Origin of the sequence: Streptomyces sp. NPDC090088 (genome assembly GCF_044747345.1) — a bacterium.
GTDB lineage: Bacteria > Actinomycetota > Actinomycetes > Streptomycetales > Streptomycetaceae > Streptomyces.
Map to the genome: position 1 here is coordinate 955,695 of NZ_JBIVDZ010000002.1, position 112,203 is coordinate 1,067,897.

Genomic DNA, 112,203 nt, shown 5'->3' on the forward strand with positions numbered 1-112,203 from the left:
GCTTCGCGAGGTAGGTGACGAAGCTCGCGTCCTTCTTGTAGTCGGCGGCGAAGTACGTGTCGACCGTCCGGATGTACGCCCTGAGCAGGGCCACGCCCGCGTCGGCGTCGTCGCTCAGCAGCGAACGTCCGTACAGCATCCCGCCGAGCGGTTCGCCCTGCGGCTGGCCGCCCAGGAACGCGTAGCCCGCCTTGCCGGTGACCTGGCGCCACACCGGGTCGAGCAGCCAGGCCGAGTCGACGCCGCCGTTCTGCAGGGCCGTGAGGACGTCGGCCGAGCCCAGCTGCTGGTAGCGGATCCGGTCCAGGCCGCCGCCGTGGCTCGCCAGCGCCTTCTGCATGGGGTACGCGATCACCGACCCCTTGCCGATCATCGTGCCCAGGGTGCGCCCCGCCATCCGCACGCCGGACGCGCTCTCGCCGTTCTTCAGCCGCACCCACAGGCCGCTCCGCGACTCGGGGTCGGGCGAGAAGTTGCCCGCGACCCACTTGATGTCGAAGCCGCCCCGGACGCCGTTCATCACGGCCGCCTCGGGCGCCGCCCACATCGCGTCGATGTCCCCCTTGGCCAGCAGGGGCAGCGCGTCCGGGGTCGGCAGGACCTTGAGCGTGACATCCAGGCCCTCCGCCTTGAACTCGCCCTTGTCGAGGGCGACCTCCAGCGGGGCCACGTACTCCGCGCTCAGGGTGCCGGTCGCGATCGTGATCTTGCGCGGCTCGGCGAGCGGGACGGGCGCCGGCTTCCCCGGTGCGCAGCGGGCGGGGGAGCGGGTCGGGGAGAGGTCGGCCGGGTCGGTCCAGGAGGCCTTGCCGCAGCCCGCCACCGGACGGACCGTGCGGGGCGCCGAGGCCGTCTCCTGGTCCCCCGGGTGCTGTGCCGAGCAGGCCGTGGCGAGCAGGGCCAGCGCGGCCGTCGCCACCAGGCACCGAAGGTTTCTCATGACTGCCCCCGTCCCCGGTCCCGGGGCGCCCACGGGGTGAGCAGGCGTCCGGCGAGCCGGATCAGCTCGGAGAAGACCACGCCCAGCACGGCGACGCAGACGATCCCCACGAACATGACGTCGTTCTGGAACAGCGCCCGCGAGTCGAAGATCAGATGCCCGAGGCCGTCCGTGGCCGCTATCTGCTCGGAGGCGACGATCACCAGGACCGCCACCCCCGCGGCGATGCGCGCGCCGACCAGGACCGCCGGCAGCGAGGCCGGCAGCAGGACGTGCCGGAACATCTGCCACGGCGAGGCGCCGAAGACCCGGCCCGCGTCCAGGTGGCCGGACGGGACGGCGATCACCGCCGACATGGTGGAGATCCAGACGAAGAAGAAGACGGTCACCGCCACCAGGGCCACCTGCGGGCCCTCGCCCAGCCCGAACATGTTCAGGAAGATCGGCAGCAGGGCCAGTTTCGGCACCACGTACAGGGCGTCGAGGAGCGGTTCCAGGGCAGCCCTGACCAGCGGGAGCGACCCCATCAGCAGCCCCAGCGCATAGCCGGCCGCGGTGCCCACGGCGTAGCCCGCGAGCACCCGGCGGGTGGTCGCCCGGACGTCCGGCCACAGGTCGCCCGCGGCCGCCCGGTGCCAGCCGTCGGAGAGGATCGTGGACGGGGCCGGGTAGACGCGGTCGTCGATCCACGCCTGGTTCGCGGCCAGTTGCCAGAGCAGGACCAGGACGACCGGGACGGCCGTGGCGAGGGCCAGTTCCAGGGCGCGGCGGCGCCGGTGGGTGCGGGCCGGGTGGAGTTCGGCCGGGCCGGGGGCGCGGACCAGGACCCGGCTCTCCCGGTCCGGGGTGAGGGTCGTCATGCCGGGACCGCCTCCTTCCGCAGCAGCTCCCACAGTTCGCTCTTCAGCGCCGTGAACTCGGGGGTGTCGCGGATGTCGCCGGTGCGCGGGCGCGGGAACGGCGGGCGGTGCTCGGCGATGATCCGGCCGGGGCGGGCGGACATCACCAGGACCCGGTCGCCGAGGACCAGTGCCTCCTCCAGGCTGTGCGTGATGAAGAGGGTGGTGGTGCGCAGCGCCTGGGTGAGTTCGAGGAGTTCGTCCTGGAGGATCACCCGCAGTTGGGCGTCCAGTGCCGCGAACGGCTCGTCCATGAGGAGGAGTTCGGGCTCGACGGCGAGGGCGCGGGCGATCGCCACCCGCTGCCGCATGCCTCCGGACAGGGTCGCAGGGTAGGCGTCGGCGAAGTCGGACAGGCCCAGCCGGGCCAGCCAGTCCCGGGCCCGGGTGTCCGCCTCGCGGCGCGGGACGCGCTGCACGTCGAGGCCGAAGCGGACGTTGGCCAGGACCGTCTTCCAGTCGTAGATGCCGTAGTCCTGGAAGATCATCGCGGCCGGGCGGGCGCTGTCGGTACGGATCTCCAGGCGGCCGCCGCTGGGGCGGAGCAGACCCGCCGCGATGCGCAGCAGAGTGGACTTGCCGCAGCCGGAAGGGCCGACGAGACAGGCGAACTCGCCGGGCGCGACGGTCAGATCGAGGGGGCCGAGGGCGTCGATCGCGTGGGGGGTTCGGCCGAAGGTGCGGGTCAGGGCATGGGCGCGGAGCTTCGGATACGGCTCTCCCACGGGATCTCCTCGCAAGAGTGCGGACCCGAAGACCATATGACGGTCCGTCAGATTCGGGAACCCCGTGTGCGGGTACGACGCGAAGGCCCCGGCACCCGTGGTGGGTGCCGGGGCCTTCGGGAACGTGTGTCAGACGCCCGTCGCGCAGTCCGGGCAGAGGCCGCGGTAGGTCACCTCGACGTCCGACACCGTGAAGCCGAAGCGCTCCGAGGCGGGGAGGTCGGCCAGCGGGTTGCCGGTCGGGTGGACGTCGCGGATCGAGCCGCACCGGGCGCAGACCAGGTGGTGGTGGGGCTGGTGCGCGTTCGGGTCGTACCGCTTGGCGCGCTTGTCCGTCGAGACCTCGAGGACCTCGCCGAGCGTGACCAGCTCACCCAGGGTGTTGTAGACGGTCGCCCGGGAGATCTCGGGCAGCTTGGCGACGGCCCGGGTGTGGACCTCGTCGGCCGTCAGGTGGACGTGTTCGCCGTCGAGGACCTCGGCCACGACGCGTCGCTGCGCGGTCATCCGCCATCCGCGTCCGCGCAGCCGTTCCAGAAGGTCACTCATGCGATCCAGCCTAACAGCAGGAGGACCACTTTACGAACAGGTGTGACTTTGGAGCCAAGCTTGATTTGGACTCTATCCAATGTAAGATCGGCCAGGACTTCGGCAGGCGGCTGGAGGCCGCGGTCCAGGCCCTGCGCGGCTGAGACTCCAGCACTGGACCGCTTGTCGTGGGCGGGCGGGCCGGATCCCCGGGAGGTCGGGGTCCGGCCCGTTCGGTGTGCCCGGACGTGACTAGACGGGTTCCGGCGCGCGGGTCCCGACCCAGCAGCGGATGACGTCCCGGACCGAGACGATGCCGGCCGGCTCGCCGCCGTCGAGGACGATCAGATGGCGGAAGCCGCCGTGGGCCATGGCCCGGGCCGCCTCCTCCAGGGTCCAGGTGGGGGTGCAGAACACGACGTCGTTGGTGGTGTGGGCGTGGATGCGCTCCGTGTCCGGGTTCTGGCCCAGTCCGACGGAGTTGAGGATGTCGCGCTCGGTGAGGATGCCGATGCCGCCGGCGTCCGGGTCGTGGACGATCGCCGCGCCCACGCGGCGCGCGGACATCAGGGCGGCTGCCTGGCGGAGGGTGTGGGCGGGGCCGACGGTGAGGACCACCGTACTCATGGCGTCACGGACGAGCATGAAATGCCACCTCCTAGGGAATCGCGGAGTTAGTTCAGCGATTCACAAATGCACAAGTGGGAGTTCTCTCAGGGTGGCAGGTAAAGCGAGGGTCAACAAGGGGGTGCGTGTCGCCAATTGAGGGCGCACGCGCTCATATGTGCCGGGTCGTACTGTCCGGTTGTGCCTCAGCAGGCTGTTTCAGTAACGCCGGCTGAGGTACGACAGCAGCTCGTCGTGGAGCAGACCGTTGGACGCGGCCGCGTTGCCGCTGTGCGGGCCCGGACGGCCGTCCAGGCCGGTGAAGGAGCCGCCGGCCTCCGTCACGACGATCGCGGTGGCGGCCATGTCCCACAGCGACAGCTCCGGCTCGGCACAGATGTCCACCGACCCCTCGGCGACCATCATGTACGGCCAGAAGTCGCCGTACGCGCGCGTGCGCCACACCTCGCGGGTCAGGTCCAGGAAGCCGTTCAGCTGCCCCCGCTCCTCCCAGCCGCTCAGCGAGGAGTACGCGAAGGAGGCGTCGGACAGTTTCGAGACGTTCGAGACATGGAGGCGGGACGCCGAGGACAGGCTGCGGCCGGTGAAGGCGCCGTGCCCCTTCGCCGCCCACCAGCGGCGGCCCAGCGCGGGCGCGGAGACCAGGCCGACGACCGGCTGGTAGCCGCCCTCGGCCGCCTCCATCAGCGAGATCAGGGTCGCCCAGACCGGCACTCCGCGCACGTAGTTCTTGGTGCCGTCGATCGGGTCGATCACCCAGCGGCGCGGGCCGGTGCCCTCGATGCCGTACTCCTCGCCGAGGACCGCGTCCCGCGGGCGGGCCCGCTGCAGCTGGCCGCGGATCAGCTCCTCGGCGGCCTTGTCCGCCTCGCTCACCGGGGTCATGTCCGGCTTGGTCTCGACCTTGAGATCGAGAGCCTTGAAGCGGTCCATGGTGGTGGCGTCCGCCGCGTCCGCGAGCACATGGGCGAGACGCAGGTCATCAAGGTAGTCCGGCATGTACCGAACGGTATCTGCCGGGGTGGGCGCGCGGCTACACAGGGACGCCGGGGATGCCAGGGGGATGCCGGGTGGTGACCGGGCGGTGATCTCGGTGCGCCCGCGTGTGTTGGCCGAAGGGCGCCCCCCGGTGCCTTCGCGAACCCTTGACAGTGGATTCGTGCGCGTCAAATCTGGGCGCAGAGTCGCTCGCCCCAGGAGGCGATGATGCCTGCAGCTCGGGAATCCCTGCTGGAAGCCGCGTACACGGCGCTCGCGCGCCGGCCGTGGGCCGCGGTGCGGATGGTGGACGTGGCGGCGGCGGCCGGGGTGTCCCGGCAGACGCTGTACAACGAGTTCGGCAGCAAGGAAGGCCTCGCGCGGGCGCTGGTGCGCAGAGAGGCCGACGGGTATCTCGCGGGGGTCGAGCGGGCGCTGGGCAGCCATGCCGAGGTACGGGAACGCCTGACGGCGACGGCCGAGTGGATGGCGCTGGCCGCTCGGGACAACGCGCTGGTACGGGCGATGCTCACGGGGTGCTGGAGCGAGCGGTTGCCCACGCCGACGCTGTCCGCGGTGCCGTCGTCCTCGGCGGTGCCGGCGCAGCGGAGGGCGGACGGGCCGTTGCCGTCGCCCGGGGACTTCGTGCAGATCGTGCGGGACCGGGCGGTGGCGGTGCTCGGTGGGCCGGGGGCCCTGAGGGCGGACGGTGAGCTGACCCGGTCTTGTGAGCTGGTGGTGCGGATCGCGTTGTCGTGTGTGGCCGCGCCGCCGGGGGAGGGCGGGGTGGGGGAGCTGGTGCGGGGGGTGCTGTCGCGGCAGCCGGTGTGAGAGGGGGTGGTGGGTTGTGTGTCGGCTGCGGGTGGGTGGGGCTTCTCGCGCCCGCGCGGCGGAGCCGCATAGCTGATGCAGCCCCGCGCCCCTTTGGGGGCGCGTTTCAGTGGGAGGAGCCTGAGAGTTGGAGGCCGATCACGCCGACGATCACCAGGCTGATGGAGACGATCTTGAGGGTGGAGACGAGGTCGCCGAGGAAGATCATGCCGTAGATCGCGGTGCCGGCCGCGCCGATGCCGGTCCAGACCGCGTAGGCCGGGCCCACGTCGAGCTTCTTCAGGGACAGGGTGAGGAGGCCGAAGCTGCCCAGGGCGAAGGAGGCGAAGGCGATGGTGGGCCACAGGCGGGTGAAGCCGTGGGAGAGCTTGAGGCATACGGCGAAACCTGTTTCCAGGATCCCGGCGACGATCACCAGCAGCCACGCCATGTGCTGTCCTCCCGTATGTCCAGCTCGGTGCGATTATGCACTTACCGAAGTCGGGGCATGACAAACACTGCGGTGGTCAGTCGCCTTCCTTGCGTTCCCGGGTAGCCAGCAGACGGCGCAGGGAGTAGAGGCGGGCGGGGTCCGCGTGGCCCTCGGCGACCCATGCGTCCAGCGCGCAGTCCGGCTCGTCGTGGCTGCACGCGCGCGGGCAGTCGACGGTGCCGGGTTCCAGGTCGGGGAAGGCGTGGATCACGCGGGACGGATCGATGTGGGCGAGGCCGAAGGAACGGACGCCCGGGGTGTCGACGACCCAGCCCCCGTCGTCGGAGAGCGGCAGGGCCAGGGCGGAGGTCGTGGTGTGGCGGCCCCGGCCGGTGACCGCGTTGACATGACCGGTCGAACGGCGGCGGTCCTCGGGGACCAGGGCGTTGACCAGCGTCGTCTTGCCCACCCCGGAGTGGCCGACGAACGCCGTGATCTTGCCGTCGAGGTGGTCCCGGACGCGTGCGGCCGCGTCCCCCGTCTCCAGCTCCTCGCGGCTCGTGACCACGTAGGGGATCTCCAGGTCGCCGTAGAGCTCCAGGAGCTTGTCCGGCGGGGCCAGGTCCGACTTGGTCATGACCAGGAGCGGGGTGAGGCCGCCGTCGTAGGCCGCGACCAGACAGCGGTCGATGAGCCGGGGGCGGGGCTCGGGGTCGGCCAGGGCGGTGACGATCGCCAGCTGGTCGGCGTTGGCGACGACCACCCGCTCGAACGGGTCGTCGTCGTCGGCGGTGCGGCGCAGCACCGAGCCGCGGTCCTCGATGCGGACGATGCGGGCGAGGGTGTCCTTCTTGCCGGACAGGTCGCCGACGAGGGCGACCCGGTCGCCGACCACCGCCGCCTTGCGGCCCAGTTCACGGGCCTTCATCGCCAGGATCGTACGGTCCTCGACGAGGCAGGTCAGCCGGCCCCGGTCGACGGTGAGGACCATGCCCTCGGCCGCGTCCTCGTGGGCGGGGCGGATGTTCGTACGAGGCCGGGTGCCCTTGCGGTTGGGGCGGCTGCGGATGTCGTCCTCGTCGGTGTGCTTGCCGTAGCGGCGCATGGTCGTACGCCCCTATGCCCCGTCGCTCCCGAGCATCCCGGTCCACAGGTCGGGGAAGTCCGGCAGGGTCTTCGCCGTCGTCGCCACGTTCTCGATCCGTACGTCCGGCACGGCCAGGCCGATGATCGCGCCCGCGGTGGCCATGCGGTGGTCCTCGTAGGTGTGGAAGGTCCCGCCGTGCAGCGGGCGCGGGCGGATGTGCAGGCCGTCGGTGGTCTCGGTGACGTCGCCGCCGAGCTCGTTGATCTCCTTGGTGAGCGCGGCCAGCCGGTCCGTCTCGTGGAGGCGGAGATGGGACACGCCCCGGAGGGTGGAGGGGGAGTCGGCGAGGGCGGCGACCGCGGCGATGCCGGGGGTCAGCTCGCCGACGTCGCCGAGGTCGACGTCGATGCCGTGGATCCGGCCGGAGCCGGTGAACTCCAGGCCGAACTCGGTCAGTTCGCAGGAGCCGCCCATCTCGGTGAAGATCTCCCGCAGCCGGTCGCCCGGCTGGGTGGTCCGGGACGGCCAGTCCGGGATCAGCACCTTGCCGCCGGTGACGAGGGCGGCGGCGAGGAACGGCTGGGCGTTGGAGAGGTCCGGCTCGACGGTCAGGTCACGGCCGAGCAGGGCGCCCGGGGTGACCCGCCAGACGTTGGGCTCGCCGCCCGACTCCGGGGTGTCCACCTGGGCGCCGACCGCGCGCAGCATGTCGACGGTCATCCGGATGTGGGGGAGGGACGGGAGGCTCGCGCCGATGTGGCGGACCTCCACGCCCTGGTTGAAGCGGGGGCCGGAGAGGAGCAGGGCCGACACGAACTGGGAGGAGGACGAGGCGTCGATCGAGACCGGGCCGCCGTCCAGGGCGCCGCCGCCGTGCACGGTCAGGGGGAGCGCGCCCCGGCCGTCGTCGTCGATCCGTGCGCCGAGGGTGCGCAGGGCGTCGATCACGCCGTGCAGGGGGCGCTCGTAGGAGCGGGGGTCGCCGTCGAAGCGGATGTCGCCGGAGGCGAGGGTGGCGACGGGAGGCAGGAACCGCATCACCGTGCCGGCGTTGCCGACGTCGACGGTGGCGGGGCCGCGGAGCCCTGCCGGGATCACCCGCCAGGCCTCGCCGGAGCCGTCGGGGCCGCCCGCGACGGAGGAGCTGGAGGACACCGTCTCCTCGATGCCGACGCCCATCGCGCGCAGGGCGCCGGCCATCAGCAGGGTGTCGCGGGAGCGGAGGGGGCGGCGCAGCCAGCCGGGTTCGGAGGCGAGGGCGGCGAGGACCAGGGCGCGGTTGGTGACCGACTTGGACCCCGGCACGTGAACCGTCGCGTCGACGGCTCCGCGCGCGTGGGGTGCGGGCCAGAGGGCGGTTGGTGCGGTGGGGTTTGCGGCCATGGGGTCACTTTAGTGCGCGGCCGGGGTGAGGGTGCGGTGGCGGTGGGGCTGTCCGGTGGGTGGGCGCGGCGCCGTGGGGGCTGGTCGCGCAGTTCCCCGCGCCCCTTTGGGGGCGCCTGTTGTGTCGTCGGCTGCGATGTGCTGGTCACATGTCCAGCAGCCAGCGCCCCCCGCCGATCAGCGAGCACAGCGACACCACGTGGAACAGGAACAGCCAGACGGCCGCCGGTAGATGGGTGAGGCGGGAGAGCTGGTCGGCGTCGGAGTCGCCGGCGCCGCCCCTCGACCGCTTCGCCTGCAGCTCGAACGCCGGACGTACGCCTCCCAGCAGCAGGAACCACACCACCGCGTACGCGAAGGCGGCCTGCACCTGGGGGCCCGCCAGCCAGGACACCAGGAGGAAGGCGCCGCCGGTGAGGAAGACCGTGAGGACGCCGTAGGCGTTGCGGATCATGACCAGCATGACGAGGAGGAGCGCGGTGGCGGCCCACAGGAGGAGGGTGATGCGGCCCCCGCCGAGGAGGGCCGCGCCGCCGAGGCCGAGGAGGGGCGGGGCCGTGTAGCCGGCCGCGGCGGTGAGGATCATGCCGATGCCGTGCGGCTTGCCGCGGCTGACGGTCAGGCCGCTGGTGTCGGAGTGCAGGCGGATGCCGGTGAGCTGGCGGCCGGTGAGGAGGGCGACCAGGCCGTGGCCGCCCTCGTGGGCGATCGTGATGGCGTTGCGGGATATCCGCCAGAGGCTGTGCGGGACGACCACGGCGGCCGCGGCGGCGAGCGTCGCGATCACCACCCACAGGTCCGGGTCGGGCTGGGTGCCGGTCAGCTCGTCCCAGAGAGAGCTCGCTGTGCTGGTGTCCATGGTGTCCGGTCGTTCCCTCTCCTCGTACCGAAGTCGGCAGTGTGACACGTATGTATGTGTGGACGGCAGGTCAACGGCCAGGAGAGGGGGAACGTCCCCGGACACCCGGACACCCGGACACCATGTGCAGGGGACGTCAGACCGCGCCGGGCGCCTCCCCCCTGCGCCGGTCCACCGCCGTCGCCAGGTCGGCGACCGTGCGGGTGGTGAAGATCTCGCGCAGGCTGATCGAGATCTGGAAGCGGTCGCGGATCCGGGCGATCAGCCGGGTCGCGGCCAGGGAGTGTCCGCCTAGGTCGAAGAAGTTGTCCTGGACACCCACCCGGGGCACGTCCAGGACCTCGCTCCACAGGGTGGCCAGCTGGTGCTCGGTGGCGGTGCGCGGGGCGACGTAGCCGGTGGCCTGGTCGCCCTGCCGGGGGGCAGGCAGCCGGCGCCGGTCGACCTTGCCGTTGGCGCTGAGCGGCCAGCTGTCCAGAGCCAGGACGTGCTCGGGGACCAGGTGGGCGGGGAGCCGCTCGCGGAGCCAGTCGCGGAGCCGGTCGGTGAGGGGCGCCGGCTGGGCGGACCCGGGAGCGGCCGTACGGTCCACCCGGCCGCCCACCAGGGCGTGTGCCAGCAGGTGGCGGTCGCCGAGCGCGAACAGCGGCTTGAGCGGGTCGAAGTCGAGTTCGCCGATGGGGCACAGGCCCACGTCGGTGCCGGCCGCCCAGTCCATCAGGAGCTGCCCCATGTACCCGGCCTCCAGCAGGCACAGGTCGCGGGCGAGGGAACCGTACAGCGGCTCGATCGCGGCCAGGTCGGCCACCAGGAACAGGGTGAACCCGGCCGCGTCGACGACGGCGCGGTTGTGCCCGGCGTGCGCCCCGGCGTCGATCGTCACGTCCTCGCCGAGCAGCACGAGGGCGTCGCGCACCGGGTCGGCGTAGTACGCGCCGGGCGCCAGTCCGGCCACCGCCCCGGCCTTCACGTGCAGATACGTCTGGACGGGATACAGGCCCCCGGCGGACGGATAGCGGCACTTGGCCAGCCCGTCCACCTCGTCCTGCCCCAACAGGCCCAGGCAGGCGGCCAGTTCGTCGAGGGCGACGGGTTCGTCGAGGAAGGCCCGGTCGCTGCGCCTGCGGGACGCTCCGGCGGGGACCCGGGGCAGCGGCACCCGGGGCCGGCCGGGCTCCCGGCGCAGCCCGTGCCGGGCCAGTTTGAACTCGGCCCGGGCGAGCGGGTCGAGCACCTCGATACCGGCGCGGCGCCCGGCCTCGAAGGCGGCCGGGTCGGTGCGCTCGCCGGGGACGACATATGCGACCAGGCCGTCATGGCCGGGGCGGCCCTCCCGGGAGGTGGCCGTGACGACGGCCGAGGCGACCTCGGGATGGGCGAGCAGCGCCGACTCGATCTCGCCGGGCTCGACGCGCTGGCCGCGGATCTGCACCTGGAAGTCGGCCCGGCCCATGAACTCCAGGGTGCCGTCCGGACGCCACCGCCCCAGGTCCCCGGTGCGGTACATCCGCTCCCCGGTCCCCGGGTGCGCCACGAACACCGCGTCGGTGCGCTCGGGATCGCGCCAGTAGCCGTCGGCCAGGCAGATCCCGGAGACGTACATCTCGCCGGTCACCCAGTCCGGGCAGTCCCGCAGCCGGTCGTCGAGGACGTGGTAGCGGACGTTGGCGATCGGGGTGCCGTACGGGATGCTCCGCCACTCCGGGTCGAGGCCGGTGACCGGGTACCAGATGCTCCACACCGTGGTCTCGGTCGGGCCGCCGATGGAGACCACCGAGACGCCCGGCACCAGTTCCCGCAGCCGGCCCGGCACGGGCAGCGGGATCCAGTCGCCGCCGAGGATCACCAGCCGGAGGGAGGCGGGCCGGGCCCCGCTCTCCAGGAGCATCTCCATCATCGCCGGCACCGAGTTCCACAGCGTGACCCGGTGGCGGGCGACCAGTTCCGCCCAGTGCGCCGGGTCACGGCGGTCGGCGGCGGCCGGGACGACCACGCTGCCGCCCGCGCCGAGCAGCCCGAAGAGGTCGAAGGCCGACAGGTCGTGGTGGAGCGCCGTGACGGCGAGGCAGCGGTCGCCCGCGTCGACCCCGTACGTCTCGATCGTCTGGACCAGGCAGTTGACCAGCGCCCGGTGCGGGACCATCACGCCCTTCGGCTCGCCCGTGGAGCCGGAGGTGAACATCGTGTAGACGAGGTCGTCCGGGCTGCCGGGCGCGGGGAGCGGGGTGGCGTCGGCGACGGCCGGTACCGGGCGGTCGACGCACAGCCGCGGGCGCCCGTCCAGCGGCACCTCCAGGAGGACCTCCAGGTGCGACTGGGTGAGGACGAGGCCCACCTCGCCCCGGTCGAGCAGGTGCCGCACGCGCCCGGCGGGCAGTTCGGGGTCGATGGGCAGATAGGCGGCGCCGGAGAACAGCACGCCGTAGGCCGCGACGACCTGCTCCCAGCCCTTCTCCATGACGATGGCGACGAGCCGGCCGGGCCGGGCGCCGTGGGCGCGCAGCCAGCGGGCCACCTGCCGGGACTCCTCGGCGAGCCGGGCGTACGACAGGGTCCGGTCCGGGGCGATCACCGCGGGGGCGTCGGGGCGGAGCGCGGCCTGCCGTTCGAACAGCTGCTGCACCTGGAGGGCGGGGACGGGACGCTCGGGGCCGGCGCCGGAGTGCTCGGTCAGGCCGACCGGCGCGGGGTGCGACCAGGTGTCCTCGTCGGTGGCGAGCCGGTGCAGCAGGGCCGTCTGGGCGTCGAACATGGCGTCGACCAGGCCGTCCGGGAAGAGCGCGTCCACCGAGTCCCAGTTCAGCAGCAGCGCCCCGTCCTGCTCATGGGCCTGGCAGTCCAGGGTGACCTGCGGGGTCTGGGAGATGGTGAACACCGGGGTGAGCAGCCGCTCCAGCGGAGTCCGTTCGGCGGCGGCGAAGGCGAGGTTGCTGGTCATCACCACCGGCATCAGCGCCCGGTCGTAGCCGCCCTGTAGCCGCATCAGCTCGCGCAGCACCTCCACCCCGCTGACGGCAGCGTGCCGCAGATCGTCCCGGAGCCGGTGCTGCACCGCCCGGGCCCGCTCCAGGAAGGTCCCGGCGTCGCGGTGGTCGACCTCCAGGAGCGTGAAGGAGGCGAACTGGCCGAGCACCTCGTCGTACGACGGGTCGCGCACCGGCCGGGTCAGGCGCGGCACGTTCAGCGTGAAGTGGCGGCTGTTGCTCCAGACGGCCAGCACCTCCGCGTAGACCGCGAGCAGCAGGGCGCTCGGGGTCAGCCCGGCCCGCGCCGCCCGCTCCTTGAGGCCGCGCCAGGTCGCGGCGGACAGCACGGTGTCCCGGCGGGTGAACCGCGGCACGCCGGCCGGCACGGACCGGGACGGCAGCTGCGGCGCCGGGGGCAGCTCCGGCAGCCGGCGCCACCAGTAGTCGTACGCGCGCCGGTACTCGGGCAGGTCCCGGCGTGCGATCTCGGCGTGCACATGGTCGCGGAACGACCTCGCGGGCGCCGGAAGCCGCAGGTCGGGCTCGCAGTAGAAGCGGGACAGGTCGTCGAAGAGCAGCCGTCCGGAGGAGAAGTCGGCGATCAGCGAGTCCACGCTGAGATGGATCCGCAGCCCGTCGTCCAGCCGGGTCGCGGTCACCTCGAACAGCGGCCACTGCCCGGCGGGCCGCACCTCGTGCGAGAGCCGTTCCCGGACCGCGGCCAGCTCGGCCCCGGCCGCGTCCTTCTCGTGTCCGCGCAGATCGGTCACCCGGATCTCGTACGGCGGCACCTCGGGCAGGATCCGCTGCTCGTTGCTGTCGGGCAGCATGACCGCCCGCAGCATGGGGTGCCGGTCGATCACCCGCCGCCAGGCCTGCTCGAAGCGCGGCAGGTCGAGATCGGGGGCGTCGAACTCGACGTACACGTGCGTGGAGACGTTGCCCAGCTCGAAGGTGCCGGTGCGGCCGAGGCAGTAGGCCTGCTGGGTGTCGGTCTGCGGGAAGGGGGCGTGCGGGTCGTCCGGCGCCGGGGGCGCCCCGGCGGACGCCGACCTCGGGAGTGCGCCCACGGCAGCGGCGAGCGCGGCGACGGTCGGGGCGTCGTAGAGCGTGTCCTCGGGCAGGGACACCCCGAGGTCGCGCTCGATCAGTCCGGCGAGCCGGAGCATGGCCAGCGAGTCCAGGCCGAGGCCCGGCAGTGATTCGTCGCGGCCGGGGCGCCGCCCGGACCCGCCGGGGGCGAGGGAGGCGACGAGCCCGGTGAGGTGCTCCTCCAGGGCGGGGCCCGCCAGGGCGGATTCCGTCCCGGACGGTCCCTCGGTCCACTCGGCCACCACGCTCAGCGCCCCCGCGCCGAGCGCCGCCCGGGTCGCGCGGCGCTGGATCTTGCCGCTGGAGGTCTTCGGCACGGTCGAGGCGCGGACCAGGACGAGCCGGTGCAGCCGGACGTCGAACTCCGCGGTGACCGCCCGGCCGACGGCGGCCGCCACCTCGGCCACCGGCGGCACGTCCGCACCGCGCCGCACCTCGGCGACCACGACCAGCCGCTCCACCCCGTCGCCCGTGTCGGTCCCGAGCGCCGCCGAGCCATGGGCCCGCAGCGCCGGGTGGGCGCCCTCCGCGCAGCGCTCGATGTCCTGCGGATAGAGGTTGCGGCCGCGCACGATGATCAGGTCCTTGCTGCGCCCGGTCACGAACAGCTCGCCGTCACGCAGGAATCCGAGGTCGCCGGTGCGCAGGAAGGGACCCTCGCCGCCCGTTGTTACGGCCCCGAAGACGGCCGCGCTCTCCTCGGGCCGGTTCCAGTACCCCCGCGCCACGTTCGGGCCGCCGACCCAGATCTCCCCGACCTCGCCGGGCCGGAGCGGGCTCCCGTCCGCCGGGTCGACGACGAGCAGCCGCTGCCCGTCGACGGCACCGCCGCACCCGACGACCGTCCGGCGCTGACCGGCACCGCCGGGCAGTACCCGGTGCGCCTCCAGCGCGGCGGCGTCCAGGGTGACCGCGGCCCCTTCGGCGAGCCGGTTCCCGCAGGACACCATCAGCGTGGCCTCCGCCAGCCCGAAGCTGGGCCGCAGCGCCTCCCGCCGCATCCCCCAGGGGGCGAAGTGACCGGCGAACCGGTCCAGCGTCGCGGCCGGCACCGGCTCCGCGCCGACGACCACGCTCTCCAGGCAGGCCAGGTCGAGCGGCGGGTGGGCGGCGGGGTCGACCCGCTCGACGCACAGGTCCAGGGCGAACGGCGGTACGGCGGACAGGGTGGCGCCGTACCCCGAGACCGCGCGCAGCCACTGCACGGGGTCCAGGACGAAGGTGCCCGGCGCCATCAGCACCCCGGGGAAGCCGCCGAACAGCGGCTGGAGGATGCCGCCGATCAGCCCCATGTCGTGGAACGGCGGCAGCCAGCTGACCAGGCGGGAGTCCTCCGTGGTCCGCAGCCGCCGCTGGATCTGCGCGGAGTTGTGCAGCAGATTGCCGTGGGTGACCATCACGCCCTTGGGCACGGCGGTGCTGCCCGAGGTGTACTGCAGGAAGGCGAGGCCGTCCCGGTCGGCGCCCGGGTCCGTCCACGCGTCGGGGCCGGCGGCCGGGCCGCCGTCGGTCAGGCCGTCGTCGGTCAGGCCTTCGTCCGTCAGCCAGGGGATGCCCTGGAGTTCGGCCAGGTGCTGCCGGGCGGTGGCCGCGGCCCGGTCGCCGGCGAGCACGGCTGCGGGCGCCGCGTCCGCGACGATCGCCCGCAGCCGCGCCGCGTTGCGGGCGTGCGGCGGATACGACGGTACGGCCACCGTCCCCGCGTACAGGCAGCCGAAGAACGCGGTCAGGTACGCGGTGCCCGGTGGCCGCAGGATCAGTACCCGGTCGCCGGGGGCGCAGTGGGTCCGTAAGGCCACCGCCACCCGGCGGGCATGGCGGTCCAACTCGGCGTAGGTGAGGGCGGATTCCTCCGCGCCGTGGCTGTCGAGGAAGACGTACGCCTGCCGGTCGGGCTGCCGCGCCGCGCGGGTACGCAGCAGGTCGACGAGGGTGCGCGGGGTGGTCTGGAGAGAGGTGGTCACGCTGTTCCTCCGGTTTCGGTCGACGAAGGGGGTGTCGACGAAGGGGGTGTCGACGAAGGGGGTACCGAGGGGGGTGCTTCCGTCGGGTCGGGCTCTCCCGGGACCCCGGGTTTCTCCGCCCGCACCCACCGCGTCGGCACCCACGGCCCGCTCCACCACATGCGGTGGCCGACGTCGGCCAAGGTCACGTCCCGCGCGCCGGCGGTGAGCAGCAGGTCGCGGTACTGGCCGGTGTGGAAGATGTCGACGAGGAGCAGCCGCCCGCCCGGCCGCAGCACCCGGTACGCCTCGCGCACCGCCTCCGAACGGCCCCGCGCGTCGGTGATGTTGTGCAGCGCCATGCTGGACACCACGAGGTCGAACCGGCCGTCCTCGAAGGGGAGTCGCCGCATGTCCGCGGTGACCAGGTCGATCCGGTCGGCGACCCGTTCCCGGCCGGCGTTGTCCAGGGTGGTCGCGGCGTGGTTGCCGGACTGGTCGACGGAGCGCCACAGGTCGACCCCGGTCACCCGTCCGCCGGGCACCCGCCGGGCCACCGCGGTCAGTACCGCGCCGCGCCCGCAGCCCAGGTCCAGGACCTGTTCGTCGCCGCGCAGCCGGAGCCCGTCGAGCAGCTCCTCCCAGACCAGGAACTTGCCGCGCACGCTGGCGTGCAGGAACAGCCCGGCCGGGGCGGCGGTCACCGCCGGGATGCGCAGCAGCCACCGGGGCGCCCCCGCGGCGACCGCGACCAGCGGCAGCACGACCGAGCCGCCGAGCCCGAGCAGCCAGCCGGGCGCGTCGACGCCGTACCGGCCCTGCCCGCCCGTGCCTACCACGCCGGCCCCTCGGTGGTCAGGAAGGCCAGGACCTGTGCGGCCGAGGCGAAGACGAAGAAGTGGTCGCCGGGGAAGACCCGGACGGTGACGTCGGTGCCCAGGTCGCGCCAGCGCTCGACCTCGGCGGGGGTGGCGGCGGGGTCGTCGGCCCCGCCCAGGGCGATCAGCGGGACGCCGGGGCGCAGGACGGCACGGGTCCGGTAGGTCTCGGCGGCCTCGAAGTCGGCCCGCAACGCCGGCAGGAAGAGCGCGCACCACTCCTCGTCGGCCAGCAACTCCGGTGGGATGCCGCCGAGTTCCCGGAGTCCGGCCGCGAACTCCGGGTCGGGCAGCGGGTGCAGGGCGGGGGTGGAGCGCGGGATGTGGGGCGGCACGCTGCCGGAGACGACCAGTGCGGCGGGCGGACGGGCGGAGTCCTGCAGGGCCAGGCCGAGTTCATAGGCGAGCAGCGCGCCCATGCTGTGGCCGAACAGGACGTACGGGAGCCCTTCGGCCCGGCGGGCGAGGGGGCCCGCGAGGCGCCGCGCGAGCCGGACGACCGACGTCTCGGCGGGCTCCGTCATCCGGACCTCACGGCCGGGCAGCTGGACGGGGACGACCTCGGTGCCGGGACCGAGCAGTCGCTGCCAGGGCCGGAACACCGAGCCGCCGGCGCCGCCGTGGGGAATGCAGAAGAGCCGGACACGGGGACGGGACACGCCGGGCAGGGCGTGCGGGAACCACGAGGGTGCTGTTGTGACACACACGGGCAGACAGAGACCTTCGGTTCACGGGTGACGGGTCACGTCACACGAAACGGATGGAATGGAATGGAGTGGAATGGAATGAAATGGACAGGGGCGACGGCGGCGGGCGGTCACGCCCGGCGCCGCCGGTGGTCCAGATAGAGCGCGAGGGCACCGAGGGCGAGCGCCACGTTCGGGCCGGTTCTGCCGCCCTGGGAACGGGTCGGCGCGACCTCGCTGAACTGCACCCGCAGGCTGCGGTCGGCGATGTCGTCGTTGAGCGCGCGGAGTTGTTCGGAGGCGCCGGCCTGGGTGAGGGTGGCCTCCAGGAGCCGCCGGGCCGACTGCTGCGGGGACGCGGTCTCGCGCACCATGTGCAGGACGATCCGGGGGACCTCGCGCTGGAAGACGTCCACCAGCGCCAGCTCGGGTGCCAGACAGCGCACCGAGCCCTCCAGGTTGGCGAAGGACTTGCCGAGGAGCGAGACCGCCGGGCAGGAGGCGATGGACCGGCGGGTGGACTTCTCCAGGACGCTGGTCAGCGTGATACCGAAGTTCAGCTCCGCCAGGGACGCCGTCGCGATCTTCGGCACGAGCGCCGCCATGTCCTGGGAGAAGCCGGGGATGTCCGACCACGGTGTGGTGCGGCCCATCTCCACCCAGGCCTTGGCCAGGCCGTGCCCGTCGTTCTGGGCGACGGCCATCAGCACCAGCAGCAGCCGCATGCTGGTGCGCTGGTCGATCCGGCCGATCATGCCCCAGTCGATCAGCGTGGCCTCCCCGTCCTCGGTCACGAAGACGTTCCCGGCGTGCGGATCGGCGTGGTAGATGCGCTCGATGAAGTAGCTGCGGTACATGAACGCGATCAGCTCGCGGCTGACGGCGAGCCGGTCGCGGTCGCGCAGGGCGGCCGGGTCCGCCTTGCGCACGGAGACGCCGGGGGCCATCGACTGGACCAGGACACCCTCGGTGGCGGCCAGCACGTTCGGCACGGACAGCCGCGAGAAGCCGCGCAGCGCCTCGCGCGCCCGGTCCATGTTCGCCGCCTCCTTGGTGAAGTCGAGCTCGGGCTCCATGGCGTCGAAGACCCCGCCGAGCATGGACTCGACATCCACCACCGCGCTGAACCTCGGGGCCACCCGGGCGGTCAGCCGCGCGGCTCGGCGCAGCAGCGCCATGTCCGCCAGCACGGTCTCCCGGATGCCGGGCCGCTGCACCTTGATCACCCCGGGCCGGCCGTCGGCCAGGGTGACCCGGTGCACCTGGGCGAGGGAGGCGGCGCCGAGCGGGCGTTCGACATCGATGTCGTCGAAGTACCGCTTCCAGTCCGGCCCGAGGTTCTGCTCCAGTACGGGTTCGAGCTCGGAGAACGGCTGGACGTCCACCTCGTCGTGGAGGTTCTGCAACTCCTCGATCATGATCGGGGAGACCATGTCGGGCCGGGTGGAGAGCATCTGGCCGATCTTCACGTAGAAGGGCCCGAGGCTCTCCAGGGCGCCGCGCACGGCCCGGGCCCGCCGCCGCTCCCGCTCGTCCGGGGCGTCGGACGGCGGAGCCGCTCTCGTCTCGCCGAGGACCTGTTTCAGTACGGCGGCTACCGTCCGCATCCGGCTGCCGGTGCGCGGGGCCATGGACGGGGTTCCTTCCGGTGGCGCGCGCACCGCGACGGAGTGCGGGTCCGCCGCGGTACGCGGACGGGCGGGGCGTGCGGGGTCCGGGAGCCGGAGCGGCGCTACGGCCTGCGGCGCTACGGCCTCCGGCGCTACGACTTCCTGGGCACGCTCTTGGTGACCGCCCCGATCGCTCCGGCCGCGCCGAGCAGCGGCTCCACCGTCTTCAGCGCCTCCATCAGCAGGCCGACCACATCGGTCAGTTGCTGGATCTGCTGCGGCAGCGCCGCCAGCTGCTGGGGGAGCGCGCCCAACTGCTGCGGGATCGCTCCGAGTTGCTGGGTCGCCTCACCGGCCGCCTGGGCGCCGACGGCACCGAGCCCGCCCGCTCCGCCGAGCCCGCCCGCTCCGCCGGACAGCAGGGCCAGGGCCGCGAGGTTGCGGTTCTTGTTCTTGTTGTTCTTCTTCTTGTCGTCGTCCTGGAGCAGGGACATGGCCGTGAGCGTGCGCAGCGTGTCTCCGGGCATGGCCGCTAAGGCGTGCGCCGGCAGTCCGAAGGGCAGATCGTCATCGTCGTCCCGGTCGAGCAGGTCGTCCCAGGCCTTCTTCCAGTCGTCGGCGACATCGCCGTAGAAGTCCTTGATGGTGTCGATGGTTCCCACAGGGGTCCTTCCTGGTGAATCTCGGGAAAATGCCTCCGAAGCGCTCAAAAATCTAGCAAGTCACCTGGAAGGAGAGAAGTAATAGAATTTTGCACTACTTGCGGATGTTTGCCTCATCTGCCTAATGGCACGGGTGACGGACCAGCGGATATGCCAGACGTGTGTGCCCGGCTCCGGGCCGCCGGACGCGGTTTCCGCCGTCCGGGCTTCAGCCCTGGGAGTGAAATGTAGGGTTGTGAAGATGTGCGGACGGTACGCGGCGAGTCGCGGGCCCGGGGATCTGGCCGGGATCTTCGAGGTCGAGAAGTGGGAGCCCGAGGAGACCCTGGAGCCGGACTACAACGTGGCCCCCACCAAAGAGGTCTACGTGGTCCTGGACCGGCCCCTGAAGGACTCGGACGACAAGCGGCCCGTCCGCCAACTGCGCAGGCTCAAGTGGGGCCTTGTGCCCTCCTGGGCCAAGTCGCCCGAGGGCGCCGCCCGGATGATCAACGCGCGGGCCGAGACCGTGCACGAGAAGCCGTCGTACCGCCGTGCCTTCGCGACCCGCCGGTGCATCGTCCCCGCCGACGGCTACTACGAGTGGGTCACCGCGAAGGACGAGCGGGACCTGGAGGTCGAGGGCAGGAAGAAGCGGCCGCGCAAGCAGCCGTACTTCGTGCTGCCCGCCGACGGGTCCGTGTTCGCCATGGCGGGGCTGTACGAGTTCTGGCGGGACCGCACGCTGCCCGACGACCACCCGCTGGCCTGGTGGGCGACCTGCTCCGTGATCACCACGGAGGCGGAGACCTCGCCGCTGGCGGTGGCACCGGCCGAGGGGCCGCGCACGCTGGCGGACATCCACCCCCGGATGCCGCTGATGCTGACGCCCGACCGCTGGGACGCCTGGCTGGACCCGGCGCGCACCGACGCCGAGGACCTGCGCCCGCTGCTCGCCCCGCCGCCGGAGGGCCTCATGCGCGCCTACCCGGTCGCCACGGCCGTCAGCAACGTCCGCAACAACGGCCCCGAACTGCTGAAGGAGCTGGAGGGGCCCGAGGAGGGCACGCTGTTCTGAGCTCCCGGCCTGGCTAGCCTTCTGGCGTGACCACATCGAAGATCGTCGGTACGGAGGCGGGGGACGCCCGCATCACCTGGTACGAGGCGGAGCGGGCGCGGCTGGTGCTCGCCGTGAGCCATGGGGCGGGCGGCGGGATCGAGGCGCGGGACCTGCGGGCGATCGCCGCGGTGCTGCCGGAGCACGGCGTGACGGTCGCTCTGGTGGAGCAGCCCTGGCGGGTCGCCGGCAAGAAGCTCGCGCCCGCCCCGAAGACCCTCGACACGGGCTGGCGGGGCGTGTGGCCCGCGCTCGCCGCGCCCGGGCTGCCGGTGGTCTCCGGCGGCCGCAGCGCGGGCGCCCGCGTCGCCTGCCGCACCGCCACCGAGCTGGGCGCGGCCGCCGTGCTCGCCCTCAGCTTCCCGCTGCACCCGCCGGGCAGGCCGGAGAAGTCGCGGGCCGAGGAGCTGCTGGGGGCCGGGGTGCCCACGCTCGTCGTGCAGGGCGGCAACGACCCGTTCGGGAAGCCGGCCGAGTTCCCGGAGGGGGACTACACGCTGGTCGAGGTGGCGTACGGCGACCACGGCTTCGCGGTGCCCAAAAGGGCAGACCTGGGGCAGGAGGAGGCAGTGGCGATCATCACGCGGGCGGTCGTCGAGTGGACCGTGTCACTCGGGTAACGCCCGGGAATGTTGGGTGGCCGACCACTGTTGAGGCGGACAGAAGTGCTGGAACACCAGCGCCGACGCCGTACGAGAGGAAGTCCGCCGCATGGGTTCGACCATCTGCCCGAGCCGCGACAGCCGTGCTGACCTGGACTGGTCGGTGCTGCGTGCGGCGAAGACCGCTCCTATTCGAGCGGCGGCAGGCACGGGTCGTGTTCTATCCTCCGATTCGAGTGGGATCGGTTTCGGTCCTGCCCGGGATCTTGAGGAGGTGGGTCCGGTCACCGGTACCGACGCAGGGACCGACAACGGCCAGGCGGAGCCCGAGGGCCAGGGCGTGGGCGCGGAGTCGTCTGCGGAGCGCACCGCGCGCTTCGAGCGGGACGCGCTCGAATTCCTCGACCAGATGTACTCGGCCGCGCTGCGCATGACACGCAACCCGGCCGACGCCGAGGACCTGGTGCAGGAGACCTACGCCAAGGCGTACGCGTCCTTCCACCAGTTCCGCGAGGGAACCAACCTCAAGGCGTGGCTCTACCGCATTCTCACCAACACCTTCATCAACTCGTACCGCAAGAAGCAGCGCGAGCCCCAGCGCTCCGCGGCCGAGGAGATCGAGGACTGGCAGCTCGCCCGCGCCGAGTCGCACATGTCGACGGGTCTGCGCTCCGCGGAGTCGCAGGCGCTCGACCACCTGCCCGACTCGGACGTGAAGGAAGCGCTGCAGGCGATCCCCGAGGAATTCCGCATCGCCGTCTACCTCGCCGACGTAGAGGGCTTTGCGTACAAGGAGATCGCGGACATCATGGGGACACCCATCGGTACGGTGATGTCCCGGCTGCACCGGGGCCGCCGCCAACTCCGCGGCATGCTGGAGGACTACGCGCGTGAGCGCGGGCTCGTCCCGGCCGGCGCCGGAGAGTCGAACGAAGCGAAAGGCTCGGGCTCATGAGCTGCGGAGAGCCGCACGAGACGGACTGCAGTGAGGTACTCGATCATCTGTACGAGTTCCTCGACAGTGAGATGCCGGACGTCGATCGCGTCAAGTTCAAGCAGCACTTCGACGAGTGCTCCCCCTGCCTGGAGAAGTACGGGCTGGAGCAGGCCGTGAAGAAGCTGGTCAAGCGGTGCTGCGGCCATGACGACGTACCGAGCGACCTGCGGGCCAAGGTGCTGGGTCGGCTGGACCTGATCCGGTCCGGCCAGACCGTCCCCGAGCACGACGTGACCGCGGCCGCCCCGGTCACCCCGCAGGAGAGCTGAGCGCTCCGCTTCGCGCGCCCCGTCACCCGAACGTGCTAATCCTCCGGTCATAAGCCCCCGGACCCGCCGGCTCCCGCCCTAGGCTCCGGAGCCTGGACAGGCATGGTCGGGGGGAGGGCGCGATGGAGGCGGTTCCGGCACGGGTGCGCGCCTACGTGTCCTGTGTCGTCCTCGGCGCCCTGTGCTGTCTGCTGCCGCTGCCCGGCCTCCGTACGCCCTGGTGGGCCGTCGCCCTGCTCGCCGCGGTGTACGCGGGCTGCGAGCACGTCGTACGGCGCCGGCTCGGCGGCACCTTCTACCCCGTGCTGCTCGCCGGTGCCTTCCTGCTGCCGCCGCCCGCCGCCGCGCTCGTCCCGCTGCCGGGCGCGCTGCTCTCGCACGTCGACCAGCGGCCCCGGGCGCTGCGCCGGGTGTGGCGGGCCGCCGAGCTGGCCCTCGCCGTGTGGGGCGCCGGCAGTGTGCACTGGGCGCTGGGCGGGCGGGACGCCGTCGTGGGCTGCGACTTCCCGTACGCGCTGCTGCCCTGCGCCGCGGCCGTCCTGGCCTTCTGCGGGGTGCTGGCCCTGCTGGACGGCGGGATCCTGGCGGTCGCCGACCGGGTTCCGGTACGGCGGGCCTGGCGCGGCCTGCTCGCCCGCTCCCTCGCGCCGATCGGGGTGCACGGGCTCGCCGGGCTGATGATGGCCGTGCTCTGGCGCAGCCCCTACGGCCCCGTCGCGGCCCTCCTGGTCCTGCTGCCGATGTGCGTGTCCTGGTGGGTGTTCGCGCAGTACCACCGGGAACGGGCCGCCCACCAGGCCACCATCCGCGCGCTCGTCCAGGCCGTCGACATCAAGGACGGCTACACCCGGGGCCACAGCGAGCGGGTCGGCCAGGCCTCCGTGCTGATCGCCCGCGAACTCGGCATGGACGACGAGCGGGTCGAGGTGCTCCGCTTCGCCGGGATCCTGCACGACGTCGGGAAACTGGGCGTCCCCACCCGGCTGCTCCGCAAGGACGGACCGCTCACCCCGGAGGAACGGCGGATCATCGAGCTGCACCCCGAGTACGGCCACGAGATGGTGCGCGGGATCTCCTTCCTCGGCGAGGCCCGCGCCGCGATCCTCCACCACCACGAGCGCATCGACGGCAGCGGCTACCCCTACGGCCTGGCCGGCGCCCAGATCCCGGAGTCCGCCCGCGTGGTGGCCGTCGCCGACGCCTTCGACGCGATGACCTCCACCCGCTCCTACAGCCGCGCCCGTCCGGTGGACACCGCGCTGGCGGAGTTACGACGCTGCGCCGGCCGCCAGTTCGACGCCGGGGTCGTCGAAGCACTGGTGCGCGCCCTCGCCAGGGACGGCTGGCACCCCACGGTCACCGCCGACTCCCCGCCCGGCCCCCCGGCCCCGGACCTTCCGGGCAGCGAGCGGCAGAGCGCCGGTCGGGCGGCCCGATGAGCGCCGCCGCCCCGACCACCGGCGCCCTGGTCTCCGGCCGAGTGGGCAGCGTGTGGCTGGGCGTTGGGAGGGGCCCCGGTGAGCGCCGCCGCCCCGACCACCGGCCTCCCGGCCACCGGCCGGGTGGGCAGCGGGCGGCTGGGCGTCGGGAAGGGGTTCCGGTGAGCGCCGTCGAGTCGACCGTCGGCCTCCTGGTCTCCGGCCGAGTGGGCAGCGTGTGGTGGGGTGTTGGGAGGGGGTTCCGGTGAGTGGTGCCGAGACTGTGGCCGCTGGGCTTCCGGCCCACCGGCCCGGCGCGGGCCCGTCGCCGGTGTCCGGACGGGGGCTGCCCCGCACTCTTTCGCTCATCCGTCTCGCCGCCCTTCTGCTCGCCCTCGGCTGCCTCGCCGGCACCCTCTGGGAAGGCCTCGGCAACCGGGGGATCGCCCTCGCCTTCGGGGTTCTCGTCGTGGTCGGCGAGTTCGCCCGCTGGACCGGCGCCGACGTGCGGGAGGCCGCCCCGCTCGGGGCCGCCGGAGGGCTCGCGTACGCCCTGCTCGGCGCCGACGCCGGGATCGCCACGCACGACGGGGCCTTCCAGGTGGTCGCCGTCGTCGGCGCCGCCTCGCTGCTCGGCAACGTCCCGCACATCGCCGCCGGCCGCCGGCCCACCCTCGACCACCTGGCCCGCCGGGTCCTCACCGTCGGCTTCGCCGCGATCTGCTTCCAACCCCTCTACAGCAGGGGCGTGTTGGAGCAGTGGGGCGGACCGGCGTACGCGCTGCTGCTGGTCGCGCTGCTGGTGCTCACCGCGCTGTGCGACGCCGTGCTGGCGGCGGCCCAGGCGCACTCCCGGGCCGGATGGCCGTTCGGGCCGCGGCTGCGGGACGAGCTGCGCGGGCTGCTCGGCATCGGGTCCGCCGTCTGCGCCACCGGCGCGGTGATGGCGCTGGCCGTCGCCGTCGTCGGGCTGTGGGCGCTGCCCGTCTTCTGTCTGCCCCTCCTCCTCACCCAGCTGTCCCTGCGCCGGTACGCGGCCGTCCGGGCCACCTACCGGCAGACCATCGCCTCCCTCGCCCGCGCCACCGAGATAGCGGGGTACACCCCGGCCGGCCACGCCCGCCGGGTCGCCACGCTCAGCCAGGCCGTCGGGCGGGACCTGGGGCTGACCGGAGCGGAGCTCACCGTGCTGGAGTACGCGGCGCTGATGCACGACATCGGCCAGCTGAGCCTGGTCGACCCGGTACCGGCCGGGGCCACCGCCGTACTGCCGGCGGCGGAACAGCGGCGGATAGCGCTGCTCGGCGGGGCGGTCGTACGGCAGACCGGGGTGGCCGGTGCGGTCGCCGTGGTCGTGGAGCGGCAGGCCGACCCCTACCGGGAACAGCCGGTCGCCGCGCGGATCGTGCGGGTCGTCAACGCGTACGAGGAGAAGGCCCGGGATTCCGGGCCCGGCGGGCCGTTGACCGCGTTGGAGGAGTTACGCCTGGCCACCGCGGGGGACTACGCTCCCGAGGTCGTGGAGGCCCTGGCCCGCGTGCTCTCCAGAGACTGTCTGACCCTGCGCGCGGCTGGGTAACCCATGGGTAATGAGCGGCCCTCCCGTCGTACGTGGTTGGATGCGAGGGAGAGGGTGATGTCCGGGGGCACAAGCCAGCCCACTGTGCGGAACTGGAACTGGCAGGCGGGAATCGTGAGGATCTTCGGCAAGGGACGGCACCGGCCCTCCGCCTCCTGGCGGCAGGCCACCGATCGCGCCTTCACGCTGATCGGCGACGGCCGGTACGAGGACGCGGGCGAGCTGCTGACACGCGCCGCCGATCTGGAACCCTGGCTGTCCGAGTCCTGGTTCAACCTCGCCCTGCTGCACAAGTTCCGGCACGACTGGGAGCAGGCCCGGGCCGCGGGGCTGCGGGCGGTCGCCCTCCTCGACCGGGAGACCGGGGCGCCCGACTGGTGGAACGTGGGCATCGCGGCGACCGCGCTGCAGGACTGGCCGCTGGCCCGGCGGGCCTGGCAGGCGTACGGGCTGCGGGTGCCCGGTGGGTCCACCGCGGCCGCGGAGCCGACCGGGATGGACCTCGGCAGCGCCGCCGTACGGCTCTCCCCGGAGGGAGAGGCCGAGGTGGTGTGGGGGCGGCGGCTGGACCCCGCCCGCATCGAGGTGCAGTCCATTCCGCTGCCCTCGTCGGGGCGGCGCTGGGGCGAGGTCGTCCTGCACGACGGTGTGCCGCACGGCGAGCGGACCACGGCGACCGGGCACGCGTACCCCGTCTTCGACGAGATCGAGCTGTGGGCGCCGTCGCCGGTGCCGACCTGGGTGGTGCTGCTGGAGGCGGCGACGGAGGCCGACCGGGACGCGCTGGAGCAGCTGGCGGGGGACGCCGGGTTCGCGGCGGAGGACTGGTCGTCGTCGGTGCGGTTGCTGTGCCGGATGTGTTCCGAGTCGCGGATGCCGTCCGACGAGGGTGACGGGGTCCACCTCGATCCCCATGACCACAGTGAGCCGGGGCATCCGGGGCCGCTCGGGCATCGGACGGACGGGCAGTTGTGGGTGCCTGAGCGGGAGTGCGGGGTGGCTGCGCCGGCTTCGCTGGTTCGGGGGCTGCTGGACGGGTGGGTTGCCGACAGCCCTGATTCCAGGGATTGGCGGGATTTGGAAGAGGTGTGCTGAGGCCGTGTTTCGTGTGCGGCTGAGTGGGGGCTGATCGTGCCCACGCGGCGGAGCCGCATATCGGGCACAGCCCCGCGCACCTAAAAGCATCCACGTACCCTGTACCTGCAACATCTCCCCCCCCGTTTTACCTAGGAAGGCTTTCGTCGGTCATGGCGCAGCAGGACACCGATCAGCAGCACGCGGGCGTGCTCCCCGTGGACGACGAGGGGTTCGTCGTCGACACCGAGGGGACCGAGGAGCGCGAGAACGCCTGGCGTGAGCGGGGGACCTCGCGGCCCATCACCGTCGTCGGGAACCCGGTGCTGCACAAGGAGTGCAAGGACGTCACCGAGTTCGGGGCGGAGCTGGAGCAGCTGGTCGCCGACATGTTCGCCAGCCAGCGGACCGCCGAGGGCGTGGGCCTGGCCGCCAACCAGATCGGTGTCGACCTGAAGGTCTTCGTCTACGACTGCCAGGACGACGAGGGCGCCCGGCACGTGGGTGTGGTGTGCAACCCGAAGCTCGTCGACCTGCCGGCCGAGAAGCGGCGGCTGGACGACAGCAACGAGGGGTGCCTGTCGGTGCCGACCGCGTACGCGCCGCTCGCGCGCCCCGACTACGCCGAGGTCACCGGTCAGGACGAGAAGGGCAACCCGATCAAGGTGCGCGGCACGGGCTACTTCGCTCGGTGTTTGCAGCACGAGACGGATCACCTGTACGGCTACCTGTACATCGACCGGCTCTCCAAGCGCGAGCGCAAGGACGCGCTGCGGCAGATGGCCGAGAACGAGCCACGCTACCCCGTGGTCGCCAACGACTGAGACACGCAGGGCAGATGTGACGCCTGGTCGGGACTGTTCCGACCAGGCGTTCGTCATGTTCGGTCAGACTCGCTCGTCTGTGCGTCGCACATTCGATCCTTTGTGCGCCCCTAGCGATCCTTAACCAGTCACACAAGGGGAGATTCTCGGCACTCTGGGGTAGTGAATGAAGCAAATCCGTTCCCAGACCGGTCAGTTGTGGTGCTGAATGGAAGTGCGGGGATACGCAACGGCGCACGCCCGGCACAGCGGGAGGGGCGTGCGCTCCTGGCGGCTGAGAGGGGTTTGTTCGTGCATGCTTTCCCACACAGCACCACATCGACGCCGACGGCGCTCGCGGTTCCACCTCAACTCGCCCTGCCGTTGATCGAGGCCGAGTTTCCCCGGCAACTGCATCCGTATTGGCCGCGACTCCAGGAGATGACCCGTCTCTGGCTCCTGGAAAAGCGGCTGATGTCGGCGGACAAGGTGCAGGAATATGCCGACGGTCTTTGCTACACCGACCTCATGGCCGGGTACTACCTGGGCGCCTCCGACGAGGTGATCCAGGCGATATGCGACTACAGCGCCTGGTTCTTCGTCTGGGACGACCGGCACGACCGCGACGTCGTGCACGGCCGGACCGGGGACTGGCGGCGGCTGCGGTTCCGGCTGCACGCGGCCCTCGACGCCCCCCTGCACCATCTGCACCACCCGGACACCGTGGTCGCCGGGTTCGCGGACAGCGTCGCGCGGCTGTACTCGTTCCTGCCGCAGACCTGGAACCACCGCTTCGCCCGGCACTTCCACGCGGTGATCGAGGCGTACGACCGCGAGTTCCGCAACCGCGCCAAGGGATACGTTCCCGGGGTCGAGGAGTACCTCGCTCTGCGGCGCCTCACCTTCGCGCACTGGATATGGACGGACCTGCTGGAGCCGAGCGCCGGAACCGAACTCCCGGACGCGGTACGGAAACACCCGGCATACCGCCGTCCGGCGCTGCTCAGCCAGGAATTCGCCGCCTGGTACAACGACCTCTGCTCGCTGCCCAAGGAAATAGCGGGCGCCGAGGTCCACAATCTCGGGATCAGTCTCGTCACCCACGAGGGAATGAGCCTGGAACAGGCGGTCGAAGAAGTCAGGCGACGCGTCGAGGAATGCATTCGTGAATTCCTGGTCGCCGAGCGGGACGCTTTTCGGCTCGCCGAGCAACTCGACGACGGCACCGTAAGCGGAAAGGAAACCGGTGCCGCGGTCCTGGCCTGTGTCGCCAATATGCGGAACTGGTTCAGTTCCGTCTACTGGTTCCACCACGAATCCGGCCGGTACATGGTCGACAGCTGGGACGACCGGTCCACGCCCCCGTACGTCAACAACGAAGCGGCAGGTGAGAAATGACCGTCGAGTCCGTGAAGCCCGCGGCCACCGAGGCTTCCGTACCGAGCGCACCGAGCGAACTGCGTGAACCGCCCCTCGCCGGGGGCGGTGTGCCGATACTCGGCCACGGCTGGAAACTGGTCCGCGACCCGCTGGCCTTCATGTCCCGGCTGCGTGAGCACGGCGACATGGTGCGCCTGCGCCTCGGCCCCAAGGAGGTGTACGCCGTCACCGCGCCGGCGCTCACCGGCGCCCTCGCCCTGAGCCCCGACTTCCTCATCGCCGGGCCGCTCTGGGAGTCCCTGGAGGGGCTGCTCGGCAAGGAGGGCGTGGCCACCGCCAACGGGCCCCGCCACCGGCGCCAGCGCCGCACGATCCAGCCCGCGTTCAACCTCTCCGCGATCCCCGGCTACGGGCCGATCATGGAGGAGGAGGCGCACGCGCTGACCGAGCGCTGGCAGCCCGGCGCCACCGTCGACTGCACCTCGGAGTCCTTCCGGGTCGCCGTCCGGATCGCCGCCCGCTGCCTGCTGCGCGGCGAGTACATGGACGAGCGCGCGGAGCGGCTGAGCGTCGACCTCGCGAGTGTCTTCCGCGGTATGTACCGCAGGATGGTCGTACCACTCGGCCCGCTGTACCGGCTGCCGTTGCCCGCCAACCGTGAATTCAACCGGGCGCTGGCCGATTTGCATCTCCTGGTCGACGAGATCGTCGCCGAGCGCCGGGCATCTGGTCAAAAGCCGGACGATTTGCTGACGGCATTGCTCGCGGCGAAGGACGAGAATGGCGAGCCCATCGGGGAACAGGAGATCCACGACCAGGTGGTCGCGATACTCACCCCCGGCAGCGAAACTGTCGCGTCCACGATCATGTGGCTGCTCCAGGTGCTCGCCGAACACCCGGAACACGCGGAGAAGGTACGGACCGAGGTCCAATCCGTGACGGGTGGTCAGCCGGTTGGTTTTGAACACGTTCGCCGGCTCACGCACACCAACAATGTCGTCGTCGAGGCGATGCGTTTGCGGCCCGCCGTATGGATATTGACGCGGCGCGCCAAGACCGACACCGAGCTCGGCGGCTATCGCATTCCGGCGGGGGCGGACATCGTCTACAGCCCCTACGCCGTCCAGCGGGACGCCCGCTCGTACCCCGGGCACCTCGACTTCGACCCGGACCGCTGGCTGCCGGAGCGGGCCAAGGACGTGCCCAAGTATGCGATGAGCCCTTTCAGCGTCGGCAACCGCAAGTGCCCCAGCGACCACTTCTCCATGACCCAACTGAGCCTGATCACCGCGGCGTTGTGCGCCAGGTACCGCTTCGAACAGGTCCCCGGGTCGGACGACGCGACGCGGGTGGGCATCACCCTGCGCCCCCAGCGCCTGCTGCTGACGCCCGTGCCCTGGTGACGGCCCGACCGGCAGGCACCTCCTGATACCGGCGCGCGCTCAGGCGGCCCAACCGGCCCCCGGACGCGCGCCGGTAGGCGTTCAGGCGGCCGCCTCCGGTCCCCGGAACGCGCGCCGGTAGGTGTTCGGCGTGGTGCCCAGCTCCTTCGTGAACTGATGCCGCAGCGCGGCCGCCGTGCCGAAGCCGGTGCGGGACGCGATGGCGTCCATGGTCTCGTCCGTCCCCTCCAGCAACTCCTGGGCCAGCAGCACCCGTTGCCGCAGGATCCAGCGGTACGGCGTGGTGCCGGTCTCCTGCTGGAAGCGGCGGGCGAAGGTACGCGGGGCCATCAGGGCGCGGGTGGCGAGCTGTTCGACGGTGACCTCCTGGTCGAGATGCTCGGTCATCCAGGCCAGCACCTCGCCGACCGTGTCGCAGGGGCCGTCCGGCAGCGGGCGTTCGATGTACTGGGCCTGGCCGCCGTCCCGGTGCGGGGGCACCACCATCCGCCGGGCGATCTTCTTGGCCACCTCGGGGCCCTGTTCCTTGCGGACCAGGTGCAGACAGGCGTCGATACCGGCGGAGGTGCCCGCCGAGGTGATCACCGGGTCCTCGTCGACGTACAGCACGTCCGGCTCGACCCGGGTGCGCGGGAAGCGGCGGGCCAGCAGGTCCGCGTGGCGCCAGTGCACGGCGCACCGGCGCCCGTCCAGCAGGCCGGCGGCGCCCAGTACGAACACGCCGGAGCACACGCTCAGCACCCGGGCGCCCCGGTCCACCGCCCGGCGCAGCGCGTCGAGCAGCTCGGGCGGATAGTCCCGGGCGACGTTGGAGTCGGAGGCCGGGACGGCGATCAGATCGGCCTCGTCGAGGCGGTCGAGGCCGTACGGCGTGGAGATGGTGAGGCCCGGCACATGGGTGCCGAGCGACGGTCCCTCCGCCGAGACCACCGCGAAGTCGTACACCGGCAGCCCCTCGTCGGAGCGGTCGAGGCCGAAGACCTCGCAGACCACTCCGAGCTCGAAGGGGTGCACACCGTCGAGCAGTACGGTCGCCACGTTCTTCAGCATGCTGCCAGTGTGCCTCGCCGCTGGCAGTAATTCGAGGATGCATGGCAGTGCTGCCACTCACGGTAAGGAGCATTCGGCGCCACAGTGGTGTCCATGAACGGAAACCAGATCGAAGGTCTCATCGGAATGGTCCTGGTCCTCGGCATCCTGGCCCTCATGGCCCTCCCGTCCGTGCTCGGCGTCCTGCGCGACCGGCGCATGGACCGGCAGATCAGGGCGGCGCGGCGGACCAGGGACACCGCGCACCGGGGAAAGTCCCTGATCGCATAGCCTCTCCTGACGGGTGGTGGGCGCCGTCGTCAACAACGGCGGCAACGTCATCGTGGGGACGTCGAAGACGATCCGCTACCCGGTCGACATCACCGTCAAGGACAACTCGAGTCGTCCTGCGCGAAGAGGAGCGCGACCACGTCGGTCTGCCGGGCCACCTTCACCATCGACCCCGCCTGGATCGCCGAACGACGGCGACCACTGGATCTCCGACGACGTCGCACCAGGGTGACCGTCACCTCGGCGGGCAGCCGGCGCTGGTACTTCCCCGGCACGACCACCACCTCGCGGAAGGTGTCGGCCGGGGACGCACTCGGCCTGAAGCAGCCGGAATACGGCGGCTCAGAAGTCCTCGTCCAGGTCTACGGTGCCCTCCACCGCCACCTGGTACGCGGACGGGCGCCGCTCGAAGAAGTTCGTCAGCTCCTGGACGCCCTGCAGCTCCATGAAGGAGAACGGGTTCTCCGAGCCGTACACCGGGGCGAAGCCGAGCCGGCCGAGCCGCTGGTCGGCGACGCACTCCAGGTACTGGCGCATCGAGTCGGTGTTCATGCCCGGCAGACCCTCACCGCACAGATCGCGGGCGAACTGCAGCTCCGCCTCGACGGCCTCCCGCAGCATGTCGGTGACCTGCTGCCGGAGCTCGTCGTCGAACAGCTCCGGCTCCTCCTTGCGGACCGTGTCGACGACGTCGAACGCGAAGCTCATGTGCATCGTCTCGTCGCGGAACACCCAGTTGGTGCCCGTGGCGAGACCGTGCAGCAGACCCCGGCTGCGCAGCCAGTAGACGTACGCGAAGGCGCCGTAGAAGAACAGGCCCTCGATGCACGCGGCGAAGCAGATCAGGTTGAGCAGGAAGCGGCGGCGGTCGGCCCGGGACTCCAGGCGGTCCAGGTTCTCCACCGAGTCGATCCACTTGAAGCAGAACTCGGCCTTCTCGCGGATGGAGGGGATGTTCTCCACGGCGGCGAAGGCGGCCGCGCGGTCGTCCGGGTCGGGGAGGTAGGTGTCCAGGAGCGTCAGATAGAACTGGACGTGCACGGCCTCCTCGAAGAGCTGGCGCGACAGGTACAGGCGCGCCTCCGGGGAGTTGATGTGCTTGTACAGGGTCAGCACCAGGTTGTTCGCCACGATCGAGTCGCCGGTCGCGAAGAAGGCGACCAGCCGGCCGATCAGGTGCTGCTCGGCGGGCGTGAGCTTGGCGAGGTCGGCGACGTCCGAGTGGAGGTCGACCTCCTCCACGGTCCAGGTGTTCTTGATGGCGTCCCGGTAGCGCTCGTAGAAGTCCGGGTAGCGCATGGGGCGCAGAGTCAGCTCGAAGCCGGGGTCGAGAAGGTTCTGGTTACTGGGCATTACTGGCAGGCCTCGCAGGACTCGGGGTTCTCAAGGGAGCAGGCGACGGCGTCGGTCGTCTGCTGTACGGGCACGGTGGCCTGGGCCTGCGCGGCCCGGGCGATCCGGGTCGCCGGGCGCGAGCGCAGGTAGTACGTCGTCTTCAGGCCCGACTTCCAGGCGTACGCGTACATCGAGGAGAGCTTGCCGATGGTCGGCGTCTCCAGGAACAGGTTCAGGGACTGGGCCTGGTCGAGGTACGGGGTGCGGGCGGCGGCCATGTCGATCAGGCCGCGCTGCGGGATCTCCCAGGCGGTGCGGTAGAGGTCGCGCACCTCCTGCGGGATCCACACGAAGTCCTGCACCGAGCCGTTCGCCTCGCGCAGCGCCTCACGGGTGCGGGCGTCCCAGACGCCGAGGCTCTTCAGCTCCTCCACCAGGTACGAGTTGACCTGGAGGAACTCGCCGGAGAGCGTCTCGCGCTTGAACAGGTTCGAGACCTGCGGCTCGATGCACTCGTACACGCCCGCGATCGAGGCGATGGTGGCGGTGGGCGCGATGGCGAGCAGCAGGCTGTTGCGCAGACCGGTGCTCGCGATCCGCGCGCGCAGCGCCGCCCAGCGCTCCGGCCAGGTGAACTCGACACCGTAGTGGTCGGGGTGCAGCACACCCCGCGCGGTACGGGTCTTCTCCCAGGCCGGCAGCGGGCCGCAGCGCTCGGCGAGGTCGGCGGAGGCCTCGTACGCGGCGAGCATGATCCGCTCGGCGATCCGGGTGGAGAGCGCCTTGGCCTCGGGGGAGTCGAAGGGCAGCCGCAGCTTGAAGAAGACGTCCTGGAGGCCCATCGCGCCGAGCCCGACGGGACGCCACTTGGCGTTCGAACGGCCCGCCTGCTCGGTCGGGTAGAAGTTGATGTCGACGACCCGGTCCAGGAAGGTGACCGCGGTACGGACCGTCTCGTCCAGCCGCTCCCAGTCGATGTCACCGCTCGCCGTGTCGACGAACGCGCCGAGGTTGACCGAGCCGAGGTTGCAGACCGCCGTCTCGCCGTCGTCCGTGACCTCCAGGATCTCCGTGCAGAGGTTGGAGGAGTGGACGACGTGGCCGGGGACGGCCGTCTGGTTCGCGGTGCGGTTGGCCGCGTCCTTGAAGGTCATCCAGCCGTTGCCGGTCTGCGCGAGGGTCCGCATCATCCGGCCGTACAGGTCGCGGGCCGGGATGGTCTTGCGGGCCAGCCCGTCGGCCTCGGCCTTGCGGTAGGCCGCGTCGAACTCCGCGCCCCACAGGTCCACCAGCTCCGGCACGTCGGAGGGGGAGAACAGCGACCACGGCTCGTCGGCGTTGACCCGGCGCATGAACTCGTCCGGGATCCAGTGCGCGAGGTTCAGGTTGTGCGTACGGCGGGCGTCCTCACCCGTGTTGTCGCGCAGCTCCAGGAACTCCTCGATGTCGGAGTGCCAGGTCTCCAGGTAGACCGCCGCCGCGCCCTTGCGCCGGCCGCCCTGGTTCACGGCGGCGACCGAGGCGTCCAGCGTCTTCAGGAACGGCACGATGCCGTTGGAGTGCCCGTTGGTCCCGCGGATCAGCGAACCGCGCGAACGGATCCTGCTGTACGACAGCCCGATGCCGCCGGCGTGCTTGGAGAGGCGGGCGACCTGGTGGTAGCGGTCGTAGAGGGAGTCCAGCTCGTCCTTCGGGGAGTCGAGGAGGTAGCAGGACGACATCTGGGGGTGCCGGGTGCCGGAGTTGAAGAGGGTGGGGGAGGAGGGGAGGTAGTCGAGGCGGCTCATCAGCCGGTAGAGCGCGGCGACTTCGTCCAGTGCGCGTGCGGTGTCTCCCCCAGAGGGGGTACCCCCATCGGCGAGGCCTGCGGCGACCCGGAGCATGAAGTGCTGGGGGGTCTCGATCACGCGCCGGGTGATCGGGTGGCGGAGCAGGTAGCGGCTGTGCAGCGTGCGCAGGCCGAAGTAGCCGAAGCGGTCGTCGGCGGCCGGGTCGACCAGGGCGTCGAGGCGGGCCGCGTGGACCCGGGCGAACTCGGCGGTGCGGTCGGCGATGAGGCCCTCGCGGTGGCCGACGGCGACCGACTCCGTGAAGGACGTCACGCCCTGCGAGGCGGCCTCGGCGCGGACGGAGATCGTGAGCAGGCGGGCGGCCAGCCGCGAGTAGGCGGGGTCCTCCGAGATCAGACCGGCGGCGGCCTCGGTGGCCAGCTCGCGCAACTCCGACTCGTCGGCCCGCGCGGACCGGCCGCGCAGCGCGGCGGCGGCGACCCGGCCGGGGTCGGCGTAGGGGAGGTCGGCGGTCAGCTCGGTCAGGATCCGCAGCAGGGCCGTTCCGGGACCGTCGGTCTCCGGCACGGTCGTGGTCGCTGAAGCCGGTTCGGCTGGCGCGATGGTCACGTGGGGCTCTCCCTCGCTCGGCACGGGGCCTGGCGGAGGGCAGCGGGCAGCGCGAGCGCGCGGGGGCGCGTCGAGAGACCCTGGCCCACTCCACGAGGCCCGGACGTCAGAACACCCGGGCCGGATTGGCCGGGCGTGCTGTCGACAGGTCCTCGGACTGACTCTCGTGCGCAGATACGCACAAGTACACCGTTGCGGGACAGTTCCGGATTCGCACCGGATTCCCCTGTGGCGGCAGCGAGCATGAGCATACATCTAGTGCCGGGTTGTCGTGTCACCCCCAGATGTTGTGTCGTGGAGGTGTCGGAGCGTCAGGTGATCTGTACGGTGAGATACGAGCAGCGGGCCGCCGAGGGGGGTGCTCTCGGTGGCCCGCTGCGGGTTCGTCGTGGTTGCTCGCGCCCACGCGGCGGAGCCGCAAATCGATGCAGCCCCGCGCCCCTGGGGGGCGCGTTCTAGTGGGCGCTTCCCGCGACGGCCGGGGGGAGTTCGGCTTGGACGCCGGGGTCGCCCGCGTCCGCCGTGTAGTCCGTCGGCTTGGTCTCGTCGATGCCCTCGGGGGCCTTGAGGGCCTTGAGGGCGAAGGTGAGGACCACGGTGACGACCACGTTCATCACGAACGCCGTGAGGCCGATGTAGCCGATCTCGCCGATGCCGGGGATCTCCTTGGCGCTGCCGCCGAAGTGCTTCTGGGTGGGGGAGGCGACGCCGTAGGCCGCGGCCGTGCCGTAGACCATGCCGACCGCCCAGCCCGCGAGCAGGGCCCAGCGGTGGAACCAGCGGGTGAACAGGCCGCCGACCAGGGCCGGGAAGGTCTGTAGGATCCAGATGCCGCCCAGGAGCTGGAAGTTGATGGCGACCGTCTTGTCCATGGTGAGGACGAAGACCAGCGCGCCGACCTTCACCAGCAGGGAGACGATCTTGGAGACCTGGGCCTCCTGCTTCGGCGTGGCGTCCGGCTTGATGAAGTCCCGGTAGATGTTGCGGGTGAAGAGGTTCGCGGCCGCGATGGACATGATGGCCGCGGGGACCAGGGCGCCGATGCCGATCGCCGCGAACGCCACGCCCGCGAACCAGTCCGGGAACATGTTCTCGAACAGCTGGGGGATCGCCAACTGGCCGTTGGTGACCTTGACTCCGGCCGCGATGGCCATGAAGCCCAGCAGGGCGAGCAGGCCGAGCATCAGCGAGTACAGCGGCAGGATCGTGGTGTTGCGGCGGATCACGTCACGGCTCCGGGAGGAGAGCGTCGCGGTGATCGAGTGCGGGTACATGAACAGGGCGAGCGCGGAGCCCAACGCCAGCGTGGCGTACGTCCACTGGCCCGCCTCCGCCGGTGCCAGCGCGCCGCGCGGTTTGCCGGTCGCGGGGTTGGTCTGGGCGAACGCCTGGCCCGCCTTGGCGAAGATGTCGTCGAAGCCGCCCAGTTTGATCGGGATGTAGATGATCGCCACCGCGATGACGAGGTAGATCAGCCCGTCCTTCACGAACGCGATCAGGGCGGGGGCGCGGAGGCCGGAGGAGTAGGTGTAGGCCGCGAGGACACCGAAGGCGATGAGCAACGGCAGGTCCTTCACGAACCAGTTGGTGCCGTCGCCGCCGCCGACGCCCATCACGTCGAGGACCGCCTGGATGCCCACGAGCTGCAACGCGATGTATGGCATCGTTGCCAGGATGCCGGTCAGGGCGACCGCGAGCGAGAGCCCCTTGGAGCCGAAGCGGCCGCGTACGAAGTCCGACGTCGTCACATAGCCGTGCTTGTGGGACACCGACCACAGCCGGGGCAGGAACGTGAAGATCAGCGGGTAGACCAGGATCGTGTACGGCACCGCGAAGAAGCCGGCCGCGCCCGCCGCGTAGATCGCCGCCGGTACGGCGACGAAGGTGTACGCCGTGTAGAGGTCGCCGCCGAGCAGGAACCAGGTGACCCAGGTGCCGAACGACCGGCCGCCCAGGCCCCATTCGTCGAGCGAGTGCTCGTTCTCGGCCTTGCGCCAGCGTGCGGCCAGGAAGCCCATGACCGTGACGGCCAGGAAGAAGAAGATGAAGACGCCGAGCGCGACGCCGTTCACACCGTCCTTCACCGCTGCGCACCCCCGTTCGTGCTCGCGGCCTTGCGGGCGCGCTGGTCGCGCTGCCACAGCTGGTACGCGGTCATGGTGAGCGCGGTGGAGATCAGCACCCACAGCATCTGGTACCAGTAGAAGAACGGGATCCCGATGAACTCCGGGTCCGTCTTGGCGTACGAGCCCACCCACAGCATCGCCACGAAGGGCGCGACGAGGCAGACGGCGATCACCACGCGTGTCGGTGTCACCACCGACTGCCTCACTTCAGGTACATCCGACATACCGCGGCTCCGTCCCCTCACCGTTCGCCTGTGTAATGCGCAGGCAATCTAGGTCACGGTGTCACGGCAGCGGAAGTAGCCGTCGGGCCATCGGTATGTCGATTCTGTGAAGGGTGCTTCGCGTCAGTCCTGCGGGCGCTTGAGGCGGGCCACGAACTTGTAGCGGTCGCCGCGGTACACCGAGCGCACCCACTCCACCGGCTGGCCCTCGCGGTCCAGGGAGTGCCGGGAGAGCATCAGCATCGGCAGGCCGACGTCGGTACCGAGCAGGCCGGCCTCGCGCGGGGTGGCCAGCGAGGTCTCGATGGTCTCCTCGGCCTCGGCGAGATGGACGTCGTACACCTCGGCGAGGGCGGTGTAGAGGGAGGTGTACTTGACCAGGGAGCGGCGCAGCGCCGGGAAGCGCTTCGCGCTCAGGTGCGTGGTCTCGATGGCCATGGGCTCGCCGTTGGCCATGCGCAGCCGCTCGATGCGCAGCACCCGGCCGCCCGCGCTTATGTCGAGCAGTCCGGCGAGCCGGTCGTCGGCGGTGATGTAGCCGATGTCCAGCAGCTGCGAGGTCGGCTCCAGGCCCTGGGCGCGCATGTCCTCGGTGTACGAGGTCAGCTGGAGCGCCTGGGAGACCTTCGGCTTGGCGACGAAGGTGCCCTTGCCCTGGATGCGCTCGAGCCGGCCCTCGACGACCAGCTCCTGGAGGGCCTGGCGGACCGTGGTGCGGGAGGTGTCGAACTCGGCGGCCAGCGTGCGTTCGGGCGGCACCGGGGTCCCGGGCGCCTGGGTCTCCGTCATCTCCAGCAGATGCTTCTTCAGACGGTAGTACTTGGGCACGCGCGCGGTACGGACGGCTGTCCCGCTCTCGTTCTCCGCACTGCTGACGTCGGTGCTCATGCTCCGCCTTCCCGGCTCCTGATCCGGCCACCTCGTGGCACGGCAGCGTACCGGGATTTCCCCTGCACGCTGCGTGATCCCCTTTGTATACCGCCGCGGGGGCTTCTGGTCTAGTCCACCACTCAAGTGGTCTACCGGAATTGTCTCCTCCGTGGCTCGGGTTTTCGAGGGGTTCTTACTTAAAGGTTCCTGCATATGTAGGTCCCATAACGGCTGGTCGGAGCCCATTCGGCCACCCTTGACAGGCCTGGTGGTCTGGGCCAAGCTTCCCGCACTGGTCTACACCATTGGTCCAGGTCCCGGCCCAACGCTCGTGCGGGGAGGCAGGGGGGTTTGTGGCATCCCTGAGGAGGGTGGCGTGAAGCGCAAGCTGATAGCCGCGATTGGTATCGCGGGCATGGTCTTCTCGGTCGCGGCGTGTGGCAACGACAAGGACGGCGGCGACTCGAGCAAGGGCACGGACGCCAAGGAGCTGACCGTCTGGCTCACGGTGGACGCCCAGAACAACTGGCCCGAGCTGGTGAAGGCCGCCGACGCGGCCGTGCAGAAGAAGCACCCCGGCATCAAGATCAAGCACGAGTACTACGGCTGGCCGGACAAGAACACCAAGCTGGACGCCGTCCTCGCCACGGACAAGGCCCCCGACGTGGTCGAGATGGGCAACACGGAGATGCTCGGCTACATGGTCAAGGGCGCCTTCGCCCCCGTCGACACCTCCCAGTTCACCAACTCCGACCAGTGGCTCGACGGCCTCAAGGCCTCGGTGACCTACGACGGCAAGACCTACGGCGTGCCGTACTACGCCGGTGGCCGCGTCGCCAACTGGCGCAAGGACATCGCCGCCTCGGCCGGCATCAAGACCACGCCGAAGACCTACACCGAGCTGACCGCCGACCTGGACAAGATCCAGAAGAAGGAAGGCGACAAGTTCAGCGCCTGGTACCAGCCCACCCGTGACTGGTACGCGGCCATGTCCTTCGTCTACGACGCCGGCGGCTCCATCGCCGTCGACTCCGGCGGCCAGTGGAAGGGCAACCTCTCCTCGCCCGAGTCCATCAAGGGCCTCAACGAGTTCAAGACCGTCATCGACAAGTACATGCACGGTGACAAGACCAAGGACGAGTCCGACCGGTACATCGTCTACGGCCAGGGCAAGTCCGCCATGATCTTCGGAGCCGCCTGGGAGGGCGCGACCGCGGCCGACCCGAAGAACGACAAGACCGGCGGCAAGCTGAAGGACAACCTCGTCAACTTCGTGATGCCCGGCCCGTCCGGCAAGAACATGCCGGTCTTCCTCGGCGGTTCCGACCTCGCCATCCCGGTGAAGTCCAAGGCGCAGGGCGTCGCCGCCGAGTGGATCAACGCGTTCACCGGCCCCTCCGGCCAGAAGGGCCTGATGGCCAAGGGCAACCTGCCGAACAACAAGACCGACCTCGCCACGCTGAAGAGCGACCCGGCGACGGCCGTCCCGGCCACCGCGGCCGAGTCCAACTGGTTCGTGCCGATGGCGCCGGGCTGGGGCCAGGTCGAGAAGGCCCAGGTGCTGCAGACGATGCTGCAGAACATCGGCACCGGCAAGCAGTCGGTGGAGGCCGCCGCCAAGACCGCGGACGCGGCGATCGACAAGGTCATCAACACCAAGTAGTCGGCCTGCGGCCGGGCCTGGGTCACGGGGGGCCAGGTCCGGCCGGTGGGTGATCTCAGGAAGTGCCGCGACGGGCCGTGGGTCGGTGCCGGTTCGTCGTGGCTGGTGCGCAGTTCCTCCCCCAGCCTACGGCCGGGGACCCCCAGCGCCCCTGACGGGGCGCCTGCTGCCGCCTTTCTTTGAACCGCTTAGGAGCGCGATGAGTGCCGTAGACACGACCACCCCCGCCAAGGTGCCGGCACCCCCACCGGAGTCCCCGTACAGACCACGTGCCGACCGGCGCTCGGGCGGGCCCGCGGTGCCCTGGCTGCTGCTCGCGCCGTGCCTCGCGATTCTCGGGCTCGTGCTCGGTTATCCCCTGTACCGGCTGGTCGCCCTGTCCTTCCAGGACTTCGGGCAGTCCCAGCTGTGGGGGTTCAAGCCGGCCGAGTGGGTCGGGTTCGGGAACTTCTCCAAGGTGCTGGGCGACACCGAGTTCTGGCAGGTCGTGCTGCGCACGATCATCTTCGCCGTCGGCTGCGTGGTCTTCACCATGGTCGTCGGCATGCTCATCGCCCTGCTGCTGCAGCGGGTCTCCGGCTGGGTGAAGACCCTGGTCAACATCGTGCTGGTGGCCAGCTGGGGCATGCCGGTCATCGTCGCCACCACGCTCTTCAAGTGGCTCTTCGACTCCGACTACGGCATCCTCAACGCCCTGCTCAGCAAGCTCCCCGGGGTCGACATGATCGGCCACAACTGGTTCGCCAGCGGACCGCAGGGCCTGGCCGTGATCATGCTTCTGGTGGTCTGGGGGGCCGTGCCCTTCGTGGTCATCACGCTCAGCGCCGGTCTCACCCAGGTCCCCAAGGAGCTGGAGGAGGCCGCCCGGCTCGACGGCGCGGGCGCCTGGGGCGTCTTCCGTTACGTCACGCTGCCCATCCTCAAGCCGATCATCGTGATGCTCACGACCCTCTCGGTGATCTGGGACATGGGCGTCTTCCCGCAGGTCTTCGTGATGCGCGGCGGCCACCCCGAGCCCGAGTTCCAGCTGCTCACCACCTACTCCTACGACCGCGCCTTCGTGGTCAACGACTACGGACAGGGCTCCGCGATCGCCCTGCTCACCGTGCTCCTCCTGCTCGGCGTCGTCGCCGTGTACATGCGCCAGATGCTGAAGATCGGAGAGGTCGAATGAGTACCGTCGCCACCGCCCGCAAGGGATCACGCTGGGGCTGGAACCTGCTCGGCCTCCTCGTCTTCGTCGCCGCCGGCTTCCCCGTCTACTGGATGCTGAACACGGCATTCAAGCCGGCCAAGGACGCCATCGACCCGGACCCGAGCCTGCTGCCGACCGGCATCACGCTCTCCAACTTCCGCCGCGCGCTGGCCATCGCCGACTTCTGGGGCCCGGTCGGCCGCAGCCTGATCGTCTCCCTGTCCGTCGTCGTGATCGGCATGGTGATCGGCCTGCTGGCCGCCCTCGCCATCTCCCGGTTCGCCTTCCGCGGCCGGAAGGTCGTGATCGTCGGCATCCTGGCGGTCCAGATGATCCCGCTGGTCGCCATGATCATCCCGGTCTTCCTGCTCCTGAACGACCTGGACCAGTACGACAAGCTCAGCGGCCTGATCATCACCTACCTGACCTTCATCCTCCCGTTCACGGTGTGGACCCTGCGCGGCTTCATCGTCAACATCCCGAAGGAGCTGGAGGAGGCCGCCATGGTCGACGGCTGCTCCCGCACCGGCGCCTTCGTCCGCGTGGTCTTCCCGCTGCTCGCCCCCGGCATGGTCGCCACCTCGGTCTACGCCTTCATCCAGGCCTGGAACGAGTACCTCTACGCCCTGATGCTGCTCAGCCAGGAGCACCAGACCGCGACCGTCTGGCTCGCCAACTTCAGCACCAAGAACGGCACCGAATACGCCCCGATGATGGCCGGCTCCACCATGATGGCCGTGCCGATCGTCGTCCTCTTCCTCCTCGTCCAGCGCAAGATGGCCGCGGGCCTGACCGCGGGCGCCGTGAAGGGATAACCCCACCCGATGACGACTCTCGCCAGCGGCACCGACACCCTCACCCGCGACGCGCTGACGGTGCTGCAGCCCGGCTTCACCGGGACCACCGCCCCCGACTGGCTGCTGCGCCGGCTCGGCGAAGGCCTCGCCTCCGTGGGACTGTTCGGCCGCAACGTCGCCTCTCCCGAACAACTCACCGCCCTCACCGCCCAGTTGCGGGCCGAACGCGACGACGTCCTGGTCGCGATCGACGAGGAGGGCGGCGACGTCACCCGCCTGGAGGTGCGCACCGGCTCCTCGTTCCCCGGCAACCACGCCCTCGGCGCCGTCGACGACGTCGAGCTGACCCGCCAGGTCGCCCTGGAACTCGGCCGCCGGCTCGCCGCCTGCGGAGTGAACTTCAACTGGGCCCCGTCCGCCGACGTCAACTCCAACCCCGCCAACCCGGTCATCGGCGTCCGCTCCTTCGGCGCCGACCAGGACCTGGTCGCCCGGCACACGGCGGCCTACGTCACCGGCCTCCAGGCGGCCGGGGTGGCGGCCTGCACCAAGCACTTCCCGGGCCACGGCGACACCGCCGTCGACTCGCACCACGCCATGCCCCGCATCGACGCGACGGCCGAGGTGCTGCGCGCCCGCGAGCTGGCACCCTTCCACGCCGCCATCGCCGCCGGCAGCCTCGCCGTCATGAGCGCGCACATCCTGGTCCCCGCCCTGGACCCGGCCCGGCCGGCGACCCTGTCGCCCACGATCCTCACCGATCTCCTCCGCACCGAGCTCGGCTACGACGGCCTGATCGTCACCGACGGCATCGAGATGCAGGCCATCTCCGCGACCTACGGCATCGAACACGGCAGCGTCCTGGCGCTCGCCGCCGGAGCCGACGCGATCTGCGTGGGCGGCGGCCTGTCGGACGAGGAGACGGTACGGCGCCTGTGCGACGCCCTGGTGGCGGCGGTCCGCTCCGGCGAGCTCCCCGAGGAGCGGCTGGCCGAGGCGGCGGACCGGGTCCGGGCGCTGGCCCGCTGGACGGCGACGAAGGCAGCGGCGGCCGCGCCGGACGAGGGCACCTCCGACATCGGCCTGGTCGCCGCCCGCCGCGCGGTTCATGTGACGCGCGTCGACCCCTTCACGCCCCTGGCCGAGGCCCCCTTCGTCGCCTCCTTCGCCCCGGTGGCCAACATCGCCGTGGGCACGGAGACGCCCTGGGGCGTGGCCGCCGAACTGGGCCGGCTGCTCCCCGGTACCGAGACCGGCAGCTTCGCCGGCGAGGACGCGGGGCACGCCGCGATCGTGGCGGCGGGGGAGCGCCGTATCGTCGCCGTGGTCCGCGACGAACACCGCCACCCCTGGATGAGCAGCGCCCTGGACGTCCTCCTCAAGGCCCGCCCCGACACCATCGTGGTCGAAATGGGCCTGCCCCGCGCCACCCCCCGAGGCGCCCTCCACATCGCCACGAACGGCGCGGCAAGGGTCTGCGGCACGGCAGCGGCAGAGATCATCGCCCCCCGTTAGCCATCGCACCCCGTTCGCTGTAGCGCCCCTTCAGGGGCGCTGGGGGTCCCCCCGGCCGAAGGCTGGGGGAGGAACTGCGCGCCCAGCCCCCACCGGCCCGCAGTTCACCCCAAACCGAACCGCCCCTAAATCCCTTGCCAACCAGGCTTGTTGACAAAGGTGTACCGGAAGTAGTCCGCCAGCTTCAGCTTGGACGCGGCACCCTCGTCGACGACAACCGTCGCATGCGGATGCAACTGCAGCGCCGACGCGGGACACACCGCGGCGACCGGTCCCTCCACCGTCGCCGCCACCGCGTCGGCCTTCCCCTCACCCGTCGCGAGCAGCACCAGGTGCCGCGCCTCCAGGATCGTCCCGATCCCCTGGGTGATCACGTGATGCGGCACCTGCTCGACGTCCCCGTCGAAGAACCGGGCGTTGTCGGCGCGGGTCTGCTCGGTCAGCGTCTTGATCCGGGTCCGCGAGGCCAGCGAGGAACAGGGCTCGTTGAACCCGATGTGCCCGTCGGTCCCGATCCCGAGCAGCTGGAGGTCGACACCTCCGGCCGCCGCCAGCGCCGCGTCGTACGCCTCGCACGCGGCCTGTACGTCCTCGGCCGCCCCGTCGGGACCGAGGAACGCGCCCATCCCGATGCCGAGCGGCTCCAGCACCTCACGGCGCAGCACGGAGCGGTACGACTCCGGATGCTCGGCCGGCAGCCCCACGTACTCGTCGAGCTGCGCTATGCGGGCCCGGGAGGTGTCCACGGCGCCGGAGCGGACCTTGGCCGTGAGCGCCTGGTAGATGGGCAGCGGGGTCGAGCCGGTGGCCACCCCGAGCAGCGCGTCCGGCTTGCGCCGGAGCAGCCGGGCCATGGCCTCGGCGATCAGCTCGCCACCCGCGGCGGCGTCCGGAACGATCACAACTTCCACGCTGGGCCTGCCGTTCCTATGTGGTTTAGACCAATCTGATGGGACCAATTTAACAGAACCGGCCCCTGCCGCCCCGGGTCGGGCGCAGGCAAAGGGGACAAGTGCGAGGTTACGTGAATACGTCAGATGGGGTGAATTGAGGAAAAATTTCCGCTGTGTGTGCTCGTGTCCTCGCCCGGTCGCGGAAAATTGGAGCGGCCAACCGCCCCCACGGCTGATCCCGGCGGGCTAGGCTGCCACCGCATCAACTGTGAACAGTCTCCAACGCATGGACACACACCGTGGTCTAGTCCACAATTGCGTACGAGGGCTGAAGCGGTACGGCAGGTCCGTACGGCACAGTCGCACTCTTCCGTCTTCCCCGCACAGGAGGACGGACCGAGGAACCGGAGCTCTCTGCCCTGACTGCCCCGGATCCTCACCTTCGGCCGACCGGGACCGCACACCCCGCGGCCGTTGCTGCTCCGGGCTGCGGTGCCGGGAGGGTTGAGGGTCCCTCTCAGGCGCCGCGGCCCGCGGGTGTTTCCGGACCTCCCGGCTTCCCTGGCCCGCTCTTTTTCGGCCATCCACATACCGCCAGGTACGCTCGCAGACGTGCCCTCCATGAACGAGCTGGTCCGCCAGCACACCGCCCTCGACGACTCCGATCTCGAGTGGCTCCATCTGCTGGTCTCGGAGTGGCAGCTGCTCTCCGACCTCTCCTTCGCCGACCTGGTCCTGTGGGTCCCCACCAGTGACGGCACCCGGTACGTCTCGGTGGCGCAGATGCGCCCCAACACCGGCCCCACCTCCTACCAGGACGACATGGTCGGCCATCTGGTCCCGCGCGGCCGCCGGCCCATGCTGGACATCGCCCTGGACGAGGGCCGGATCGTCCGGGAGGGCGACCCGGAGTGGCGCGAAGAGGTCCCCGTACGGGTCGAGTCCATCCCGGTACGGCGCGAGGGGCGGGTCCTCGGGGTCATCGCCCGCAACACCAACCTGCTGACCGTGCGCACCCCGAGCCGCCTGGAGCTCACCTATCTCCAGAGCGCCTCCGATCTCGCGCAGATGATCGCCGCCGGATCGTTTCCGTTCCCGAACCAGCAGGTCGACATGGACGCCTCGCCGCGGGTCGGCGACGGTCTGATCCGGCTGGACGCGGACGGCGTCGTACAGTACGCGTCCCCGAACGCGCTCTCCGCCTACCACCGCCTCGGCCTCGCCGCCGACCTGCTCGGCCACCACCTGGGCCAGACCACGGCCGAACTCGCGCCGAGCAAGGGGCCGGTGGACGAGGCCCTCGCCAAGGTCGCCAGCGGCTGGGCGCCGCGCGAGTTCGAGATCGAGTCCGACGACGGTGTCATCCAGTTCCGGGCGATCCCGCTCAAGCCCAAGGGCACCCGCATCGGCTCCCTGGTCCTGCTCCGGGACGTCACCGAACTGCGGCGCCGCGAACGCGAGTTGATCACCAAGGACGCGACCATCCGGGAGATCCACCACCGGGTGAAGAACAACCTCCAGACGGTCGCCGCGCTGCTGCGGCTACAGGCCCGGCGCATCGAGTCCGAGCGTGGCCGGGAGGCACTGGAGGAGGCCGTACGGCGGGTCGGCTCGATCGCCATCGTGCATGAGACGCTGTCTCAGAACCTGGACGAGCGGGTCGAGTTCGACGAGATCGCCGACCGGGTGCTCGCGATGGTCGCCGAGATCTCGCCCGGCAAGGTCACCGGCCGGCGCACCGGGCGCTTCGGGATACTCGACGCCGAGGTCGCCACCCCGCTGTCGATGGTTCTCACCGAGATCCTGCAGAACGCCCTCGAACACGGCTTCCGTGAGGGCGAGACCGGCACCGTCGAGGTGACGGCGGTGCGCGGCGGCACCACCAAGGAGGCCCGGCTCCTGGTCACCGTCCAGGACGACGGCGTCGGCCTGCCCGAGGGCTTCGACCCGCACCGCTCCGGCAACCTCGGTCTGCAGATCGTACGAACGCTGGTGGAGGGCGAGTTGAGCGGCACCTTCGACATGGTGCCGGCGCCGGGGCGGGGCACCCGGGTGATTCTCGACCTGCCGGTGCGCCCGCAGAAGTAGGGGGCGCCCGCGGGGTGTTCGGGCACAGCAAAGAGCCCCGGACCTGGTGGGTCCGGGGCTGCTCGCTCGTTGCTGCTTCTGTTCTTGCTAAGCGCATCGGGGGTACTGCGCGCTGCGGCTCGGGGGCGGGAGATGCGTACTCGCTGTACGCGCCGCCAAGCTCAGGCTGAGCGGGGTGGGTCGGATCAGGCGGAGGCCTGACGGGCCCGGTTGCGGGCGGCACGGCGCTTCATCGCGCGACGCTCGTCCTCGCTGAGGCCACCCCAGACGCCGGAGTCCTGGCCGGACTCGAGCGCCCACTGCAGACACTGGTCCATAACAGGACAGCGACGGCAGACGGCCTTGGCTTCCTCGATCTGCAGCAGCGCAGGACCAGTGTTGCCGATGGGGAAGAAGAGCTCGGGGTCTTCCTCGCGGCAAACGGCGTTGTGACGCCAGTCCATGGCTGCTACCTCTCCTTGGTATTACATGCACGTTGCTTGTGAATGTGAACGCTTTCACGAATCCCTCAACAAGTGAAGGGCCGACCGCCAGGTTCCCTGGCAGGGGTCCTGTGAGTTGAAGGGGGATTCCGGTGATCAGTGGAGGCCGGTCTTGCGGGCCGTCCCGATCGCCACGTAGAGCCTCGCAAACCTCAGCGACGGATACAACCCCTTCCGGAAAGTTTTTTTTGATTCCTCGGTGTCGACTGGGTCACAGCCGTACTTCCATGGGGTGGATCCTGGCCTAAACGTTCGAGTGAAAGGACTTTAGCCCGTTCCGCTCACACAATCACACGCAGTGCACTGCGTACGCCTGTGAACGTCACGCTCGTACGCAGTCCTAGGTGGTCGCCGTCCATCTGGAGGGGCAGAGGGACCTTCGAATGCAAGGTGAACCGGTCCAGGTCGTGCAGGGACACCGCGTGCTTTCCATGGGGTCCGCGCTCGGGGGACGAAGTGAGCAACTGCGTGCCATACCGGGCAGCCGCGGCGGTCGACAGACGGCTGAGACCGAGCACGTCGATGCCCTTATCGAACGAGGCCTTAGGCGACGTGTACATCGGGCGATTGCCGAGATACGTCCAGGGCGAGGTGTTGCAGACTATCGCCACGACAAGATCCGTGATCGGGTCCGCGCCGTCCCGCTCCAGGGTGATCGTCCCGTGCCGGCGGTGCTGTTCGCCGAGGAACTGCCGGACGACCTGGCGCACGTACAGCGCGTGCGTGGACTTCTTGCCGAGTTCGCGCTGCTGCTCGACCCGGCCGACCACGCCGGCGTCGAAGCCGAGCCCCGCGTTGAAGGTGAACCAGCGGGCCGGGACCGCCTCGTCCTCGGTGCCGGGCGTACCGGCGGTCAGGCCGAGACCGACGAGACGCTCGCGCTTCTCGCGCAGCGCGTCCAGCAGGGCGCCGGTGGCCTCGACCGGGTCGTTGGGCAGGCCGAGGGCGCGGGCGAAGACATTGGTGGAGCCGCCGGGGACCACGGCGAGACCGGGCAGCCGGTCCGGGTCGGGGCCGTTGTGCAGGAGGCCGTTGACCACCTCGTTGACCGTGCCGTCGCCGCCGAGCGCCACGACGAGGTCGATGTCGTCGCTCTCCGCGGCCTGCCGGGCCAGGTCGCGGGCGTGGCCGCGGTACTCGGTGGTGACCGCCTCCAGCTTCACTTCGCTCGCGAGCGCGTGGATCAGGACATCGCGCCTACGTGCGCTTGTGGTGGTTGCCGCCGGATTGACCACGAGAAGTGCACGCATGGATTGCAGCGTACCTACTGGGAAGTACCGGGCCCAGACCGAGTTAGGGATCGGGTAAGAGAAAGGGGCGTGAGCCTGAACACTTACGGGTGTCAGCCGAGGGCTACCCTGCTGGGGTGAGTGAAGCACCTGCGGCTGAGAAGACCGACGGAATCGAGGCGCCCCGTCCGCCGCGGCTGACGTACGCCGCCGCGCTGGTCGGGCTGGAAGGGCTCGCCCTGCTGGCCGGCGGGGTCTGGCTGGCCGTGCTCGGCGTCACCGGGGATCCGGACGACCGGGGGCAGGCGATCACCGGGGGCGTCACCCTGGTCGTGCTCGCGCTGCTGCCGTTGCTCGCCGCGCGGGGGTTGCTGCGGCGGAAGAGCTGGAGCCGGGGGCCGGCGGTGATCACCCAGATCATGGCGTTGCCGGTGGCGTACAGCCTGCTGCAGGCCGACAGCGTGGCGATTCCGGTGGGGATTGTTCTCGCCGTGGTGGCGATTGCTTCGCTGGTGCTGCTGGTGAACTCGGCCACCACCCAGGCCCTTGGGATCAAGGGGCCCGGGCGCAGTAGCTGATCCGCGGGGCGCTCTACTCCTCCACCAGCAACTTCTCCCGCAGCTGGGCCAAGGTCCTCGCCAGCAGCCGTGAGACGTGCATCTGGCTGATGCCGACCTCCTGGGCGATCTGGGACTGGGTCATGTTGCCGAAGAAGCGGAGGAGAAGGATCCGCTTCTCTCGGGGCGGGAGGTCTTCGAGGAGGGGCTTGAGGGACTCGCGGTACTCGACGCCCTCCAGTGCCTCGTCCTCCGCGCCGAGGGTGTCGGCGACCGCCGGGGACTCGTCGTCGGTGTCGGGAACGTCCAGGGACAGCGTGGAGTAGGCGTTGGCCGACTCCAGGCCCTCCAGGACCTCCTCCTCCGAGATCGCGAGCTTCTCGGCCAGTTCGTGGACCGTGGGGGAGCGGCCGTGCTGCTGGGACAGCTCCGCCGTGGCGGTGGTGAGCGCGAGGCGCAGCTCCTGGAGGCGGCGCGGGACGCGGACCGCCCAGCCCTTGTCGCGGAAGTGGCGCTTGATCTCGCCGACCACGGTGGGGGTGGCGTACGTGGAGAACTCCACGCCCCGGTCCGGGTCGAAGCGGTCGACCGACTTGATCAGGCCGATCGTGGCGACCTGGGTGAGGTCGTCCAGCGGCTCGCCGCGGTTGCGGAACCGGCGTGCGAGGTGCTCCACGAGCGGCAGATGCATCCGGACCAGCCGGTTGCGCAGCTCCGCGTACTCGGCGCTGCCCTCCTTCAGCCCGCGCAGCTCGACGAACAAGGCGCGCGCCCCGCTGCGGTCCTGAGGCGTGTGCTGGGTCGCCTGTACTACCTCCGCGGCCAGCGCCTCGTTCTCGGCGTATCGCTCGTGCTCGCTCATCGTCCCGCCCGTCGCCCTTCCACGAGCCCTCGCCCCGGCTCGGTGCGGGGCCGTGGCCCCGTTCCGTCCTTCCGGGGGCGCGCTCTGCACGGCACCCTCAAGACCGACCTGCGCGGAGGGGTCCTCCGGGTGCGGCCTGGCCTGTTCCGGGATGCCGTCGATGCCGTCAGCCATGCGGCGGGAACCGGTCTCGGGGTCTTCGCCCCCGGCCGGCAGTTCCCGTGTGCCGCGTTCTTCGTCCCGCACCGGCCCGTCCCCGTTCCTCACGCCGGCCCGGGTCCCGCGCCGCGCTGTTTGTAGAGGCTGATCGACACGGTCTTGTCCTCGTCGACGGCCGACGAGACCTTGCCCGCCAGGGCCGAGAGCACGGTCCAGGCGAATGTGTCGCGCGAAGGGGCGTGGCCGTCCGTGGTCGGGGCGGAGACCGTGACCTCCAGCGAGTCGTCGACGAGGCGGAAGACACAGCTGAGCACCGAGCCGGGAACGGCCTGCTGGAGCAGGATCGCGCACGCCTCGTCCACAGCGATGCGCAGATCCTCGATCTCGTCCAGGGTGAAGTCCAAGCGGGCGGCGAGACCGGCCGTGGCCGTGCGCAGCACCGACAGGTAGGCACCCGCAGCCGGCAGCCGGACTTCCACGAAGTCCTGGGTCGCGGGCTCGCCTGCGATCTGGGACACCCTCACCTCCATGGTGGTACAAGCTTTTCGGGGCCGAGGGTCGCCCCCCGGGGTAACGCACTACGTGGTTCAGCGGTGACGCTACCGCGCTCCGAACTTTTCTGTCCCGGGACCCCAACCCCCTGGCGTCACTCACAGTAAACCTGTGGATACGCTCCGTGTCTAGAGGTCTGCCTTGGCCAATTGGGAAGAGCGCGCGCCGGGTTGACGTACCCCGGTGTCGAACCGTCGAACCGTCGGTCTTCGGCAGCTGTGGTGCGGTAGCTGTGGTGCAGTGTCACACGAGGACGTGGTCGACGAAGCACCAGCGCCAGTCCTCGCCGGGCTCGAAGGTCCGCATTATCGGGTGGCCGGACGTCTCGTGGTGGCCCGTCGCATGTCTTCCCCGCGACGAGTCGCAGCAGCCGACGTGGCCGCAGCTCAGACAGACCCGCAGCTGGACCGGGTGCCAGCCGCGTTCGAGACACTCCGGGCAGGTCTTGTTCAGCGGCTCGGGTTCCGGGTGCGGCAGCGCGCCGGCATGCGTGCACTGTTTCATGATTGCCAGATTACGACGGGTGTGCGGGTGGCCGCGCGAAAAAAGAGGGCGGGCGAGGACCATGGACGTGTTGCCACTGCTGTTGCTGGTGGCGGGGAGCGCCGCGATCGCGGCGGCGGCCCGGCGCACCCCGGTGCCCGCGCCCCTGCTCCTGGTGGCGGTCGGCCTGGCGGTGTCGTACATCCCCGGCGTACCGGACTACACCCTCGACCCCGAGGTGGTCCTCCCGCTGCTGCTGCCCCCGCTCCTCTACACCTCGGCGTCCGACAGCTCCTACCTCGACCTGCGCGCCCAGATGAGACCGGTCGCGCTGCTCTCGGTCGGATACGTCCTGTTCGCCACCGTGGTGGTCGGCTGGGCCGTCTACCTGCTGGTACCGGGCATGCCGCTGACGGCCGCGCTGGTGCTGGGCGCGGTGGTGGCGCCGCCGGACGCGGTGGCGGCGACGGCGGTCGCGCGGCGGGTCGGACTGCCGTCGCGGATCACGACCATCCTCCAGGGCGAGTCGCTGCTCAACGACGCCACCGCGATCACCGCCTACAAGGTGGCCCTCGCGGCGGCCGTCGGCGAGGGCGCCACCTGGGCCGGCGGCATCGAGGAGTTCCTGCTCGCGGCGGTGGGCGGCGTGGGCGTCGGCCTGATCCTGATGGCCCCGCTGCACTGGCTGCGCACCCACCTGAAGGAACCGCTCCTGCAGAACACGCTCTCCCTGCTCATCCCGTTCGTCGCCTACGGCGTCGCCGAGCAGTTCCACGCCTCCGGTGTGCTCGCCGTCGTGGTCGTCGCCCTCTACCTCGGCCACCGCGCCTGGGAGGTCGACTTCGCCACCCGCCTCCAGGAGGAAGCGGTGTGGAAGATGGTCGCGTTCATCCTGGAGTCGGCGGTCTTCGCGCTGATCGGCCTGCAACTGCCGGTCGTCCTGCGGGGACTCGGGGCGTACGAGGGCGCCGAGGCCGTCTGGTACGCGGTGGCCGTCTTCCTGGTGGTGGTCGCGGCCCGCTTCGCCTGGGTCTACCCGGCGACCTTCCTGCCCCGGACGGTCTCCGCGCGGATCCGCGAACGCGAGTCGAACCCCACCTGGAGGGGCGCGATGGTGACCTCGTGGGCGGGGATGCGCGGGGTGGTCTCGCTGGCCATCGCCTTCTCGATCCCGGTCACTGTGCACGGCGGCGGTGCCTTCCCGCACCGCAACCTGATCCTGTTCCTGACCTTCACCACGGTGATCGGCACGCTGGTGGTGCAGGGCCTGACCCTGCCCCCGCTGATCCGGCGGCTGCGCTTCCCCGGCCGTGACCCGCAGGCCGAGACCCTTGCCGAGGCCAACGCCCAGGCCCAGGCGTCCCGCGCGGCCGAGAACCGGCTCGACGAGCTCCTCTCCGACGAGCGCAACGAACTGCCCCCGCCGCTGGCCGACCGCCTACGCGACGTCCTGGAGCGCCGCCGCAACGCCGTCTGGGAGCGCCTCGGCCAGACCAATCCCGTCACCGGCGAGTCCGTCGACGACACCTACCGCCGACTCTCCCGCGACATGATCAGCGCCGAACGCGAGGTCTTCGTGCGCCTCCGCGACCACCGCTACATCGACGACGAGATGCTGCGCACCCTGCTGCGCCGGCTGGACCTGGAGGAGGCCGCCGCCTACCGGGAGGCCGGGTGAGCCCGCGGCGGGCCGGGTGAGCCCGCGGCGGCGGGCGGTCAGGCGGTGATCACCGCGGCCACCGCCGTCCCCCGCGCGAACGCCCCCTCCGTCGCCAGCGCGACAAGTCCGTACAGCAACTTGGCGACATACAGCCGCTCCACCGCAAGGCCGTGGCGCGCCTCGAAGTCCGCCGCGAAGGCGTGCAGTTCGGGCGTGGTGCGCCCGTACCCGCCGCAGTGGAACCGCTCGTCGAGCGACCAGTCCCCGCGTCGCCCGCCGAACGCCTCCGCCTGTAGCCGCGCGATCTCGCCGTCCAGGAAACCGCCCTTGAGCACCGGCACCCCCAACACCCGCTGAGCGGCCCCGAGACCGGCGGCCAGCCCCGCCAGTGTGCCCCCTGTGCCGCACGCGATCGCCACCACGTCCGCCCGCCCCCGCAGCTCCTCCCCGAGGGCCCGGCAGCCGCGTACCGCGGCCGCGTTGCTGCCGCCCTCGGGCACCACGTACGCGTCCTCGGCCCCGGCGGCCCGCAGCAGACCGGCCAGCGTCTCCGGCTCCGCCTTCCGGCGATACGTCGACCTGTCGACGAAGCGCAGCCGCATGCCGTCGGCGGCGCACCGGGCGAGGGACGGGTTGAGCGGCCGGCCGGCCAGTTCGTCGCCCCGCACCACCCCGACCGTCGGGAGGCCGAGGAGCCGGCCGGCGGCGGCCGTGGCCCGCAGGTGGTTGGAGTACGCGCCGCCGAAGGTGAGGAGCGGCCGGCCGGCCGCCGCCTCGATGTTCGGGACCAGTTTGCGCCACTTGTTGCCGACCAGATCCGGGTGGATCAGGTCGTCCCGCTTGAGCAGCAGCCGGACGCCGTGCCGGGCGAAACGGTCGTCGGCCACCTCCTGGAGCGGGGAGGGAAGCCGGGGCTTGAGTATGTCGGCGCCGGTCACGCCGTCATTGTCGCCCGGAGCGGGCATCTCGGGTCACCGCGGGCGGCGGGTCACTTCAGGCGGTCCCGGACGCGCTCGCGCAGCCAGGCCATCGTGAAGCCGCGCGGGTCTACTTTCCCCGGCTGCCACTCCGAGTGGCCGATCACCGACCGCTCGGTCCAGCCGTGCCGCCGGCACACCGCCGCGGCCACCTTCTCGACCGCCTCCAGCTGGGCCTGGGGCCAGGGGTCCTCGCCGTCGCCCAGGTTCTCGCACTCGAAGCCGTAGAAATGCCGGTTGCCGTCGGTGTTCGCCTCGTTGTCCGGAGGCAGGGCCTTCTCGGCGATCACGGCGCGCAGGACGTCGTCGTCACCCGCGCCCGCGTGGTTGGCGCGGCCGTAGCCGACGAGGTGGACCGTGCCGTCCTTGGTGATGACGCCGTGGCAGAGCGGGCCGGGGAGTCCGGCGTAGCCGTCGTGGCAGAGCCGGACCGTGTGGTCGGCGCCGCTGGTCACCGTGTGGTGGATCATCACGCCGTGGACCGGGCCCCAGGGGCCCTTGTGGTTCCGGTTGTGCTCCCGCCAGTCGCCGACCTCGACGACCCTGACGCCCGCGTCCCGCAGCGCGTCGAGGAAAGCGTTCGCGGACATGGGTGGGGCCATGACCGCCTCCTTCACTTTCGTGGTGGCTTGTGACGGAACTTCTACAGAAGCCCGGATGTGCTGACCACCCCGTTCGAACCGCGTGCGAGTCGATCCGGACAAGTCGGCATATCGCGGGGCGATGGATCGTGTGATCGATCGGCATGCCCAGTAGTCCGATGATCTATTCCCGCTCTTTCGGGTAATGGCACCGGCACGCTCCGTGATGACAGGGTGGCCCGTGAGACCGATGCGCGGACAGTTCGGCGTCCGCGCAGGTATGGGAGGGCATTTCCTTATGTCGGTAGGCGAAGAGGTCCGCACGGATCAGGGCAAGCCGCAGCAGTCTCTGGACACGGCGGCAGCGCGGAACCTGGCCACCACGACCAAGTCCGCGCCACAGATGCAGGAGATCAGTTCCCGCTGGCTGCTGCGGACCCTGCCCTGGACCGACGTCCAGGGTGGTACGTACCGGGTGAACCGACGGCTCACCTACACGGTCGGCGACGGCCGTATCACCTTCCTGAAGACCGGCGACCGCGTCGAGGTCATCCCCGCGGAGCTGGGCGAACTGCCCGTCCTGCGGTCCTACGAGGATCAGGAGGTCCTGGGCGAACTGGCCTCGCGCTGCCGGCAGCGCGACTTCGCCCCCGGCGAGATCATCGCCTCGTTCGGCAACCAGACGGACGAGGTCTACCTGCTCGCCCACGGCCGCGTGGAGAAGATCGGCACCGGCCCGTACGGCGACGACGCGGTCCTCGGCGTCCTCGCCGACGGCGCGCACTTCGGCGAGACGGGCCTGATCGACCCGGACGCCATCTGGGAGTACACCGCCCGCGCGGACACCGCCTGCACCGTGCTCACCCTGTCCCGGCAGGACTTCGAGCAGGTGGCCGAGCGCGCCGACTCGCTGCGCGAGCACCTCCAGCAGCTGCGCGCGATCCCCGAGCAGCGCACCAACAAGTACGGCGAGAAGGAGGTCGACCTCGCGGCCGGCCACAGCGGCGAGCCCGACATCCCGCACACTTTCGTCGACTACGAGGCCCGGCCGCGCGAGTACGAGCTGAGCATCGCCCAGACCGTGCTGCGCATCCACACCCGCGTCGCCGACCTCTACAACCAGCCCATGAACCAGACCGAGCAGCAGCTGCGGCTCACCGTCGAGGCGTTGAAGGAGCGCCAGGAGCACGAACTCGTCAACAACCCGGAGTTCGGCCTGCTCAGCAACTGCCAGTACGACCAGCGGCTGCAGCCGCACGACGGCGTGCCCAGCCCGGACGACATGGACGAGCTGCTCAGCCGCCGGCGCGGCACCAAGCTCTTCCTCGCCCACCCGCGCGCGATCGCCGCCTTCGGCCGCGAGCTCAACAAGCGCGGACTGGTCCCGGAGAGCGTCGAGATCGGCGGCAACCGCATCCCGACCTGGCGCGGCGTCCCGATCTACCCGTGCAACAAGATCCCGGTCACCGAGGCCCGGACCACCTCGATCATCGCCATGCGTACCGGCGAGGCCGACCAGGGCGTCATCGGGCTGCGGCAGTCGGGGATCCCCGACGAGATCGAGCCGAGCCTCTCGGTCCGCTTCATGGGCATCAACGAGCAGGCGATCATCAGTTACCTGGTCACGGCCTACTACTCGGCGGCCGTGCTGGTCCCGGACGCGCTCGGCGTGCTGGAGAACGTCGAGATCGGCCGCTGGAGGTGACGTTTCCGCACTTGGCGGCCGTGTTCCCGCCCTTCGGGGCGGGTACACCCTCGGGGTACGTGCCGAGCCGGGGCGGGGACGCCGCGGTACGCGCACTCCGCGAGGGGGAGGCCATGGCCGAGTTCGTGACGCAGCGGCAGCACGGTCCGACGGAGGTGACGCCGCGGGACTCGGCGTCGACCGGGACACCCGACTGGGCCGAGCCGCTCGACGGAGCCGAGGCGACGGCCCTGCTGGACCGCGCCCGCGCCTTCGTCGACCCCGAACTGCGCACGGCCGTCGAGTCGTTGCCCGGCTCGATGCGGCGGATCGCCCGCTACCACCTCGGCTGGGAGGACGCGGACGGCACCCCGGCCGCGGGCAACGCGGGCAAGGCCATCCGCCCGGCGCTGGTCCTCGCCGCCGCCGACGCGCTCGGCGGAGCGGGAGCCCGCGCGGTCGCCGTACGGGCCGCGGCCGCCGTGGAACTGGTGCACAACTTCACCCTGCTGCACGACGACGTCATGGACCGGGACACCTCCCGCAGGCACCGGCCCACCGCCTGGACCGTGTTCGGCGACGCCGACGCGATCCTCGCCGGGGACGCCCTCCAGGCGCTGGCCCTCAGGCTGCTCGCCGAGGACCCGCACCCGGCGTCCGGCGCGGCCGCCGCCCGGCTCGCCGACTGCGTCCTCGAACTCTGCGCCGGGCAGCACGCGGACACCGCCATGGAGCACCGGGCGCCCGAGGAGGTCACCCTCGACGAGGCGCTCGCCATGGCCGAGGCCAAGACCGGCGCGCTGCTCGGCTGCGCCTGCGCCCTGGGCGCGCTGTACGCCGGGGCGGGAGCGGCGGACGTGGCCGCGCTCGACGGCTTCGGCCGGCAGGCCGGGCTCGCCTTCCAGCTGATCGACGACGTCATCGGGATATGGGGCGACCCACGGCGCACCGGCAAGCCGGCCGGCGCGGACCTGGCCGCCCGCAAGAAGTCCCTGCCGGTCGTCGCCGCCCTCACCTCCGGCACCCCCGCCGCCGGCGAACTCGCCGCGCTGTACGGCAGCCCGCACGCCCGGGCCGACGCCGACGAGATCGCGCGTACGGCACGGGCCGTGGAGCGGGCGGGCGGCCGGGACTGGGCGCAGTCCGAGGCGGCCGACCGGATGGCCCGGGCGGTGCAGGAACTCGCCCGTGCCGTGCCCGACCCCGAGTCGGCGGGCGGCCTGCTGGCGCTCGCCGAGTTCGTGACCCGGCGCAGCCGGTGAAGACCCCGGAGTCCCCGGGACCGCGCGGCTCCTGACCCCGCGCGGACCCCCGGGGGCTCCGGCCCGACGGGTCCCGCACATCCCCACGGTGTGCGGGGCCCGCCGACTCACGCGGGCCCCGGCGCATCCCGGCCGGCGGCGGGCGCCGCGCCCGGCTCCGGCCTACGCTGGGGACATGACCAGCCAGGACCAGGCCTGTCCGGTCTGCGGACAGCCCGTCGAGAGCGTGGTGCACCGGCACAAGACGCTGGGCGCCTGGGTTCCGGTGTGGGGGCCCGGCCCCTGCCGCAACCCCGCCTGCGCCGAGTACTCCGGACCACCGATCCCCCAGGAACAGCCGCCCCCGCGGCCCGCCCCGGCGTCGGGGGAGTCACCTCCACCGGAAACCGCCGTGAATGAGTCCTGAGCGCGGCCCGAGGTTCCCGGGACGGCACCGGCGCCCCTGGTGGGAGCCGCCCGGCCGACGCCGTAGCGTGAGCGCATGACCGGACTGCCGAACATCCTGCACATCACCGAGCGCTCCCTGTGGGAGGAGGCCCGCGCGCGAGGCGCCTACGAGTGGTCCACCCGGGGCCGCACCGTCTCGGAGGAGGGCTTCATCCACTGCTCCACCCCCGACCAACTCCCGCGCGTGGCAGCCTTCTTGTACGGCTCCTACGAGGGCCCGGACGAGCTGGTGGTACTGGTCGTGGACCCGGCCCGGGTCGGCGTGCCGGTGAAGTGGGAGGCGATGAAGCCGGGCGGCGAGGAGTTCCCGCACGTGTACGGGCCGATCCCGGTCACGGCCGTGGTGGAGGTGCGCCCGTGGCCGTGACGGCCGACAGGCCGCCCGTCTCCGGGTCCCGGCCGGTCAGGCAGTAGACGCCGCCCGCCGGGTCGCGCATCACCGCCCAGCGCGGGCCGTCGGCCAGGTGCACGGCGCCGAGTTCCTCGTGCCGGGCCCGGGTCGCCGCGATGTCCGCGCAGGCCAGGTCGAGATGGGCGGCGGCGGGCTGTTCGCCGTCCAGCCGCTGGAGCAGGATCCGCACCGGCAGCCCGGCCGGCGGCCTGAGCACCCGGAACTCCGGCAGCGCGCCGGCCAGCAGCTCCCAGCCGGTCAGTTCGGCCCAGAACGCGGTCTCCGATTCGTAGGCGGACGGCGGGATGTCGAGGCTGAGCTGGTCGAGCCGGCTGCCCGCCACCACCGGCGGCCGGACCGACTCCCCGTGCCAGGGCACCGCGCAGAACGACTGCCCGCCGGGCGACCGCAGCACGGCCCACCCGTCGTGCTCGGCGACCGTCTCGGCGCCCAGCTCCCGGGCTCGCTTCAGCAGCCCCGGCACATCCTCGACGCAGAGATCCAGGTGGGCTCCGCCGGGGCCCGCGTCGACCCCCTGGACCTTGACGCAGGCGTCCACACCGCTGGCCGGCAGCAGCGTCACGAACTCGTCGTTCTCACCACGGGGCGCGGAGAGGAAGGTGCCGGTGACCGCCGTCCAGAAGGCCTGGGCGGCGGCCAGGTGCGCGAGGGGGCGGTCGGCGAAGGCGTACGTCCAGCGGATGCTCATGGACGGGATCGTAAAGGGGGCACCCGCCGGCCACCGGCGTTCGGCGGGCGGCCGCTTACCGGCGTTCCATGAATCGCAGCAGGTTCCCGGCCGGGTCCCGGAACGCGCAGTCCCGTACGCCCCAGTGCTGGTCCGTCGGCTCCTGGAGCACCTCGCCGCCGTACTCCCGCACCCGCTCGTACAGCGCGTCGCAGTCGGTGGTGGAGAAGATCACCCCGCGCAGCATGCCCTTGGCCAGCAGCTCGGCCATGGCCTGCCGGTCGGCGGGGGAGGCGTCCGGATTGGCGCCGGGCGGCTCCAGCACGATCTCCACGCCCGGCTGCAGCGGCGACCCGACGGTCACCCACCGCATCCCCTCGAACTCCACGTCGTTGTGGACCTCCAGGCCGAGGACATCACGGTAGAAGGCCAGCGCCTTGTCGTGGTCGTCGACGGCGATGAAGCACTGCGCGAGTTTTACGTCCATGGGGTCAGGCTAGGGCGATCCCGGCCGCGGTGCTTGGTCAGCTCATGGCCCAGACGTAGGGGTCGTGGTCCGGGGGCGGGACGGCCCGCGCGACGGGGATTTCGGGGCCGGGCGGCGGGCCGGCGGCCGGGGCCCCGGTGAGGGAGGCCAGCAGCGTGCGGGCGAGCGGGTCGCCGAGGGGCCGGCGGGGCGGCGGGGGGTCGGTCCGGTGCGCCGACAGGACGTCCGCGATCACCGTGTTCGCGCCGGCCAGCAGGGCGAGCAGGATGTGGAACGGCTGCACGAGCCGATGGCCGAGCCGGTCGGCCTCCACGGCGGCCACCTCGAACACGGCGCTCGTCTCGCCGGTCAGCGGCAGGAAGTCGCCCGGCTCGGCCGTGCCCTTGCCGAGGGCGGTGACCAGCTCCGCGCGCACCGCCCCGAAAGGCGCGTTGGGCAGCCCTTCGAGCTGGTCCTCACGGAGGAGGGCCAGCAGGACATGCCCGGGCTCGACATACCAGTGCCGGAGCGCACGCGCCTCCTCGTGCGCGCGGTCCACCACGAGGTGCGCGCGCTCACCGAACCTCTCGTACATCGCTCACCCCCGCCAGATCCTCCCGTGCCCTGCGGGTGTGCGGATGTTCCGCCCCCAGCACCCGCGCCCGTACCGCCACCACCTCCCGCAGCAGCGCCCGTGCCTCCGCCCGGCCGCCGGTGAACGTCAGGTTCCGGGCGAGCAGGTGCCGGGTCCGCAGGGTGTGCGGATGGTCCGTGCCCAGCACCCGCCCCCGGTCCGCCAGCAGCACCCGGAACATCCCCACCGCCTCCTCCCGGTGCCCCGCCTCGCCGAGGTTGACGGCGAGGAACTGGCGGGTGCGCAGGGTGTCCTCGTGGTCCGGGCCGAGCAGCCGCAGCTGGTCGGCGAGGAGCGGGCGCAGCAGGCCGGCCGCCGCCGCGGGGCTGCCGGCGCCGCCCAGGCTGTGCGCGTGGGCCTGGCGGCCGCGCAGGGTGTCCGCGTGCTCGGCGCCCAGGATCCGGGTCTGCTCGTCGACGATCCCGCGGAGCCGCTCGGCCGCCCCCGCCCAGTCCCCGGCCTTGCCCTGCTCGACGGCGGCGGCCTGGCGGTCGCGGAGTCCGGGGCCCGCGGTGCCGGCGAACGCGCGGTTGATCCCGAGGGCGATCGAACCGGCCGTGCCGACGCCCCGGTTGAGCGGGGTGGGCAGGCCCTCGGCGGCCATGACCGCCCGCAGCCCGCGATAGAGGTCGTCGACGGTGAGCAACTCGGGTCCGCCGGCCATCCCTTCGCGCAGCAGCCGGATCAACCGTCCGGAGAACGCGGTGTGTTCCTCGCCGGGGAGGGCGAGGGCGACCTGGTCGCGCTGGGCGGAGGTCAGGACGTAGGTGCCGGCCACCTCCAGCTGGTCGATCCGCCCGGCTCCCGTACCCGTACCGAGCGAGTCGCCGACCGCGCGGCCGGAGAAGCAGCAGTCGAGGACCACCACCTTGGTCTCGGCGGGGGAGTCGAGGACGGCGTCGCGGAGTTTGTCGTACTCCAGGGAGTTGAACTCGGGCGCCTCCCAGCGGCTGTCGGGCAGCGCGAGGTACAGGCCGTGGCGGCGGCCGGCGACCAGGCCGTGACCGGCGTAGAAGACCAGCAGGAGGTCCTCGGCCCCGGCGACGGCGGAGCGCAGCCGGTCGCCGACCGTGCGCAGGTCGCCGTCGTCGAGCAGGACCGTGCAGTGGCCGTCCGGGACGAGCCCGTGCGCCGGCTCGGTGAGCAGCGCGGCGAGGTCGGCGACGGTCTTCTCGACGGCCGGCAGATCCGGCAGTTCCGGGTCGGCGTAGCGGCTCGCGCCGATCAGGACGACCCGGGAGCGGCGGGGGTCGGGAAGGCGCACGTCACTCCCGTACGTCCGGCTGGTCCAGGGCCTGCCGCAGCAGCTGCTCCACGTCCTCGCGGCTGACCCGGCGGGCGTCGATCTCGACGGTGGGGCCGTTCTCCCGTCCGACGGTCAGCTTCACGTCGCTGCGGCGTGGCTGGGTGATCCAGGCGCGCAGGCAGGAGGCGAGGACCGTGAGCGGGCCGCCCGCGCCGAGCAGCACGGACACGGTGTCCAGCGGGACGCCCAGCCGGCCCTCGGCCGGGGCGCGCCCGACCGGCCGGACCCGGCCGGCGAGCGCCGGCTCGCCTCTGAGCCAGTCGGTCAGGGACTCGGCGTCCGTGACCGGGGCGGCGCTCAGGACAGAGATGAATGCGGTGGTCACGGCTCCCCCGAATGCTTCCGGCGACCCTGTGCACAAACCTTGTCGGGCAACGATGTTGACGGTGACGGCCAGTGTACGGCGGGGGAGCGCTGAGTGACCTGCCCGGGGAGGGGGCGGAGCGCGCGGTCAGTACGGGCGGCGGCGTGGCCGGGTGAAGGTGCGGGCCACGCAGGACGGGATCACCGTGCTCTCCTCGTGGTCCCGGGCCCGGTACGCGCTCGGCGTCTCCCCGACCAGCTCGGTGAACCGTGAGCTGAAGGACCCCAGCGAGGTACAGCCGACGGCCATGCAGACCTCGGTCACCGTGAGGTCGCCGCGCCGCAGCAGCGCCTTGGCCCGTTCGACCCGCCGGGTCATGAGATAGCTGTACGGGGTCTCCCCGAAGGCCTTGCGGAAGCTGCGCTGGAAGTGGCCGGGGGACATGAGGGCGGTGCGCGCCAGCTCGGTCATGTCGAGCGCCTCGGCGTACTCCCGGTCCATGCGGTCGCGCGCGCGGCGCAGCCGCCTCAGGTCCTCCAGGGTCATAACCCCAGCATGACATGCACATCCCGTACCTGGACCGGGCTTGTTCTTGAACCTTCGTTCGCTTCCGGTTCTCGCGTAATTGGCTCACGCTTGTTTGCATAGAAGAATGGACCACATCACGTTCCTCGTGGCGGTCGTGATCGTCACAGCACTGGCGTTCGACTTCACCAATGGGTTTCACGACACGGCGAACGCGATGGCCACGTCCATCGCGACAGGCGCGCTCAAACCGAAGACAGCCGTACTGATCAGTGGCGTACTGAACCTGGTCGGTGCCTTCCTCTCCACGGAGGTCGCCAAGACGATCTCCGGCGGCATTGTGAACGACGCCAAGGTGACTCCGGCGATGATCTTCGCGGGGCTCGTGGGGGCGATCCTCTGGAATCTGGTGACCTGGCTGGTCGGGTTGCCCTCCAGTTCCTCGCACGCCCTGTTCGGCGGGCTGATCGGCGCGGTGTGGGTCGGTGCGGGGTCCGGTGCGATCAACTTCGACAAGGTTGTCGAGAAGATCATCATCCCGGCGTTCGCGTCTCCGGTGGTGGCGGGGGTCGCCGCGCTGATCGCGACGTACTGCGCCTACAAGCTCACCCACCGCGGCCGCGCGGAGTCCGTGACCAAGGGCTTCCGGCTCGGGCAGATCGGCTCCGCCTCGCTGGTCTCGCTCGCGCACGGCACCAACGACGCCCAGAAGACGATGGGCATCATCACGCTGACCCTGATCTCCGTCGGCGCGCTCCCGGGCGACGCCGGCCCGCCGCTGTGGGTGATCTTCAGCGCGGGTCTCGCCATCGCCCTCGGCACCTACATCGGCGGCTGGCGGATCATCCGCACCATGGGCAAGGGTCTGACGGAGATCCAGTCCCCGCAGGGCTTCGCGGCGGAGACCGCTTCCACGGCCGTCATCCTGACCTCCGCCCACATGGGCTTCGCGCTGTCCACCACGCAGGTCGCCTCCGGTTCCATCCTCGGCGCGGGCGTCGGCCGGCGGCTCGCGGAGGTCCGCTGGGGCGTGGCCGGCCGTATGGTGGCCGCCTGGGTGATCACCCTGCCCTGTGCCGCGCTGGTCGGCGGCATCTCGGCGGACGCGGTCAAGCACGGCGGCAACTTCGGCACGGTCGTGGTCGCGCTGGTCGGCGCCGCGCTCGCGGCGGGCATCGTGCTGCTCTCGCGGCGCAACCCGATCGACGCGAAGAACGTCAACGACGGGCACGAGGTCGCCATCCGCACCACGCCTCCGTCCAACGTCGGCACCGCCGCCTGAGTCAGGGAGTCCCCATGAGCATCGACTGGACCTCACTCGGCGAGGTCACCGCGGTGAGCATCGGAGTTACATTCGCAGTGGTGGTCGTCTTCGCCTTCGGCGTCCTCGGGTTCGCCCGTCACGAGGACGCCAAGGAGCACGGCGGCACCAGCACGGTCGGCATCGCCCAGGCGGGGCTGTGCTTCCTCGCCTGCGCGGCCGTGGTGGCGTACGGCATCTACCTGATCGTGCCGCAGTTCCACTGACCCCACTTATGCGCTGAGGAGGACTGGATGACGACGCCGGACCTGCTGTCCGAGCTGGCCGACCTGAAGGTCGACTACAGCGACCCGGACGACCCCGTACTCATCCGCCCGGACGGGTCCCCGATCGACACCTGGCGGGAGAACTACCCGTACGCGTCCCGTATGGAGCGCAAGGAGTACGAGTGGCACAAGCGGCTGCAGCAGATCGAACTGCTGAAGCTGCAGACCTGGATCAAGGAGACGGGACGCCGGATCGTCATCGTCTTCGAGGGCCGGGACGCGGCCGGCAAGGGCGGCACGATCAAGCGCTTCACGGAGCACCTGAACCCCCGTGGCGCGCGTGTGGTGGCGCTGGAGAAGCCGACCGAGCGCGAGAGCGGTCAGTGGTACTTCCAGCGCTATGTCGAGTACCTCCCGACCGCCGGCGAGATCGTGATGTTCGACCGGTCCTGGTACAACCGGGCCGGCGTCGAGCGGGTCATGGGCTTCTGCTCGGACGACCAGTACCGGCGCTTCATGCGCCAGGCCCCGCTGTTCGAGCGGATGCTCGTGGACGACGGCGTCGACCTGGTGAAGTTCTGGTTCTCGGTCTCGCAGGGCGAGCAGCGGACCCGCTTCACGATCCGGCAGGTCGACCCGGTACGGCAGTGGAAGCTCAGCCCGATGGACCTGGCCTCGCTGGACCGCTGGGACGACTACACGGCCGCGAAGGTCGCCATGTTCCGTGAGACGGACACGGAGTACGCGCCCTGGACCGTGGTCAAGAGCAACGACAAGAAGCGGGCCCGCGTCGAGGCCATGCGCAGCGTGCTGGCCCGCTTCGACTACGCCGACAAGGACGATGAGGTCGTCGGCAGCCCGGACCCGCGGATCGTGGGCGCGGCGGCGGGCCTCCTGGAGGCCGGCGAGGACGACCACGACGGCGGGCACTAGCACCGCCACCGCAGCGGCCGGCCGGATCCCCGGCCGGCCGCTTTGCATGTGGAACCGGATGGACACGGCTCGGCCCGGTGTCCCAGGATCTTCCGTATGATCCGCGACGCCACCGAGCACGACATTCCCGAGATCCGCGCGATGATCCGCGAACTCGCCGCGTACGAGCGGGCCGTGGAGCAGGCCCGGGCCACCGACGAGCAGCTCCGCGAGGCGCTGTTCGGCGCCCGCCCCGCCGCCTACGCCCTGATCGCCGAGGACGACACCACGGGCGAGGTCGTGGGCTACGCCCTGTGGTTCCCGCGCTTCTCGACCTGGACCGGCACCCGGGGCATCCACCTGGAGGACCTCTACGTACGGCCCCACGCCCGCGGCGGCGGCCACGGCAGGTCCCTGCTCGCCTCCCTCGCCGCGCTCTGTCTGCGCAGCGGCTACGAGCGCTTCGAGTGGTGGGTCCTGGACTGGAACGAGCCGGCGGTCGACTTCTACCGGTCCCTCGGCGCGGACTTCCTGGACGAGTGGCGGATCTGCCGCCTGACCGACGAGCCGCTCAGAAAGCTGGCACGGCAGGAAAAAACCGCACCCGGACCCCGGGAAGACCGGGGTCCGGGTGCGGCTGGGTAAGACCGGCACAACTCAAAAGGCCATGGTTCAGGCCTTCTTGGTCTCCCAGAAGATCTTGTCGATCTCGGCGATGAGCTCCAGGGCCTTCTCGCCGGTCTTCGGGTCCGTGGACGCCTTGGCGGCGGACAGGGCCTTCAGGGTGTCGTTCACCAGGACGTGCAGCTGGGGGTACTTCTCGAAGTGCGGGGGCTTGAAGTAGTCGCTCCACAGCACCGAGACGTGGTGCTTGGCGAGCTCGGCGCGCTGCTCCTTGATGACAACGGCGCGGGCCTGGAAGTGCGGGTCGTCGTTGGCGGCCATCTTCTCCTGCACGGCCTTCACCGACTCCGCCTCGATGCGGGCCTGGGCCGGGTCGTACACGCCGCAGGGCAGGTCGCAGTGGGCGCTGACCTTGACCTTGGGGGCAAACAGGCGGGAAAGCATGGAGCATTCCTTCCTCGTGATCGTCTTCTCAGGTGGGACATTACTCCCTGGGAAGCGTGATTTCGCGAGTGCCCCCATGGGCTTAGGACAAAAGTCCAGGGTCAGACTGAGACTGGTGGAGGAACGGACCGGGGAGGTGCCGGGGATGCCGGAGCTGTCGCAGGAGACCGAGCGGGGGAGGGGCGCCGCGCCCTTCGGACTGGCCGAGGTGACCGGCCCGTCCATGGTGCCCACGCTGTACCAGGGGGATCAGCTCCTGGTGCGGTACGGGGCCCGGGTGCGGGCCGGGGACGTCGTCGTCCTGCGCCACCCTTTCCAGCAGGACCTGCTGGTCGTCAAACGGGCCGTGGAGCCGCGCGAGGGCGGCTGGTGGGTGCTGGGGGACAACGCGTACGCGGGCGGGGACAGCACGGACTACGGGACCGTGCCCCAGGAGCTGATCCTGGGCCGGGCCCTGGTGCGGTGGCGGCCGCTCGGGGGCGGTCAGCGCTCGCCGCTGGCGCTGGTGCGCTGGGCGGTCTCCGCGCTGCGGCCGGTGCTCTCCGGCCGTTCCGCCTCCAGGCGTTTGCGGGCCCGGTAGGCGGCCACGTTGGCGCGGGTCGCGCAGCGGTCCGAGCAGTAGCGCCGGGAGCGGTTGGTGGAGGTGTCGAGGTAGGCGTTGCGGCACGGCGGCGCCTCGCACAGGCCGAGCCGGTCGACGCCGTACTCGGTGAGGTGGAAGGCGAGGCCCATCGCCGCGATCGCCGCGTAGCCGGCCGTGGCGTTGGAGGGGTGGTCGGCCAGGTGCATGTGCCACAGCGGGCGGCCGTCGTCGTCCCGGAAGTCGTGGCCCGAGATCTGCGGGCTGACCGGGAAGTCCAGCAGGAGTGAGTTCAGCAGGTCGACCGCGAGGGCCTCCTCGCCCTTGTCGGCGGCCTCGAAGACCGAGCGCAGCCGGGCCCGCACCGAGCGGAAGCGGGTGAGGTCCGCGTCGGTGGCGCGCCGGGCGGCCTGCTGGTTGCCGCCGAAGAGGTCGCGGACGGCCTCGACCGAGGTCAGGGAGTCCTTGCCCCGGGCCGGTTCCTCGCTGTTGACGAGACGGACGGCGTAATCCGAGTAATAGGCCAGTTCCACTTGTAGTCCTTACGGGGGCGCTCTATGGTCGGTCGTGCGGTCGGGTAACAGCCGGTCGTGCTTCCAGGGTATTACGGGACATGCGGGTGGAGAGGTGTCATGACGGACGCTACGACGACCACTGCCGGTGCCGACTGGGGTGCCTGGCAGGAGAGCTGGGACCGGCAGCAGGAGTGGTACATGCCGGACCGCGAGGAACGGTTCCGGATCATGCTCGACATGGTGGAGGCGCTCGCCGGCACCGCCCCGCGCGTCCTCGACCTGGCCTGCGGCACCGGCAGTATCACCGCCCGGCTGCTCGCCCGCCTCCCGGACGCGGTGAGCGTCGGCGTCGACCTCGACCCGGCCCTGCTCGCCATCGCCGAGGGCACCTTCGCGGGCGACGACCGGGCCACGTTCGTCACCGCCGACCTCAAGGACCCCCAGTGGACCACGAGGCTGCCGTACGACGCGTACGACGCCGTCCTGACCGCCACGGCCCTGCACTGGCTGCACAGCGAACCCCTCGCGGCCCTCTACGGTCAGGTCGCGGGACTCGTCCGCGACGGCGGTGTCTTCATGAACGCGGACCACATGATCGACGACAGCACGCCCCGGATCAACGCGGCCGAGCGGGCCCAGCGGCATCTCCGCATGGATCAGGCCAAGGCCTCGGGCGCGCTGGACTGGGCCGAGTGGTGGCAACTGGCGGCCCAGGACCCGGTGCTGGCCGGTCCGACCGCCCGCCGCTTCGAGATCTACGGCGAACACGCGGACGGTGACATGCCCTCGCCGGAGTGGCACGCGCGCGTGCTGCGCGAGAAGGGGTTCGGGGAGGCCCGGCCCGTGTGGTGCTCGCCCTCGGACACCCTGCTGCTCGCCGTCAAGTAGCCGCCGCCACACAGACCGAAGGGGCGGTACGAGCATGCTCGTACCGCCCCTCGTGGGTCGTACCGCTACAGCACCTTCGACAGGAACGACTTCGTCCGGTCGTGCTGGGGGTTGCCCAGGACGTCGCGCGGATGGCCGGACTCGACCACCACACCGTCGTCCATGAAGACCAGGCTGTCGCCGACCTCGCGGGCGAAGCCCATCTCGTGCGTGACGACGATCATCGTCATGCCGTCCTCGGCCAGGTCCCGCATCACGTCCAGGACCTCGCCGACCAGCTCCGGGTCGAGCGCGGAGGTCGGCTCGTCGAAGAGCATCAGCTTGGGCTGCATGGCGAGCGCGCGGGCGATCGCGACGCGCTGCTGCTGGCCGCCGGAGAGCTGCGCCGGGTAGTGGCCCTTGCGGTCGCCGAGACCCACCCGGTCCAGGAGCCGCTCCGCCCGCTCCCGGGCCACGGCCCTGGACTCGCGCTTGACCTGGACCGGCGCCTCCATGACGTTCTCCAGAGCCGTCATGTGCGGGAAGAGGTTGAAGCGCTGGAACACCATGCCGATGTCCCGCCGCTGCGCCGCGACCTCCTTCTCCTTCAGCTCGTAGAGCTTGTCGCCGTGCTGGCGGTAGCCGACCAGGCTGCCGTCCACGTACAGGCGGCCGGCGCTGATCTTCTCAAGATGGTTGATGCACCTGAGGAACGTGCTCTTGCCGGAGCCGGACGGGCCGATCAGGCAGAACACCTCGCGGGGCAGCACCTCCAGGTCGATGCCCTTGAGGATGTGCGACAGCCCGAACGACTTGTGCACGCCCTCGGCCTTGACCATCGGGGCGCCGCTGCTCGGCGGGGTGATGTCCTTGGCGAGAGAGGTCATCGGGCCACCTCCGGGCGACGGAACGAACCCCACTGGGACAGATTCCGCCGCAGCCGCTGCAGCGGGGTGGGCGGGAGGTTGCGCGAGGAGCCGCGGGCGTAACGGCGTTCGATGTAGTACTGCACGATGCTGAAGATCGTGGTCAGGAACAGGTACCAGATGCAGGCGACGAAGTACATCTCGACGACCGCCAGCGAGGTGCTGGAGATGTCCGTGGCCTTCTTGATCAGCTCGGGGAGCTGGACCGCGTAGGCCAGCGACGAGGTCTTCAGCATGTTGATGAACTCGTTGCCGGTCGGCGGGATGATCACCCGCATCGCCTGCGGCAGGATCACCCGGCGCAGCGTCTGACCCTGGGTCATGCCGAGCGCGTGCGAGGCCTCCGTCTGCCCCTCGTCGACCGACTGGATGCCGGCGCGGACGATCTCCGACATGTACGCGGCCTCGTTGAGGCCGAGGCCCAGCAGGGCGGTGAGGACCGGGGTCATCACCTGGTTCATCTCGTCCTTGTAGAACCCCAGGTTCAGGATGGGGAAGACCAGCGCGATGTTGTACCAGAGCAGCAGCTGGACCAGGACCGGGGTGCCCCGGAAGAACCAGATGTAGAACCAGGACACCGTGCTGGTGACCGGGTTCGACGACAGCCGCATCACCGCGAGGATCACGCCGAGCGCGACGCCGAGCACCATGGCGAGGACCGAGATGTAGAGCGTGGTCCAGGCGCCGGAGACGATGCCCTTGTCGAAGAGGTAGTCGGGGATGACGCTGTAGTTGATCTTCGCGTTGGAGAAGGCGATCCCGATCATCACCACGAGGGCGAGGACCACGACGCCGGACACCCAGCGGCCGTAGTGGCGGACCGGGATGGCCTTGATCTGCTCCGGCGGCACCGCCGCCGCCGGAACCTTGTCGACCGGTTCAGTCACAGTGACAGTCCTTCAGTCGTGCCCGAGGCCGTTCAGGAGCCGCCGTTGATCTTCGCCTCGGTGACCGCGCCCTGCGTGACGTTCCACTTCTCCAGGATCTTCTGGTAGTCGCCGTTCTTGATGATGGCGGCCATCGCGGCCTGGAGCGCGTCGCGCAGCTGGGTGCTCTCCTTGGCGACCGCGATGCCGTACGGGCCGGCCTCGATCTGGTCGCCGACGACCTCGAAGTCCTTGCCGCTGCCCGAGGTCTTCGCGTTGTAGGCGGCCACCGGGAAGTCGTTCAGGTCGGCGACCGAGGCACCCTGCTTCAGCCGGAGCAGCGCCTCCGGGTCGGTGTCGAAGGTCTGAAGGTCGATGGCCTTGTTGCCGTCCTTCGTACACTTCTCGCTCTGCGCCTTGGCGATGCCCTCGGACGTGGTGCCCTTCTGCAGGGCGACGACCTTGCCGCACAGGTCGTCCAGGGACTTGATGCCCTTCGGGTTGCCCTTCTGGACCAGGATCGAGGTACCGGCGGTGAAGTAGTCGACGAAGTCGACGCCGTTGCCGACCTTCTTGCCGGTGTCGGAGTCGATGCCGTTCTGGCGGTTCTTCGTGTCGTTCATCGCCGACATGATCACGTTGAAGCGGTCGGCCTGCAGGCCCACGATCAGGTTGTCGAACTTGCCGTTCTGGAACTGGAACGTCACGCCCAGCTGCTTGCCCAGCGCGGCCGCGATGTCCGGGTCGACGCCGACGGCCTTGCCGTTCTCCATGTACTCGACCGGCGGGTAGGCGATGTCGGAGCCCACCTTGATCACACCGGCCTTGCGGATGCTGTCCGGCAGCTTGCTCGCCAGCGGGGCCGAGGAGGTGGACGAGGAGGAGCCGGTGTCGCCCCCCTTGTCCGTCTGGTCACCGCAGCCGGTGAGGACAAGGGCGCCTGCGACCGCGATCGCACCGAACGCGGCAATCTGGGAGCGCGAGGTGGTGGTACGACGGGTGGAGCTTGCGGTCATGGTGGGTTCCTCCGGCAGTGGGTAGGACAAGCCGATATACCGATGTGTCTGATATGTCGATATGCCGTTGGGTCGACGGAAACACACACCTTCGGGTGTCGCGACCTCGTGGGTTTACGGCATCCTGCCATTGGGATTGCTCCATTCAGGCCTGTCACCATGTCAAAATCGGATAACGGGTGACCCCCGAGACGCGCCAGGTCGACCCCTTCCCGGCCCGCCGCCCCCGCACATCTGCGGGAATCCCACCTTCCGGCCGCAAGATCTTCGGTTCATCTCCGGTTCATCCCGCGGCGCGGCAGCACGGCATACGACGGTCACTTCGCCGCTCATCTGTCGGCTGTCTACGACATCCGTGATGTGACCTTGCACCTATTCGACTCGTCGTGGGCGCGGTCCGTCCGGTAAGAAGGTTCTTTACACCCCTCATCCGGGGCTCAGGGCGCGTGTGCGGCGCGCCCGTCGCGCAGGAGCTCGTACGTGCCACTCGTACGTATCAGTGATCGGGCCCTGCGCGGTGCCCGCCCACCCCCTCACCGGGAGTGGCCGACCCTCAAACCATGCATACCTAAGGGGTAAGACAAGTGGCAGCGGAGATCGTCAATCCTCGCAGCGACAGCACGTCGGGCAATGCGGACCAGGACGGCGGGGCCGAGCCCCTCGATTCCTTCGATCCGGCCTTCGCGCTGCACCGTGGCGGCAAGATGGCCGTGCAGGCCACCGTGCCGCTGCGCGACAAGGACGACCTTTCCCTCGCGTACACGCCCGGCGTCGCGCGCGTGTGCACCGCGATCGCGGAACAGCCCGAGCTGGTCAACGACTACACCTGGAAGTCGTCCGTCGTCGCCGTCGTCACCGACGGCACGGCCGTGCTCGGACTCGGGGACATCGGCCCCGAGGCCTCCCTCCCCGTGATGGAGGGCAAGGCGATCCTCTTCAAGCAGTTCGGCGGCGTGGACGCGGTTCCGATCGCGCTCGCCTGCACCGGTGTCGACGAGATCGTGGAGACCGTCGTCCGGCTCGCCCCCTCCTTCGGGGGAATCAACCTGGAGGACATCTCGGCACCGCGGTGCTTCGAGATCGAGCGCAAGCTCCAGGAGCGCGTCGACATCCCGGTCTTCCACGACGACCAGCACGGTACGGCCGTGGTGACGCTGGCGGCGCTGCGGAACGCGGCGCGGCTCAGCCGGCGGGAGATCGGGCAGCTCCGGGCGGTCATCTCGGGCGCCGGCGCGGCCGGGGTCGCCATCGCCAAGATGCTGGTCGAGGCCGGCATCGGGGATGTGGCCCTGACCGACCGCAAGGGCATCATCTCGGCCGACCGCGACGACCTCACCGAGGTCAAGCGCCAGGTCGCCGGCTTCACCAACAAGGCCGGGCTCAAGGGCACCCTCGAGGACGCGCTGGCCGGCGCCGACGTCTTCATCGGCGTCTCCGGCGGTACGGTCCCGGAGGAGGCGGTCGCCTCCATGGCGGACGGCGCCTTCGTCTTCGCGATGGCCAACCCGAACCCCGAGGTGCACCCCGACGTCGCCCACAAGTACGCGGCGGTCGTGGCGACCGGGCGGTCGGACTTCCCGAACCAGATCAACAACGTGCTGGCGTTCCCGGGCATCTTCGCGGGCGCGCTCCAGGTGCGGGCGTCCCGGATCACCGAGGGGATGAAGATCGCGGCGGCGGAGGCGCTGGCGGCGGTCGTCGGCGACGATCTTGCCGCCGACTATGTCATCCCGTCTCCGTTCGACGAGCGGGTCGCTCCTGCGGTGACTGCGGCGGTGGCGGCGGCCGCGCGGGCCGAGGGTGTCGCTCGCCGGTGACATCGATGGCCCCGTCCTTTTTGGGCGGGGCCATTTCTTTGCCCACCCGCCCACCCGATCGGGTGGTTGCGAGGTGACCGTCGTGCTGGGGGCTGCCGCCCCCAGACCCCCGCGTGGGGGGCGGCAGCGGGCGTGGTCGGGTGCCGGTGGGTGGGGGCTGAGCGCGCAGTTCCCCGCGCCCCTTACGGGGCGCTATGTGCGGGGCGCTGGTACAGGGCCCTGTGCGCAAGAGGGGATGTGTCACAGGGGCGTCCGGTTTCGCGTGCGGCGGCGGGAACCTATCGTCGGCCTTATGTTCGCCGTCTACGCCGCCCGAATCGACCGCGACCAGCCGCTCTCCGGCCTTGAGTTGGGGGAGCGTCCCGCCCCCGAGGCCCGGCCAGGCTGGAGCACCGTCGATGTCCGGGCCGCCTCCCTCAACCATCATGACCTCTGGTCCCTGCGCGGTGTCGGTCTCCCGGAGGGCCGGCTGCCGATGATCCTCGGCTGTGACGCCGCCGGCGTCGACGAGGACGGCAACGAGGTCGTCCTGCACTCCGTGATCGGGCAGAGCGGTCACGGGGTCGGCCCCGACGAGCCCCGGTCCATCCTCACCGAGCGCTACCAGGGCACCTTCGCCGAGCGGGTGGCCGTACCCACCTGGAACATCCTGCCCAAGCCCAAGGAGCTCTCCTTCGCGGAGGCCGCCTGTCTGCCCACCGCCTGGCTGACGGCGTACCGGATGCTCTTCACCAACGCGGGTGTACGGCCCGGCGACTCGGTCCTCGTGCAGGGCGCGGGCGGCGGTGTCGCCACGGCCGCCATCGTGCTCGGCAAGGCGGCCGGGCTGCGGGTCTTCGCCACCAGCCGGGACGAGGCGAAGCGGAAGCGGGCCGTGGAGCTGGGCGCCGTCGAGGCGGTGGAGCCGGGGGCCCGGCTGCCGCAGCGCGTGGACGCCGTCATCGAGACCGTCGGCGCCGCCACCTGGTCCCACTCGGTGAAGTCGCTGCGGCCCGGCGGCACCCTCGTCATCTCCGGCGCCACCAGCGGCGACCGGCCCTCGCACGCCGAGCTGACCCGGATCTTCTTCCTCGAACTGAAGGTCGTCGGCTCGACCATGGGGACCAAGGACGAGCTGGAGGACCTGCTCTCCTTCTGCGCCGCCACCGGCGTACGCCCCGTCATCGACGAACTCCTCCCGCTCGACCGCGCCCGCGAGGGCTTCGAACGGCTGGAGTCCGGCGACCAGTTCGGGAAGATCGTGCTGACCCACTCCTGAGCGGGGGGAGGGGAGGAGGGAGGGGCCGGGCCGGGGCGGGTCCGTCGCGTGTCCGGGCCCTCTGCGCCCGCCTCGTCCGTCTGGCTCGTCCCGCCTGCCTTCCTCGTCCCGTCTGCCTTGCTCGCCGGTTCTCAGTGCTTCGCTTCGCGCAGCAGTGCTCCGATGTGGGCCGCCGCCGTGGACAGGTGGCGGCGGGCGTCGCGGAGCTGGTCCGCGGTGACTCCGTGGTCGCGGGCCGCGTCGCGGATGTCGTCGCGGAAGCGGTCCAGCAGCCGGTCGAGGTCACGGACCGGGTCGCCGGTGCCGGTCTCGTCGCCGTGCGCCCACGACGGGACGTACTGCGCCGGGAAGTCCTCGGGGGTGTTCGAGTACTCCGGCGCGGGTGCCGGTGCGGTCGCGGACGTCGACGGCGGCTTGCGGAGGTCCGGGCCGGTACCGGGCTCCGGCTCGGCGCGGCCGCCGAAACCGAAGTCCCTGCCGAACTCCTTGCCGTAGTCCTTCCCGAAGTCGCCGAACTCCTTGGCGAGTTCGGTGAGGCCCTCGCGGACCCCCGTGGGCCAGTCGCCGCGCGCGAAGTGGTCCTGGACGTGGTCCTGCACCCGGCGTGCGATGCGCTGCATCTCCTCCTGGGCCTGGGCCCGCGCCCGGGCCTGGGCCTCCTGGGCCTGCCGGCGGGCCCGCTGGGCCTCGTCCCGGGCCCGGCGGCTCTCGTCCTTGGCGCGGCGGGCCTGTTCCTTCCACTCCTGCTTGACGCGCCGCATCTCCTCCTTGGCGGCCCGCCACGACTCCTTGTCGCCCAGGTCGCCGAACTCCCCGGCCCCCGTCCCGGTGCCGCGCCGGGCCTCCGAGGCGGCCGCCCGCACCTCGCGGCGCAGATCGCCGGCCGCACCGCGTACATCGGCCCTTATCTCGGCGGCGAGTTCGGCGACCGACTCCCGGATCTCCAGCTCCAGGTCGGCCAGTTCGCCACTGCGGTCGGCCAGTTCGGCCCGGCCGGCGTCCGTGATGGCGTAGACCTTGCGGCCGCCCTCGGTGGTGTGGGTGACCAGGCCCTCGGCCTCCAGCTTGGAGAGGCGGGGGTAGACGGTGCCCGCCGACGGGGCGTACAGGCCCTGGAAGCGTTCTTCGAGCAGCCGGATCACCTCGTAGCCGTGGCGCGGCGCCTCGTCCAGCAGCTTGAGCAGGTAGAGGCGGAGGCGGCCGTGGGCGAAGACGGGAGGCATGTCAGAGCACCTTCTTGTCGGTCGTACCGTCGGCCGGGGCTGCGGGCTTGGACTCGGGGGCGGCGGAGCCGGACTCGGGGGCATCGGCGTCCGCGTCGGCATTGTCTCCCGGCTTGCTGTGCGGCCCTGCGTCGGTGGCGGCGGCGGCGGAGGGGCCCACCGGGCCCACCGGGCCGACGGGTCCGACCGGGTCCACCGGTCCGACGGGGCCCACCGGCTCGCTCGGCCCGCTGGGACCGCCCGGACCGCCCGGTCCCGTCGGGCTCGACGGCGGCGTGGACTCCCAGGCCGTCCGCTCGTCCTCGTCCTCCTTGGGCGGGCGGCGCAGCAGGGCGATGGAGCCGGAGACCGTGGTGGCCCGGAGCTTTCCGTTGCCCGCGCCGAGGCGGCCGGTGATCTTGTGGGCGCCCCACTGGCCGTGCACCCGCAGTCCGTCGAAGGCGTTGGAGATCGAGCCGCTCGCGGTGTTGGCCTCGACCTCGGCGTCGGCCGGGTGGGGCAGCCGGATGGCGATCTCGCCGGAGACGCTGGTCAGCCGGACGTCGGTCGGGCCGTCCGGGTCCAGGTCGATGATCATGGAGCCGCTGACCGAGTCGGCGCGCACGGCGGAGCCCGAGCCCTCGACCACGGTCAGGTCGCCGGAGACGGAGTTGAACCGCAGGTCGCCGGTGACGGCCTGGGCCTCCAGGTTCCCGGAGACGGTGTCCGCGCGGACCTCGCCGGAGAGGCCGACCAGCGTGGTGTCGCCGGTGACGCCCTTCACCACGGAGGTGCCGTTGATCCCGGAGACGACCGCGGCGGCGCCGACCACGCCCACCTCCACGCGGGTGTCCGCCGGGACGGCGAGCGAGACCACCGCGCTGCGCCGCCAGCCCTTGCGGTCGAGCCACTTGAGGAAGCCCTTCCAGGGCAGGTCCTCGTAGGCCACGGTGAGGGTGCCGCCCTCGTGCGTGACGATCAGGGGCGGGCCCTCGATCTCGGAGACTTCCAGGCGGGCGGAACCCTCGTCCGTGCCCACGACGTTGACTGTTCCGTTGACGATGCGGACATGCAGATCGCTCACGGGGCTGTCGAAAACGAGCTTGTCGGGCTTGGCGACGGACCACTCGGACTTGGACATGGTGCGGACCTCCCTCGGCCGGGTACGGCGGCTGTACCGGTACGCGCATACGCGGCTCGCGCCATATCGCGTCTTCCGTGAAACACGATATATCGTGGCTGCGGGAAGTCAAGACACCCATTCGTGTGAGGGGGGCGGGTCGACGCTTGACGCCGAGGGGGCTCGGCCAGGTTCCACATCAGGCGGCGAGCGGATGCATTGCTTAGCGTGTTTCCATGCCGACGGATGCATCGACAGCCCCCGGCGCCCTGCTCCTGTGCCGGGCCGCCCCCGACGCCGTCGCCCCGCTCGCCCCCCTGCTGCGGGAGCGGATGCTGCTGACCGGGGCCGGCGAGTGGAGCGTCCTCGTTCCCGAGGGCTCACCGTGGTTGCGGGCGGGCGAACCCGTCGACCGTGTCCTGACCGGCTGGGCCGCCGCGCTCGCCGTGGGTTCCCCGTGGCCGGTGCTGGGGCTGTGGTGGGACGCCGACCGTGCGGGCTACACCCTTGCCTCCGGCTTCCGCCGCCCGGTCGGCTATGTGTGGCTCGCCGACGGCACGCCCGCCGGGGAGGGCGAGGCGATGCACACGTTCGCGGCGCGGCTGGGGCTCGACCCGGTGCTGGACGCGCAGCTGCTCGACGGGCTGACCATGCCGGACCCGGCCGCCGACGCCCGCGCGCGGCTGCACGGGCTGCTCGCGGTCCTCACGCGCGCGGGGGTGGAACTGCCGGAGGGCCTCGACGCCGGCGAACCGGCCCACCGCCTGCTGGGCGCGGTGGCCGACGCGAGGCATGTCGAGGGCGCCGGCCCCGACGGGGCCCGGGGAGCGGGGATGCCGAGGGCCCACTGGCTGGCCTTGGCCGAGCTGGCCGTCGGAGCGCCGGTCGCCGCGTGGGCGGTGCGGCGGCGCAGTGTGGGATGGGCGGCGGTGGGGGCGGTGCTGATGGTGCATGGGGGGCTGGAGCTGTCGTACGAGACGGTGTTCCCGCGTGATTGATCGGCCGTGGGTCTGGGCGTCGTGCTTCGACTGCGCGCCGGTGGGGGTTGCTCGCGCAGTTCCTCGCGCCCCTTTCGGGGCGCTGTCCCTCGGGGCGCTTGGCCAGGCGCCCTACTCCTCGTCGTCCTCGTCGTCCAGCCGCGCCAGCCACGTCGCCAGGCGCTCCACCGGGACCTCGAAGTCGGGGTTGAGGTCGACGAAGGTGCGGAGTTGTTCCGCGAGCCACTCGAAGGTGACCTCTTCCTCGCCGCGCCGCTTCTCCAGTTCCTCGATGCCTCGGTCGGTGAAGTACATGGGGTGCTCTCCTGCATACCTGTGGTCGATGCCCGATGACGGGTGCCCACCAGCCTAATGTCCTGCCCACCCGTATACGCCGAAGGGCCCGGCCCCCGTGACGAGGACCGGACCCTTCCGTGCAGTGCTCCGCAGGCCTACGCCTCGAACACCTCGCGCACCAGCTGCTCCTGCTCCGCCTGGTGGCGCTTCGCCGAGCCCACGGCCGGGGACGACGAGTGCGGGCGGGAGATGCGGCGGAGGCGCTCGCCGGCCGGGACGTCGGCGCCGACGGCCAGGTCCAGGTGGTCGATCAGGTTGAGCGCGATGAACGGCCAGGCACCCTGGTTCGCCGGCTCCTCCTGGGTCCACAGGTACTTCTCGGCGTTCGGGTACTTGTTGACCTCGGCCTGGAGCTCCGCACCCGGCAGCGGGTACAGGCGCTCGAGGCGGATGATCGCCGTGTCCGTGACGCCGCGCTTCTGCCGCTCGGCCTCCAGGTCGTAGTAGACCTTGCCGGTGCAGAAGACGACCTTGCGGACCGCGTTCGGGTCGACCGAGGAGTCGCCGATGACCGGACGGAACTGTCCGCTCGTGAACTCCTCCGCCTTGGACGCCGCCGCCTTGAGACGCAGCATCGACTTCGGCGTGAAGACGACCAGCGGCTTGTGGTGCGGGTTGTGCACCTGCCACCGCAGGAGGTGGAAGTAGTTCGACGGGAGCGTCGGCATCGCGACCGTCATGTTGTTCTGGGCGCAGAGCTGCAGGAAGCGCTCGATACGGGCCGAGGAGTGGTCCGGGCCCTGGCCCTCGTAGCCGTGCGGGAGGAGCAGGGTGACGCCGGACGTCTGGCCCCACTTCTGCTCGGCCGCCGAGATGTACTCGTCGACGATGGACTGGGCGCCGTTGGTGAAGTCACCGAACTGCGCCTCCCACATCACCAGCGCGTCCGGACGGGCGAGCGAGTAGCCGTACTCGAAGCCCATCACCGCGTACTCGGAGAGCAGCGAGTTGTAGACGTTGTAGCGGGCCTGGTCCTCGGACAGGTAGAGGAGCGGCGTGTAGTCGGCGCCCGTCTCGCGGTCGATGAGGACCGCGTGGCGTTGGCCGAAGGTGCCGCGCTGGGAGTCCTGGCCGGAGAGGCGCACCGGGGTGCCCTCCATCAGCAGTGAGCCGATGGCCAGGGTCTCGCCCATGCCCCAGTCGATCGTGCCGTCCTCGATCATCGCCGCCCGGCGCTGCAGCTGCGGCAGCAGACGCGGGTGGACGGTGAAGTAGTCCGGGATGTTGACCTGGGACTCGGCGATGCGCTTCACGGCCTCCGCGGAGATCGCGGTCGGCACGGCGACCGGGAAGCCGTCCTGCGGCTCGTGCGCGGGCGCGGCGGCCGGCTGCGCGGTGGCCTCGCGGACCTCCGTGAAGACCTTCTCCAGCTGGCCCTGGTAGTCCTGCAGGGCCTGCTCGGCCTCTTCCAGGGTGATGTCGCCGCGACCGATCAGGGACTCGGTGTAGAGCTTGCGCACCGAGCGCTTCTTGTCGATCAGGTCGTACATCAGCGGCTGGGTGAAGGCCGGGTTGTCCGACTCGTTGTGACCGCGGCGGCGGTAGCAGATGAGGTCGATCACCACGTCCTTGTTGAACGCCTGGCGGAACTCGAAGGCCAGGCGCGCGACGCGCACCACGGCCTCCGGGTCGTCGCCGTTCACGTGGAAGATCGGGGCCTCGATCATGCGGGCCACGTCGGTGGCGTACATGGAGGAGCGCGAGGACTCGGGCGCCGCCGTGAAGCCGACCTGGTTGTTGATGACGATGTGGACCGTGCCGCCGGTGCGGTAGCCGCGCAGCTGCGACATGTTCAGGGTCTCGGCCACCACGCCCTGGCCCGCGAAGGCCGCGTCGCCGTGCAGCGCGACCGGCAGGACCGTGAAGTCCGTGCCGCCCTTGTTGATGATGTCCTGCTTGGCGCGGGCGATGCCCTCGATGACCGGGTCGACCGTCTCCAGGTGGGACGGGTTCGCGGCCAGCGAGACCGTGATCTGCTCGCCGTCCAGGCCGGTGAAGGTGCCCTGGGCGCCCAGGTGGTACTTCACGTCGCCGGAGCCGTGCATCGACTTCGGGTCGAGGTTGCCCTCGAACTCCCGGAAGATCTGCGCGTACGACTTGCCGACGATGTTGGCGAGGACGTTCAGCCGGCCGCGGTGGGCCATGCCGATGACGACCTCGTCCAGGCGGGACTCGGCCGCGCTGTCGATCACCGCGTCGAGCAGCGGGATGACGGACTCGCCGCCCTCCAGGGAGAAGCGCTTCTGGCCGACGTACTTCGTCTGAAGGAAGGTCTCGAAGGCCTCCGCCGCGTTCAGGCGGCGCAGGATCCGCAGCTGCTCCTCGCGCTCCATCTTGGAGTGCGGGCGCTCCACGCGGTCCTGGATCCACTTGCGCTGCTTCGGGTCCTGGATGTGCATGAACTCGATGCCGGTGGTGCGGCAGTACGAGTCGCGCAGCACACCGAGGATGTCGCGCAGCTTCATCATCGACTTGCCGGCGAAGCCGCCGACCGCGAAGTCGCGCTCCAGGTCCCACAGGGTGAGGCCGTGCTCGGTGATGTCCAGGTCGGGGTGCTTGCGCTGCTTGTACTCCAGCGGGTCGGTGTCGGCCATGACGTGGCCGCGGACCCGGTAGGAGTGGATCAGCTCGAAGACGCGGGCGGCCTTGGTGACGTCGTCGTCGTGCGAGGCGTCGATGTCCTTGAGCCAGCGGACCGGCTCGTAGGGGATGCGCAGCGCCTCGAAGATCTCGTCGTAGAAGCCGTTCTCGCCGAGCAGGAGGTTCGCGACCTGGCGCAGGAACTCGCCGGAGGCGGCGCCCTGGATGACCCGGTGGTCGTAGGTCGACGTGAGCGTCATGACCTTCGAGATGCCGAGCTTGTTCAGGGTGTCCTGGCTGGTGCCCTGGAACTCCGCGGGGTAGTCCATGGAGCCGACGCCCATGATGACCGACTGGCCGGGCATCAGACGCGGGACCGAGTGGACGGTGCCGAGGCCGCCGGGGTTGGTCAGGGAGACCGTGACGCCGGTGAAGTCGTCCATCGTCAGCTTGTTGTCGCGGGCGCGACGGACGATGTCCTCGTAGGCCTGCCAGAACTCGAAGAAGTTCAGGGTCTCGGCCTTCTTGATGCCGGCCACGACGAGCTGGCGGTCGCCGTTGGGCTTCACCAGGTCGATGGCCAGGCCGAAGTTCACGTGCGGCGGCTTGACCAGGGTCGGCTTGCCGTCCTTCTCCGCGAACGAGTAGTTCATCGACGGCATGGCCTTGAGGGCCTGCACCATCGCGAAGCCGATCAGGTGCGTGAAGGAGATCTTCCCGCCCCGGGCGCGCTTGAGGTGGTTGTTGATGACGATGCGGTTGTCGAACAGCAGCTTCACCGGGACCGCGCGGACCGAGGTGGCCGTCGGCACCTCCAGCGAGGCGTTCATGTTCTTCGCGACGGCGGCGGCCGGGCCGCGGAGCGTGATCAGCTCGGGACCGTCGGGAGCCGCGGCGGCGGGCGCGGCCTTCGCGGCGGCGGCCGGCTTGGCGGCGGCCGGAGCGGCGGCGGGCTTCGCGGGCGCCGGAGCAGGCGCGGCGGCCTGAGGGGCCACCGGGGCGGCCGGAGCAGCCGGGGCGGGCGCCGGAGCGGCGGGCGCGGCCTGCGCGGGCGCCGGGGCGGCCGGAGCCGCGGCCTGCGGTGCCTGCGCGGGTGTCGTGGTGGTGCCCGCGGCCCCCGCGGCCGCGGTACCCGCCGGAGCCGAGGCGGCGGGCGCCCCCGGCTTGTAGTCGGCGAAGAAGTCCCACCAGGCTCGGTCTACCGAATTCGGGTCCTGGAGGTACTGCTGATAGATCTCGTCGACGAGCCATTCGTTCGGTCCGAACGCGGCTGCGGGGTTCTTGCCCGCTTGGTCTGCGTCGGTCGAGATGCTCGAGTTACTGGGGGACTGTGGCGACACGGCGGCAACCGCCCTCTTCCGCTTCACAAGGTGATGGACAGCGGGAATAAAGGCTACGCCTCCAAGACCGCGAAGGTCAGGTCGGGCCGGTTCATCGTCGCGTAAGTCACATCGAAAACTGTGTTTCGGGGCTTGATATGGCGGGAAACAAGCGTGGTTGCGTTGCAAAAGGACTGAACCAGGCATGGCTCCGCCGCCCCGGAGATCACTTCGCTCCGGTCTCCGCCGCGACGTGCGCGGAGTCCGCACCTGATCACACGTGTCCGGCTGCGCCGACGACCGTGGGGACCACAGGTGGATCTTGAGGCTCCGGATCGAACTTTACGTCAACTTGGCACGGATGAAAGCCCCGGCAGAGTGACGATAATCCTGCATCCCCGGTCGGATTCGGCCACGCCGATCCGGCCGCCGTGCAGATCCACCGCCCACCGGGCGATCGCCAGCCCTAGTCCGGTGCCGCCGTCGCTGCCGGGTCCGTGCGGCCGTCGTACGGCGCCCCGGTTGAAGCGCTCGAAGACCCGGTGCCACTCCGAGCGCGGGATGCCGGGGCCCTCGTCCAGGACCTCCAGCTCCAGCGACTCCGGCTGCGGCCCGCGCCGCGCCTTCACGGTCACCCGACCGTGCGCCGGGCTGTGCTTGACCGCGTTGTCGATGAGGTTCGACACGACCTGGTGGATGCGCTCCGGGTCGGCGTGCGCGGTCAGCTCCGGCGGGGAGACGTCGAGGTGGAGATGGACGTCCGTGCGCGTGTGGCTGCCCGAGTTGGAGGCGAGGCCGCGGGCGCCGGTGACCATGTTGGCCTCCTTCAGCACGCCCGAGAGGTACGGCCACACCTCGAAGCGGCGCTGGCGCAGCGGGATGACCCCGTTGTCGAGCCGGGAGAGGTCCAGCAGGGTCTCGACGAGGCGTCCGAGGCGCTCGGTCTGCTTGAGGGCCGTACGCATCGTCTCGGTGTCCGGCTCGGCGATGCCGTCGACGACGTTCTCCAGGACGGCCCGCAGGCCAGCGATGGGCGTGCGCAGCTCGTGCGAGACGTTGGCGACCAGCTCCTTGCGCTGGCGGTCCTGGGCCTCCAGCTCGTCGGCCATGACGTTGATCGTCTCGGCCAGGTCGCCCAGCTCGTCCCGGCGGTTCTCGCGCACCCGGCGCGTGTAGTCGCCCTGGGAGATCGACCGGGCCACCGTGTTCATGTCGTCCAGCGGCGCGGTGAGCGAATGCGCCACGAACTGCGTTATCAGCAGTGTGGCGATCATCGAGAAGACCGTGATGAAGCGGAGCTCCGTCTTGGTGTGCACGGCGATCATCGACAGACCTGTCGTGATCAGCACCGAGACGACGACGAGCGCGCCCAGTTTGGTCTTGATCGAGAACGGGCGTACTCCGCCCCAGGGTTCTTCCCCGGGTCCTCCGGGGCCTCCGGGTCCTCCCGGCCCCCCGGGTCCTCTTGGTCCGGCCGGCCCGGCGCTCATGGCGTCGGTGTCTCCAGCGCGTAGCCCACACCGTGCACGGTGCGGATCCGCTCGGCGCCGATCTTCCGGCGCAGCGCCTTGATGTGGCTGTCGACCGTGCGGGTGCCGGAGGCGTCCGCCCAGTCCCACACCTCGGCGAGCAGCTGCTCACGGGAGAGCACCGCGCGCGGGGTGTTGGCGAGGCACACCAGCAGGTCGAACTCGGTCGGGGTGAGGTGCACGTCCTCGCTGCGCACCCGGACCCGGCGCTGTGCGTGGTCGATCTCCAGCTCGCCCAGGCGCAGGATGCCGGAGCGGGGCGTGGAGGCCGCGATGGCCGCCCGCTCCACCCGCCGCAGCAGTACGTGCACGCGTGCCGCCAGTTCCCGCATCGAGAACGGCTTGGTCATGTAGTCGTCGGCGCCGACCCCGAGGCCGACCAGCATGTCGGTCTCGTCGTCCCGCGCGGTGAGCATCAGCACCGGCACCGGCCGGGCGGCCTGCACGCGCCGGCAGACCTCCAGACCGTCGAAACCGGGCAGCATGATGTCGAGGATCAGCAGGTCGGGCTGCCAGGCCTCGGCGGTGTCGACGGCGGCCGGGCCGTCACCCGCGGTTTGCACGAGAAATCCCTCGGCGCGCAGGCGGGCCGCGATGGCGTCGACGATCGTGGGATCGTCCTCGACGACCAGAACCCGGCGCTGGGCGCCCGGAGTTGCCGCCGCCGCGCTGTTGTGGGAGGTGTGTGTCTGCTCCATCGCCCGCCCCTGTGTGCTTTCCGGAACCAGTGGGGTGATCCCATGACTGCGATTGACGCTTGAATGATCCGCGTCAGGGATGCACATTACGGGGACAGGAGGCGCACTCGCTATCCAGGGCGGACGGCAAGGTGAACGACGTCCGGAACGCCCCGGGCAACCGGGATCTCTTCGGTACGCACCCGCTGGAACCCGGCATTCCACAAGGTTCCCTCGAATTCCGCAGAGGGCTGCGCCGACCATACGGCCAGTACCCCGCCCGGTCTCAACACCCTTGCGCAGCTTGCGAGTCCGGCCGGTGAGTAGAGCCCCTCGTTGTCCTCGTCGACGGTCCAGCCGGGGCCGTTGTCGATGTCCAGGCACAGCGCGTCGAACGTGTCGTAAGTCTCATTGACGTAGGTCACGAGATCGTCCTCGACGATCATCGTGCGCGGATCGGCGAACGCGCGTGCGGAGAGCGCGGACAGCGGTCCGCCGGCGCGGTGCCAGTCGACGACCGCGGCCTCCCGTTCCACGACCGTGATCCGCCCCCAGTGGGGATCCCGCGCGGCGTGCGCGAGCGAGAACCCGACGCCGAGCCCGCCGATCAGCACCGCCGGATCCGGCCGCCCGTCCAGGGCCGCCCGCGCGGCGTCCACCAGCAGCCGCTCCGAGCGGCCGTCGGAGGTGTCCATCAGGAAGCAGCCGTTGGCGATGATCTGCAGCAGGTCGCCGTGCCGGCGCAGGACCACCTCGCCGTACGGCCCCGTGCGGCGGTCCAGCACCACGGGAGGGCTGTCGGACAGGTCGGAACGGTCGGACAGGTCGGACCGGGGGGCCGCGGGAGTCATGCCCGTCATCCTGCCCCAACGGAGCTTTGCGGCCACGCGAATTACGGGCGTCGGGCCGTCACACCACAGGTGTCGGGCCGTCGCGTCACGGGCGTCGGAGCGTCGCGTCATGGGCGTCGGAGCGTCGCACGGGCGTCACCCGTTCGAGGGGTCGCCCGGCGCTGCGGGCCCGCCGGTGGCCGGATGCGGCTCATATGGTTCCTCCTGGCCCCTCCTGATTCTTCAGAAAATCCTGTGAATCGGCCGCCGCGTGGCCTCGGTCATAGACAGCGGCTGATGGGACGGCGAAGGGTGGGGTGAAACGGAAGGAGCGCCTCACCGTGCAACGGACCGCGAGGGCCGCATCGACGCCCGAGCCCGAGCCCCTTCCGGTTCCGGCCGCCGAACCGCTTCCCGCTCCGGCCGCCGCGCACGATCCCTTTCCGGTCGGTTCGCCCGAGCCGCTCCCGGCCGCGGAGATCGCCGTCCTGCTCGACGGCGTGCCCCGCCAGCGCGGCCCGGTCGCGCTCTCGATCCCGCTCCCTCGGACGACGCGTCCCGCCCTCCGGCTGCGCCCCTGGCGCCTGCTGCCGAGCCCCACCGGCACCCCGGCCACCTTCGCCTACACCGTGATCCTGGCCCTCACCTCGCTCTTCGCGAGCTACGCCAGCCCCGGGCTGCTCCACTCGGTCTACCAGGACTCCAGCACCGATGTGGCGCACCTCCTGCGCACCCCGGCCTTCGTCCTGCTGGCCAGCGCGCTGTGGATCGCGGGCGGGCTGCTGTCGCCGTACGCCCTCGCGTTCGTCCTCGTGCTGACCGCGCTGGAACGGCGGATAGGCGGTGCGCGCGCGATCCTCGTCTTCCTGACCGGTCATGTGCTGGCCACCCTCGCCACCGAGGTCCCGGTCGGCCTGGCGGTCCTGGTCGGCCATCTGCCCGGCACCTCCCTGCACCGCCTCGACTACGGCATCAGCTTCGGGGTCGCCGCCAGCATCGGCGCGCTCTCCGGCCTCCTCGCCCCCTGGCTGCGCTGGCCCCTGCTCGCCCTGGTCGGCTACAGCCTGCTCACGGACCTCGTCGCCTTCGAGGACCCGATGACCAACTGGGGCCATCTGATCTCGCTGGGCATCGGGATGGGACTCTGGCCGGCCGTGCGCCGCTGGTACCGGGAACGGGGTCCGGCGGCCGGCGCCGTCACGGCCTGAGCGCGGCGTTCAGGCGCGCCGCGCCGCCGCGAGCGCCTTCGCCGACTCCGGTACGCCGAGGGCCCGTTCCTGCTCCGCCGTCGCGCCGTGCAGGCGGTTGGTGAGCTGGTACGGGTCGGTGGCCAGGTCGTAGAACTCCCGGAAGAGGACCTCGCCGTCGCCCTGTGCGGGGCGGCCCTGCCGGTCGAGGCGGGTGCGGTAGTACTCCGTGTACTGCGTCGACCTGCCGATATGGGTGGCCCAGGTGTGGATCGGCTCCTGGTCCTGGCGGTTCCACCACCACTCGGCGAGCAGGTGGTCGCGGTCGTTGCGGGTGTCGAGCAGCGAGTGGCCGTCGTGCGGGGTGTCCGGGGTGAGGCCGGCCGCGTCCAGGAACGTCGGGGCGATGTCGACATGGCCGGTGAGCCGGTCGTCGACGGTCCCCTTGCCCAGGCCCCGGGCCGGCCAGGACAGCCAGAACGGCACCTCCAGGCTGGGCCGGTACGGCACCGACTTGCGCAGCCAGCCGTGGTCCGCCCAGCACAGCCCGTGGTCGCTGGTGTACACCACGAGCGTGTTCTCCAGCTGGCCCAGCTCGCGCAGCTTGTCCCGGAGGTCGCGCATCGCGTCGTCCACCGACAGCAGGGTGCGCAACTGGCGGGTGCGCAGCGCCTTTCCCTGCTCGTAGGTGTGGTCCGCCTGTTGCAGGAACGGCGGCTTGTCGCTCTTGTCGGCCTCGTGGACGGACGGCCGCCCCGGCCACTCCGGCACGCGCGCGTGCGCGTACTTCCGCTCCGGGATGTTGAGTTCGTGCGCGCTGCGGGTGGCGACGTACGCGAACCAGGGCCGGGTGTCGGTGCGTGACGCGTCGATGAAGGCGAGGGCGCGGTCCCTGATGACGGTGGTGTTGTAGCCGGGGATGTTCCGGACCGTGCCGTTGTCGTTGTAGTGGCCGTTGTAGTAGGCCACCGGTTCCTGGAGGAGCCACTCGTCGAAGTACGGCGGGTTGTCCCCGGTGTGCCAGAAGTTGAGGTACTTGCCGAACAGGCCGGTGCGGTAGCCGGCCGCCTGCAACCGGCGCTGGACGGTGGTGTGCTGGTCCAGGCGGTAGGGGTGGCGGGTGTCGAGGACGCCGTGGTTGTGCGCGTACCGGCCCGACATGATCGAGGCCCTGGAGGGCGCGCAGAGCGGGGTGTTGGCGTGCGCCCGCGCGAAGGTCACGCCCTGCCCGCCCAGCCAGTCGGCGGTCCGGCGGATCGCCCAGTCCGTCTCTTTCGGCTGGTCGTCGGTGAGCACGAAGAGGATGTTCGGGCGCGGGTCGGTGCGGGGGAGGGGCGAGGCCGGGGGGCGGCTCGCCACGGGGGCGGCGGAGGCGGTGCGGGCGGGGGTGGTTGTGCCGCCCCCGCCTCCGTCGTCGTCCACGGCCTGTACGACCACCGGAACCGCGGCGCCGGCCGCGACCACGGCGGCACCGGTGAGCACGGCCCGCCGGCTCGGCCCGGTTGTCGGCTTCTCATCCATGTGTCCCCCCGGGCCCCGTTGCGTGGTGCTGTTCAGCTGTTCGGCTTCTGGCTGTGAACCAGCTGGCAGTTTCGGGGATTTTCCTGTGGGTTGCGTTGCGGTGGTGTAGCGATGGCCTTGCGAAGTCGTGGCAGTGGCGTTCGGCGGGGCCACTCGCCGTGGCGGGTTTCGGGCGGTTGCCGGGTGCGGCTCCGTCGTGGCTGGTCGCGCCCGCGCGGCGGAGCCGCATATCGAATACAGCCCCGCGCCCCTGTCGGGGCGCTGAAGTGGGCGGCGTTGGTCAGCCGGCCGGTGTCCAGACGTACGGCGTGGTCGTCGTGACCGCCTTGAAGCCGAGGCGTTTGAGGATCGGGGCGCTGTCGTCGGAGGCCTCCACGAGGAGGTAGGCCGCGCTCCGGGCCGCCGCGCGGGTCGCTCGTAGGGCCACCAGGGCGCGGTAGACGCCCTGGCCACGCCAGGCCGCGAGGGTCGAGCCGCCCAGCAGCATGGCGAAGTCGGTGCCCGGGCGGAAGGCCACCCAGGCCGCCGAGACGAGCTCTCCGGAGGCCTCGGCGACGTAGATCTCGGTGCCGTCCGGATCCACTGTCAGCCGGCCCCGCAGGTACTGCGCGATCCAGGCCATGTCCTCGCCCCAGACGGCGGTCTCCAGCGCGGCGACACGGTCCAGGTCCGCGTCGTCGGTGATGCGGCGCAGGGTCACCTCCGGGGACGGTGCCGGGGTCGGTACGGCGAGGTCCGCGACCGGGGCGATCACGACCGTCTCCTGCGGCTCGGGTACGAAGCCCGCCGCGCGGAGCCGGTCGGGGAGGTCCGCCGGGACGTCGTGGCCCCGTACCTTCCACTCCACCGCCTCGCCGCGTGCCGCGAAGAAGTCCCGCTGCCGGGCGATCGCCGCGTCCAGACCGGCGCCGCGCAGCCCGCCCCAGTCGCGCGGCCCGGTCACGAAGCCGCGGTGCTGGCCGACGACCCGCAGCAGGGCGCCGTCGTGCTCGTAGGTGATCCCGGGCGCGGGGGTGGGCTGGACGGCGCGCATCTGGGCGTCGTAGGCGGCGAGCAGGGTCGCCGTGCGGTCGGTGTCGGTCATCGGGCGACCGTACGGGGAATGCGCCCGCGCGGATCAACTGTTTTTCCCGGCGCGGGACCGTGTCCGGCCAGGTCACCAGTCGATCGCTCAGAGCGAACATATGCATGGGAACATTTCTCCGCCCCCAAGCATTGAGTCGACATAGCTCAAGTTGACTGCCTAAGGGGAGATCATGGCTTCGACGTCCGCATCACTCACCCTCCCTGTGCTGCCTCTCGACGGCGAGGTCGTGCTGCCCGGGATGGTGGTCCCGCTGGACCTGAAGGACCCTGATGTACGCGCCGCCGTGGAGGCCGCGCAGGCCGCCGCCCGTACCGAGCCCGGCAAGCCCAAGGTGCTGCTGGTGCCGCGGGTCGACGGGACCTACCCGGGCACCGGTGTGCTCGGCACCGTGGAGCAGGTCGGCCGCCTCGCCGACGGCGACCCGGGCGCGCTGATCCGCGGCCGCTACCGGGTGCGCATCGGCGCCGGTACGACCGGCCCGGGCGCCGCCCTGTGGGTGGAGGGCACCCGTGTCGACGAGAACGTCCCGGACCCGGTGCCCGGTCATGTCACCGAACTGGTCACGGAGTACAAGGCCCTCGCCACCGCCTGGCTGCGCAAGCGCGGCGCCTGGCAGGTCGTGGACCGGGTGCAGGCCATCGACGACGTGTCCCAGCTGGCCGACAACTCCGGTTACTCGCCGTTCCTGACCACCGAGCAGAAGATCGAACTCCTGGAGACCGTGGACGCGGTCTCCCGCCTCAAGCTGGCCACCCAGCAGCTCCGCGACCACCTCGCCGAGCAGGACGTCGCCGAGACCATCGCCAAGGACGTCCAGGAGGGCGTCGACAAGCAGCAGCGCGAGTTCCTGCTCCGCCGTCAGCTGGAGGCGGTCCGCAAGGAGCTGCGCGAGCTGAACGGCGACTCGGCCAAGGAGGGCGAGGAGTCCGACGACTACCGCGCCCGCGTGGAGGCCGCCGACCTGCCCGAGAAGGTCCGCGAGGCGGCCCTCAAGGAGGTCGACAAGCTGGAGCGGTCCAGCGACCAGTCGCCCGAGGGCTCGTGGATCCGTACCTGGCTGGACACCGTCCTCGAACTGCCGTGGAACGAGCGGACCGAGGACGAGTACGACATCCAGGGCGCCAAGGCGGTCCTGGACGCCGAGCACGCCGGTCTGGAGGACGTCAAGGAGCGCATCACCGAGTACCTGGCGGTGCGCAAGCGCCGTAGCGACCGAGGGCTGGGAGTCATCGGCGGACGGCGCGGCGGTGCCGTGCTGGCCCTGGTCGGGCCGCCCGGTGTCGGCAAGACCAGCCTGGGGGAGTCGGTCGCCCATGCCATGGGCCGCAAGTTCGTCCGGGTCGCCCTCGGCGGTGTGCGGGACGAGGCGGAGATCCGCGGCCACCGGCGTACGTACGTCGGCGCGCTGCCCGGCCGGATCGTGCGGGCGATCAAGGAGGCCGGTTCGATGAACCCGGTCGTCCTGCTCGACGAGATCGACAAGGTGGGCTCCGACTACCGCGGCGACCCCGCTGCGGCCCTCCTGGAGGTCCTCGACCCGGCACAGAACCACACCTTCCGCGACCACTACCTGGAGGTCGAACTCGACCTGAGCGACGTGGTCTTCCTCGCCACCGCCAACGTGCTCGAAGCCATCCCGGAGGCCCTGCTCGACCGTATGGAGCTGGTCCGCCTCGACGGCTACACCGAGGACGAGAAGGTCGTCATCGCCCGGGACCACCTGCTCCCGCGCCAGCTGGAGCGGGCCGGTATCGACGAGGGCGAGGTCGTCCTGGACGAGAGCGCGCTGCGCAAGCTCGCCGGCGAGTACACCCGGGAGGCGGGCGTCCGCACGCTGGAGCGGTCGATCGCCCGGCTGCTCCGCAAGGTCGCGGCGCAGCACGAGCTCGGCAAGCGGGAGCTGCCGTTCACGATCAGGGACGAGGACCTGCGCGCCCTGATCGGCCGGCCGCACCACGTGCCCGAGTCCGCCCAGGACCCGGCCGAGCGCCGCACCGCGGTGCCGGGCGTGGCGACCGGCCTCGCGGTCACCGGCGCGGGTGGTGACGTCCTCTTCGTCGAGGCGTCCCTGGCCGACCCGGAGACGGGCGCGGCGGGCCTGACCCTCACCGGTCAGCTGGGTGACGTGATGAAGGAGAGCGCGCAGATCGCCCTGTCCTTCCTGCGCTCCCACGGCGCCGAACTGGAGCTCCCGGTCGGCGACCTGAAGGACCGCGGGGTCCACATCCACTTCCCGGCGGGCGCGGTCCCGAAGGACGGCCCGAGCGCCGGCGTCACGATGACGACGGCCCTCGCGTCGCTGCTCTCCGGCCGGCTGGTCCGCACGGACGTGGCGATGACCGGCGAGGTCTCGCTGACCGGCCGGGTGCTGCCCATCGGCGGCGTGAAGCAGAAGCTGCTCGCCGCCCAGCGCGCGGGAGTGAAGACCGTCATCATCCCGAAGCGCAACGAGGCCGACCTGGACGACGTCCCGGCCGAGGTGCTGGACAAGCTCGACGTCCACGCCGTGACCGACGTCCGCCAGGTCCTGGAGCTGGCGCTCGCGCCCGCCGCGAACGGTGCGGCGGACACGGCGCCGGAGGTTCCGGCAGCGGCGTGACGGACGCTGCCGGATGACAGGAGGCCCGGGCCCCGCGAGGGACCCGGGCCTTCGCCCTGTGCGGGCCGGTCAGCCGTTGGCGAGTGCGATCACCCGGTCGAGGGCGCCGTTGAACCGGTCGTGGTCCCCGACCGTCGGACCGGTCGAGGTGTACTGCCACATCGTGTAGAACGACCATCCGGCCGGCAGGGTGCCCACGTCCGAGGCGTACCGGGCGACCCACAGCGGGTTGACGGAGCCGAAGCCGCTGTAGTTGCCGGTGCAGTCGGACCACCAGCTGGTGGCGGTGTAGATGACGGCGTTGCGGCCCGTGCGGGCCTTGTAGGTGGTGAGGAAGTCGTTGATCCAGCTGACCATCGCGGCATCCGACTTGCCGTAGCAGGCGGCGCCGTACGGGTTCCACTCGATGTCCAGGACACCGGGCAGGGTCCGGCCGTCCTGGGACCAGCCGCCCCCGTGGTCGACGAAGTAGTCGGCCTGGGCGGCGCCGCTCGTGGTGTCCGGGGTCGCGAAGTGGTAGGCGCCGCGGATCATGCCGGCGTCGTAGGCGCCGTTGTACTGCTGGCTGAAGTAGGGGTTCGTGTAGTACGTGCCTTCCGACGCCTTCGAGTACGCCCATTTGACCCCGCTGCTCAGCAGGGTCGGCCAGGCGACGTTGCCCTGGTAGCTGGCCACGTCGACGCCTTCGGTCTGGGTGGCGTCACCGGTCCTGGGCCTGCCGTTCTGGCCGTCGTGGGCCAGGACGCCCATGCCCATGTACGCCGAACCGCGGGCGGGGGCGGCGGTGTCGGCGTGGGCGGGGGTGAGCGAGAGGGCCGCCAGCAGCAGGGCCAGCAGCGCGGTGAGCGGGATGGGGGAGGGTCTGTGCACAGGCATGACGTGCCTCCGTGGGGTGAGGTGGGGGTCCCACATATGCCAGAGGCGGCCGACCTGACACGGCGCGACACGACGCGGAGTCACTCGGCAGGTACGCAGAAGACACGGGGAAAGACGGAAACTCTCAGAGGGGCTCTTGCGAGGAACCTCAGGGCTTCGGGCCTGGGAGGAACCGTATCCTGACGGTTGCGGCGCGGAGGGCCGCAGTGGCGCTCGGGTCTGCTCGGCTTCGTCGCCTTCCGCCGCTGGTCTCCTTCGCAGGAGGCTCCATGGTCTACTCCAGGGCGTGCCGCTGTTGCCGCTGGCCTGCCCGGCTCCGATCTCACCTGGGCGATGGCCATCGACGCGAGCGGATACACCGCGCGTGGCCAAGTCGCCGCAGCCCTCACCGACCGATACGGCGACGTGGTGCCAACCGCTGTCGTTCGTGCCCTTCTCGACGACAACGGCGCCGCCGACCGGGTCGTCCTGGCTCGGTCGGCCCGCGAGGCGCTGACCACAGCACAGGCGCTGGGTCATCTCCGAAGCAGTCGGCCACAAGAAGCCGGAACCGGAGATCTTCCGAGCAGCAGCCGATGCCGTCAGCGTCCCGCTCCCAGGCGCGTGGGTCATCGGCGATTCACCCCACGCCGACATCGCAGGCGCCAGCGCCCTCGGCCTGCAAAGCGTGTGAGTGACGGACGGACGTACCTGGTCCCACGACTCCTGCCGGCGGCTCACCCGCGTCGCCTCCGCGATCAACCAAGCCATCACCACACCCGGATAAAGCCTCGTTGCTCGTTTCCCGGCCGACGCTCGCTTCGTGAATGGTCGACTCATTGAGGATGTCACGGCCATGAGTGAACCCAGTGCACGCGTCTCAGCCGTTGCAGGCCATGCAGGTCGCGACCCGAGGACGACTGACTTCGCTGAGACAGAACACCGTGTCCGGCAGAGCTGGTGCTGCGTCCGTGCGGTGGTTGGTTCACTCGGCCGGGTGATGCTTGATGAACACGTGGTGGGCAGTCGTACGCGTGTGTAGGTTCGGTGATCGTGAAGCTGATGGTGCAGGTCAGGCTGTTGCCGACGCCCGTGCAGGCGGCGGCGCTGGAGGCGACCCTGCGCGCCTGCAATGAAGCCGCCACCTGGGCCAGCAGTGTGGCGTTCGAGAAGGGCGTGAAGAGCAACTTCGCGCTGCGCGAGCATACCTACGGTGAGATCAAGGCGCGCTGGGGACTGGGTGCGCAGGCCGCTCAGCACGTCATCAAGAAGACCTGCGACGCGTACGCCACGCTGAGGGCCAACCTGAGGACCGGGAATCTGGGCAGGCCAGGCTCGAAGCGCTACCGTCGTGCGTCGGAGAAGCCGGTCGTCTTCCGCTCGGAGGGTGCGCAGCCCTATGACGACCGGATGCTGTCCTGGCAGATCGACCGGCGCCGGGTCTCGGTCTGGACGACCGCCGGGCGGATGAAGGACGTGGCGTTCACCGCAGCACCGGTACAACTAGCCACCCTCGCTCTGTACCGCAAGGGCGAGTCCGACCTGCTGCGGCGGGACGGCATATGGTTCCTGAATGCCACCTGCGAGGTCCCCGAAGCGCCGCTGAACACCGATCCGAGGGACTTCCTCGGTGTCGACCTGGGCATCGTCAACATCGCCACCACCTCGGACGGCGAGATCATGGCCGGACGCGAACTCAACCGCATCCGTACCCGAGAACGCTTGCTGCGCGCCAAGCTGCAGAAGAAGAACACCCCGTCCGCCAAGCGCCGACTGAAGAAAGAGCCGCCGCAAGGAGGCGCGGCGGGCGAAGGACATCAATCACAAGATCGCGAAGCATGTGGTGGCCGAGGCGGAACGCACCGGTCGCGGGATCGCCCTGGAGGACCTGACGGGCATCCGCGAACGGGTACGGCTGAGGAAGCCCCAACGGGCCACCCACTCCAGCTGGGCCTTCGCCCAGCTGGAGCAGTTCATCGCGTACAAGGCCCGCAAGGCCGGGGTGCCGGTGGTGTACGTCGATCCGGCACACACCTCGCGCACCTGTGCCGAGTGCGGGCACCTGGACAGGGCGAACCGGGTCTCGCAGGCCTGGTTCGCGTGCCGGTCCTGCGGATTCGTTGATCACGCAGACCGGAACAGCTCCCGCAACATCCGCGCGCGAGCGTGGGAGTTGTGGCGACGCGGGGCGCAGTCAACCGCCCCTGCCTCACCACCGCGTCAGCAGGGTGAGACTGGACGCGAACGCAGCACCACAGCCAGTGGCGCCCGTTGCGCAAGCCCGGGACTTTAGTCTCGGGTCGTTGACGACTGCGAAACCGATCAGGGGTGCTGACGTGCACGAGGACGAAAAGGGCGACGGACGGCCCACCGCCACCGGGTTGCCGCCGAACGGCGCGGACCAGGAGTTCCTGGCGCTGGAACGCGAGTTGACGGTGCTGCTGCGCCGCGCCCGGGCCAGCCAGGGCGAGATGGCCCGGGAGGTCCACCCCGACCTGGAGTCCGCCGCGTACGGGCTGCTCGTCCGGCTCGACGAGTACGGCGGCCAGCGCGCCACCGACCTCGCCGCCTACATCGGCGTCGGCAAGGCCACCATGTCCCGCCAGCTGCGCGCCCTGGAGGAGCTGGGCCTGATCGCCCGCGAGCCCGACCCGGCCGACGGGCGGGCCTGGCTGGTTGCCCTCACCGACGAGGGCCGGCGCCGGGTCGGCACGGTCCGCGAGGCCCGCCGCGGCCGTTACGTCCGCCAGCTCGCCCACTGGCCCCGCCTGGAGGTCGCGGAGCTGGCCCGGCTGCTCCACCAGCTGAACGGCGTCATGGAGAAGTAGCCGGCCGCACGGCGGGCCTCAGAGCTCGACGTACACCGCCGTCGCGTCGTCGTGCGTCTTGCTCCGGCGCAGGAACGTCCGCGCCTCCCGGTCGGCCGCCTCCAGCTCCCGCACCCGGTCCACCAGCGCCCGCGCGCCCTCCTTGCCGACGACGTCGAAGAGGGCCGTCCAGTCGCCCTCGCGGAACTTCTCCGTCCAGCGGGTCGCCCCGTCGGTGAGGGCGGCGAGGGCGCGGACCTCGTGCCGGGGCACGGTCCCGGTGACCGCGCGGGCGGCGACCGAGGGGTCGGCGGCGGCCGTGAAGAAGCCGCCCTCCTTGTTGCGGACGGTGGCGTCGGCGATCGCGTCCGAGGCGAGCGAGGCGCGGGGGACCCGGTCGAGCCGGTCGTCCAGGACCGCGGTGACCGTGCCGTCGGGGGACCGCAGGAGCAGCGCGGAGTCGGACAGGACGAGGTATTCCAGGGCGGTCTCGGACCAGCGGGTCAGGACGACCGTCGCCTGCGGGGTGCGCGGGTGAGAAAGGTCACAGGTGTCACCATGTGCCTCGGCTGTGCGGCGGATCGCCTCGCCGAGGATCTCCCGCAGCGTCAGATCTCGCCGCGAAACGGTCAGTTCGGTCAGCGCCCCGCCCAGGCGCGCGGTGAACCAGGGGACGGAATGCAGACACCCGGTCCCGTCCCTCGGCGGAGTGACCCCGTCCAGGACGATCACGCAACCCCCCTGCCCCGAGGCGGGAAGGCCGACACCGGCGAAGTCCTCGTTGGGGCGATCGGGGGTGCCGGGCTCCGAAACGACTTCAGTACGCATTCGGCCAGTCTGCACGACCCCTTCACGGTCTTCGCCAAAGGCTGGCAACCGCCCGGGAATTCACGCGGTCTCGCAGGTCAGCCGCCTGTTTTGGGAGGGAATGGCGCACTCCGGGAAGACGTGGTGGCGAATCCTGTCAAAGCCTGCCGTCCGCGTCCAACCGGCCCGCCGGAAAAGGACCGTGCACAGGCCGCCGGAACTTGCCCGCCAACTCCCCTCCGATGTTCACTCCTTCGGGTGGCGGGTCCGACGATGCGAGACCACCGCCCACCGGCGCTGGGAGGGTCGGGGACCGACGTATCAGTGCACGTATCGGGTGCACGCACCACTTGGCACCGAATTGCCGGGGATCATGACGGGGTGCCACCCGGCCCCTTGGGTACACGAGTTCAGGAATGCGAGCACCGGTGCAGAAGACGCGGCCTCGGCGCACAGGCAAGAAGACGGCCTCCGAAACGGGCGCCGTCGCTCCCGTCGGCACCGGCCGCCCCAAGCACGTCCGGAACCGGCTGATCGTCGCCGTGGCCGTGGTGGCCGCCGCGATCGCGGGAGCCGGGGCGCCCGCCCTGCTGACCGCCTCCGGGCAGCTCAGCGACTCCCAGGACCTGGTGACGCTCGCGAGCCGCACCCAGGACGCGCTGGCGCTGGCCAACTCGCTCGCCGACGAGCGCGACGAGGTCACCTCTTACATCGCGGCGGGCCGCCCCAAGGCCAAGGCGCCCTCCGAGGACCGCAGCGCCCGCGTCGACCGCCAGGTCGAGGACCTGCGCGCGGACACCGACACCCCGGGCTGGCTGCGCACCGACCTCGACGGCATCGCGGCCGTCCGCCGCTCCGCGCTGACCGGCCAGAGCACCGCCCTCCAGACGCACGACGCGTACTCGCAGACGATCACCGAACTGCACCGGCTCGCCGAACAGCTGGCCGAGCAGATGCCCCCCAGGGCCGGCTCCGGCGCCTACGCGTTCGCCGAGCTGGACTCCGCCGTGCAGCAGTCCGCCGCCGCCCGCGGCCTGCTCCTCGCGGCCCTGAACATCCCCAGCACCACCCAGACCACGATCGACCCGCTCACCGGTCTGTCCACCACCAGCACGAGCACCTCCGCGGCGAACCGGAAGCAGCGCGACGCGCTCACCGCCGCCGCCCAGCAGGCCAGGCTGCGCGCCGACGCGGCCGTCGCCGACTTCCGGGACACCGCGCCCAAGGCGGCGGTCGAGTCCTACGACTCCACGGTCACCGGCAACGACGTCAACGACGCCGAGAAGTTCCTGGCCGCCCTCACCGACCAGCCGACCCTCTCCGACGACGACCTCTCCACCAGCACCAAGAAGCTGGACGCGGCGCTGTCCGGCCGGGTCGAGCTGATGCGGGGCGTCGAGTCCGCGCTCTACGAACACCGCACCCAGGACCTGGAGCGGCTCCGCGACGACGACGTCACCGCGCTGGAGATCCGGGTCGCGGTGCTCGGCGCGCTGATGCTGGTCGCGGTCGGCATCGCCACCGCCATGGCCCGCACCCTCACCCGCCCCCTCTCGGTGCTCCGCCGGGGCTCGGCCCGGCTCGCCGGGGCCGAGGACCCGCGCACCGCGGAACCGGTCGCCTTCACCGGCCGCAACGACGAGTTCGCCCAGGTCGTCCGCTCGGTCAACGCCCTGCACGCGCACGCCGTCGAGCTCTACGACCGCATCGCCACCCTGGAGACCGACCGCAAGCACCTGGTCGGCCAGCGCCAGAAGATGGCCGACGCCCGCGAGGAACTGCGCACCGAGCTCACCGACTCCGCCGCCCAGCTGGCGCGGCTGCGCACCAGCATCGGCGGCACCTTCGTCAACCTGGCGCTGCGCACGCTGGGCCTGGTCGAACGCCAGCTCGCGGTCATCGAGGGCCTGGAGGAGCGCGAGCAGGACCCCGACCGCCTCGCGACCCTCTTCAAGCTCGACCACTTCGCGACGGTCATGCGCCGCCACAGCGAGAACCTCCTGGTCCTCGCCGGCACCGAGCACGTCCAGACGCACGCGGGCCCGATCCCGCTGGTGGACGTGGTCCGGGCGGCGGTCAGCGAGATCGAGCGCTACGAGCGGGTCCGCATCGCGGCCCTGCCGCCGCACGCGCACGTGGCCGGCTTCGCCGCGGACGACCTCAGCCACCTCCTCGCCGAACTCATGGAGAACGCCACCGCGTCCTCCCCGCCGGACATGCCGGTCGAGGTCTCCGGCTGGCTCCTGGAGAGCGGCGAGGTCATGCTCTCCGTCCAGGACGAGGGCATCGGCATGGCCGCCGACCGCCTGGTCCGCCTCAACGGCCGGCTCGCCGAGTTCGACCCCGAGTCGCCGTACGACCACGAGGGCGAGGACGGTCTCGGCCTCGGCCTCTACGTGGTGGCCCGCCTCGCCCACCGGCACGGTGTCCGGGTCCAGCTGCGCGAGCAGAAGCAGGGCGGGGTGGCGGCGGTCGTCGTCCTCCCGCAGCCCCTGCTGGCCACGGCCCCCACGACGACGGCCCCCGCCGCCTCGGCCACCGGCGGCCACGGCTTCTCCCTCCCCGGCGCGGACGCGGAGGCCAACTCCAACGTCCTGCACGGCCGCTCGGCCTCCGGCGACCCCCTCGTGTCCCTCGCCGAGAAGGCCGTACGCGAGGCCGACGAACAGCCCGCCCACGAACAGGCGCCCGCACCGAAGACCCAGGCCCCCGAGCCGACGGCCCGCCCGAAGGCACCGGCGGAGACCTTCGCCGAGACGACGATGGAACTGCTGGTCCCGCTCACGGAGACGGAGGTCTCCGAGGAGGCCGAGGAGCGGACACGAGCCGTTCCCGCCGAGGAGCGGACGACCTCCGGTGCCGCCGACGAGCGTGCGCACCCCGCCGACGCCGAGGTCCGCCCCCGACGGCAGCGCGCCGAGGACGACGACTGGCCCGGGACGCAGAGCACACCGCAGGCCGTCGAGGACGAGGATCGGCCGCGGCGTCGGCTGTCCGGGGACGACGACTGGCCCGGGGCGCAGGGCACACCGTCGGCCGCCGAGGACGAGGACCGTCCCCGGCGTCGGCGGGGCGGGGGCGACGACTGGCCGGGTGCGCAGTCCGTGAACGCGGCCGCCGACGGCGAGTACGCGCAGTCGGGGCCACCCGCGTCCGACCTCGACGCCCGCCCGGCCGGTGCGGGTGGGAGCGGCTTCGGCGTGGGCGAGGAGCACTCGCGCCCGCTGCCCGCGACCGCCGACGCCGAGTACGCATCGCAGGCCGGTGGCGCCGTCGAGGACGAGGACGACGCCGAGGACGAGGTCACCAGCAAGGGCCTCCCCAAGCGCACCCCCAGGATCACCGCCCCCGCCGCGCCGCCCCGCCAGCGTGGCACCGGCGTCGACGCCGACGCCCTGCGCCGCAGGCTCGGCGGCTTCCGCCGAGGCGCCGACGCCGGACGGCGTGACGTGGAGGCGGAGATCGCCGAGCAGACCGGCCAGAACCAGGTGCCGAGCGCCGTACGCGCCGCACCCGGAACAGCCGTATCCGAAGAAGCCACGGGGGGCACAGTCGAGGAGGCAAGCAGTTGACCGCGCCCAGTACCTTCGGACTGAGCAGTGAGGCTCGTAACCTGCACTGGCTGCTGAGCAACCTCATCGAGGAGGTGCCCGGTATCCAGTCGGTCGCCGTGGTCTCCTCCGACGGCCTGCTCCTGCTCTCCTCCGACCCCGGCGTCACCGAGGCGGCCCGCGAGGCGAAGACCGAGAAGCGCAGGGGCCCGCGCGGCTCCGCCGCCGACCTCGCCACCATCGTCTCCGGCATCGGCAGCCTCACCGTCGGCGCCGCCCGGCTGATGGACTTCGGCCCGGTCAAGCACACGATGGTCGCCATGGACGAGGGCAGCTTGTTCGTGATGTCGATCAGCGACGGTTCGCTGCTCGGGGTGCACGGCAGCGCGGAGTGCGACATGAGCGTGGTGGCATATCACATGGCACTGTTCGTCGGCCGCGCCGGCCACGTCCTCACCCCCGAACTCCGCACCGAGCTACGCAAATCCCTTGAGGGCGACGCGACGAGGAGCGGCCGATGAGCAGCGCCCCGAAGAACGGCAGGCAGAACAACCTCCCGGTACGCGGCGGCGACCGCAAGCCCGCCCGCGTCCGCCCCTACTCGCTCACCGGCGGCCGTACCCGCTTCGGTCACGTCCTCCTCGTGGAGACGTTCGTCGCGGCACTGGAAGCCCCCAAGGAGCGCAAGGAACTGACGAATGGTTCCCTCAACTCCCGCGTGATGCCGGAGATGCTGGCCATCGTCGAACTGTGCCGCCGGATGCGCACGGTGGCCGAGATCGCCGCGCTGCTGAAGATGCCGCTCGGTGTGGTCCGGGTCCTGCTCAGTGACCTCGCGGACCAGGGAAAGATCCGTGTGTACGGAACGGGGACCGGTCACGGCGTCGGCCGCCCGGACCGCGCTCTGCTGGAAAGGGTGCTGAGTGGACTACGCCGTCTCTGACGCCACCGGCGTCGCCCCGCTCCTTGACGAGGAGGAGCAGCCGCGGTCCTGGCAGACGGACCGCGGCCGGGCCCCCATCGCGACGAAGATAGTCGTGGCGGGCGGGTTCGGCGTCGGCAAGACCACGCTGGTCACCGCCGTCTCGGAGATCACGCCGCTACAGACCGAGGCGCTGATGACCGAGGCGAGCGAGGAGACCGACGACCTCACCGCCACGCCCGGCAAGCTCACCACCACGGTGGCCATGGACTTCGGCCGCATCACGCTCGACGACGACCTGGTGCTCTACCTGTTCGGCACGCCGGGCCAGCAGCGGTTCTGGTTCATGTGGGACGACCTGGTGCGCGGCGCGATCGGCGCCGTCGTCCTCGCGGACACCCGGCGCCTGAAGGACTGCTTCCCGGCGCTGGACTACTTCGAGAGCTGCGGGCTGCCGTACGTCGTCGCGGTCAACCACTTCGACGGCAGCGAGCGCTTCGAACCGGAGGACGTGCGCGAGGCATTGACGATCCCTCCGCGCGTACCTGTAATGATCATGGACGCCCGCCGCCGGATCTCGGCCATCGAGACACTGCTGTCCCTGGTCGCCCACGCGCTGGACGAAACCCCCGAGTAATCCCCCGAGTAGGAGAGCAGCCCCCGTATGCGGAAGATACTCGTCGTGGGGGCCGGCCAGTCCGGTCTCCAGCTCGCCCTCGGCCTCCAGTCGCACGGCTACGAGGTCACCCTGATGTCGAACCGGACCGCGGACGAGATCCGCTCCGGCCGGGTCATGTCGACGCAGTGCATGTTCGACACCGCACTGCAGCACGAGCGCGATCTCCAGCTGAACTTCTGGGAGTCCCAGGCCCCGAAGATCGAAGGACTCGGCGTCTCGGTCGCCGCCCCCGGCTCCTGGGGCGAGGGCCCCGCGGCCCGCGCGATCGACTGGGTGGGCAAGCTCGACGGGTACGCGCAGTCGGTGGACCAGCGGGTGAAGATGGCCGGCTGGATGGAGACCTTCGCGCAGCGCGGCGGCCAGCTGGTCATCCACGGCGCGGCGGTCGGCGATCTCGACTACTTCGCCCGTACCTACGACCTGGTCATGGTCTCGGCGGGCAAGGGCGAACTGGTCTCCATGTTCGGCCGCGACGCCGCCCGTTCCCCCTACACGGAGCCCCAGCGGGCGCTGGCCGTCTCCTACGTCCACGGTCTCGGCCCCCGCCCCGAGCACCCGGACTACTACGCGGTCCGCTGCAACCTGGTCCCCGGTGTCGGCGAGCTCTTCGTGATGCCGACCCTGACCACCTCCGGCCCGGCCGACATCCTCTTCTGGGAGGGCATACCCGGCGGCCCGCTGGACGTCTTCAACGGCGTCAAGGACCCCTCGGAGCACCTCTCCCTGACCCTGGAACTCATGGAGCGGTACACGCCCTGGGAGCACGCGCGGGCCACCAAGGCCGAGCTGACCGACGCCGGCGGCACCCTCGCCGGCCGCTACGCCCCCACCGTCCGCAACCCGATCGGCCGTCTTCCCGGCGGCGGCCTGGTGCTCGGTGTCGCGGACGTCGTCGTCGCCAACGACCCGATCACCGGCCAGGGCTCCAACTCGGCCTCGAAGTGCGCCGCCGCCTACCTCGCCTCGATCCTCGAACACGGTGAGAAGGAGTTCGACGAGACCTGGATGCAGGCGACCTTCGACCGCTACTGGAACACCGCCCAGCACGTCACCAAGTGGACGAACGCCATGCTCGCCCCGCCGCCGGAGCACATCCTCAACCTCATCGGCGCCGCCGGCCAGCTCCCCCCGGTCGCCGACCGCTTCGCCAACGGCTTCAACGACCCCGCCGACTTCGAGAACTTCTTCTACGAGCCGGAAAAGACGGGCGCCTACCTGGCATCGGTGACCGGGGCTGCCTGATCCGCCAGGCCGGTTCTCGGCCGCGGGTGCGTGGTGGCTGGCCGCGCAGTTCCCCGCGCCCCTTCTTTTTGGGGGCGCGGGGAACTGCGCGAGTAACCACGACGGCGCCGCACCCGACCACGGCCGGTGCCCGTCGCGGCGCCCCCGGCGGAACACATACCCTGCACATATGACCCCCCAGGCCGCCACCCCCGCCTACCGTCGGCTGTCCGTCGAAGAGCGGCGGAGCCAGCTGCTCGACGCGGCCCTCTCCCTCTTCGCGCACCGCGCGCCGGAGGAGGTCTCCCTCGACGACGTGGCGGAGGCGGCCGGGGTCTCGCGGCCGCTGGTGTACCGGTACTTCCCGGGCGGCAAGCAGCAGCTCTACGAGGCCGCGCTGCGGTCCGCCGCCGAGGAGCTGGAGCACTGCTTCGACGAGCCCCGCGAGGGCCCGCTGCTGCCCCGTCTCTCCCGCGCCCTGGACCGCTACCTCGCCTTCGTCGACCAGCACGACGCCGGTTTCAGCGCCCTGCTCCAGGGCGGCAGCGTGGTGGAGACCTCGCGGACGACGGCGATCGTGGACGGTGTACGGCGGGCCGCCGCCCAGCACATCCTCAGCCACCTCGACGTCGCCGACCCCGGTTCCCGGCTGCGGATGACCGTCCGGATGTGGATCACGGCGGTGGAGGCGGCCTCGCTGATCTGGCTCGACGAGGGCAAGCAGCCGCCCGTCGACGAGCTGCGGGACTGGCTGGTGGACCAGTTCGTCGCCGTACTGAGCGTGACCGCGCGCCGCGACCCGCAGACGGCCGCCCTCGTCGACGCCCTCGCGGCGGATGGCTGAGACTGGTGCCGTGAAGAGTCAGGACACCCCCTTCGAGGGCGGCCCCATGGACGGCCGCGTCCTCCCCGTGCTGCTCGGCATGACCGGCCACCCCCCGAAGACGTACCGCATCCCGGTCCCGGACCCGGCCGGGGGCAGTCCCACGGTCCTGGTCTACCGCCGGGTGCCCCGCGGGCACAGCAAGCGCCTGGGCCTCACCCAGGGCTGGAAGTACGCGTACGACCCGACGGGCAAGGGCGCCGGCGGCGGCAGGCCGAAGTGGCCGTGGTCGAAGCCGGACCATACCGACGAGTGACAGTTGTGCGCCGAACCGCGCACACGCGCCGTGCGAACCGAGCGGACATGTCCGATTATCACGTCTGATTACCACGATGCCGGGCGGAAGGACCGTTCCGCATCGGAGGTGATGGCATGTCAGAGAGGTTCCTGCGGCTGGCCTGTACGGCCGCGGTGGTGGCGGCCCAGGCCGTCCTCGGGCCCGTACCCGCACTCGCCGCGCCGGGCCCCGAGCGGCCGGTGGCCGAGCTGCTGACCGACCTTCAGCAGGCGTACCGGCAGACCGAACAGGCCGCCGAGACCTACAACGCGACCGAGGAACGGCTGAACCGGCAGCGGACCGTGGTGACCCGGCTGGACGACGAGCTGGCCAGGGCCCGCAGCTCCCTGCACGGCAGCAGGTCCGAGGCCGGCCGGCTGGCCCGGCAGCAGTACCAGAGCACCACCGGCCTCTCCCCGTACCTGCGGCTGCTCCTCGCCCGCGACCCGCAGCACGCCCTCGACGAGGGTCATGTCATCGGCCGGCTGGCCCGCGAGCGGGCCGAGACGGTGGGCCGCCTGGCGGACGACGAGAAGAAGCAGCTCGACCTGGCCCGCCAGGCCCGCAAGGCGCTCGACGCCCGGCTCGCCCTCGCCGAAGGCCAGAAGAAGGCGCGCGACGAGGTGCGGGCCCGTCTCTCCGAGGTGGAGCGGATGCTGGCCGCCCTCACCCCCGACCAGCTCACCGACCTGGCCGCCCTGGAACAGGACCGGACGGCCGACGCCCAGCGGAAACTCACCCTCTCCGGCGCCCTGAGCGCCACCACACCGCCCCCCTCCCAGGAGGGCGACCGCGCGGTGCGCTACGCCGTGGAGCAGCTGGGCAAGCCGTACCAGTGGGGCGCGGCGGGCCCGGTGTCGTACGACTGCTCGGGCCTGACCTCACAGGCCTGGGACCACGCCGGCACCCCCATCCCCAGAACCAGCCAGGAACAGTGGGCCACCCTCCCGCACGTCCCGCTCGACGAGCTGCGCCCGGGCGACCTGGTCCTCTACTTCCCCGAGGCCACCCACGTCGCCCTCTACCTCGGCGACGGCAAGGTGGTCCAGGCCCCGCGCCCCGGCGCGAAGATCAAGGTCTCCCCGATCGCCGCCAACCCGATCCTGGGCGCCGTACGCCCGGACCCGAAGGCCCGGCCGCTGGCCCACTACACGCCGCCGACGGTGCCGAAGACGGCGACGGAAGGCCCGGACGAAGGGTTGGGGACTTCGCGGCCAACCGTGCCCGCACAGTCCAACCCCCACTCACCTGCACTGTGAACTCAGCCCAGCAGCCCCGAGCTCTTCCACAACCGCCGCCCGACCCCCCGAAGCACCCCGATGTCGTCCAGGAAGTCCGTCAGCCGCTTCGCCCCCGTCTGCATGACCTCCCGCCGATGCCCGCTCGCCTGCACCTGCGCGACGGCCTCCCGCCGGTCAAGACCCACGTTCGTGTAGACCTCGGGATTGACGAAGGCGACCGAGAACACCCGGGCGAACTCGCCGGAGGTGACCCGCGTGAACTCCTGCGACCAGCGCGGCGCCGTCAGCATCTGGCGGCGCAGCTCCTCGCGGGCGTACCGGACGTGCCGGGCCTCCTCGACCACGTGGATGCGCGTGACCCCCCGGATCAGCGGCTGGACCCGCTCGTCCGGGAAGGTCAGCCGCTGCATCCAGTCCAGGACCTCCTCGCCGAGCAGGGTGGCGGTGAAGGAACCGGGCGTGGTGGAGATGGTCTTGAAGAGGCGGCCCAGGTTCTGGTGGGCCCGGCTCACCGGGTACCAGGGCGCGTCTCCGCGCTCTATCAGCCGCGCGAACATCTTCGAGTGCCGGCACTCGTCCTCGATCTCGGTCAGCGCGTAGCGCACGTGCGCGCTCGTCGCCGCCTTGTCGTAGATGTGCCGGACCAGCAGCTGCATCAGGATCAGCTCGAACCAGATGCCGAGCGAGGCGAGCGCCGCGGCCTCGTGCTGGGAGAGCAGGATCCGCTGCTCCTCGCTCATCCGCTTCCACATCGGTGTGTCGTAGAGCGACACCAGCTCCGGCGGCCAGAACCACTTGCCCTCCTCGAAGGGCGCGTCCCAGTCCAGTTCCTTGTCCGGGTCGAAGGAGTGCTTCGCGGAGGAGACCAGCAGCCGTTCGGCCACCTGCTCGCGGTCCTTGAGGAGACCGAGCGCGTCCCGCAGTCCGTCGACCGCCTCCGCATCCGTCAGGGTCGTCATGGCTCCCTCACCTCGTTACCCGGGGGTACGTCTTCGTCCGCTCTTATGAGACTGCCTGTCAGCAAGACGGTCAAGCCCCCGCGCACGACTTGTTGACTCCGCGTCTACGCCGATGCGGAGCCGTGCGGAGCCGGGCGGAACCGCTCAGAGCCCGAGCACCGCCCGCATCACCGCCTTGGCGATCGGCGCCGCGTCCCCGCCCCCGCTGATGTCCCCGCGGTCCGCCGACGCGTCCTCCACCACCACCGCCACCGCCACCTTCGGCTCCAGGTCGGTGTCCGCCAGCGCCCAGGACACGAACCAGGCGTACGGCACCCCGGAGTTGCCGATCCCGTGCTGCGCGGTGCCGGTCTTGCCGCCGACCGTGGCGCCACGGATCGCCGCGTTGGTGCCGGTGCCCTCCCGGACCACGTCCGTCATCAGCTCCTTCATCCGGACGGCCGTCGAGGGGCTCATCACCTGCCGTACCGCCCCCGCGCCGCCCGTGGCGACCGTCTCGCCGGTCCGCCGCACGGTCCGGTCCACCAGATACGGCGGCCGGGCCGTCCCCCCGTTCGCCACCGCCGCCGCGACCATCGCCATCTGCAGCGGGGTGGCCCGGGTGTTGTACTGCCCGATCGAGGACAGCGCCAGCTGCGCCCGGTCCAGGGTGGTGTCGAAGGTGCTCGGCGCGGCGGTGAACGGGATGCGCAGCCGGGTGTCGTTGAAGCCGAACGCCTCCGCCGTCGTCGTCATGTTCGCGACGCCCACGTCCACGCCCAGCTTCGCGAAGACCGTGTTGCACGACCACTCGAAGGCCGCCCGCAGCGAGGCGTCCGCGCAGCCGTCCCCCTCGTTGGTCAGCCGGGTCGTGGTGCCCGGCAGCCGGTAGGGGTCGGGGGAGTCGGTCGGCGCGTCCAGGTCGGTGACCACGCCCGCGTCCAGGGCGGCCGCCGCGGTGACCACCTTGAAGGTCGAGCCCGGCGGATACGTCTGCCGGACCGCCCGGTTGAGCATCGGCTTCTCCGGGTCGGCGTTCAGCCGCGCCCAGGCCGAGGTCACCGTCTCGCTGTTGCCGGACAGCTCGGCGGGGTCGTACGACGGGGTGGAGACCAGGGCCAGGATCCGGCCGGTCGCCGGTTCGATCGCGGCGACCGCGCCCTTGCGGGCCCCGAGGCCCCGGTAGGCGGCCTCCTGGGCCCCCCGGTTCAGCGTCGTCACGACGTTGCCTCCGGGGGTCGACGACCGGCCCGTGTCGTCGTTCCAGAGCGGGAACGGCGCCAGCATCGGGTCGGTGCCGGAGAGCAGCGCGTCCTCGGCGTGCTCCAGGAACGTGGTGCCGTACAGCTGGGAGGCGAAGCCGGTCACCGGGGCGTACAACGGGCCCTCGGGGTACGTGCGTTCGTAGCGCAGCTGCTCCTTGCTGTCCCGTGAGCCGGTGACCGGTACGCCGCCGACCAGGATGTCGCCGCGGGGGAGGCCGTAACGGGCGATCGAGGCGCGGCGGTTGGCCGGGTTGTCGTCGTAGGAGCGGGCCTGTACGACCTGGACGCGGGCGGCGTTGACGAGCAGCGCGAGGAGCAGCAGGGCGCAGAAGGCGCGGGCCCGCCGGACGTACCGGGCCATGCCGCCCCGCTGGCGGCCGTACCCGGCCTTCACGGGGCCACCCGCCCGTCGTACTGGCTGCGGGCCGAGTCGCTCACCCGGATCAGCAGGGCCACGATCGCCCAGTTGGTGACGACCGAGGAGCCGCCCTGGGCGAGGAACGGCATCGCCATGCCGGTCAGCGGGATCAGCCCGGTCACCCCGCCCGCGATGACGAACACCTGGAGCGCGACGATCGAGGCGAGCCCGACCGCGAGCAGCCGGGCGAAGGGGTCGCGCAGGGCGAGGCCGGCCCGGTAGCCGCGCTCGACGAGCAGGCCGTAGAGGAGGAAGATCGCGGACAGTCCGGCGAGGCCGAGTTCCTCGCCCGCGGTGGCCAGGATGAAGTCCGACTTGGCGGCGAAGCCGATCAGGATGGAGTGGCCGAGGCCCAGTCCGGTGCCGAGGACCCCGCCGGCCGCGAACGCGAAGAGGGACTGGGCGAGTTGGTTCGGCCCCTGGCCCGCCTCGATCGACGCGAACGGGTGCAGCCAGTCCTCGATACGGCCGTGCACATGCGGTTCCAGATGGCCCACCGCGACCGCACCGAACACGGCGAGCACCAGGCCCACGGCGATCCAGCCGGTGCGCCCGGTGGCGACGTACAGCATGACGACGAACAGCCCGAAGAAGAGCAGCGAGGTGCCGAGGTCGCGTTCGAGGATCAGGACGCCCACGCTCACCAGCCAGATCGTGACGATCGGGCCGAGCACCCGCCCCGTCGGGAACTGCATGAACCACAGCCGGCGGCCCGCGTAGGCGAGCGCGTTGCGGTTGGCGGCCAGGTACGCGGCGAAGAACACCGCGAGCAGCACCTTCGCGAACTCGCTGGGCTGGATGGAGAATCCGGCGACCCTGATCCAGATCCGGGCCCCGTTGACGGCCGGGAAGAGGATCGGCAGGAGCAGCAGCACCAGCGCGGCGGCCACGCAGACGTAGGCGTAACGCTGCAGCACCCGGTGGTCGCGCAGCATCAGCACGACCAGGATGAAGAAGCCGACGCCCAGCGTGGACCAGACGAGTTGGGCGGGGGCCGCGCGGTCGCCCGGGGTCTCCAGGTCCAGCCGGTAGATCAGGACCAGGCCGAGTCCGTTGAGCAGCACGCCGATCGGCAGCGGCAACGGGTCGGCGTACGGCGCGCGCAGGCGTACGGCGAGATGCGCGACGAGCGCGAGCACGCCGAGCCCGGCACCGTAACCGGCGGCGCCGGGCGGGACGGTGCCGGTGTGGGCCAGGCCGACCGCGCAGTAGCCGTACACGGAGAGCAGGACCGCCAGCACGATCAGGGCGAGTTCCATGCCACGGCGCCGGGGGAGGCGTACGGCGGAGGCGGGGGACTCGGGCGCCGCCAGGGTGGATCCGGTCGTTCCGGCCTTGGTCATGTCCGGAACTTACCCAAATAGTGGGAGTTGCGGGCCTTGTCGCTCAGCACCAGCGTGGCGTATCGCCCGCGGTGTCGATGTAGTGGGCGGGACCCCAGGCCCAGGTGCCGTTGCCGATCCGGTACCAGACGCGGTCGCCGTACACGGACTCCCCGATGGTCCGGCACGTGATGAACACCTCCGCACCCCGCCGGACGAACCTGACACGCCCGCCGTTCCGGTCCGGACGGTCGAGCAGCCAGATGCCGTTCTGCGCGGTGACGACACCTACGACGCGACCGGAGCCGTTGCCGTTCGGGTTGCCGGGGTTGTTCGGGACGCCGGGGTTGTAGGGGGCGTTCGGGTCATTCGGGTTGCTGGGGTTGCTTGGGTGATTCGGATCGCTCGGGTTGTTCAGGTTGCCCGTGTTGCCGATGCCGTTGGGTCTGCCGGAGTCGTCGTAGGACCCGTTCCCCGGGTCGCCGGTGTTCCAGTCGTCGTCCGCGTGGGCGGGGGCGGTGGCGCAGAGGGCGGCCAAGGCGACGGTGGCGGCGGCCGTCGCGACGGCGCGGGCGAGGGGGCGGCGGGGGGACATGGGGCCTCCGGCGGGCGGTCGTTCTGGGCGGACCTGACTAATCGCCACGCTAGGAGGAGGGAGGAGGGGCCGCCCTTCGGCTTGGGCCGAGTGCATCAACCCAGGGGCGCGGGGCTGTATCGATATGCGGCTCCGCCGCGTGGGCGCGACCAGCCACAACGCACCCGCAGCCGCGCAACGCACCCGCACCCCCCCTGAGGGAGCGCCGACCTCAGGGGAGCGTCAGCGTGGCCACCGCCCCGCCCCCCACCGCGTTCGCGAAGCCCAACCGCGCCCCCAGCACCTCCGCCTGCCCCACCGCGATCGTCAGCCCCAGCCCGTGCCCCTTGGCCCCGCCCTCCGTCCGGAACCGCTGCGGACCGTGCGCCACCAGGTACTCGGGAAACCCGTCCCCGTGATCCCGCACGGTGACCACCTTCCCCTCCACCGTGAGCACCACCCGCCCCCGCCCGTGCCGGTGCGCGTTGGCGACGAGGTTGCCCAGCACCCGTTCCAGCCGCCGCCGGTCGGTCTCCACCCACACGTCCCGTACGACCTTGACCTCGGTCTCCGTCCCGGACGCCCGCACCACCCGCTCGGCCAGCGTGCCCAGCGCCTCCGCGTCGGCCTCCGGCCGCTCCCGGCCCGCGTCCAGGCGGGAGATCTCCAGCAGGTCCTCGGTGAGGGTGCGCAGCGCGGCCACCCGGTCCCGCACCAGTTCCGTCGGCCGCCCCGGAGGGAGCAGTTCCGCCGCCGCGTGCAGCCCCGTCAGCGGGGTCCGCAGCTCATGCGCCACGTCCGCGGTGAACCGCTGCTCGCTCAGCAGCTTGCTCTGCAGCGAGGCGGCCATGCCGTCCAGCGCGGCGGCGACCGCGGCCACCTCGTCCTGCGGCCGGGTCGGGTCCTTCGTCCGGGGGTCGTCGACGCGCGCGTCCAGGTCCCCGGCGCTGATCCGCCGGGCCACCTGGGCCGTGCCGTGCAGCCGCCGGGTCACCCGGGTCACCGCGAACGCGCCGACCAGCAGCGTCGCCCCGATCGCGAGGGCCGACGACCAGAGGATGGAGCTGTCGAGCGCGGCGATCGTACGGGCCTGCTGGGAGTAGTCGACGGCCACCGCCAGCGCCCGGTGCCCGTCGGCCGGGCCCGCCGCCCACATCAGGGGGCGGCCGTCGTCCTTGGCGACCATCGTGCCGCGCTTCCCGGCCAGTGCCAGCGCCCGCAGCCGCGGCGGCAGCCCGGCCGGGTCGACCCCGGCGTCCCGCCCCAGCGCGTCCCCGGCCCGGAAGTCGGCCGTCGCGTCCGCGAGCCGGGACAGCGCCTGGTCCCGGGCCTGCGCGACGGTCTGGTCGGTGACCGACACATGCACCAGGACGCCGAGCAGCGCGGCCAGCGCGCAGCACATCACCGTGATGAACGCGGCCGACTTCGCCGCGAGCGTCCCGGCCCACCGGGGGAGCCTCATCACGCACCCGCCGAAGCCGAAGCCGAAGCCGAAGGCGAGGCCGAACGCGACGGTGACGGCGTCCGGCTGTGGTGCCGCCCCTTGCCCGTGCGCAGGAACTCGTCCCGCGAGAACACCATCGCCTTCTGCTGCGGATCCCACGCCCAGGTGGTCCGGTACTCGTATCCGGTGATCCCGGCCGGCGACCGTACGATCACCGTCCGCCCGGCCAGCTCGACGCCGATGATCGCGTCGTTGTCGTCCAGCACCTGCACCAGCCGGTGCTTCTCGACGGTGTACACGCGCAGCGCGGTCTGGTTGGTCGGATACAGCCGGAAGCCGAGCGTCAGCTCGTCCCGTCCGTCCCCGGTCAGGTCCCGGTAGTACGGCTTCAGCAGCGGGCACCGCGCCCCGCCGCCGCCCGCCGTGCACTCCCGCATCCGCTCCGCGGTCGCGTGGTACGCCCCCTTGGCCCCGTAGTCCGCCGGGTCCGAGGCGATCTCCGCCCGTACGACGGCCACGGGATCCACCGTGCGGATGTCCTCGCCGGGAACCGTGATCCCCTTGACCGTCTCCGAGCTGCCCTCGTCGTAGGGCCAGGCCGGGCTGGACGCCGGCCGCAGGTCGGGCCAGAGCCGGGCGGGGCTGATCGCGGTCGGGGCCGCCCCGGCCGCCTCCAGTCCGCCGGAGTCGCCACAGCCCGCCGCGGCCACCGCCAGCAGGGCGACGGCGGCCGCGGTGCGGGCGGCACGGACGGGACGACGGGTCGGCACGCTGCTCCTGAGCTCGGGGGCCATGGGTCTCGGGCCCCGTACACCTTATTCGCAGATTTGTAGGGAAGTCCTTTTTGCACCTCGGGGCCGCGTACGGGGGCCGGTGCAGAGGAGAGGCTACTCGGCGAGGTCCTCGAGCAGTCGGGCGGTGGACAGACCGGCCCGCAGATAGGCGACGAACAGCTCGTTGTGCAGCGCCCACGGCGAGCGCCGGGCCCGCACCAGCCGGATCGCCTCCTCGGCCGTACACCCCCGGTGCACCAGCGTCTGCGCGACCACCAGCCCCGACCGGTTGTACCCGCTGTAGCAGCGCACCAGCACCGACCGCCCGGCGTCCAGGGCCTCGCTCGCCGCCCGCGCCAGCCGCATCACACCCGCCAGCTGCGTCCCGTCCAGCGGCCCGTCCGGTATCGGCCACACATGGTGCTCGATCCCGTCACCGGGCCCGTGTCCGGGCAGCCGCAGCAGACTCTGCACCACGTCGAACTCGTCCCGTACGACGGCGGACTCCAGCCGCCCCGAACGCCCCCGGAACTCGTGGCCGCCCATCCACAGCCCGGCCACCACCTCGCTCCACGGACTGTCCGGAGCCGGTACCTCGTACTGCTCCTCACGGATCCGCACCGGCGCCTCCCCGTCGCGCGCGCCAACCCCTGTCAAAGGTAGCCGGGTTCTTGCCCCTGGAGCACCCCGCCTGTTCCCATGGTCGAGGGGTGATGTCGCAATGAGCGGACTGCGCGTGGTGCCGACCTGGCGGCACGGCCAGGAGCGGCTGTACGTCTGCCGCCCGGACGGACGGAACATCGCCTGGTACGACCGTGAGGCGGGCCGGGTCAACGTGCTCAGCGAGGAGCGCCTGGACGACGTACTCGAAACCCTGCGGCCCTTCCTGACCGGCCCGGTCACGGTCGGCCCGCCCCCGGTGCCCACGCCCGCCGAGCTGGCGCGGCTGACCCTGCACCCCGACGACGACCTGGCGCCCAACCGCCCCGGCGAGGCGCTGCTGATCGCCCTCGACCGGGACCCCGGCCCGGCCCACCGGCTCCGCCCGGACCCGCGCCGCCGTGCCCTGGCCGCCGAACAGACCGTCGGCGACGCGCTGGACCGCCTGGACGGCGCCGGCTGGCACGCCCTGCACTCCGTCCCGCTCCCCGGCGGCGACCGCCTCCACCACCTGCTGATCGGCCCCGGCGGCATCTTCTGCGTGCACGCGCTCTCCGCCCGCAGGCAGAAGGTCCTGGTCGCCGACCCGATGGTCACCCTGGGCCGCCGCGACCCCCAGCCCCTGCTGCGCCGCCTCCGCGCCCACGCCGACCGTGCCTCGTACGCCCTCACGGCCGAGGTCCGCCCCGTCCTCGCCCTCACCGAACCGGCGGACGTCACCTTCACCGCCCCGCCCCGCGAGGTCCGCGTCCTCCGCGACCGGGACCTGGACGCCCTGTCCCGCCTCGGCGGCGTCCTCAAACCGGCGGACGTGGAGGCCCTGCACGCGATGGCGCGGGACCGGAACACGTGGGGGAGGGTGTAGGCGCCCGACGGCCCCGGCGCGACCCTTCAGAGCGGCGGGGCCTCACGCAACCTCAGCGCACCGGGAGGCGCTCGCCCCCCCCACACGTCCTCGATTCGGCGGGCACACGTCCTCAAGGCAGCGGGGTCGCCCGCCCCGCGTCCAGCAGCGGCGCCAGCAGATCCCCGTGGTCCTGGACGCGCGGCGCGATGTCCCCCGCCCGGAATTCCAGCTGCCGCCCCGCTGCCCGGCACTCCGCGACCTCCTCCCACGTCACGGGCGCCGACACCGTCTCCGTCCGCCGCGCCCGTACCGTGTACGGCGTGGCCGTCGTCTTCCGCCCCGCGTTCTGACTCCAGTCCACGAACACCTTCCCGGGCCGCAGACTCCGCGTCATCCGGTGCAGCACCAGCCCCGGCAACGCGCGCTCCGCCTCCACCGCCACCCCCTTCGCGTACTCGCTCACCCGCGCGCTGCTCGCCCCCCGCACCCCCGCCAGCAGATGCAGCCCCTTCGACCCGGCCGTCTTGGCGTACGCCTCGATCCCGTCCGCCGCCAGCCGCTCCCGCAGCCACAGCGCGACCTCGCAGCACTCCACCACCGAGGCCGGCGCCCCCGGATCCAGGTCGAACACCAGCCGGTCCGCCTCGTCCGGCGCCTGGGCCCGCCACTGATGCGTATGGAACTCGGTGACCAGATTCGCCGCCCACATCAGACTCGCGAGGTCCTGCACCAGCACCATCCGCGCCGCCCCCTCCGACCGCGCCACCTCGACGGTCGTGACCCACTCGGGCGTACCCGGCGGCACGTTCTTGGTGAAGAACACCTGACCGTCCGGCCCGTCCGGATAACGCAGGAAGGACACCGGCCGGTCCCGCAGATGCGGCAGCAGCACCCCGGCCGTCGTCGCGTAGTAGTGCAACAGCTCGCCCTTGGTGAACCCGGTCGCCGGATACAGCACCTTCTCCAGATTGCTGAGCGCGA

Annotated in this window: 105 protein-coding genes, 1 pseudogene and 1 riboswitch (2 of these 107 running past the window's edge); of the genes and pseudogenes, 46 read left to right on the top strand and 60 right to left on the bottom strand. The window is 71.4% G+C overall.

Annotated elements, in window-relative coordinates; all coding sequences use genetic code 11:
• The 6 genes from ACIPSJ_RS13045 to hisN all read right to left on the bottom strand — a co-directional run.
• On the bottom strand, nt 1-940 hold the 5' portion of the coding sequence (locus tag ACIPSJ_RS13045) for an ABC transporter substrate-binding protein (protein WP_401345539.1). 191 nt of this gene lie to the left of the window's left edge; the window shows 940 of its 1,131 coding nt (coding positions 1-940); it begins with the start codon at nt 938-940; its stop codon lies off the left edge, out of view.
• Nucleotides 937-1,800 (bottom strand): ABC transporter permease, encoded by an 864-nt coding sequence (locus ACIPSJ_RS13050; protein ID WP_359220146.1) that lies wholly within the window; start codon nt 1,798-1,800, stop codon nt 937-939. The genes ACIPSJ_RS13045 and ACIPSJ_RS13050 overlap by 4 nt, the downstream gene beginning before the upstream one ends.
• A complete protein-coding gene (locus ACIPSJ_RS13055) occupies nt 1,797-2,564 on the bottom strand; it encodes an ABC transporter ATP-binding protein (protein WP_401345541.1) in 768 nt (255 codons plus the stop codon). Before ACIPSJ_RS13055 ends, ACIPSJ_RS13050 begins: the two co-directional genes overlap by 4 nt.
• Before the next feature lie 129 nt (nt 2,565-2,693).
• Complete coding sequence (locus tag ACIPSJ_RS13060; RefSeq protein ID WP_359220152.1) at nt 2,694-3,113, bottom strand: Fur family transcriptional regulator; 420 nt, start codon at nt 3,111-3,113, stop codon at nt 2,694-2,696.
• 231 nt (nt 3,114-3,344) lie between these two features.
• On the bottom strand, nt 3,345-3,737 hold the full coding sequence (locus ACIPSJ_RS13065) for a CBS domain-containing protein (protein ID WP_355715858.1): 393 nt from the start codon (nt 3,735-3,737) through the stop codon (nt 3,345-3,347).
• Nucleotides 3,738-3,917: 180 nt separating this feature from the next.
• Nucleotides 3,918-4,718 (bottom strand): histidinol-phosphatase, encoded by an 801-nt coding sequence (hisN, locus tag ACIPSJ_RS13070; RefSeq protein ID WP_401345543.1) that lies wholly within the window; start codon nt 4,716-4,718, stop codon nt 3,918-3,920.
• 207 nt (nt 4,719-4,925) lie between these two features.
• On the opposite strand from hisN, the gene ACIPSJ_RS13075 reads away from it, so the two are divergent.
• Nucleotides 4,926-5,528, top strand: coding sequence for a TetR/AcrR family transcriptional regulator (locus ACIPSJ_RS13075; protein ID WP_401345545.1), 603 nt, complete (start codon nt 4,926-4,928; stop codon nt 5,526-5,528).
• A 106-nt stretch (nt 5,529-5,634) separates the two neighbouring features.
• Here ACIPSJ_RS13075 and ACIPSJ_RS13080 read toward each other — a convergent pair whose 3' ends face one another.
• From ACIPSJ_RS13080 to ACIPSJ_RS13120, 9 genes are all read right to left on the bottom strand, one after another.
• On the bottom strand, nt 5,635-5,958 hold the full coding sequence (locus ACIPSJ_RS13080; protein ID WP_355715863.1) for a multidrug efflux SMR transporter: 324 nt from the start codon (nt 5,956-5,958) through the stop codon (nt 5,635-5,637).
• Nucleotides 5,959-6,034: 76 nt separating this feature from the next.
• Complete coding sequence (rsgA, locus tag ACIPSJ_RS13085) at nt 6,035-7,045, bottom strand: ribosome small subunit-dependent GTPase A (protein ID WP_359220161.1); 1,011 nt, start codon at nt 7,043-7,045, stop codon at nt 6,035-6,037.
• A 12-nt stretch (nt 7,046-7,057) separates the two neighbouring features.
• Nucleotides 7,058-8,410, bottom strand: coding sequence for a 3-phosphoshikimate 1-carboxyvinyltransferase (gene aroA, locus ACIPSJ_RS13090; protein ID WP_359220164.1), 1,353 nt, complete (start codon nt 8,408-8,410; stop codon nt 7,058-7,060).
• Nucleotides 8,411-8,555: 145 nt separating this feature from the next.
• On the bottom strand, nt 8,556-9,269 hold the full coding sequence (locus tag ACIPSJ_RS13095) for a M50 family metallopeptidase (protein ID WP_355715871.1): 714 nt from the start codon (nt 9,267-9,269) through the stop codon (nt 8,556-8,558).
• 136 nt (nt 9,270-9,405) lie between these two features.
• The gene (locus tag ACIPSJ_RS13100) at nt 9,406-15,291 is read right to left on the bottom strand and encodes an amino acid adenylation domain-containing protein (protein ID WP_401345548.1); all 5,886 of its coding nucleotides are present in this window, start codon (nt 15,289-15,291) and stop codon (nt 9,406-9,408) included.
• Nucleotides 15,288-16,109: a class I SAM-dependent methyltransferase gene (locus tag ACIPSJ_RS13105; RefSeq protein WP_401345550.1), complete on the bottom strand. Its 822-nt coding sequence runs from the start codon at nt 16,107-16,109 to the stop codon at nt 15,288-15,290. The genes ACIPSJ_RS13100 and ACIPSJ_RS13105 overlap by 4 nt, the downstream gene beginning before the upstream one ends.
• On the bottom strand, nt 16,103-16,807 hold the full coding sequence (locus ACIPSJ_RS13110; protein WP_401345552.1) for a thioesterase II family protein: 705 nt from the start codon (nt 16,805-16,807) through the stop codon (nt 16,103-16,105). The genes ACIPSJ_RS13105 and ACIPSJ_RS13110 overlap by 7 nt, the downstream gene beginning before the upstream one ends.
• A 158-nt stretch (nt 16,808-16,965) precedes the next feature.
• Nucleotides 16,966-18,465: an ABC1 kinase family protein gene (locus ACIPSJ_RS13115; RefSeq protein ID WP_401345554.1), complete on the bottom strand. Its 1,500-nt coding sequence runs from the start codon at nt 18,463-18,465 to the stop codon at nt 16,966-16,968.
• 131 nt (nt 18,466-18,596) lie between these two features.
• Nucleotides 18,597-19,106, bottom strand: a complete 510-nt coding sequence (locus ACIPSJ_RS13120; protein ID WP_401345556.1) for a hypothetical protein — start codon at nt 19,104-19,106, stop codon at nt 18,597-18,599.
• Between the two features lie 241 nt (nt 19,107-19,347).
• Between ACIPSJ_RS13120 and ACIPSJ_RS13125 the strand changes: the two genes are divergently transcribed.
• The 10 genes from ACIPSJ_RS13125 to ACIPSJ_RS13170 all read left to right on the top strand — a co-directional run bounded on the left by ACIPSJ_RS13125 (nt 19,348) and on the right by ACIPSJ_RS13170 (nt 29,727).
• Nucleotides 19,348-20,163, top strand: coding sequence for an SOS response-associated peptidase (locus tag ACIPSJ_RS13125; protein WP_401345558.1), 816 nt, complete (start codon nt 19,348-19,350; stop codon nt 20,161-20,163).
• A 26-nt stretch (nt 20,164-20,189) separates the two neighbouring features.
• Nucleotides 20,190-20,822, top strand: coding sequence for an alpha/beta family hydrolase (locus ACIPSJ_RS13130; protein ID WP_359220183.1), 633 nt, complete (start codon nt 20,190-20,192; stop codon nt 20,820-20,822).
• Between the two features lie 256 nt (nt 20,823-21,078).
• Complete coding sequence (sigR, locus tag ACIPSJ_RS13135; protein WP_355715890.1) at nt 21,079-21,759, top strand: RNA polymerase sigma factor SigR; 681 nt, start codon at nt 21,079-21,081, stop codon at nt 21,757-21,759.
• On the top strand, nt 21,756-22,070 hold the full coding sequence (gene rsrA / locus ACIPSJ_RS13140) for a mycothiol system anti-sigma-R factor (protein ID WP_359220186.1): 315 nt from the start codon (nt 21,756-21,758) through the stop codon (nt 22,068-22,070). Before sigR ends, rsrA begins: the two co-directional genes overlap by 4 nt.
• Before the next feature lie 122 nt (nt 22,071-22,192).
• Nucleotides 22,193-23,509 (top strand): HD-GYP domain-containing protein, encoded by a 1,317-nt coding sequence (locus ACIPSJ_RS13145; protein WP_401345561.1) that lies wholly within the window; start codon nt 22,193-22,195, stop codon nt 23,507-23,509.
• A 310-nt stretch (nt 23,510-23,819) separates the two neighbouring features.
• Nucleotides 23,820-25,067: an HD-GYP domain-containing protein gene (locus tag ACIPSJ_RS13150; RefSeq protein ID WP_401346242.1), complete on the top strand. Its 1,248-nt coding sequence runs from the start codon at nt 23,820-23,822 to the stop codon at nt 25,065-25,067.
• A 114-nt stretch (nt 25,068-25,181) separates the two neighbouring features.
• The gene (locus ACIPSJ_RS13155; RefSeq protein ID WP_355715948.1) at nt 25,182-26,162 is read left to right on the top strand and encodes a hypothetical protein; all 981 of its coding nucleotides are present in this window, start codon (nt 25,182-25,184) and stop codon (nt 26,160-26,162) included.
• Nucleotides 26,163-26,314: 152 nt separating this feature from the next.
• On the top strand, nt 26,315-26,965 hold the full coding sequence (gene def, locus ACIPSJ_RS13160; RefSeq protein WP_359220191.1) for a peptide deformylase: 651 nt from the start codon (nt 26,315-26,317) through the stop codon (nt 26,963-26,965).
• A 291-nt stretch (nt 26,966-27,256) separates the two neighbouring features.
• Nucleotides 27,257-28,342, top strand: coding sequence for an epi-isozizaene synthase (cyc1, locus tag ACIPSJ_RS13165; protein ID WP_401345564.1), 1,086 nt, complete (start codon nt 27,257-27,259; stop codon nt 28,340-28,342).
• Nucleotides 28,339-29,727 (top strand): cytochrome P450, encoded by a 1,389-nt coding sequence (locus tag ACIPSJ_RS13170; protein ID WP_359220196.1) that lies wholly within the window; start codon nt 28,339-28,341, stop codon nt 29,725-29,727. The genes cyc1 and ACIPSJ_RS13170 overlap by 4 nt, the downstream gene beginning before the upstream one ends.
• Nucleotides 29,728-29,808: 81 nt before the next feature.
• Here ACIPSJ_RS13170 and ACIPSJ_RS13175 read toward each other — a convergent pair whose 3' ends face one another.
• Nucleotides 29,809-30,777, bottom strand: a complete 969-nt coding sequence (locus ACIPSJ_RS13175) for a helix-turn-helix domain-containing protein (RefSeq protein ID WP_365693313.1) — start codon at nt 30,775-30,777, stop codon at nt 29,809-29,811.
• 93 nt (nt 30,778-30,870) lie between these two features.
• Between ACIPSJ_RS13175 and ACIPSJ_RS13180 the strand changes: the two genes are divergently transcribed.
• Nucleotides 30,871-31,047: a hypothetical protein gene (locus ACIPSJ_RS13180; protein ID WP_401345567.1), complete on the top strand. Its 177-nt coding sequence runs from the start codon at nt 30,871-30,873 to the stop codon at nt 31,045-31,047.
• A 95-nt stretch (nt 31,048-31,142) separates the two neighbouring features.
• Here ACIPSJ_RS13180 and ACIPSJ_RS13185 read toward each other — a convergent pair whose 3' ends face one another.
• The 6 genes from ACIPSJ_RS13185 to ACIPSJ_RS13210 form a co-directional block, all read right to left on the bottom strand.
• Entirely contained in the window at nt 31,143-31,331 is a 189-nt protein-coding gene (locus ACIPSJ_RS13185) for a hypothetical protein (RefSeq protein WP_401345569.1), read from the bottom strand.
• 58 nt (nt 31,332-31,389) lie between these two features.
• The gene (locus ACIPSJ_RS13190; RefSeq protein WP_401345571.1) at nt 31,390-32,400 is read right to left on the bottom strand and encodes a ribonucleotide-diphosphate reductase subunit beta; all 1,011 of its coding nucleotides are present in this window, start codon (nt 32,398-32,400) and stop codon (nt 31,390-31,392) included.
• Nucleotides 32,400-34,781: a ribonucleoside-diphosphate reductase subunit alpha gene (locus ACIPSJ_RS13195; RefSeq protein WP_401345573.1), complete on the bottom strand. Its 2,382-nt coding sequence runs from the start codon at nt 34,779-34,781 to the stop codon at nt 32,400-32,402. The genes ACIPSJ_RS13190 and ACIPSJ_RS13195 overlap by 1 nt, the downstream gene beginning before the upstream one ends.
• A 125-nt stretch (nt 34,782-34,906) precedes the next feature.
• A riboswitch (cobalamin riboswitch) is annotated at nt 34,907-35,055 on the bottom strand.
• A 181-nt stretch (nt 35,056-35,236) separates the two neighbouring features.
• A complete protein-coding gene (mctP, locus tag ACIPSJ_RS13200) occupies nt 35,237-36,865 on the bottom strand; it encodes a monocarboxylate uptake permease MctP (RefSeq protein ID WP_401345574.1) in 1,629 nt (542 codons plus the stop codon).
• Entirely contained in the window at nt 36,862-37,131 is a 270-nt protein-coding gene (locus ACIPSJ_RS13205; RefSeq protein WP_365693303.1) for a DUF3311 domain-containing protein, read from the bottom strand. Before ACIPSJ_RS13205 ends, mctP begins: the two co-directional genes overlap by 4 nt.
• Nucleotides 37,132-37,254: 123 nt before the next feature.
• Nucleotides 37,255-38,019, bottom strand: coding sequence for a GntR family transcriptional regulator (locus ACIPSJ_RS13210; protein ID WP_355715924.1), 765 nt, complete (start codon nt 38,017-38,019; stop codon nt 37,255-37,257).
• A 358-nt stretch (nt 38,020-38,377) separates the two neighbouring features.
• On the opposite strand from ACIPSJ_RS13210, the gene ACIPSJ_RS13215 reads away from it, so the two are divergent.
• From ACIPSJ_RS13215 to ACIPSJ_RS13230, 4 genes are all read left to right on the top strand, one after another.
• Nucleotides 38,378-39,664, top strand: coding sequence for an extracellular solute-binding protein (locus ACIPSJ_RS13215; protein WP_359220211.1), 1,287 nt, complete (start codon nt 38,378-38,380; stop codon nt 39,662-39,664).
• Nucleotides 39,665-39,863: 199 nt separating this feature from the next.
• A complete protein-coding gene (locus ACIPSJ_RS13220) occupies nt 39,864-40,838 on the top strand; it encodes a sugar ABC transporter permease (protein ID WP_359220213.1) in 975 nt (324 codons plus the stop codon).
• Entirely contained in the window at nt 40,835-41,674 is an 840-nt protein-coding gene (locus tag ACIPSJ_RS13225; RefSeq protein WP_359220215.1) for a carbohydrate ABC transporter permease, read from the top strand. The genes ACIPSJ_RS13220 and ACIPSJ_RS13225 overlap by 4 nt, the downstream gene beginning before the upstream one ends.
• A 9-nt stretch (nt 41,675-41,683) precedes the next feature.
• Nucleotides 41,684-43,171: a glycoside hydrolase family 3 protein gene (locus tag ACIPSJ_RS13230; protein WP_401345578.1), complete on the top strand. Its 1,488-nt coding sequence runs from the start codon at nt 41,684-41,686 to the stop codon at nt 43,169-43,171.
• A 125-nt stretch (nt 43,172-43,296) separates the two neighbouring features.
• Here ACIPSJ_RS13230 and nagB read toward each other — a convergent pair whose 3' ends face one another.
• The gene (gene nagB, locus ACIPSJ_RS13235; RefSeq protein WP_401345580.1) at nt 43,297-44,082 is read right to left on the bottom strand and encodes a glucosamine-6-phosphate deaminase; all 786 of its coding nucleotides are present in this window, start codon (nt 44,080-44,082) and stop codon (nt 43,297-43,299) included.
• 603 nt (nt 44,083-44,685) lie between these two features.
• Between nagB and ACIPSJ_RS13240 the strand changes: the two genes are divergently transcribed.
• The gene (locus ACIPSJ_RS13240; RefSeq protein WP_359220246.1) at nt 44,686-46,152 is read left to right on the top strand and encodes a PAS domain-containing sensor histidine kinase; all 1,467 of its coding nucleotides are present in this window, start codon (nt 44,686-44,688) and stop codon (nt 46,150-46,152) included.
• A gap of 185 nt (nt 46,153-46,337) precedes the next feature.
• Here the strand turns inward: ACIPSJ_RS13240 and ACIPSJ_RS13245 are convergent, their stop codons facing one another.
• Both ACIPSJ_RS13245 and ACIPSJ_RS13250 read right to left on the bottom strand, forming a co-directional pair.
• Nucleotides 46,338-46,595, bottom strand: a complete 258-nt coding sequence (locus tag ACIPSJ_RS13245; RefSeq protein ID WP_006142322.1) for a WhiB family transcriptional regulator — start codon at nt 46,593-46,595, stop codon at nt 46,338-46,340.
• A gap of 320 nt (nt 46,596-46,915) precedes the next feature.
• A complete protein-coding gene (locus tag ACIPSJ_RS13250; protein WP_365693294.1) occupies nt 46,916-47,884 on the bottom strand; it encodes a diacylglycerol kinase family protein in 969 nt (322 codons plus the stop codon).
• Nucleotides 47,885-48,000: 116 nt separating this feature from the next.
• Here ACIPSJ_RS13250 and ACIPSJ_RS13255 point away from each other — a divergent pair, with 116 nt between their 5' ends.
• On the top strand, nt 48,001-48,441 hold the full coding sequence (locus ACIPSJ_RS13255; protein WP_365693293.1) for a hypothetical protein: 441 nt from the start codon (nt 48,001-48,003) through the stop codon (nt 48,439-48,441).
• Between the two features lie 13 nt (nt 48,442-48,454).
• Here the strand turns inward: ACIPSJ_RS13255 and ACIPSJ_RS13260 are convergent, their stop codons facing one another.
• The 3 genes from ACIPSJ_RS13260 to ACIPSJ_RS13270 all read right to left on the bottom strand — a co-directional run bounded on the left by ACIPSJ_RS13260 (nt 48,455) and on the right by ACIPSJ_RS13270 (nt 50,497).
• Nucleotides 48,455-49,549, bottom strand: coding sequence for an RNA polymerase sigma factor SigF (locus ACIPSJ_RS13260; RefSeq protein WP_393666469.1), 1,095 nt, complete (start codon nt 49,547-49,549; stop codon nt 48,455-48,457).
• The gene (locus tag ACIPSJ_RS13265; protein ID WP_004925829.1) at nt 49,546-49,959 is read right to left on the bottom strand and encodes an anti-sigma regulatory factor; all 414 of its coding nucleotides are present in this window, start codon (nt 49,957-49,959) and stop codon (nt 49,546-49,548) included. Before ACIPSJ_RS13265 ends, ACIPSJ_RS13260 begins: the two co-directional genes overlap by 4 nt.
• 277 nt (nt 49,960-50,236) lie before the next feature.
• The gene (locus tag ACIPSJ_RS13270; RefSeq protein WP_359220230.1) at nt 50,237-50,497 is read right to left on the bottom strand and encodes a UBP-type zinc finger domain-containing protein; all 261 of its coding nucleotides are present in this window, start codon (nt 50,495-50,497) and stop codon (nt 50,237-50,239) included.
• A gap of 61 nt (nt 50,498-50,558) precedes the next feature.
• On the opposite strand from ACIPSJ_RS13270, the gene ACIPSJ_RS13275 reads away from it, so the two are divergent.
• Nucleotides 50,559-52,154 carry a Na+/H+ antiporter gene (locus ACIPSJ_RS13275; protein ID WP_401345583.1) on the top strand — a complete coding sequence of 532 codons (1,596 nt, stop codon included), beginning with the start codon at nt 50,559-50,561 and terminating at the stop codon, nt 52,152-52,154.
• A 38-nt stretch (nt 52,155-52,192) separates the two neighbouring features.
• On the opposite strand, the gene ACIPSJ_RS13280 is transcribed toward ACIPSJ_RS13275, so the two are convergent.
• Together ACIPSJ_RS13280 and ACIPSJ_RS13285 are read right to left on the bottom strand one after the other, a co-directional pair.
• On the bottom strand, nt 52,193-53,101 hold the full coding sequence (locus ACIPSJ_RS13280) for a 1-aminocyclopropane-1-carboxylate deaminase/D-cysteine desulfhydrase (RefSeq protein WP_401345585.1): 909 nt from the start codon (nt 53,099-53,101) through the stop codon (nt 52,193-52,195).
• Nucleotides 53,102-53,124: 23 nt separating this feature from the next.
• Nucleotides 53,125-53,715, bottom strand: coding sequence for an N-acetylmuramoyl-L-alanine amidase (locus ACIPSJ_RS13285; protein ID WP_359220238.1), 591 nt, complete (start codon nt 53,713-53,715; stop codon nt 53,125-53,127).
• A 277-nt stretch (nt 53,716-53,992) separates the two neighbouring features.
• Between ACIPSJ_RS13285 and ACIPSJ_RS13290 the strand changes: the two genes are divergently transcribed.
• From ACIPSJ_RS13290 to ACIPSJ_RS13305, 4 genes are all read left to right on the top strand, one after another.
• Nucleotides 53,993-55,399: a family 2B encapsulin nanocompartment shell protein gene (locus ACIPSJ_RS13290; RefSeq protein WP_365693282.1), complete on the top strand. Its 1,407-nt coding sequence runs from the start codon at nt 53,993-53,995 to the stop codon at nt 55,397-55,399.
• A gap of 113 nt (nt 55,400-55,512) precedes the next feature.
• Nucleotides 55,513-56,640: a family 2 encapsulin nanocompartment cargo protein polyprenyl transferase gene (locus ACIPSJ_RS13295; RefSeq protein ID WP_401345587.1), complete on the top strand. Its 1,128-nt coding sequence runs from the start codon at nt 55,513-55,515 to the stop codon at nt 56,638-56,640.
• A 175-nt stretch (nt 56,641-56,815) separates the two neighbouring features.
• Nucleotides 56,816-57,046: a hypothetical protein gene (locus ACIPSJ_RS13300; RefSeq protein ID WP_401345589.1), complete on the top strand. Its 231-nt coding sequence runs from the start codon at nt 56,816-56,818 to the stop codon at nt 57,044-57,046.
• A gap of 75 nt (nt 57,047-57,121) precedes the next feature.
• Entirely contained in the window at nt 57,122-57,454 is a 333-nt protein-coding gene (locus ACIPSJ_RS13305) for a DUF952 domain-containing protein (RefSeq protein WP_401345591.1), read from the top strand.
• Here ACIPSJ_RS13305 and ACIPSJ_RS13310 read toward each other — a convergent pair.
• The 6 genes from ACIPSJ_RS13310 to ACIPSJ_RS13335 form a co-directional block, all read right to left on the bottom strand.
• Nucleotides 57,420-58,187, bottom strand: coding sequence for a VOC family protein (locus ACIPSJ_RS13310; RefSeq protein ID WP_401345593.1), 768 nt, complete (start codon nt 58,185-58,187; stop codon nt 57,420-57,422). The genes ACIPSJ_RS13305 and ACIPSJ_RS13310 overlap by 35 nt on opposite strands.
• 55 nt (nt 58,188-58,242) lie before the next feature.
• Nucleotides 58,243-58,653, bottom strand: coding sequence for a VOC family protein (locus ACIPSJ_RS13315; RefSeq protein ID WP_355718569.1), 411 nt, complete (start codon nt 58,651-58,653; stop codon nt 58,243-58,245).
• A gap of 37 nt (nt 58,654-58,690) precedes the next feature.
• Complete coding sequence (locus tag ACIPSJ_RS13320) at nt 58,691-59,227, bottom strand: Clp protease N-terminal domain-containing protein (RefSeq protein ID WP_401345595.1); 537 nt, start codon at nt 59,225-59,227, stop codon at nt 58,691-58,693.
• A complete protein-coding gene (locus ACIPSJ_RS13325; protein ID WP_401345597.1) occupies nt 59,208-60,530 on the bottom strand; it encodes a tetratricopeptide repeat protein in 1,323 nt (440 codons plus the stop codon). The genes ACIPSJ_RS13320 and ACIPSJ_RS13325 overlap by 20 nt, the downstream gene beginning before the upstream one ends.
• Before the next feature lies 1 nt (nt 60,531).
• Complete coding sequence (locus ACIPSJ_RS13330; RefSeq protein ID WP_401345599.1) at nt 60,532-60,897, bottom strand: hypothetical protein; 366 nt, start codon at nt 60,895-60,897, stop codon at nt 60,532-60,534.
• 126 nt (nt 60,898-61,023) lie between these two features.
• On the bottom strand, nt 61,024-61,422 hold the full coding sequence (locus tag ACIPSJ_RS13335; RefSeq protein ID WP_355718558.1) for a helix-turn-helix transcriptional regulator: 399 nt from the start codon (nt 61,420-61,422) through the stop codon (nt 61,024-61,026).
• A gap of 106 nt (nt 61,423-61,528) precedes the next feature.
• On the opposite strand from ACIPSJ_RS13335, the gene ACIPSJ_RS13340 reads away from it, so the two are divergent.
• The 4 genes from ACIPSJ_RS13340 to ACIPSJ_RS13355 all read left to right on the top strand — a co-directional run bounded on the left by ACIPSJ_RS13340 (nt 61,529) and on the right by ACIPSJ_RS13355 (nt 64,485).
• Nucleotides 61,529-62,683: an anion permease gene (locus tag ACIPSJ_RS13340; protein ID WP_401345601.1), complete on the top strand. Its 1,155-nt coding sequence runs from the start codon at nt 61,529-61,531 to the stop codon at nt 62,681-62,683.
• A gap of 14 nt (nt 62,684-62,697) precedes the next feature.
• A complete protein-coding gene (locus ACIPSJ_RS13345) occupies nt 62,698-62,928 on the top strand; it encodes a hypothetical protein (protein WP_359220858.1) in 231 nt (76 codons plus the stop codon).
• Between the two features lie 27 nt (nt 62,929-62,955).
• Nucleotides 62,956-63,861 carry a polyphosphate kinase 2 gene (gene ppk2 / locus ACIPSJ_RS13350; protein ID WP_401345604.1) on the top strand — a complete coding sequence of 302 codons (906 nt, stop codon included), beginning with the start codon at nt 62,956-62,958 and terminating at the stop codon, nt 63,859-63,861.
• A 96-nt stretch (nt 63,862-63,957) separates the two neighbouring features.
• Entirely contained in the window at nt 63,958-64,485 is a 528-nt protein-coding gene (locus tag ACIPSJ_RS13355; RefSeq protein WP_359220854.1) for a GNAT family N-acetyltransferase, read from the top strand.
• Nucleotides 64,486-64,512: 27 nt separating this feature from the next.
• Here the strand turns inward: ACIPSJ_RS13355 and sodN are convergent, their stop codons facing one another.
• Nucleotides 64,513-64,908, bottom strand: coding sequence for a superoxide dismutase, Ni (gene sodN / locus ACIPSJ_RS13360; RefSeq protein WP_355718546.1), 396 nt, complete (start codon nt 64,906-64,908; stop codon nt 64,513-64,515).
• A 145-nt stretch (nt 64,909-65,053) separates the two neighbouring features.
• Between sodN and sodX the strand changes: the two genes are divergently transcribed.
• Nucleotides 65,054-65,488, top strand: coding sequence for a nickel-type superoxide dismutase maturation protease (gene sodX, locus ACIPSJ_RS13365; protein ID WP_359220896.1), 435 nt, complete (start codon nt 65,054-65,056; stop codon nt 65,486-65,488).
• Here sodX and ACIPSJ_RS13370 read toward each other — a convergent pair.
• Nucleotides 65,392-66,021 (bottom strand): CGNR zinc finger domain-containing protein, encoded by a 630-nt coding sequence (locus ACIPSJ_RS13370; RefSeq protein WP_355718543.1) that lies wholly within the window; start codon nt 66,019-66,021, stop codon nt 65,392-65,394. The genes sodX and ACIPSJ_RS13370 overlap by 97 nt on opposite strands.
• Before the next feature lie 99 nt (nt 66,022-66,120).
• On the opposite strand from ACIPSJ_RS13370, the gene ACIPSJ_RS13375 reads away from it, so the two are divergent.
• Nucleotides 66,121-66,891: a class I SAM-dependent methyltransferase gene (locus tag ACIPSJ_RS13375; RefSeq protein ID WP_359220850.1), complete on the top strand. Its 771-nt coding sequence runs from the start codon at nt 66,121-66,123 to the stop codon at nt 66,889-66,891.
• 65 nt (nt 66,892-66,956) lie between these two features.
• Here the strand turns inward: ACIPSJ_RS13375 and ACIPSJ_RS13380 are convergent, their stop codons facing one another.
• Genes ACIPSJ_RS13380 through ACIPSJ_RS13390 form a run of 3 tightly spaced genes read right to left on the bottom strand, consistent with a single transcriptional unit; the run spans nt 66,957 to nt 69,678 of the window.
• The gene (locus ACIPSJ_RS13380) at nt 66,957-67,757 is read right to left on the bottom strand and encodes an amino acid ABC transporter ATP-binding protein (protein ID WP_359220847.1); all 801 of its coding nucleotides are present in this window, start codon (nt 67,755-67,757) and stop codon (nt 66,957-66,959) included.
• Nucleotides 67,754-68,683 (bottom strand): amino acid ABC transporter permease, encoded by a 930-nt coding sequence (locus tag ACIPSJ_RS13385; protein ID WP_359220845.1) that lies wholly within the window; start codon nt 68,681-68,683, stop codon nt 67,754-67,756. Before ACIPSJ_RS13385 ends, ACIPSJ_RS13380 begins: the two co-directional genes overlap by 4 nt.
• A gap of 32 nt (nt 68,684-68,715) precedes the next feature.
• The gene (locus tag ACIPSJ_RS13390) at nt 68,716-69,678 is read right to left on the bottom strand and encodes an ABC transporter substrate-binding protein (protein WP_359220842.1); all 963 of its coding nucleotides are present in this window, start codon (nt 69,676-69,678) and stop codon (nt 68,716-68,718) included.
• 584 nt (nt 69,679-70,262) lie between these two features.
• Here ACIPSJ_RS13390 and ACIPSJ_RS13395 point away from each other — a divergent pair.
• Together ACIPSJ_RS13395 and ACIPSJ_RS13400 are read left to right on the top strand one after the other, a co-directional pair.
• A complete protein-coding gene (locus tag ACIPSJ_RS13395) occupies nt 70,263-71,495 on the top strand; it encodes an NADP-dependent malic enzyme (RefSeq protein ID WP_359220840.1) in 1,233 nt (410 codons plus the stop codon).
• Between the two features lie 292 nt (nt 71,496-71,787).
• Nucleotides 71,788-72,753, top strand: a complete 966-nt coding sequence (locus ACIPSJ_RS13400) for a zinc-binding dehydrogenase (RefSeq protein WP_355718526.1) — start codon at nt 71,788-71,790, stop codon at nt 72,751-72,753.
• Between the two features lie 131 nt (nt 72,754-72,884).
• Here the strand turns inward: ACIPSJ_RS13400 and ACIPSJ_RS13405 are convergent, their stop codons facing one another.
• Nucleotides 72,885-73,976 carry a PadR family transcriptional regulator gene (locus ACIPSJ_RS13405; protein WP_359220837.1) on the bottom strand — a complete coding sequence of 364 codons (1,092 nt, stop codon included), beginning with the start codon at nt 73,974-73,976 and terminating at the stop codon, nt 72,885-72,887.
• A 1-nt stretch (nt 73,977) separates the two neighbouring features.
• Nucleotides 73,978-75,096, bottom strand: a complete 1,119-nt coding sequence (locus tag ACIPSJ_RS13410) for a DUF4097 family beta strand repeat-containing protein (RefSeq protein WP_401345608.1) — start codon at nt 75,094-75,096, stop codon at nt 73,978-73,980.
• A 215-nt stretch (nt 75,097-75,311) separates the two neighbouring features.
• On the opposite strand from ACIPSJ_RS13410, the gene ACIPSJ_RS13415 reads away from it, so the two are divergent.
• Nucleotides 75,312-76,073 (top strand): hypothetical protein, encoded by a 762-nt coding sequence (locus tag ACIPSJ_RS13415; RefSeq protein WP_401345610.1) that lies wholly within the window; start codon nt 75,312-75,314, stop codon nt 76,071-76,073.
• A gap of 111 nt (nt 76,074-76,184) precedes the next feature.
• Here ACIPSJ_RS13415 and ACIPSJ_RS13420 read toward each other — a convergent pair whose 3' ends face one another.
• The 5 genes from ACIPSJ_RS13420 to ACIPSJ_RS13440 form a co-directional block, all read right to left on the bottom strand.
• A complete protein-coding gene (locus tag ACIPSJ_RS13420; RefSeq protein WP_005312030.1) occupies nt 76,185-76,367 on the bottom strand; it encodes a DUF6104 family protein in 183 nt (60 codons plus the stop codon).
• Nucleotides 76,368-76,504: 137 nt separating this feature from the next.
• The gene (locus ACIPSJ_RS13425) at nt 76,505-80,329 is read right to left on the bottom strand and encodes a multifunctional oxoglutarate decarboxylase/oxoglutarate dehydrogenase thiamine pyrophosphate-binding subunit/dihydrolipoyllysine-residue succinyltransferase subunit (RefSeq protein ID WP_401345612.1); all 3,825 of its coding nucleotides are present in this window, start codon (nt 80,327-80,329) and stop codon (nt 76,505-76,507) included.
• Nucleotides 80,330-80,655: 326 nt separating this feature from the next.
• Nucleotides 80,656-81,798 carry a HAMP domain-containing sensor histidine kinase gene (locus ACIPSJ_RS13430; RefSeq protein WP_359220826.1) on the bottom strand — a complete coding sequence of 381 codons (1,143 nt, stop codon included), beginning with the start codon at nt 81,796-81,798 and terminating at the stop codon, nt 80,656-80,658.
• Complete coding sequence (locus ACIPSJ_RS13435) at nt 81,795-82,535, bottom strand: response regulator transcription factor (protein ID WP_355718510.1); 741 nt, start codon at nt 82,533-82,535, stop codon at nt 81,795-81,797. The genes ACIPSJ_RS13430 and ACIPSJ_RS13435 overlap by 4 nt, the downstream gene beginning before the upstream one ends.
• Nucleotides 82,536-82,645: 110 nt before the next feature.
• Nucleotides 82,646-83,365, bottom strand: a complete 720-nt coding sequence (locus ACIPSJ_RS13440; protein WP_401345614.1) for a spermidine synthase — start codon at nt 83,363-83,365, stop codon at nt 82,646-82,648.
• 320 nt (nt 83,366-83,685) lie between these two features.
• On the opposite strand from ACIPSJ_RS13440, the gene ACIPSJ_RS13445 reads away from it, so the two are divergent.
• Nucleotides 83,686-84,552: a rhomboid-like protein gene (locus ACIPSJ_RS13445; RefSeq protein WP_401345615.1), complete on the top strand. Its 867-nt coding sequence runs from the start codon at nt 83,686-83,688 to the stop codon at nt 84,550-84,552.
• A 9-nt stretch (nt 84,553-84,561) separates the two neighbouring features.
• On the opposite strand, the gene ACIPSJ_RS13450 is transcribed toward ACIPSJ_RS13445, so the two are convergent.
• Nucleotides 84,562-86,052: a sulfatase gene (locus ACIPSJ_RS13450; RefSeq protein ID WP_401345617.1), complete on the bottom strand. Its 1,491-nt coding sequence runs from the start codon at nt 86,050-86,052 to the stop codon at nt 84,562-84,564.
• Between the two features lie 280 nt (nt 86,053-86,332).
• Nucleotides 86,333-87,136: a GNAT family N-acetyltransferase gene (locus ACIPSJ_RS13455; protein ID WP_401345619.1), complete on the bottom strand. Its 804-nt coding sequence runs from the start codon at nt 87,134-87,136 to the stop codon at nt 86,333-86,335.
• Nucleotides 87,137-87,308: 172 nt separating this feature from the next.
• On the opposite strand from ACIPSJ_RS13455, the gene lon reads away from it, so the two are divergent.
• A complete protein-coding gene (gene lon / locus ACIPSJ_RS13460; protein ID WP_401345621.1) occupies nt 87,309-89,738 on the top strand; it encodes an endopeptidase La in 2,430 nt (809 codons plus the stop codon).
• A 69-nt stretch (nt 89,739-89,807) separates the two neighbouring features.
• Here the strand turns inward: lon and ACIPSJ_RS13465 are convergent, their stop codons facing one another.
• On the bottom strand, nt 89,808-90,614 hold the full coding sequence (locus ACIPSJ_RS13465) for a lysozyme (protein WP_401345623.1): 807 nt from the start codon (nt 90,612-90,614) through the stop codon (nt 89,808-89,810).
• 556 nt (nt 90,615-91,170) lie between these two features.
• Between ACIPSJ_RS13465 and ACIPSJ_RS13470 the strand changes: the two genes are divergently transcribed.
• From ACIPSJ_RS13470 to ACIPSJ_RS13480, 3 genes and pseudogenes are all read left to right on the top strand, one after another.
• Nucleotides 91,171-91,287: an HAD hydrolase-like protein gene (locus ACIPSJ_RS13470; protein WP_401346245.1), complete on the top strand. Its 117-nt coding sequence runs from the start codon at nt 91,171-91,173 to the stop codon at nt 91,285-91,287.
• A gap of 368 nt (nt 91,288-91,655) precedes the next feature.
• A pseudogene (locus ACIPSJ_RS13475) lies at nt 91,656-92,886 on the top strand (RNA-guided endonuclease InsQ/TnpB family protein).
• Between the two features lie 43 nt (nt 92,887-92,929).
• Nucleotides 92,930-93,421, top strand: a complete 492-nt coding sequence (locus tag ACIPSJ_RS13480) for a MarR family transcriptional regulator (RefSeq protein WP_355718488.1) — start codon at nt 92,930-92,932, stop codon at nt 93,419-93,421.
• Between the two features lie 18 nt (nt 93,422-93,439).
• Here the strand turns inward: ACIPSJ_RS13480 and ACIPSJ_RS13485 are convergent, their stop codons facing one another.
• Entirely contained in the window at nt 93,440-94,228 is a 789-nt protein-coding gene (locus ACIPSJ_RS13485) for a protein phosphatase 2C domain-containing protein (RefSeq protein ID WP_401345625.1), read from the bottom strand.
• A 407-nt stretch (nt 94,229-94,635) separates the two neighbouring features.
• On the opposite strand from ACIPSJ_RS13485, the gene ACIPSJ_RS13490 reads away from it, so the two are divergent.
• The 8 genes from ACIPSJ_RS13490 (at nt 94,636) to ACIPSJ_RS13525 (ending at nt 102,999) form a co-directional block, all read left to right on the top strand.
• Entirely contained in the window at nt 94,636-97,779 is a 3,144-nt protein-coding gene (locus tag ACIPSJ_RS13490; RefSeq protein WP_401345627.1) for a nitrate- and nitrite sensing domain-containing protein, read from the top strand.
• Nucleotides 97,776-98,279 (top strand): roadblock/LC7 domain-containing protein, encoded by a 504-nt coding sequence (locus ACIPSJ_RS13495; RefSeq protein ID WP_355718480.1) that lies wholly within the window; start codon nt 97,776-97,778, stop codon nt 98,277-98,279. Before ACIPSJ_RS13490 ends, ACIPSJ_RS13495 begins: the two co-directional genes overlap by 4 nt.
• Entirely contained in the window at nt 98,276-98,701 is a 426-nt protein-coding gene (locus ACIPSJ_RS13500; RefSeq protein WP_355718477.1) for a DUF742 domain-containing protein, read from the top strand. Before ACIPSJ_RS13495 ends, ACIPSJ_RS13500 begins: the two co-directional genes overlap by 4 nt.
• On the top strand, nt 98,682-99,317 hold the full coding sequence (locus ACIPSJ_RS13505; protein ID WP_359220800.1) for an ATP/GTP-binding protein: 636 nt from the start codon (nt 98,682-98,684) through the stop codon (nt 99,315-99,317). The genes ACIPSJ_RS13500 and ACIPSJ_RS13505 overlap by 20 nt, the downstream gene beginning before the upstream one ends.
• 27 nt (nt 99,318-99,344) lie before the next feature.
• Complete coding sequence (locus ACIPSJ_RS13510; RefSeq protein WP_359220798.1) at nt 99,345-100,601, top strand: styrene monooxygenase/indole monooxygenase family protein; 1,257 nt, start codon at nt 99,345-99,347, stop codon at nt 100,599-100,601.
• A 169-nt stretch (nt 100,602-100,770) separates the two neighbouring features.
• On the top strand, nt 100,771-101,424 hold the full coding sequence (locus tag ACIPSJ_RS13515) for a helix-turn-helix domain-containing protein (protein WP_359220796.1): 654 nt from the start codon (nt 100,771-100,773) through the stop codon (nt 101,422-101,424).
• A gap of 10 nt (nt 101,425-101,434) precedes the next feature.
• Nucleotides 101,435-101,719 carry a hypothetical protein gene (locus ACIPSJ_RS13520; protein WP_359220794.1) on the top strand — a complete coding sequence of 95 codons (285 nt, stop codon included), beginning with the start codon at nt 101,435-101,437 and terminating at the stop codon, nt 101,717-101,719.
• 116 nt (nt 101,720-101,835) lie between these two features.
• The gene (locus ACIPSJ_RS13525) at nt 101,836-102,999 is read left to right on the top strand and encodes an NlpC/P60 family protein (protein WP_401345631.1); all 1,164 of its coding nucleotides are present in this window, start codon (nt 101,836-101,838) and stop codon (nt 102,997-102,999) included.
• A gap of 2 nt (nt 103,000-103,001) precedes the next feature.
• Here ACIPSJ_RS13525 and ACIPSJ_RS13530 read toward each other — a convergent pair whose 3' ends face one another.
• The 7 genes from ACIPSJ_RS13530 to ACIPSJ_RS13560 form a co-directional block, all read right to left on the bottom strand.
• Nucleotides 103,002-103,940: a diiron oxygenase gene (locus ACIPSJ_RS13530; protein WP_365693215.1), complete on the bottom strand. Its 939-nt coding sequence runs from the start codon at nt 103,938-103,940 to the stop codon at nt 103,002-103,004.
• 144 nt (nt 103,941-104,084) lie between these two features.
• Nucleotides 104,085-105,545: a penicillin-binding transpeptidase domain-containing protein gene (locus ACIPSJ_RS13535; protein ID WP_401346247.1), complete on the bottom strand. Its 1,461-nt coding sequence runs from the start codon at nt 105,543-105,545 to the stop codon at nt 104,085-104,087.
• A 29-nt stretch (nt 105,546-105,574) separates the two neighbouring features.
• Nucleotides 105,575-106,945 (bottom strand): FtsW/RodA/SpoVE family cell cycle protein, encoded by a 1,371-nt coding sequence (locus ACIPSJ_RS13540; protein WP_359220786.1) that lies wholly within the window; start codon nt 106,943-106,945, stop codon nt 105,575-105,577.
• A 43-nt stretch (nt 106,946-106,988) separates the two neighbouring features.
• Nucleotides 106,989-107,519: a hypothetical protein gene (locus ACIPSJ_RS13545; protein ID WP_401345633.1), complete on the bottom strand. Its 531-nt coding sequence runs from the start codon at nt 107,517-107,519 to the stop codon at nt 106,989-106,991.
• Nucleotides 107,520-107,730: 211 nt separating this feature from the next.
• Nucleotides 107,731-108,960 (bottom strand): HAMP domain-containing sensor histidine kinase, encoded by a 1,230-nt coding sequence (locus ACIPSJ_RS13550; protein WP_359220891.1) that lies wholly within the window; start codon nt 108,958-108,960, stop codon nt 107,731-107,733.
• Entirely contained in the window at nt 108,960-109,736 is a 777-nt protein-coding gene (locus ACIPSJ_RS13555; protein ID WP_401345635.1) for a hypothetical protein, read from the bottom strand. Before ACIPSJ_RS13555 ends, ACIPSJ_RS13550 begins: the two co-directional genes overlap by 1 nt.
• Before the next feature lie 93 nt (nt 109,737-109,829).
• Nucleotides 109,830-110,261 (bottom strand): protein phosphatase, encoded by a 432-nt coding sequence (locus tag ACIPSJ_RS13560; RefSeq protein ID WP_401346250.1) that lies wholly within the window; start codon nt 110,259-110,261, stop codon nt 109,830-109,832.
• A gap of 175 nt (nt 110,262-110,436) precedes the next feature.
• Between ACIPSJ_RS13560 and ACIPSJ_RS13565 the strand changes: the two genes are divergently transcribed.
• Nucleotides 110,437-111,240, top strand: a complete 804-nt coding sequence (locus ACIPSJ_RS13565) for a nuclease-related domain-containing protein (RefSeq protein WP_401345637.1) — start codon at nt 110,437-110,439, stop codon at nt 111,238-111,240.
• A gap of 112 nt (nt 111,241-111,352) precedes the next feature.
• On the opposite strand, the gene ligD is transcribed toward ACIPSJ_RS13565, so the two are convergent.
• Nucleotides 111,353-112,203, bottom strand: partial view of a non-homologous end-joining DNA ligase gene (gene ligD, locus ACIPSJ_RS13570; protein ID WP_359220773.1) — the 3' portion only. Its footprint extends 34 nt past the window's final position; 851 of the gene's 885 nt are visible here — the last part of the coding sequence; its start codon lies beyond the right edge, outside the window; the stop codon is at nt 111,353-111,355.

Bases quoted from the DNA above. Each gene is read 5' to 3' on its own strand.
- ACIPSJ_RS13065 (WP_355715858.1), bottom strand. From the start codon at position 3,737: ATGCTCGTCCGTGACGCCATGAGTACGGTGGTCCTCACCGTCGGCCCC.
- ACIPSJ_RS13315 (WP_355718569.1), bottom strand. From the start codon at position 58,653: ATGGACGTAAAACTCGCGCAGTGCTTCATCGCCGTCGACGACCACGAC.
- ACIPSJ_RS13115 (WP_401345554.1), bottom strand. From the start codon at position 18,465: ATGGCCCCGCGCACCGGCAGCCGGATGCGGACGGTAGCCGCCGTACTG.
- ACIPSJ_RS13290 (WP_365693282.1), top strand. From the start codon at position 53,993: ATGTCGGTAGGCGAAGAGGTCCGCACGGATCAGGGCAAGCCGCAGCAG.
- ACIPSJ_RS13555 (WP_401345635.1), bottom strand. From the start codon at position 109,736: ATGGCCCCCGAGCTCAGGAGCAGCGTGCCGACCCGTCGTCCCGTCCGT.
- ACIPSJ_RS13545 (WP_401345633.1), bottom strand. From the start codon at position 107,519: ATGTCCCCCCGCCGCCCCCTCGCCCGCGCCGTCGCGACGGCCGCCGCC.
- ACIPSJ_RS13345 (WP_359220858.1), top strand. From the start codon at position 62,698: ATGAGCATCGACTGGACCTCACTCGGCGAGGTCACCGCGGTGAGCATC.
- ACIPSJ_RS13440 (WP_401345614.1), bottom strand. From the start codon at position 83,365: ATGACTCCCGCGGCCCCCCGGTCCGACCTGTCCGACCGTTCCGACCTG.
- ACIPSJ_RS13190 (WP_401345571.1), bottom strand. From the start codon at position 32,400: ATGCCCAGTAACCAGAACCTTCTCGACCCCGGCTTCGAGCTGACTCTG.
- ppk2 (WP_401345604.1), top strand. From the start codon at position 62,956: ATGACGACGCCGGACCTGCTGTCCGAGCTGGCCGACCTGAAGGTCGAC.
- ACIPSJ_RS13205 (WP_365693303.1), bottom strand. From the start codon at position 37,131: ATGTCGGATGTACCTGAAGTGAGGCAGTCGGTGGTGACACCGACACGC.
- ACIPSJ_RS13080 (WP_355715863.1), bottom strand. From the start codon at position 5,958: ATGGCGTGGCTGCTGGTGATCGTCGCCGGGATCCTGGAAACAGGTTTC.
- ACIPSJ_RS13170 (WP_359220196.1), top strand. From the start codon at position 28,339: ATGACCGTCGAGTCCGTGAAGCCCGCGGCCACCGAGGCTTCCGTACCG.
- ACIPSJ_RS13565 (WP_401345637.1), top strand. From the start codon at position 110,437: ATGAGCGGACTGCGCGTGGTGCCGACCTGGCGGCACGGCCAGGAGCGG.
- ACIPSJ_RS13390 (WP_359220842.1), bottom strand. From the start codon at position 69,678: ATGACCGCAAGCTCCACCCGTCGTACCACCACCTCGCGCTCCCAGATT.
- ACIPSJ_RS13410 (WP_401345608.1), bottom strand. From the start codon at position 75,096: ATGTCCAAGTCCGAGTGGTCCGTCGCCAAGCCCGACAAGCTCGTTTTC.
- ACIPSJ_RS13095 (WP_355715871.1), bottom strand. From the start codon at position 9,269: ATGGACACCAGCACAGCGAGCTCTCTCTGGGACGAGCTGACCGGCACC.
- ACIPSJ_RS13320 (WP_401345595.1), bottom strand. From the start codon at position 59,227: ATGTACGAGAGGTTCGGTGAGCGCGCGCACCTCGTGGTGGACCGCGCG.
- ACIPSJ_RS13175 (WP_365693313.1), bottom strand. From the start codon at position 30,777: ATGCTGAAGAACGTGGCGACCGTACTGCTCGACGGTGTGCACCCCTTC.
- ACIPSJ_RS13230 (WP_401345578.1), top strand. From the start codon at position 41,684: ATGACGACTCTCGCCAGCGGCACCGACACCCTCACCCGCGACGCGCTG.
- ACIPSJ_RS13075 (WP_401345545.1), top strand. From the start codon at position 4,926: ATGCCTGCAGCTCGGGAATCCCTGCTGGAAGCCGCGTACACGGCGCTC.
- rsrA (WP_359220186.1), top strand. From the start codon at position 21,756: ATGAGCTGCGGAGAGCCGCACGAGACGGACTGCAGTGAGGTACTCGAT.
- def (WP_359220191.1), top strand. From the start codon at position 26,315: ATGGCGCAGCAGGACACCGATCAGCAGCACGCGGGCGTGCTCCCCGTG.
- ACIPSJ_RS13375 (WP_359220850.1), top strand. From the start codon at position 66,121: ATGACGGACGCTACGACGACCACTGCCGGTGCCGACTGGGGTGCCTGG.
- sodX (WP_359220896.1), top strand. From the start codon at position 65,054: ATGCCGGAGCTGTCGCAGGAGACCGAGCGGGGGAGGGGCGCCGCGCCC.
- ACIPSJ_RS13210 (WP_355715924.1), bottom strand. From the start codon at position 38,019: ATGAGCACCGACGTCAGCAGTGCGGAGAACGAGAGCGGGACAGCCGTC.
- ACIPSJ_RS13435 (WP_355718510.1), bottom strand. From the start codon at position 82,535: ATGGAGCAGACACACACCTCCCACAACAGCGCGGCGGCGGCAACTCCG.
- ACIPSJ_RS13420 (WP_005312030.1), bottom strand. From the start codon at position 76,367: ATGTACTTCACCGACCGAGGCATCGAGGAACTGGAGAAGCGGCGCGGC.
- ACIPSJ_RS13340 (WP_401345601.1), top strand. From the start codon at position 61,529: ATGGACCACATCACGTTCCTCGTGGCGGTCGTGATCGTCACAGCACTG.
- ACIPSJ_RS13180 (WP_401345567.1), top strand. From the start codon at position 30,871: ATGAACGGAAACCAGATCGAAGGTCTCATCGGAATGGTCCTGGTCCTC.
- hisN (WP_401345543.1), bottom strand. From the start codon at position 4,718: ATGCCGGACTACCTTGATGACCTGCGTCTCGCCCATGTGCTCGCGGAC.
- ACIPSJ_RS13310 (WP_401345593.1), bottom strand. From the start codon at position 58,187: ATGAGCATCCGCTGGACGTACGCCTTCGCCGACCGCCCCCTCGCGCAC.
- ACIPSJ_RS13225 (WP_359220215.1), top strand. From the start codon at position 40,835: ATGAGTACCGTCGCCACCGCCCGCAAGGGATCACGCTGGGGCTGGAAC.
- ACIPSJ_RS13560 (WP_401346250.1), bottom strand. From the start codon at position 110,261: ATGGGCGGCCACGAGTTCCGGGGGCGTTCGGGGCGGCTGGAGTCCGCC.
- ACIPSJ_RS13405 (WP_359220837.1), bottom strand. From the start codon at position 73,976: ATGCCTCCCGTCTTCGCCCACGGCCGCCTCCGCCTCTACCTGCTCAAG.
- ACIPSJ_RS13275 (WP_401345583.1), top strand. From the start codon at position 50,559: ATGGACGTGTTGCCACTGCTGTTGCTGGTGGCGGGGAGCGCCGCGATC.
- ACIPSJ_RS13430 (WP_359220826.1), bottom strand. From the start codon at position 81,798: ATGAGCGCCGGGCCGGCCGGACCAAGAGGACCCGGGGGGCCGGGAGGA.
- ACIPSJ_RS13335 (WP_355718558.1), bottom strand. From the start codon at position 61,422: ATGACCCTGGAGGACCTGAGGCGGCTGCGCCGCGCGCGCGACCGCATG.
- ACIPSJ_RS13525 (WP_401345631.1), top strand. From the start codon at position 101,836: ATGTCAGAGAGGTTCCTGCGGCTGGCCTGTACGGCCGCGGTGGTGGCG.
- ACIPSJ_RS13455 (WP_401345619.1), bottom strand. From the start codon at position 87,136: ATGACCGACACCGACCGCACGGCGACCCTGCTCGCCGCCTACGACGCC.
- ACIPSJ_RS13220 (WP_359220213.1), top strand. From the start codon at position 39,864: ATGAGTGCCGTAGACACGACCACCCCCGCCAAGGTGCCGGCACCCCCA.
- ACIPSJ_RS13285 (WP_359220238.1), bottom strand. From the start codon at position 53,715: ATGGCCCCACCCATGTCCGCGAACGCTTTCCTCGACGCGCTGCGGGAC.
- ACIPSJ_RS13050 (WP_359220146.1), bottom strand. From the start codon at position 1,800: ATGACGACCCTCACCCCGGACCGGGAGAGCCGGGTCCTGGTCCGCGCC.
- ACIPSJ_RS13500 (WP_355718477.1), top strand. From the start codon at position 98,276: ATGAGCAGCGCCCCGAAGAACGGCAGGCAGAACAACCTCCCGGTACGC.
- ACIPSJ_RS13145 (WP_401345561.1), top strand. From the start codon at position 22,193: ATGGAGGCGGTTCCGGCACGGGTGCGCGCCTACGTGTCCTGTGTCGTC.
- ACIPSJ_RS13380 (WP_359220847.1), bottom strand. From the start codon at position 67,757: ATGACCTCTCTCGCCAAGGACATCACCCCGCCGAGCAGCGGCGCCCCG.
- sodN (WP_355718546.1), bottom strand. From the start codon at position 64,908: ATGCTTTCCCGCCTGTTTGCCCCCAAGGTCAAGGTCAGCGCCCACTGC.
- aroA (WP_359220164.1), bottom strand. From the start codon at position 8,410: ATGGCCGCAAACCCCACCGCACCAACCGCCCTCTGGCCCGCACCCCAC.
- ACIPSJ_RS13270 (WP_359220230.1), bottom strand. From the start codon at position 50,497: ATGAAACAGTGCACGCATGCCGGCGCGCTGCCGCACCCGGAACCCGAG.
- ACIPSJ_RS13125 (WP_401345558.1), top strand. From the start codon at position 19,348: ATGTGCGGACGGTACGCGGCGAGTCGCGGGCCCGGGGATCTGGCCGGG.
- ACIPSJ_RS13450 (WP_401345617.1), bottom strand. From the start codon at position 86,052: ATGGATGAGAAGCCGACAACCGGGCCGAGCCGGCGGGCCGTGCTCACC.
- ACIPSJ_RS13300 (WP_401345589.1), top strand. From the start codon at position 56,816: ATGACCAGCCAGGACCAGGCCTGTCCGGTCTGCGGACAGCCCGTCGAG.
- ACIPSJ_RS13060 (WP_359220152.1), bottom strand. From the start codon at position 3,113: ATGAGTGACCTTCTGGAACGGCTGCGCGGACGCGGATGGCGGATGACC.
- ACIPSJ_RS13240 (WP_359220246.1), top strand. From the start codon at position 44,686: ATGAACGAGCTGGTCCGCCAGCACACCGCCCTCGACGACTCCGATCTC.
- ACIPSJ_RS13550 (WP_359220891.1), bottom strand. From the start codon at position 108,960: ATGAGGCTCCCCCGGTGGGCCGGGACGCTCGCGGCGAAGTCGGCCGCG.
- ACIPSJ_RS13355 (WP_359220854.1), top strand. From the start codon at position 63,958: ATGATCCGCGACGCCACCGAGCACGACATTCCCGAGATCCGCGCGATG.
- ACIPSJ_RS13250 (WP_365693294.1), bottom strand. From the start codon at position 47,884: ATGCGTGCACTTCTCGTGGTCAATCCGGCGGCAACCACCACAAGCGCA.
- ACIPSJ_RS13510 (WP_359220798.1), top strand. From the start codon at position 99,345: ATGCGGAAGATACTCGTCGTGGGGGCCGGCCAGTCCGGTCTCCAGCTC.
- ACIPSJ_RS13400 (WP_355718526.1), top strand. From the start codon at position 71,788: ATGTTCGCCGTCTACGCCGCCCGAATCGACCGCGACCAGCCGCTCTCC.
- ACIPSJ_RS13415 (WP_401345610.1), top strand. From the start codon at position 75,312: ATGCCGACGGATGCATCGACAGCCCCCGGCGCCCTGCTCCTGTGCCGG.
- ACIPSJ_RS13535 (WP_401346247.1), bottom strand. From the start codon at position 105,545: ATGGCCCGGTACGTCCGGCGGGCCCGCGCCTTCTGCGCCCTGCTGCTC.
- ACIPSJ_RS13540 (WP_359220786.1), bottom strand. From the start codon at position 106,945: ATGACCAAGGCCGGAACGACCGGATCCACCCTGGCGGCGCCCGAGTCC.
- ACIPSJ_RS13465 (WP_401345623.1), bottom strand. From the start codon at position 90,614: ATGCCTGTGCACAGACCCTCCCCCATCCCGCTCACCGCGCTGCTGGCC.
- rsgA (WP_359220161.1), bottom strand. From the start codon at position 7,045: ATGCGCCGCTACGGCAAGCACACCGACGAGGACGACATCCGCAGCCGC.
- lon (WP_401345621.1), top strand. From the start codon at position 87,309: ATGGCTTCGACGTCCGCATCACTCACCCTCCCTGTGCTGCCTCTCGAC.
- ACIPSJ_RS13515 (WP_359220796.1), top strand. From the start codon at position 100,771: ATGACCCCCCAGGCCGCCACCCCCGCCTACCGTCGGCTGTCCGTCGAA.
- ACIPSJ_RS13305 (WP_401345591.1), top strand. From the start codon at position 57,122: ATGACCGGACTGCCGAACATCCTGCACATCACCGAGCGCTCCCTGTGG.
- ACIPSJ_RS13245 (WP_006142322.1), bottom strand. From the start codon at position 46,595: ATGGACTGGCGTCACAACGCCGTTTGCCGCGAGGAAGACCCCGAGCTC.
- ACIPSJ_RS13530 (WP_365693215.1), bottom strand. From the start codon at position 103,940: ATGACGACCCTGACGGATGCGGAGGCGGTCGACGGACTGCGGGACGCG.
- ACIPSJ_RS13485 (WP_401345625.1), bottom strand. From the start codon at position 94,228: ATGCGTACTGAAGTCGTTTCGGAGCCCGGCACCCCCGATCGCCCCAAC.
- ACIPSJ_RS13280 (WP_401345585.1), bottom strand. From the start codon at position 53,101: ATGCCCGCTCCGGGCGACAATGACGGCGTGACCGGCGCCGACATACTC.
- ACIPSJ_RS13295 (WP_401345587.1), top strand. From the start codon at position 55,513: ATGGCCGAGTTCGTGACGCAGCGGCAGCACGGTCCGACGGAGGTGACG.